Consider the following 83,789-nt stretch of genomic DNA (forward strand, 5'->3'; position numbering starts at 1 on the left):
CGACTGCGTTTGCAGAGCGGTTCGTGTTGCGAGGGGGCGAATATTAGATGAGCTTTTCGGGCTACGCAAGGGGTTTCGCAAAAGAAATTTCCGATCCATTAGAATCGCCGCATGACGTCGCCCGACCTGCCCACCTACCTGCCTGAACGACTCGCAAGCCGCGATGCCGGTGCGCTCGACGCGCACACGCTTGCAGCAGCACTCACCCGGCCCATCGTATTTGTCGATCTGGAGACTACCGGCCCCGATGCCCAGCGCGATCGGATCACCGAGATTGGCGTGGTCGAGGTGGGCCCCGACGGCATCCAGGAATGGGACACGCTTGTCGATCCCCAAACCGGCATCCCTTCCTTTATCCAGGGCATGACCGGCATTACCGATGAGATGGTGCGTGGCCAACCCACCTTCGGGTCAATCGCCGAGCTCCTGGCCGAGCGTTTGCAGGGACGGTTGTTCGTCGCCCACAACGCGCGCTTCGACTATGGCTTCCTGAAGAACGAGTTCCGTCGCGCTGGCGTGACGTTCCGCGCCGACGTGCTTTGCACGCTCCGGCTGTCACGTTCGCTGTTTCCGTCGGTCGAGCGGCACGGCCTTGACGCCTTGATCGCGCGCTTCAACCTGCTGCCCAAGGGCCGCCATCGTGCGCTGGCCGATGCGGAACTGCTCTGGCAGTTCTGGCAGAAGATCCACGGTATCTATTCAGTCGATCTGGTCGAGTCGGCGGTGAAGGCCCTCATCAAGCATGCGAGCCTGCCAGCGGGGCTGACCGAGACGGCCCTTGACGATGTACCGGACCGCGCTGGAGTCTATTTCTTCTATGGCGATGACGATGCACTGCTTTATGTTGGCAAGAGCATCCATCTGCGCCAGCGCATCCGCGCGCATTTTGCAGGCGACCATACCAACGCCAAGGAGATGCGCATCGCGCGCGCGGTGCGCCGTGTCGACTGGCGCGAGACTGGCGGAGAGATTGGCGCACTGCTGATGGAAGCGCACCTCGTCAAGACGCTGCAGCCGTTGCATAACCACCAGTTGCGCCATAGCGGCGAGCTGTTCGCGTGGGAAATGGTTGAAGGCTTGCCTGCCCCGCGCCTGCGGTCGGACCGTCAGGTCGACTTCAGCCGCCACCCGGGCCTCTATGGAGTATTTCCAAGCCGCACTACGGCACGTGCAAAGCTGCGGGCACTGGCCGAAGAGCACCAGCTTTGCCAGGTGACGCTGATGCTGGAAGCCGTGGCGCGCAGTGGCAACCCTTGCTTCGCGCGCCAGTTGCATCGTTGCGCGGGTGCCTGCACCGGCGCGGAATCACGCGCAGCGCATCGCACGCGGACGCTGGAAGCCATCGGTGCGATTGGACTGCAAGCGTGGCCATTTGCCGGCCCGGTGGCATGGCGCGAAAACACGGGGGCGGAAACGGCCTGGCACGTGATCGAAGACTGGTGCTATCTGGGAACCGCCAGGACCATCGATGAAGCCGAAGAACTGGCGGCGTCGCCGGCACGCTTCGATATCGACACCTACCTGATCCTCGCGCCGCATCTGGCCATGCTCAAGGAGACCGCCGTGCCATTGCGGTCGACACGGTCCTTCGCACTGACACCACCGGAACCTCCAGCCAGGCCGGCGCCTGTAACAACGCCACGCACAACCAGGCGGAGCCCGACCGCCACCATCGCTGATCAAACCCTGACACTATTCGGGTAACTCGGCCAGGAACTACGCCTTCGTGCGGCCGCGCACACATACGCGTTGCCACACATTGCGGAACTCAGCTAGTCTGCGACGGGAGGAACAGCCCCCTCGAGATGGAGCCGCCATGCCTGCGTCGCCCCGCCATTCCGTCTGCCGCGCCGTCCTGCCGGTCACCAGCGCGATCGTCCTGGCCGCAGCCTGCGCCAATATCGAGGCCAGCACCATGCAGCGCATCTTCGATTCGTGGAAGGGTGCCCCCGTGGAACAGGCCAAGGCCCAATGGGGTCCACCGCAAGCGGTCCAAACGGTGCCGGACGGCACCGCCTATGTCTGGACCGATGAAATTCCCGCCGCGCGCGCGCCCGGCAGCGGCCCGCGCGATGCCGGGCTGGAGCCTCCGGCAAGAGTCGCCCAGTGCCAGCGCAAGCTGGTAGCTGGCTCGGATGGCAACGTCAGCCGTGGTGAATGGAGTGGCAGCGCATGCTGCGTCCAGGGTCTGGTCGGGCCGTGCGCAGGGCTGGCGCGGAAGACCCCCGGCGCCAGCTGACCTCAGCAAGTAGATAAGCCGGTAAGTCGATAGATCAGTCGATCTTCGCACCCGACGCCTTGATGGCCTGCCCCCAACGCTTCTGCTCATTGAGAATCGTGGCCGCAAAAGCTTCCGGCGCCTGCCAGGCCGGCTCGGCGCCCTGCACTTCGAACTTGGCCTTGGTATCCGGGTCCGCCAGCACGGTGCGCAGCGCACCAGACAGCTTGTCGACGATCTCCTTAGGCGTCCCTGCCGGCGCCAGCACGCCATAGAAGCCAACCACCTCGAAACCCTTGAGGCCTGACTCCTCCATGGTCGGCACATCGGGCAACGCCGGCGAGCGCTTGCCCGATGTCACCGCCAGTGCGCGTACCTTGCCGGCCTTGATGTACTGGGTGAACAGCGGAATCGAGTCGGCCATCATCTGCGCCTGGCCGCCCATCACATCGGTCAGTGCCGGCGCACTACCCTTGTACGGAATATGAACGATGAACGTTCCGGACGCCTGCTTGAACATCTCGGGCATCAGGTGAGAAATCCCGCCATTGCCGCCCGAAGCAAAATTGAGCTTGCCCGGATTTGCTTTTGCGTAGGCAATGAACTCCTTCAGATTCTTGGCCGGCACGTTGTTGTTGACCACCATCACCAGCGGAATCAGGGCGGTGCGCGCTACCGGCGTGAAGTCCTTTGGCATGCTGTAGGGCAATTTGGGATACAGCGAGTTGTTGATCGCCATCTGGCCTGTATTGGCGATCAACAGCGTGTAGCCGTCCGGCGCCGACTTGGCCACGTTGTCCGAACCGATATTGCCGGCAGCGCCGGCCTTGTAGTCGAGCACGACGGTCTGGCCCAGGATCGGCTGCAGCTTTTCAGCCAGGATGCGGGCGTGCGTATCGACCGGCCCGCCAGGCGGAAAGCCCACCACCATCCGGATTGGTTTCTCTGGCCAGGCAGCCTGGGCAGCACCGGCGGCCAGCGCCAGCGGGGTGAAGGCCAGCACGGCCAATGCATGCCGGACACGGCGGGCGGCGAACAACGTCATCTCTCTCTCCAGAAGTGGCCTCGTTCTCCGCGACGAGGACCAAAGCCGCATTGTGACGTTTTTATGACATTTTTGTGAAGTACCCGGGCACCCGCCTGCTCCCGGGCCCTATGGAACTATTCCAGTACGATGCCCCGCGCCTTGACCAGCGCGCCCCACTTCCTGACCTCGCTATCGATAAAGCCGGCAAACTCCGCGCTGGTGCCCGGCGATGGCTGCAGTCCCAATCCAAGCAGTTTCTGCCGGACCTGCGCATCGCCAAGCGCCTGGCTCGCGTCGCGGTTGATCTGCTGCACGATGGCCGCCGGCGTACCCGCTGGCGCCACGATGCCAAACCAGCCGTAGCCGATCACGCCCGGCACGCCCTGCTCGGCAAACGTCGGGGCATCCGGATACACCGGCGTGCGGGCCTCGCCAGCCACCGCAATCACACGCAGCTTGCCAGCCTGGATAAATGGCAAGGCGGTCGTGATCGCCGTCAGCGTGGCATCCACGCGCCCCGCAAGCAATTCGGTATATGCCGTGGCGTCGCCGCGGTAGTGAACGTTCAGCGCCTTGAACCCTGCCACCGAGGCGAACAACTCGGCCGTCAGGTGCGGCCCCGACCCGATGCCCGGTGAGGCGAACGTGACGCCGTCGGGCTTCTGTCGCGCCAGCTTCACGAAGTCCGCCACCGTCTTCACCGGGGAGTTCGCGTTGACGATCAGGAATACCGGTCCCCGCACGCTCGGCCCCACCGCCACGAAATCCTTGTGGATATCGAAGCGCTGGCTAAGGCCGGCACCGGTATTGATCGCGAATGGCGCTGCGGCCCACAGCAAGGTGTAGCCATCGGGCGCGGCATGGGCCACCGATTCACTGGCCACGCGCGTCCCCGCGCCAGGCTTGTTCTCCACCACGATCTGCTGGCCGTACTTGCGGCTCAACGCCTCGGCCAGCACGCGCGCCGAGGTATCGTTGGAACCGCCCGGCCCGTATGGCGATACCAGCCGCACCGGTTTGCCCGGCCACGTGCTGCCGAAGGCCTGAGGCACCACGCCGGCCAGCGCCATGGCGCCAAGCAGGCGGCGCCGTATCCGTTGAGACGGGGTCATGATGCCTCCCCGATGCGCTCGATGGAGGGATAGCGATAGGTACGTTCCAGATGCGCGGGCTGCGGAACATAGAGACGCAGTGCCACGTAGAACGGCCCCGCCGGTGCCGGCAGCCAGTTGCCATGCTGCGACTGGTCCCGCGGGGGCCGCGCCGACAGGTACACCGTCAGGCCGCCATCGGCGCCATGCTGCAGCGACGGCGAACGATCGCCGAGCGAGTAGCGGGAAATCTCGTTCGGCACGAGCATGCAATCGGACTTGTCGTACATGGTCAGCGACCAGAAGGCGCCCACCTCTGGCAGGTTGCCCGCGCCGAAATCAAGCCGGTACGACTGGCTGCCGTGCAGCGGTTTGCCGTCGCCGCACCGGTCCGCCAGGATGTACATCGCCTCCTGCACGCCAAGCGCACCGATATAGTTGCGTGCCACCAGTGCGCGCTGGAGGTAGTGCGTGCCAAACGATTCGCGAACATCGACCGACATCGCCCAGCCGCCGCCCATGTCAGATGCCTGCGGCTCCGCCAGGTCTTCAAGCACGCCTTTGAGCGCCTGGCCTAGTGCCTCGATGTGGGCATCGGTGGTGCCGACACCTGCGCCAACGCCTGCCCCAATCCCCACTGCGGCGAATCGGGCGACCATTGCCGCCTCCGCCTTTGGCGGCGGGTTCTCGGCCAGCACGCGGTTGACGACCTCGGCAAAACGCCGCGCATCGCCCAGGTGTTCGCGCGGATGCATGCCCACATCGAACTGGTACGCGGCGGGCGAGCCATCGATCCGCTTCAATGCGATGGCATCCTGCAACGCGTGCACCACGGGCAGATCGGCTTCGCCATCGACGAGCAGACGGCCGATCATCCACACCGCATTGGTCGGGCACGCCATGGCCTGCATGCCGTCAGGAACCGCGCCCTGCCAATCCGGCCCGTGCAGCAGGAAGCGACCCGCACCGGTGCCAGTGGTCCGGCTGCCCACATAGCCAAACGGATTCGTATAGAAATCGAGCAGCCCGAGCACGTAATAGCGTCCCGCAAACTCTGGCACTTCGAGCACCACTGGTTCACGCGACAAATCCAGCCATGCGTTGGTATAGAGCGTATCGTTGTTGGGCGTCACCACCTGCCGGTGCTGCGGCCCCAGCAACTCACGCGTATGGATCAGGTGGTTGACCCAGCGAAACGTGGATTCGGGGCCGTTCCCGGCGAACTCGCCGGACCGGTCGCGGCGCGGGCAAGTGGCTGCGCGCATGCGGGCCATCTCGTAGAGTGGCAGCGTGTAGAGCACGGCATCGCGCGCCAGTTGCTGCAGGTCAGTGGTGTGTTGCGGCATGTTCTGTTGTCTCCAGTCTTGTCGGTATTTGCGGCCAGCCTTCCGGCGTTCAGTCGACCCGGCGCTCAGGCAACGCGCCGTACCGCGGGAATCCGGTATTCCCCCGCCATGAAGCCCGCTGTCGGGTGATAGAGGCGCAGGATCAGGTAGAAATTGCCCTGTGGCGCGGGCAGCCAGTTCGCATCGACCGCCGGTCGCGCATGGGCAATCGGAATGACCAGCGTGCCGTCCGCTTCCTGGCGCAGTCCCGGTGTACGGTCGCCGACCGCATAGCGTCCTGCTTCATTCGCGGTAAAAAAGCGATCCTCGCCATAGAGCGATACTGACCAGAACGCGCCAGCCGGTGGCAGCATGCCGGGAGGAAAGCACAGTTCATAGGCGTGCTGGCCGCTCAGCCGCTCGCCATCCGCATCGAAATCGGACATCGCATACACCGCCTCGTCGGCACGCAAGGCGCCAAGTCCCTTCATGGCCGTGCAGGCGCGCAGCAACCAGTCGTCGCCGTAGGTGCCCAGACGCAGGCTGTATCCCCATGCTTTCTGGCCCTGGCTGCGCGTATGCGCTTCGATCAGCGCCATGCCTTGTGCAAACGCGCTACGCAGGCCATTGACGACCGCCGGACGCAACGCGGCAATCTCCACATCGTCCTCGCGTCGCAATCCCACCTTCCGTAGCAACGTGAACAGGCCCTGCTCCTGCTCGGCAGGCGGGAAGTCGCGCATGGCACGGAACAGGTTCTGGAAGAGGTCGATCGCCTCGTCGCCGGTTTCCTGCCATTGCGTTACGCTGGCCGGTCGCGCGGAGCCGGCGCTGCGCACGACCTGGAAGCCCTGCTCGAAAGCATGGGCGCGTGGCAGGTCGTCGGGGCCGGTCACCAGCACACGGCCAATCACCCACACCAGTGAAGTGGGGGCCTCTACCACATGCACACCGTCGCCACGCTGTCCTGGCCCGACGATCTCGATATCGGCGCCGGCCATCGGCACATTGCGCGGACCGAGATTGGCGAAGTTGTTGGTATGCGCATCGAGCAACTCGATCACGTAGTAGCGGTCTGCATCGGGTAGCGCGGGCACGCGCAGCGTCACCGGGCCATCTGCCAGGTTCAGCCAGCCGCAGAAATACAGCAGGTCGTTGGCAGGCGTGACGATGTCGCGATCTTCGTGCGTCCACTGCCGCGCGCTGGCCGACAACATGTTCATTGGCGCACGGCCATAGCGCGTTGGTGCATCCACCGAGGTCTGCAAGCGGCAGGTGCGCAGTGTTTCGATCAGCGGATAGCCGTAGATGACCAGTGGCAATGCGGCGGCAGCCACCAGGGCTTCCTGCGGGCTGGCGTAGGCGGGCGCGGCAAATACGGGCGATGCGGGATGGTTCATGTCAGTGTCGTCTGGTTAGGGGTGTGGGTCGGGTGTCAGCACAGCGGTTCAGCGCAGCGTGATCACCGCATCGGCCGCGACCACGCCTTCGGCCCCGACGATGAATGGATTGATTTCGAGCGTGTCGAGCCGGTCTCCGATAGCGGCGGCCGCCTGGGACACATTGACGAGGACATCGGCCACCGCATCGAGGTCGAGCGCCGGATGGCCCCGGTGTCCCGCACACAACGCCGCCGCGCGGCTCTGCTCCAGCATGGCGCGTGCGCGCTGGCGCGACAGTGGCGCCAGGCCGAAGGCCATTTGCCGGAAGATCTCGACGGCGGTGCCGCCGATGCCGGCCAGCGCCACGAGTCCGAACACCGGATCGCGCCGCACGCCGACCATGATTTCACCCCAGCCACGGACCATGCGCGCCACGATCACGCCTTCGAACGGCACGGGCTGGCCTTCGGCATCGCGCGCCTGTAGCACGGCGTCTTGCACCCGGGCGAACGCTGCACGTACCCCATCAGCGTCCTGCAGATTGAGCACCACGCCACCGATATCGCTCTTGTGCAGGATCTGGCGCGAGCAGAGCTTGACGGCTACCGGGAAGCCGATCGACTCGGCAATCCGTACCGCGTGCCCGACATCGTGTGCCAGGCCATGCGGCGCAACCGGGACACCTGCGTCCGCCAGCAGCGCCATGGCCTCGGCTTCGGACAACGCGCTCGCATCGGCTGGCAAGACCGGCGTCGGTGCACTGGTATCTGGAGTGGGAGTGCGACCGATAGCGGCATCGGTCTCTTTTCCGGTCGCAACCGCTTCCATCGCCGCGGCCCTGGCCAGCGCCGCCACCGCTTCCATGGTGTGTGCAGGCTCGCGGAACACCAGGCATCCGCGGTCTTCGAGCCAGGCGCGCTTGTCGTCGTCCATCACGCCCGAGATCAGCAATGGTGCCGCCTGACGGTCGGCTGCCAGCGATTGCACGGTTTCCTGCAGTACGCTCCACAGCCGCGGCGCATTGGCACCGCCGGCCAGGAACGCCGCCACGCTGCCATACTCGCCGCAACGTGCCACGTTGGCCAGTGCGTCGACAAAGACCTGCGGCTGGGCCACGACCTGGCCTGTGACGTCGATGGGATTGGCGGTGCTGGCAAACGGAATCGCGGTGCGCAGCGCCTGCGCGGCCGGGGCGGGCATCGCAGGCAACGGCAGCCCTTGCGACTCGGCGCTGTCCGCCATCATGATGCCCACGCCACCGGACACCGTGACGATGGCCACCGGTGCCACCGCATCGGCTGGCAGGCCGGAAGGCGAGTGCCAGTGCGTGGGTCGGCGGCCGCGGGCCAGCGTGTAGCCCAGCCGGAAGAATGCTTCCAGCGTATGGGCGCGATGCACGCCATATTCATCGAACACGGCCTGGTACACGGCATCCTCGCCAGCCAGGCTCGCGGTGTGCGATTGCGCGGCGCCGGCACCTGCGGCAGTGGTGCCCACCTTGGCGATAACTACCGGCTTGCCCGCCGCTCGCGCCGCTGCCAGCGCCTGGCGCAGCCGCAAGCCGTCGCGCGCGCCCTCGATGTAGGCCAGGATTACCCGGGTCTGTGGATCGTGGGCCAGCCATTCGATGACATCGGCCACCTGCAGCCCCGCCTCGTTACCCGTGGTAACCCAGTGGCTCAGCCCCAGTCCCGCTTCGCGCGCCAGCGCGAACGCATAGGCGCCAAACGCGCCGCTCTGGCTGACCAGCCCTACCTCGCCCACCGGCGGCACGCCCGTAAGCGGAATCGGCGAGAAGGTGGCGAACATGCGCTCCTTCAGGTTCATCGCACCGAGGCAGTTCGGGCCCAGCAGCTGCACGCCATGCGCGCGGGCCTGCGAGGCCAGTGCATGCTGCAAGGACTCGCCACCGCTGACCTCGGCAAAACCGGATGTGAACACCACCGCCGCGCGGGTACCGGCGCGGCCCAGTTGGGTCATCACGTCGGGGGCGGCTGGCGCCGGCACGGCCACGATGGCCAGGTCGACCGGCTCACCGATCGCCTCGATCGACGGCCACGCACGCAGCCCCTGCACGGTTTCGGCCCCGGGATTGACCGGGAACACACGGCCGCGATAGCCCAGTTCACCAAGCAGGCGAATCGGAACGCCGCCGACCTTGTCGGGCTGGGTCGAGGCGCCGATCACCGCGATCGAGCGTGGGCACAACAGTGGCTGCAAGTCCTGCATGGTGTCTCCGATATTGACGCCGCGGTACGTGCCACGGTCGTTCCGTCGTGCGGGAGTTCCGGTCCCGCGTACCGGCGGCTAGCGTCCCACGCCAGCCATGTTCTCGATGGATCGAACCATCTCGCGCAGCAGCGGTGCCACGCGTTTTTCCATCATCCCGCGCCTGACGCGCAGGCCCGGCACCGCGCAGTTGAACAGCAGCGGACGGTTCAGGTAGACGATGCGCGAATACACGCCCACACCATGCACATCGCTGCCGGCATCCCCTTCATTCAGCGCGAAGCCGCGCTTGGGGTAATGCGCAACGTTGTGGCACAGCGTTTCGTAGCAGGCCGCGAATTCGTCGGGACGCTCCACGCGCGCCGCATTCATCAGTTTCTCGAACTCGCTCTTCGACAGCGTGCACAGGAAAGCGCGCCCCATCGCCGTGGTCAGTACCGAACGCACCGCGCCAACCGTGGGGCGTGCTGGGGTGCCTTCCATGTGCGTGCACGACTCGAGGTAGGTCACGTCCAGCCGGTGTGCCACGCCCATCGATACGGCGCCCTCGACCTGGTTGGCCAGCGCCTGCATCAACGGGCGCGCGAGGTGCCGCACTTGCAGGCCGGCCAGGTACGGATATCCCAGCGCCAGGACTTGAGCGCCGACAAAGTACTTGTCGAGTTTCGGGTCCCAGTCGAGGTATCCGAGTTCAAACAGCGTGCGACAGATGCGCGACACCGTGGCACGTGGCAGTTGCAGCTTCTGCGACAACTCCCCATTGCCCAGCGGGCGGGGATCGTCGATAAAGCAGCGCAGCAAGGCAAACCCCTTGGCCAGCAGCCCGCCAAACGAGGGATCCTCGCGGCGGCGTTCGGCAATGAATTGTTCGACCGGGGTGTTAATGGGCATCTCGTCTCCTGTCTTCAGTGTGGTCGGCGATCTCGGCATGTGTCAAAAAGCGGAATCAATTTCCAAATATTGGAAATCCAGATCGTAAACCCCTACTTGACGGTGCGCAGCGGCGAAACGTAAGGTTAAAACCGAATCCGAATTCGAATACGGAAAACCCTTCATGCCAGCCACCACCCAAAGTGCCCGAGCCATCGCTTCAGCCGCGCCGCCTTCCGCCTTTCCACAGGTAGACACTTCGTCGATCCTGCAACCGCCGCGCCAACGGCGCGCGCGTGAAACCGAACAGGCCCTGCTGACCGCGGGGCGGCAGTTGCTGGCCGAGCGCGATTTCGCCGCAGTGTCGGTGGCACAGATCGCCGCGGCATGCCAGGTATCGGTCGGCGCGTTCTACGGCCGGTTCCGCGACAAGATGGCGTTCTTCGATGCGCTGCGCACGATGGTGATGGAGGAGTCCGATGCCTCGGTGGCCCGCTACATGGCCGAGCATCGCTGGCAGGAAGTGCCACCGTGCCAGATCATCGAGAAGACCATGCGCTTCATGGTCAACGGCTGCCACACCAACCGGGGCGTGATCCGCGCCTCGCTCAAACACGCCACCACACGCCCCGAGGAATGGCTGCCACACCAGAAGAACGGCCAGTTGCTGGTCGACCGCCTCGTGGCATTGCTATTGCCCCATGTGAAGGGCTCGCGCGAAGACGCCGAGTTGCGGCTGAACTTTGCAATGCAGATGGTCTTTGGCACGCTCGTCAATGCCGTGCTCAACAACCCCGAGCCGCTGCACCTCGACGACGAGCGGCTGCCGGCCGAACTGACCCGCATGATGGTCACCTATCTCGGGCTCGACGCGGCCTGAACCGATTTCCCTCGCTGAAATCAACCAACCGCCCGCATCAGCCGCAGCCATAGCGGCACGTCTGCCATCAGACCGGGCATAACGAGGAGACACACCATGAAGCATTCGACACTGCCGCGCAGGCAGTGGGCCACGCGCGCCGCATGCGCCGCGCTGTCGTTGTTGCCACTGGCGGCACTCGCCCAGGGCGACTATCCCGTCAAGCCAATCCGCATGGTGGTGCCATACCCGGCCGGCGGCCTGACCGATACGCTGGCGCGCCAGATGGCCGATGGCCTGTCCAAGCGCCTGGGTCAACCGGTGGTGGTCGAGAACAAGGGCGGAGCGGGCGGCATCATCGGCACCGACTTCGTGGCCAAGTCGGCGCCCGACGGCTATACGCTGCTGATGACGATTCCGGGGCCGATCACTTCCAACCTCGCGCTCTACAAGAAGTTGCCGTATGACCCGCGCACCGAGTTGCGCCCGATTTCGGATGTGGCCATGGCGCGCACCGTTCTGGCCGTGAACAGCATTGTGCCGGCGAAGTCGGTCAACGAACTGCTGGCCTACGCGAAGAAGGAGCCAGGCAAGCTGCGCATGGGTTCATGGGGACCGGGCACGCTGCCACACACGATCCAGGCGTATATGGACAAGACCTACGGCGTGGATATCCTGCACGTGCCGTATCGCGGCGAAGGCCCGATGGTCAGCGACCTGCTGGCTGGCCAGGTCAATGTCACCGTGGGCTCGGTTACCACGCTGCGCCAGCATATGGCCGGCGGCAAGCTGCGTCCGCTGGCGGTGGCCGGCACCACACGCGTCAAGGCACTACCCGACGTGCCGACTTTTGCCGAAGCCGGCTATGGCGATGCCGCCTACAAGCTGGTGGGCCCGACGACCTTGCTGGCGCCCGCGAAAACGCCCGATGCCATCGTCGAGCGACTGGGCCGCGAAGTTTCCGCGCTCGTGAAGACGCCGGAGATGCAGGCCAAGATCGACGAGATGGGGGCCGAGCCAATTGGCAATACGCCGGCCGAGGCCGAACGTGCCTACAAGGCCTATCTGCCGGTGGTGCTGAAGCTGACGGCCGACACCGGCGTGACGCTCGACTGACATTGCCCGGCCTGCGCGCAATGCAGCGCAACCATGGCCGGTATGAATTCCGGCGGGACTCGCTAGGTCCCCCGGAATTGGCCGTCTAGAATCGCGGCATATTCATCAGCGCAATTCCCACATCATGGCCACGCTATTCCTGGTCCGTCACGGACAAGCCTCGTTCGGTGCCGCCAACTACGATTGCCTTTCCGACGTCGGGCGCCAGCAGGCGCGTTGGCTCGGCGAATACTTCCGCGACCGCGGCATTCAGTTCAGGCGCGTGGTGGCCGGCACACTGGTGCGCCAGCAGGACACCGCCAGCGAAATCCTGCACGGCATGGGCCATGGCGGAACGCCGGTCGATACTCACGCGGGCCTGAACGAGTACGACGGCGAAGCGCTCTATCGCAGCTTTACCAATGGCGCCGATCATCGCGCCCACCAGAACAGCGACTACCAGGATTACTGGCGCACGTTCCGCGCGGCATTTGCGGCGTGGACGCAGGACCAACTCAACGGCATGCCCGAGACATGGGGGGAATTCGGTGCGCGCATGCAGGCGGCCATGTCGCAGGCGACGGAAGGCAGCGCACGGGAAGACGCCTTGCTGGTGGTCAGCTCCGGCGGCGCTATCGGCCGTGCCATCGCCGATCTGCTCGGCGCACCCACGCAGACTGCCATCGAACTGAACCTGCAATTCCGCAATACCGGGTTCTGCGAGCTGATTGTCGGCCGCGGCACGCAGCGTCTGTTGAGCTTCAACAACGTGCCGCACCTGGAGCATCCGGAACGGCGTCGCGCCATTACATTCGCCTGAGGGACGAGGCAGGCCTAGCGCTGCGACAGCGCAAGCTTGCCGGCAAGCGCCAGGAACACCGTTCCGGCAAACCAGTTCACGGCGCGCTGCACGCGTGCCGAGCGCATCAGCACGCGGCCAAATACGCCCGAGAACCACGCGATCGCGCCAAATACCAGCAACGTTGCCACGATAAAGACCAGGCCCAGCACCATCAGTTGCAGCGCCACGTGGCCACGCTGCGCGACAACGAATTGCGGCAGGAATGCCAGGAAGAAGATCACCACCTTCGGGTTGGTCAGGTTCATCACCACGCCGCGCCAGTACATATTCTTGCCCGCCTGCGCATGAGCGCCCGACTGGCCGATCTGGCCCACCGGTGCGCGGAACGCCTGCCATGCCAGGTAGACCAGGTACAGCGCACCGGCAATCTTCAGCACCGCAAACGCCACCGCCGATGCCGCGAGCAATGCGGCCAGTCCTACCGCAACCACCGCCGTATGCACCAGCAAGCCTGTGCACAGGCCCAGCACCACTGTCAGTCCAGCCCGTGTCCCGTGCATTGCCGATTGCAGCAGCACGAAGATATTGTCAGGCCCCGGCGCCAGGCCAAGCAGGATGGCAATACCCAAAAATGGCAGCAGTGTTTCGAGCGGCGGCATGCGGTTGGCTCCATCGAATGAAGCGGCCATGGTAGCCCAATGCACCGGGTCACGCGCACTGCTCGCATATTTCTGCTGTATCGATTAATCGATCCAAACAATCAATTTATCGGAACAATCTTCGGGGCCTATATTCGAGGCGCCTCCCGCATCGCATGACGGGACGCGTATTCGAAAACAAAGACGAGGAGACATCAGATGGAAGCACGTGCACATGGGCGGCACGCGGCGGCGCTCGCCCTTGCGGCATCGGTAGCGCTGCTGGCGGCTTGCGGCGGTAGCGACGACAACAGCAGCAGTAGCGGCACCACCAGCGGCACCGGCACCACGCCGGCGCGTACGCCGGCGCAGACCCTGAAGATCACGGGCACGCAGGATTTTGCCGGCACGTACGGCAGCGTGGGCCAGTACGAACAGGTGAGCGGCACGATCAGCGGCGAAGTCGACCCGAAGGATCCGAAAAACGCGATCATCCAGGACCTGGCGCTGGCACCGGTGAACGCCAATGGCATGGTGGAATACACGACCGACTTCGTGATGCTCAAGCCCAAGGACATCAGCAAGGCCAGCGGCGTGCTGCGCTACGATGCCCCCAATCGCGGCAATATCCTGACGATGCCCAATCCGGCGGTAACGCCCAGCGACGCGGTCTACCTCGAGCGTGGCTATGTGCTGCTGTACTCCGCGTGGCAAGGCGATGTGCCGAAGTCCAGCGCGGCCCGGCTGACGGTCACCGTGCCGGTGGCGAAGAATGCCGACGGGTCCTCGATCACGGGTACGTATCGCTCGGAACTGGTCCCCACCACGGCGACACCGATGATGTCGCTGCCCGGCGGCGTATTCAATGGCACGATGCTGCCCTACGCGCCGGCCAGCCTCGACAACACGCAGCCGGGGTACTCGCTGACACGACGCATCAACGAGACCGATCCGCGCGTGGCCATTCCGGCAAGCGACTGGAAGTTTGCGAAGTGCGACGCCGGCAATCCGTTCCCCGGCACCGCCGATCCCGCCAATGTCTGCCTGCGCGGTGGCTTCGATCCGCAGTATCTCTATGAACTGGTCTATGTGGCGAAGGATCCGAAGGTGATGGGCGTGGGCCTGGCCGCCTTGCGCGACACCATCGGCTTCTTCCGCAACAAGGCCGTCGACAGTGCCGGCACGCCCAACCCGCTGGCGGGCCGCATCAAGTATGCGATCGGCCAGGGCACCTCGCAGTCGGGCAATGCGATGAAGACGTTCCTGCATCTGGGCTTCAACCAGTCGCTCGATGGCTCGAAGGTGTTCGACGGCATCTACGCCCATGTGGCCGCACGGCAGACCAATATCAATACGCGCTTTGCGGTACCCGGCGGTGGCGGCGGCTTGCGTACCGACCATACGGCGTTCGGGCAGACCGCGCCGCGCGGGCTGGACAAGAACTACACCGACGATATCTCCGGCAAGACCGGCGGCGTGATGGCGCGCTGTTCCGCCACCAGTACCTGCCCGAAGTTCTTCCTGGGCCTGTCCGGTACCGAGTTCTGGCAGTTGCAAGGGTCGCCGGTGCTGACCGACGCGAACGGCTTCAGTGACCTCAAGCAACCGGACAATGTGCGCATCTACTACTACACCGGCACCCAGCACGGCGGCGCCGGCGGCACTGCCAGCATTGCGTTCGCACCCACCCGCAATGTGTATCCGGCCGGTACCGTGATCCATCACAACGATACGTTCCGCGCGCTATTCATCGATCTCGAGGACTGGGTCGTGCGGGGCACGCAACCACCGGCCAGCCAGGTGCCCGCCCTGGCGGACGGCACGCTGGTGCGCCCTGCCAGCCTGACGCTGCCCGTCATGAAGGGCGTGGCATGGCCGGTCTCCGGTGTATCGACCGCGATCCCGGATTTCCAGTACCTGGCACGCTACAACGGTTATCCGCTGCTCGACTTCGGGCCGCAATACCGGCGCGAGGATGAGTCCGGTATCGCCACGACCCTGCCGCCCGCCTACCTGAACCGTGACTATGCAATCCTGGTGCCGCAGGTGGATGCGTCCACGGGCATACCGCGCGCCGGCATCCATAGCGTGGAAGCGCGTGCGCCGATCGGGACCAGCCTCGAGTTCAACTATGTGGCCACAGCGGGCATCGTCGACCTGTCCAACCTGACCGGGTCATTCATACCGTTCCACAAGACCGAAGCCGCCAGGCTGGCCGCTGGTGACGGTCGTCCGTCGCTGGAATCGCTGTACACCAACCAGGCCGGCTATGTCACCGCAGTGACCACCGCGGCCAACGATCTGGTTGCGCAACGCTTCCTGCTGCAACGCGATGCCGATGCGATCGTGGCGCGGGCGGTGGCAAACCCAGTATTGCCATGATGTATTGATGGACTGGGCTACGGCAGGCGGGGTCGTCGACTGCCCGCCGTAGTCGCTGCACCTACATCAGCCGGGCAATGGCCTCCGCCCGGATGGCTTCAGCCTTGGCCTTGAGCCGCAATGCGATATCGGCACCGCGCTCATTGGCTACGCGTTGAATAAACGCCATGCGTGGTACATCGCTCAGTGTGGCTACGTGCGAGGCTTCGCAGAACATCTTCCATGCCATCGGCTGGCCGGCATATTCATCGCGACGGCGCAGCATCGCGGTGTCGATGGTGGCAACGATGGCGGCATCGGCATTGGCAGGGGCGGCAAAGGTCTGGAACATGATGGTCTCCCGGTCGGCAAGTCTGGACACTGCATTTCAGTCGTGTTCACCGACCATGGTCTGCAAACGACATGCCAATATCGGCACCCGCTGCCGCGATCCATACCCAGGTTTCAAGCGACGCCTGCGGAAGCCGCGCCACGCCGACGTTCCCGGCGTCTCCACCCCACTTCAGTCGGGCGCGCGGAGCACCTGCCGGAAGTCCACAAACAACTCTCGCCAGACAAAAAAGGCGTTACGGGTTACGTAACGCCTTGCTCATTGCTCGTGACATGACTCATGCGCGCGCGCCGTCCAGATACGGGTCGAACGTGCGGCCTGGCGCGGCCGAGACGCCAATCCGGTCAAGACCTGCGATGAAGCGTGCGCCATCGGTGTAGGGGTCGGCGTTGCGGGCGCCGTCCAGATACGGATCGGACTGGCGGGCAGGCGCGGCCGATACACCAACCTTGTCCAGACCTGCCACCGTGCGAGCACCGTCGGTGTACGTGTCCACCTTGCCGGTGCGGGCGCCGTCCGTGAACGTGTCATGCGTGCGGAACTCGTATCCGTACTTGTCAGCAGAAACCGTGGTGCGGAATTCGTAGCCATACTTGTCTGCCGGTACCGTGGCTGCGTGCGCAGCACCCAGCGCTGCAGCGGACAGGGCGATGGCCGAAGCGACATTCAGGGCGACGTTCTGGGCAAACTTCTGGGCAATCTTCAGGGCGGTGGTCTTGGTCATGATTTCTCTCCGTAAAAAATTCAGTTTTATTCAGTTTGTATGAATGGTCCCGGCCTGCCGCACATCCTGTTTCGCCTTGTTGCTGCGTTGCGCGCCGTCCATGAATAGAACTATAGGCCTCCGGTCTGATTGAAAAGTGACGTATCTACGGACATGTTATTCAGTTTTTTTGAATCGACATTACAGCATCGAAGCGTCCGGCAGCCGACATTCCCGCCGCCCATGGCGCGGCAATGCGCTACAGTGACGCGCATGCTGGCTATCTGACGGCGACAACCGCTGTCCGCGCCCCTCCATGCATCGCTTGCGCACCCACTTCCCGTTGCCTGCCTGGCTCCAGGTTGCATTGCTGACGCTGCTGCTATGTGGCGCGGCTTATGGAGCCGGATCGCCATTGCTCAATGCCGTGCAGAAAGCCGGCAGTAGCGCCGCATCCAGCCCACCCGCGAGCGTGCCGCTCGCCCAATCACTGGACCAGGTCATTGCCACGCTCCAGAACGACGCCGAGCGGCAAGCGTTGCTCACGCAACTGCAAACGCTGCGCAAGGGGCTCGATGCCTCGGCGGTCTCCGCCGCGGCGGCCAGCGCGCCCTCACCCGGACTGATCGGCGCCGTGACACAGGCACTTCAGGAACTCGACAGTACCCAGCGCCCTGCCCGCGGACCGTGGCAATACTGGCGCTGGCGCATCGACTTCGCGGGTGAGGAATTGCGTGAAGCACTGACCATCAGCAACACGCGCGCGGCCGTGGAGTCGTGGCGCGAGTTTGGTATCGTGCTGGCCGGATGGGCCATCACCGGTTGGCTGCTGCGCGAACTGTCGCGCCGCATGCACAGGCGCCGCCTGCGAACGCCGCAACCGACGCAATTGCCGATCGTGCCGTCGTGGATCGATGTAGGCATCTACTTCCTGAAGCGCATCGGCCCATGGATTGTTGCCTTCGGCCTGACCCTGCTGCTGGCCTACCAGGTGTTCGGCCGCACGCCCGCCAGCATCGGTGCCGTGCTGGTGGCCTATGCGATCGTGGCCGGTGCCGTGATGTCGGCGGTCTGCCAGGTCATCTTCGCGCTGTTCCAGTCCGGCCATCGCGTCCATGCGGTACGCGACCTGCTCAAGCACTCGCCAATCCTGCTCTTTGTCACGGGCGCGCTTGCGGCGCTGGGGGAAGCCAATACCGATCCGCGCGTGATTGCCTCGCTCGGCGTGAACCTGTCCGCGCTGGTCAGCACGTTGGCCAATGTGCTGGCGGCGATCCTGATTGGCGTATTCACGGTGCGATTCCGCCGCTCGATCGGGCAACTGATCGCTTTCCGCCCGTTTGCCTTCCGCCAGGAGCATCCGGCAGTGATGGACCTGCTGCGCATGGCGGGCGAGGCCTGGTACCTGCCAATGCTGGCCGTGGTGGCGGCCTCGGTAATCGGCACCATCATGGCCACCGGCCACGCCGATGAATTCCTGCGCCGCGCCGTAATCACCGTGGCGCTGTTCGTCGGCGCCGTGTTGCTGACACTGGTGGCGGGCCGTTCGCCCAAGGCCACCGTACGGGCACCCCGACTGCGCGACCGCCGGCGCTCGGCGTATCTGCAGCGCTTTGGACGCTTTGGCGCGGCGCTGGTGCGGGTGGCGATCTGGATCGTCTTTCTTGAACTCAACGCACGTATCTGGCACACCTCGCTGTTCCAGCTTGCCGAGGCCACGGTGCTGGGCCGGCATATCACGCAGTCGATCCTCAGCGTGATCGGCGTGGTCTTGCTGGCGTGGCTGGTCTGGTTGTTGATTGATACCGCGATCACGCAGTCGCTGTCGCCGACTAACAATCGCGCGGTGCAACCCAGCCTGCGCGCCAAGACCATCCTGCCACTGGTGCGCAATGCGTCGTTCGTTGCGCTACTGGTGGTGGCGATGATCGCGGTACTGGCCAACCTCGGCGTCAATGTCACGCCGCTGCTGGCAGGCGCGGGCGTGGTGGGGCTGGCCATCGGCTTTGGCGCACAAAGCCTGGTACAGGACCTGATCACCGGTCTGTTCATCGTGATCGAGGACTCGATCGCCATTGGCGACTCGATCGAACTGCCCGACCACGCTGGTGTGGTCGAAGGCATGACGATCCGCACCGTCCGGTTACGCGACGGCAAGGGTGCGCTGCATACACTGCCCTATAGCCAGATCAAGACGGTCAAGAACCTGTCACGCGGCTATGCCTTTGCCGTGTTCAATATCTCCATCGCCTACCAGAGCGATTTCGACCGCGCGCTCGAGATCATTCGCGAGACCGGCGCCGAAGTGTCGCGTGACTATCGGTACAGCCGCAACCTGCTGTCCGGACTGGATGTCCTGGGCCTCGACCGCTTCGACCCGAACGGCCAGGTGGTGCTGGCCCAGTTCAAGACCCGCCCGCTGATGCAGTCCGAGATTTCGCGCGCGTTCAACGTCCGGCTCAAGCGCAATTTCGACGCCGAGGGCATTCGCATGGCAGCGCCCTATGTCACGGTTCAGGTCGATGCCGCGAATGGCGCCGCTGCCGCCGTGGAAGCCGGACAGGCTGCGGCGGCCGGCGCAGGCGCCGAATTAGTCACCTCAAAGGCTGGGAACGCCGGCTGACCGGCGCAGCAATGTGCAGACCGGGTCTCGCCGGCATGCGGGTTGTCGCTTTTGCGCAATGCCACACTGCGACATCTTGGCGAATGGTTTGAAATAGCCCGGTCATCGCATTACTATCTCGCGAACTTCAGCAGTCGCCGCGGGTGCATGCCCGCGCTGACCTGCTAGCCGCAAAGGCAGGCGTGGCGCCGGTTTTCCGGTTCTCCCCCTCCCTTGGCGGGATATTCCCGCAGGCGGTTTATGCACGATGATCATCATATGGATTTGCCGCGGCCAGTCGCACCATAAGCGTACGGTCGCGGGCAGGGAATACCAACACATAAAGAAAGGTCGCGCCTCGCTGCAGCGGCCTTGAGGAAAAGGCGTTTGCCACCGGGGGAAAATGAAATGGGCGAACACTTGTCTGCCGACGATGTCTTCTATCGTCTGGTCGATAGCATCTATGAGTCCGCCATGGACGTGGCTGCCATGCCAGCCGCCCTCGACCTGTTTTCCCACTACACGTGTTCCGCGAGTCCGAGCTACCTGATCTGGGACAAGCTCGCTGGGCGCGCACGCCTGGGCGTCACACCACACGGTTGTTTTACCAGCGCCAGCAGCATGCCTGAAAACATGCGCGCGCTGCCGTCGCGTGCGGTGCTGGCAGCCACCGCCGATGCCACTATGCCAAATGCGCCTGAACCGGGCGCGGCGATGCCCTTCGATTGCAGCGGCCTGGCGCACGGGATTCGCCTGTTCGATACCCACGATGTCTGCGTCTGGATGAGCGCCACGCCCGGGTGCGACGGATGCGCATCGCATGACTGCAACCGTCGCGTGGCACAGGTGATGCCCCACTGGGCACGGGCCGCGCGCATGCAGCATCGCAATTTCGAACTGAGTGGCATGGCATCGCTGGGACTGGCCGGGCTCGACACGCTCGACTTCGGCGTCATGGTGTTGCAGGCCGACATGCGCGTGCGCTATGCCAACAGCTGGGCTGAAGCCCTGGTGCAGGCCGACACCAACCTGGCGCTCGACAATGGTGTGCTGCGCGCGCACCCGGAATCGCTGCAATCGGTGCTGGTGAAACTGCTCGACAACGCCGTGCATGGCGGCCGCCATGGTGGCGCGGCGGCAGGGTCATGGATGCACATCACGTCGGGCGGCCAGCCTGTTCCGCTGATCGTCATGCCGCTGGTATCGCGGCAGCCCGTCGACGGCCCGTGGCAGTTGCCGATGGCGATGATGCTGATGGGCAATTCCGAATCACGTTCGGTACTCGATGCCGGCGTGCTGACATCGCTGTTCGGCCTGTCGAAAAAGGAAAGCATTATCGCCATCCGCCTGGCGGCGGGCGAAACGCTGAACGAGATCGCGGAACGCGAGTTCCTCTCGCCACACACCGTGCGGGTGCATATCCGCGACACGCTGCGCAAGACCGGCACCCATCGCCAGTCTGAACTGGTACGCCTGCTGCACCTGTTACCAGGAGTGGATCTGGAGCGAGCCGGCGTTTGCTCGGCGGCACGGCCCAGGGCCGTGCAAGGCAGGGGCCGATAGCGGTTGACCCGCTGACCCTCTCCCGCGCTGCGGGAGAAGGGAGCCTGATCGTGGTAGTTGGATGCTATGCGGCCTTGCGCTGTTGCTGATGGCGACGCTCAGGCTTGCACTCGTACTTGAGCTCGCGCCGGCCATCCTCGTAGGCTACCTCCAGCCGTACCGTAAAGCCCCATAGCCGCGTCACGTGGCGCACCACTTCATCGAAGTTCTGCGCCAGCGGCCGGCGTTCGTTCTGCAAATGGCGCAGCGTCAGCGAGCGGTCACCGCCCACGTCGACATTGGTCACCTGGATATTGGGCTCCATGTTCGACAGGTCGTACTGGTTGGCCAGCAACTGACGAATCTCGCGATAGCCTTCATCGTCGTGGATCGCCGTGACGCGCAGCTTGCCCTCGCGGTCATCGTCGAGCACCGAGAACAGCTTCAGCTCACGGATCACGCGCGGCGACAGGAACTGCAGCAAGAAGCTCTCGTCCTTGAAATTGCGCATCGCGAAGTCCAACGTCTTGCGCCAGTCACTGCCGGCAATCTCTGGCGCCCAGCGACGGTCTTCCTCAGTCGGGTTTTCGCACATGCGGCGCAGGTCCTGGAAGATCAGGAAACCCACCGTGTACGGGTTCAGGCCACTGTAGTACGGGCTGTGATACGGCGGCTGGTAGATGACATTGGTATGCGCCTGCAGCAACTCGAGCATGAAGGCGTCGTTGACGAGCTTTTCCTCGTAGAGCTGGTGAATGATCGTGTAGTGCCAGAACGTGGCCCAGCCTTCGTTCATGACCTTGGTCTGGCGTTGCGGATAGAAATACTGGGCGATCTTGCGCACGATACGCACGATCTCACGCTGCCACGGCGCCAGCTTGGGGGCGTTCTTCTCGATGAAATACAGCAGGTTTTCCTGCGGCTCGGGCGGATACGAGACCTCGTGGTCGGCTGCCTCTTCCTCCTCGCGCAGCGCATGGGGCCGATGCTTGGGCAGCGTGCGCCAGAGGTCGTTGACCTGCATCTGCAGGTAGTTCTCGCGTTCGGTCTGGCGTGCCTGTTCCTCGGTGATCGACAGCTTCTTGGGCCGCTTGTAGCGATCCACGCCATAGTTCTGCAGCGCATGGCAGGAATCGAGCAGCACCTCAACCTCTTGCTCGCCATAGCGTTGTTCGCACTCGGCCACGTATTTCTTGGCGAACAGCAGGTAGTCGATGATGGCGTCCGCATTGGTCCAGGTGCGGAACAGGTAGTTGCCCTTGAAGAACGAGTTATGTCCGTAGCACGCATGCGCGATGGTCAGCGCCTGCATCGGCATCGTGTTCTCCTCCATCAGGTACGCGATGCACGGATTGGAGTTGATCACGTTCTCGTATGCCAGCCCCATGTAGCCACGCTGGTAGCTGCGCTCCGAAGCCAGGAAATGCTTGCCGTACGACCAATGGTTGTAGCCCACGGGCAGGCCGGACGATGCATAGGCATCGAGCATCTGCTCGGCGGTGATGATCTCGATCTGGTTCGGATAGGTGTCCAGGCCGAACTCGCCGGCAATGCGGGCGATTTCGCGGTCATAGCGCTGGATCAGCTCGAAGGTCCACTCCGAGCCCGTCGAAAGATAGGCCATAGACTTCCCCAGTGACGTGCCGGTACGCGCTCGCTGCGACGTACCGGTTGCTGCTGTGCTACCTGCCGGGCCATGCGGCCCGTTTCTGGAAGAGGTCATGCAGGACGGGGTAGATTTCTTCTGCACCGATGATGCGCTGCATCGCAAAGTGCTCGAACTGGCTTTTCACCGTCAGGTACTCTTCCCAAAGGTTCTGCGGTTCTTCCGAAGCCACCTCCACATAAGCGTAGTACTGCACCAACGGCAGGATTGATTCACGCAAGAGCCGACCGCACAGTTCGGAGTCGCCAGCCCAGTTATCACCGTCAGACGCCTGCGCGCAGTAGATGTTCCACTGGCTTGGCGGATAGCGGTCGTGAATCACTTCCACCATCAGCTTGAGCGCGCTGGAAACCACGGTACCACCGGATTCCCGCGAATGGAAGAAATCTTCCTCTTCCACCTCTTTCGCAACCGTGTGATGGCGGATGAACACTACGTCAATGCGTTCGTAGTTCCGCTTCAGGAACAGGTACAGCAGCATGAAAAAGCGCTTCGCAAGATCCTTGCGACTTTCATCCATCGAGCCCGACACGTCCATCAGGCAGAACATCACGGCCTGGGCCTGCGGACGCTTCTTGAGTACGCGGTTGTTGTAGCGCAGGTCAAGCTTCTCGATGAATGGCACGCGATCCACCTGGGCACGCAGGTGGCGCATCTTTTCCATCAATTCCTCGGCCTTCACCGAGTAGGGATCCTTCTCAAGCTCCTCGTTATATTCGGTCTCGAGCTCGTGCAGCCGCTTCATGTAAGGGCTTGACAGCGCGATGCGGCGCCCGAGCGAGCTGCGCATGGTGCGCAGGATCGAAAGGTTCGATGGCGTGCCGTCGATCGAGAAGCCGGCCCGTACCTTGCGCACCTCGGCAATCTTGGCAAGGTGACGCTTGGCCAGATCAGGCAGCGCCATGTCCTCGAAGAAAAAATTCAGGAAATCCTCGCGCGACAGCGTGAAGACGAAATCGTCCTCGCCCTCGCCGCTGTCGCTGGCACGCGACCCGGTTCCACCACTGCCCTGCTGCTGGCGGTCAAAGCTGTCACCCCTGACGAACTTCTTGTTGCCGGGGTGAATCCACTCACGCCGCCCGCCCTGGCCGTGATGAAAAATTGGCTCGGTGATGTCCTTGACCGGAATGGACACCTGCCCGCTCTGCTCGATGTCCATGATCTTCCGGCCGGACACCGCCTTCGCCACCGCTTGCCGGATCTGCTCGCGGTAGCGCTTGATAAAGCGTTGCTGGTTGACGGCGCTTTTGTTGCCGCCGTTTTCGCGCCGATCTATCACCGTAGCCATATGCCGTTCGCCCGCCTGGTTGAGGCGCCGGGAAAGCGCGCCATGGAAAAAGACCGCGTCGGGTGCTGGTTACGACGACTTCCTGACGCGCAGATACCATTCCACCAAAAGTCGAACCTGCTTGGGTGTATAGCCTTTCTCAACCATACGGTTGACGAAGTTTTCGTGCTTGTCCTGATCCTCGCGCGACGACTTGGCGTTGAACGAGATCACCGGCAGCAGGTCCTCCGTAGTGGAGAACATGCGCTTTTCGATCACCATCCGCAGCTTCTCGTAGCTGGTCCAGACCGGGTTCTTGCCACCGTTGTTGGCGCGCGCCCGCAGCACGAAGTTGACGATCTCGTTGCGGAAGTCCTTCGGGTTCGAGATACCCGCCGGCTTCTCCACCTTCTCGAGCTCATCGTTCAGCGCGTTGCGGTCGAGGATTTCACCGGTGTTCGGATCGCGGTACTCCTGGTCCTGGATCCACAGGTCGGCAAACACCACATAACGGTCGAAGATGTTCTGGCCATACTCGGAATACGATTCCAGGTAGGCGGTCTGGATTTCCTTGCCGATGAACTCCACGTACGGCGTGGTCAGGTACTCCTTGATGTAGGACATCAACTTGGCTTCCTGCTCCGGCGGGAACTGCTCGCGCTCGATCTGCTGTTCGAGCACATAGAGCAGGTGCACCGGATTGGCCGCCACCTCGGTATTGTCGAAATTGAAGACCTTCGACAGCACCTTGAACGCGAAACGCGTGGACAGGCCATTCATGCCTTCGTCGATGCCGGCGTAGTCGCGATACTCCTGGTACGACTTCGCCTTCGGGTCCACGTCCTTGAGGCTTTCACCGTCGTAGACGCGCATCTTGGAGAAGATGTTCGAGTTTTCCGGCTCCTTGATCCGTGTGAGCACGGCAAACTGCGCCATCATCTTGAGCGTGTTCGGCGAATTGGGCGCCGCCGACAACGAACTGCTGCGCAGCAGCTTGTCGTAGATCTTGACCTCATCGGACACGCGCAGGCAGTACGGCACCTTGACGATATAGATCCGGTCGAGGAAAGCCTCGTTGTTCTTGTCCGCCTTGAAGGTCTGCCATTCGGCTTCGTTCGAGTGGGCCAGGATGACACCGTCGAACGGTATTGCACCGAAGCCCTCGGTACCCTTGTAGTTGCCTTCCTGCGTCGCGGTCAGCAACGGGTGCAGGACCTTGATCGGCGCCTTGAACATTTCAACGAACTCGAGCAGGCCACGGTTGGCCAGGCAAAGTCCGCCGGAATAGGAATAGGCGTCCGGGTCGTCCTGCGGGAAGTCCTCGAGCTTGCGGATGTCGACCTTGCCGACCAGCGAGGAAATATCCTGGTTGTTCTCATCGCCAGGCTCGGTCTTCGAGATGGCGATCTGCGACAGTACCGACGGACGCAGCTTCACCACGCGGAACTTGGTGATGTCGCCATTGAATTCATGCAGGCGCTTGACCGCCCATGGCGACGGAATGGTATTCAGGTAACGCACCGGAATGCCATAGTCCTCTTCCATGATCTTGCCGTCTTCCTCGGCGGAAAACAGTCCGAGCGGCGATTCATGGATGGGAGATCCCTTGAGCGCGTAGATGGGAACCTCTTCCATCAGCGCCTTGAGCTTCTCGGCCAGCGACGACTTGCCGCCACCGGGAGGTCCAAGCAGGTACAGAATCTGTTTGCGCTCTTCAAGTCCCTGTGCCGCGTGCTTGAAGAAGGAGACCATCTGCTCGATGGTGTCCTCCATTCCGTAGAAATCGCGGAACGCCGGGTAGACCCGGATGACCTTGTTGAAGAACAGTCGGGACAAGCGCGGATCATGGTGGGTATCCACCAGTTCGGGTTGTCCGATTGCGGCAAGCATGCGTTCTGCAGCGGTCGCGTAGGCAGTAGGATCCTTCTTGCAGATCTCCAGATACTCCTGGATGCTGTATTCCTCTTCCTTGCGTGCTTCGAAGCGCGTGGCGTAGTGGCCAAAAATGTCCATACCTCACTCCCGTCAGAGTCCCACGTCCGAGGCGAAGGTAGTTCTACTCCCTAAGCCTTCGCGGCAATCTTGCATTCCGCCACCCCGGCTTGGTGGTGTTGCCAAGTTGCGAAGTCTTTACTTCATCATAGTCAAATAACGGCGAATGTGAGCCCGGAGTTGACGCGTTATTGACGTCTGCCAGATCGTTTGCATCCGTCATCTGCGTGTATTCGCACATGGCATCCGCACTTCAACCTGACACTCGCTTGCTCACCCCGCTGCGACGGGCCATTGACCATGCTTGTGACACACATTACACCTTTCACGCCCATCGTGCACAGCGCGTTGTGTAACGATCCCACAAATCCAGAAACATCTGACACACAGTGTCGGCAATGGTCCTACACGCATGCTTTCACTGTGCGCGAACATCGTTAAAGCCGACATCATGCAAACGCATGATTTGCACCGTATTTCTCATATCGGCCTGCGCATTTCGCGGTTGCGTTCACACCGAACATCGCAACCGCATCGATCGACCGATCCAACACCCGTTCGGAACGAATCGACCACTATGCGCGCGATAACCATCTCCGCGCCATGGACGACTTCATCTCCAATGCATTTCCGTGCCCCTGCGCATCGCACGGTTTCAGCACTGTCGATGCGAGAGTGCCAATTACACGCCCATCGCACATGACGGCGCGACTGCGCAGTCATGCACCGCTTTTGCGTATCCGCTACCGTCGCCACGCACAGTCCGAGTGCGTGAGTCCGCTGCGAGCACCTTGCAGCAACTATCAAACCGCAATGAGAGGGGATGAGCAGAATGCGTGCCACGCGCACTGCCAATGCTGCACTGCAACGCGCGTGGACGTACAAAACACGGAATATGCAGGACGCAGGACGCAGGACGCGTCAGATCGGATCCCAGTTGATCACGTCGGGTGACCGGTCGAGCTTGAAGAAGCTGCTGCGCATGGCCGGCATGGCGATCTCCGCCACCGTTTCCGGCGTCCACCCCTCGCTGGTATGCACCGAGCGCACCGGCCGCGGCTGGCTCATCAGCATGATCTCGTTGGCGCGCACGGCAAAGATCTGGCCGTTGACCTCGGCAGCGGCATCGCTTGCCAGGAACACCGCCACCGGCGCGATCTTGCCGGCCTCCATCTTCTGCAGTCGGGCCACGCGCGCCTTTTCCTCGGGCGTTTCGGCCGGAATCGAACTCGTCATCCGGCTCCAGGCAAATGGTGCGATGCAGTTCGAACGCACGTTGAAGCGCGCCATGTCCAGCGCGATCGATTTCGACAAGGCAGCAATACCGAGCTTCGCGGCCGAGTAATTGGCCTGCCCCAGGTTACCGATCAGGCCCGATGTGGAAGTCATGTGCACATAGGCGCCGCTTTCCTGGTCCTTGAAATAGTTGGCGGCGGCGCGGCTGACGAAGAACGTGCCATGCAGATGCACATCGATTACCGAACGCCACTCCTCTTCGTTCATCTTGAAGAACATGCGGTCGCGCAGGTTGCCGGCGTTGTTGACGACCGCGTCGATACGACCGAACTGGTCAAGCGCGCACTGGACGATGGCATTGGCGCCGGCCCAGCTCGACACGCTGTCGGTATTGGCAACAGCTTCGCCACCGGCCGCACGGATCTCGTCGACTACGCGTTGCGCGGGGCCCGCGTCACCGCCCTCGCCAGTCATGGACACGCCCAGGTCGTTGACCACGACGCGCGCACCGGCCGCGGCCATTCCCAGCGCGATACCGCGGCCAATGCCACCGCCTGCGCCCGTCACGACCACTACCTTGCCTGTCATCATTCCACTCATTGCTGCCTCCTTGGCTGCCAGTTGTCCGGGTTCGGGAGCGTACCCGTTCTATCGCACAGTTCGGTACGATAAATTGGCGGCGGAGTTTGTGGAATTCATGAATGACAAAAGTGGGGTTCACGCTCGCGGAACCCCAGCGCCGTGCTTCAATCCGCCTTTACGCCTGCCGCCTTGATGATTGGCGACCATTTGTCGATCTCGGAGGCCAGCCATGTGCGCAGGCCTTCCGGCGTCTGCTTGTCCTCGGGCACGATTACCGCGCCCAGGTCCTTCATGCGCGCCGTTACCGCCGGGTCCTTTAGGGCTGCGCGCAGCGCACCGTTGAGCTTGTCGATGGCCGCCGGGGGCGTGCCCTTGGGCGCATAGATGCCGTGCCATACCTTGACTTCAAAGTCTTTCAGCCCCCCTTCGCGCAGCGTTGGCGTATTTGGCAGCGCCTGGATCCGCTCTGCGGTGGTCACGCCGTACAGCTTGACCTTCTCGCTCCGGATATGCGGCAGCGTCTGCGTGGTCTGGTCGCACAGCACGTCGACCTGGCCGCCCAGCAATGCCGTCAACGCCGGCGCCGTACCCTGGTACGGAATGGTCTGCAGGTCCACGCCGATGGCCTTCTGGAACAGCATGCCGCATAGTTGCGACACCGCGCCCAGGCCGGCGTTGGCCAGGTTCACCTTGTTCTGGTTCTGCCTGATATAGCTGACCAGTTCGGGCAGCGTATTGGCCGGCAGATCATGGCGCCCCAGCAGCGTCATCGGCACGTCGGCGACTTGGCCGACGAAGGCAAAGTCGGTCAGCGGCTTGTAAGGCAGCTTTGAATACAGGGCCGGCGCCGTTGCCATGCCGTTATGGTGAATCAGTATCGTGTAGCCGTCCGGCGCTGCCTTGGCCACATAGGCGGCCGATACCGTGCCACCGGCGCCCAGGCGGTTTTCCACCACCACGCTCTGGCCCAATGACTTCGACATCGCGGCCGCCACCGAGCGCGCCACCACATCGGTGGGGCCACCGGCCGCGAACGGCACCACCATGGTGATGGGTCGCGAAGGGTACGAATCGGCGGCAAACGCCCGGCCCGGGGCCAGCACCACGGCGGTGACGGCCAGGGCGGCCCAGGTCACGGCATGGCATGCATGGCGAAAGCGGGCAAGGGTCGCCGGCGGCTGCGGAAATGAGGTCATGCGCTGTCTCCTGTTGGCGCGTGTATCACGCGTCCGGTTATCAAGGAATCCGTGTGATGCGCAGCGTGAAAGCAAAGGCGCCGGCACACAATTCCGATTTGCCGAAGGGTGGACAAGGCAGCGCAAAAGCCACGGGATAACCCCAACCCGTCGACCGGCCCTACGCCGGGACCGAAGTCGCGCTTTGGCAAATGTGAATATTGCAGCCCCGATGGCTCGTGAATAATGACCCCCACCCCGACAATCACGGACATTGCCATGCATGCTGCACAAGACCAAGACCAGATTTACCCGGAAATCCGCGAGGCCGTACGTGACCTTTGCCAGCAGTTCGACTCCGCCTACTGGCAGCGCATCGAGGAACAGGTCGGGTTCCCGGAGGAATTTGTCCAGGCATTGACGCAGGCGGGTTGGCTTTCCGCCCTGATCCCCGAGTCCTATGGCGGCTCGGGGCTGCCGCTGACCGCGGCCTCGGTGATCATGGAAGAAATCAACCGTAACGGCGGCAATTCCGGCGCCTGCCACGGCCAGATGTACGTGATGGGCTGCCTGTTGCGCCATGGCTCCGAAGCCCAGAAACAGCGCTGGCTGCCCGGTATCGCCTCAGGCGAACTGCGCATGCAGTCGATGGCCGTGACCGAGCCCACTACCGGCACCGATACCACCAAGCTCAAGACCACGGCCGTTCGCCGTGGCGACAAGTACGTCATCAACGGGCAGAAGGTATGGATCTCGCGCGTGCAGCATTCCGACCTGATGCTGCTGCTGGCACGCACCACGCCGCTCGACCAGGTAAAGAAGAAGTCCGAAGGACTGTCAGTGTTCGTGGTGGACCTGCGCGAAGCCATCGGCAACGGCCTGACCGTCCAGCCGATTCGCAACATGGTCAACCACGAGACCAACGAGTTGTTCTTCGACAACCTCGAAATCCCGGCCGAAAACCTGATCGGCGAGGAAGGCAAGGGCCTTAAGTACATCCTTGACGGCCTGAACGCTGAGCGCATCCTGATTGCGGCCGAGTGCATTGGCGACGGCTACTGGTTCGTCGAGCGGGCCAGCGGCTATGCACGCGAACGCATCGTGTTCGAACGCCCGATTGGCCAGAACCAGGGCGTGCAGTTCCCGATCGCGCGCTCCTTCGTCAACGTGGAGGCGGCCAGCCTGATGCGCTACAAGGCGGCGCAGCTGTTCGACGCCGGCAAGCCCTGCGGCAAGGAGGCCAACATGGCCAAGCTGCTGGCCGCCGATGCCTCGTGGGAAGCGGCCAACGTCTGCCTGCAGACGCATGGCGGCTTTGGCTTTGCCGCCGAGTACGACATCGAACGCAAGTTCCGCGAAACCCGCCTGTACCAGGTGGCACCGATTTCCACCAACCTGATCCTGTCGTACGTGGCCGAGCACGTGCTCGAACTGCCCCGTTCGTTCTGATTCTGATGCCGATGTCGAACATGCCCAACGATACCTACCCGACCCGCCAGCTCTGCGAGTTCCTGGCGCAGTTGAAGCTCAGTGACATCCCCGCGCCCGTGGTCGAGCGCACCAAGGACCTGTTCCTGGACTGGATTGCCTCGGCCATTGCCGGCAAGGACGCGCCGGCCATTCGTCGCATCCAGGAGTTTGCCGCCGCGATGGGGCCAAACGCCGGTGACGCCGAAGTACTGGTCGATCGCCGCCGCACATCGCCATACTTTGCCGCGCTGATCAACGGCGCCTCGTCGCACGTGGTGGAACAGGACGACGTGCACAACGGCTCGGTGCTGCATCCGGCCGCCGTGGTCTTCCCCGCTGTCGTAGCCGCCGCGCAGGCCGAAGGCAAGAGCGGCGCCGAAGTCCTGCTGGCGTCGATTGCCGGCTATGAAGCGGGCATCCGCATCGGCGAATTCATGGGCCGGTCGCACTATCGGGTGTTCCACACCACAGGTACCGTCGGCACGCTGGCTGCGGCCGCTGCCGTAGCCAAGCTGTACGGGCTCGATGCCGAAGGCATCAACCAGGCGCTCGGTTCGGCAGGCACGCAAGCCGCCGGGCTTTGGGAATTCCTGCGCGACGCCGCGGATTCCAAGCAGTTGCACACTGCCAAGGCCGCCGCGGACGGCCTGCAGTCGGCATGGCTCGCCCGCGCGGGTTTCACCGGCGCGAAGCAGATCCTCGAAGGCAAGCAGGGCATGGCAGCCGGCATGTCGTCCGATGCCAATCCCGCGGCCTTGACCGACGGGCTCGGCACACGCTGGGCCACCGCTGAAACGTCATTCAAGTTTTTTGCCTCGTGCCGCCATACCCACCCCGCGGCCGATGCATTGAAGGCGTTGATGCAACGCGATGGATTGCACGCCGAGCAGATTGCTTCGGTCACGGCCCACGTACACCAGGGGGCGATCGATGTGCTGGGCCCGGTTGTGAATCCGGTGACCATCCATCAGGCAAAGTTCTCGATGGGCACCGTGCTGGGCCTGGTAGCCGTCCATGCGCACGCAGGCCTGGCCGAGTTCGAGCAGCATGCGCTACAGGACACGCGCATCGCAGCCTTCTGCAACAAGGTCACGATGGCGCTCGACGACGAGATCAATGCCGCTTATCCACGGCAGTGGATCGGCCGTGTTACGGTGAGCACCACCGATGGCCGCACGCTCGAAGCACGCGTGGATGTGCCCAAGGGCGATCCGGACAATACGTTGTCGCGGCCGGAACTCGAAGCCAAGGCCATCCAGCTTGGCGCGTTTCGCCACGGCGCTAGCGAGGCGGAGATGCGCGCTATCATCGCTCGCGTATGGCGTCTTGAACAGGAAGCGAACGTCAACGGCTGGCTTCCTTCGGCGCGATAACCCCACAGGACAAGGCAATGACTACAGCAACGACAGCACCGACGCTTGAGCAATTGCGTGAATGGATCGGCCGTTCGGAGACCCGCACCGAGACACTGGCGGCCGAGCCAGTGCACGCGCTGGCTGCCACTTTTGACCTGGACGGCGCCGCCATTGCCAGCCAGCCGCTGCCGCCACTGTGGCACTGGCTGTATTTCCTGCCACGGGCCCCACAGCGCACGATTGGACAGGACGGCCATCCCGCGCTGGGCGGATTCCTGCCACCAGTGCCGCTACCACGTCGCATGTGGGCCGGCGGCGAACTCACGTTCCACCGTGGCCTGCGCGTGGGCGAGACGGTGACGAAGACGTCGACCATCTCCGACGTCCAGCACAAGTCAGGCCGTAGCGGTGAGCTGTGGTTCGTGACCGTCGATCATGCCTACACCGTCGATGGCGAAACGGCGCTGAACGAGCGCCACGATATCGTCTATCGCGCCATGCCGGAGAAAGGCCAACCCCAGGCGCCGCGGCCGCGACTGGAACATGCCGCACAGTTCGGTCGTACGCTGCAAGCCGACCCTGTCATGCTGTTTCGATTTTCGGCACTGACTTTCAACGGCCATCGAATCCACTATGACCTCGACTACGTGCGCGATGTCGAAGGCTACCCTGGCCTGATCGTGCACGGCCCGCTGCAGGCGATGCTCACGCTGGAACTGCTGCGCCACGAGCGGCCGCAGGCACGCGTCAAGCGCTTCGGGTTCCGGGGTCTGGCACCGCTGTTCCATCAGGACACCGTATCGGTCGGCGGCATGGACGCACCGGATACCGCCGGCAAGGTGGTGCTATGGACCGGCGACGACAAGGGCGGGCAGGCCATGTCGGCGTGGGCCGAGGTTGGCGCCTGATATAACGGGCCGGGGCCTTTTCAGGTTGGCAGCGGATTTACGGCAATCAGGTACAGCACCGGCTTGTTGTCACTCTCCTTGCTGCCAAACTTGAACAGCCGGCCAGCGCCCGCACCGCGAATGCAGAATGCCACGGTGTCCTTGCCCGCGGCAATTGCCTCATTGACCGCCCGCGTAACGGTGAAGCCACGGTATTGCAGCGTGTTGTCGAGATAGAGCGCGGCACTGGTTCCGGAACAGGCCGGCGCATTCGCGCCGGTGATCGCCTGCTCGGTCCATTCCGTGGAGACGCTGTAGGCGTGGATATTGACCGCCGCCGTATCCGTTTCATTTCCCCCATACATGAGCAGCACATAACGCGGCGTGAAATCGGGCGGCAGCGTGACCGCACCTTGCGGAATCCGGAGTTTCAGATAGATCATCGATTCCGGCTTCGAACCGCCACCGATTTCCGCATCGAGCGATGGCTCGGCACCGTAGTTGGCGGCATCGCCAGTGATCACCGTGGCGTCTTCGGCCGACTCGTTATAGGAATAGGCCACCTCGCGGTTGCAAACCCGTCCCTTGTTCATGCAGTAGCCAGCCATGAACTTCGCAGCCTGGTCGCGCCAACCCAGGAAGAAATCCGCATGGGCCGTGTAGAGCGAACCCCACAACTCCTTGACCACCTTGCCCTGGGCATCGAGTTCCGGGTCCAGTGAAAGCTGCACATTCGTCAGATCGGATATCTGCCCGAGCCGGTAGGCGATGTTCATGTTGACCTCGGGAAGATGAACCGGGTAGTCCGACGGACAGTTACCGCTGCTGTCGGGATAGGCCATATTGTCATGGCCTCCCATCTTCGGGGCCAGATTCTTGCCATCCCAGCAGGTGGGAAAGTTGAGCCCGATATTGAATTGCGTGCCCGTGGCTGGATCCGGAACGCAACTGGTGGGGATGGTATTGGTGTAGCCGCGCCCCGTGCACAGGAACGAGACGCGAGGGTTAGGCTGGGTCCCGTGGTGATTGCCGGCCAGCATCTTGAGGCCCGGCGGAAATGGCTGTACCACGACCCGCTTCGACGAAGGCACCGCCTGGTTCGTGTAGTACGTTTTCTGGTACATCGGCGCCACGACCTTACCGTCCGGCAACCTCAGCGCGGGCGCCCAGTACGCCGTGGCATCCGCGGCGTTCTCGCACGTCGTGCCCGGGCTGGCCTGCAGCGAGTCTGCCGTCGACATGGCGTTCGCCGTGGTGTTGCCGAAGAAGTCGTGCTGCATCGCAATCCCTGGCTTGCCTGGATAGACAATCGGGTCGTCAGGCAATCGATGCGAGAAATTGCAGACGATGTTGTTGCTGCCGTCGGTCAGCGTCTGCTGCAACGGCGGCCGTGGCGGGGTTCGCGAACAGCCGCAAACGCCTAGCGCAATGCCCACGATGCAAATCCATGCCTTTCCCATGATGGCCTCCGAGGCGGTATCGACGATCTCATGTTGAGTCGGTCGCACCGCCGCCACAATGGAACAGGCGTGGATGATTTCGGTGGTGTTCTCCCCTCTCCCGCGCTGCGGGAGAGGGGAGTTTGGAAGCCACCGCTGTCAAATCACCAGTTCAATCAGGAACGGGCCCTTACGCTGGTTGGCCATGCGGAACAGATCATTGAACGATTCCATGTTATCGGCGCGCGCCGCCTCCACGCCCATGCCATTGGCCATCTTGACCCAGTCAAGATCCGGATTGCCGAGGTCGAGCATGTCGAGCGCGGTCTTGCCCGGATTGGCCCCTACGCCGGCCAGTTCGCCAAGCAGGATCGCGTACTTGCGATTGGCCAGCAGCACGATGGTCACATCGAGCTTCTCGCGCGCCATGGTCCACAGCGACTGCAGCGTGTACATGCCCGAGCCATCGGCCTGCAGTGCCACCACGCGGCGGTCTGGTGCGGCAATTGCCGCACCGGTGGCCAGTGGCAGGCCGGCCCCGATCGCGCCACCGGTCAGTTGCAGCCAGTCGTGCGGCGCGGCATGCACGGTGCCTGGATAGAATGCGCGCCCAAAGCTCACGCTTTCTTCCACCACCACGGCTTGCTCCGGCAGTAGCGCGGTCAGCGTCTGCGCCACGGCTTCCGAAGTGACGGCACCCTTTGCAGGTTCCACGGTCACGGACCCCGTTTCCGGCAGCCGTGCGCTGCGCGCGCCGAGCTCGTCCGCCAAACGTGCCAGCGCCTCGGCCAGATCCTCCTCGGGACGAGCCAGCACGTGGATCGACGCATCTTCCGGATACGGCCGCGGCGACTTGCCCGGATAGGCAAAGAACGTGACCGGCGTCGGTGCGCCAACCAGAATCACATTGCGGATCCCGGCCAGCTTCTGGCGTGCCGCATCTCCCGAATATGGAATGCGATCGATGGCCAGCATGCCACGTCCGCGCGTCACGCGCGCGTTCGACATCGGCGTGATCAGGCGCGCATCGGTGGCGGCAGCGATACGATGGGCATCAGACAGGGCACCTTCGCGCAGCGCACTGCCGGCCAGTACGATCAGCGTGGGCTGCCCGCTGCGCAGGATTCGCGCGGCATTCTGGACCGCGTCGGGCGCCACCTTCGGCACGGGCAGCGCAGGCAACGGTGCCGCAACCTTGCCGCCGGCATCCCAGCACACATCGGACGGCAGGATCAGGCTGGCAACGCCGCCCGGCGCCGAGGTTGCCGCCTGCACGGCCATTGCCGCATCGGCACCGACCGATGCCGCATGGGTGGCCGTGCGCGTCCATACCGAGACCGGGCGCGCCCAGCCTTCGGTATCGGCGGTCAGCGGCGCATCGAACGGGCGGTGATAGGTTGCCTGGTCGCCGATGATATTGACGACCGGCGTCTGGGCGCGACGCGCGTTGTGCAGGTTCGCCAGCCCGTTGGCCAGGCCGGGTCCGCAATGGAGCAGCGTGGCGGCCGGCTTGTCGGCCATGCGCGCATAGCCATCGGCCGCGCCAGTCACCACACCTTCGAACAGGCCCAGCACGCAACGCATGCCGGGAATGCGATCGAGCGCGGCCACGAAATGCATTTCGCTGGTACCGGGGTTGGCAAAGCAGGTATCCACGCCGCAGGCGAGCAGCGTCTTGACCAGGCTTTCCGCGCCGTTCATCGGTTCTTGAATCTCCATCTTGGGTTCCGTGCTGGTTGGCTGTTGTCAGGAATGGGGGGCGAGCAGGTCGAAATCCAGGCTGACGTACTCGGTGGGGAATTCAATCCGTGCGTAGTAAACGATCACGTCGTCGACGCACGCAAAGCGGCGCAATTCAGCCACGGGCGCGCCAACGGCCAGTTCCAGCGCGCCGGCTGACGCCGCACCGGCCGGCACGATCGACAGGCGCTGGCGGGCGGCATTGACCTTGAGGCCGGGAAAGCGGTCCAGCACCGGCACCGATGCCCCGTGGCGGAATGCTTCGGGCTCGCGTGCGAAAACGTCAGCGGCAATGTAGACCTCGCCCACTGCAAACGGACGGTCGTCCATGCGGTGCGCGCGCTTGAGGAAGTGATAGCCGGCGGCACGCCGGCCCTCGCAGGGCATGCCAAGATCGTCGGGCAGTGCCACGTCGGCCGTCGACTCGACCATGGCTTCAGTGGAAAGCTGGCCGCCTACCGCCACGGCCTGGTCCCAACTGACCGGCAGCGTCAACTGGCGTCGCTCACGTCCGGCGGCCTTGACGAAGGTGCCACGTCCGCGCGAACGCGCGACCAGCCCTTCGGCATCCAGCTCCGACAGCGCGTGATGCATGGTCATGCGTGCCACGCCGTACTGGCGGCACAACGCTTCGAGCGACGGGATCTGTTCGCCGGGACGCCAGGCACCGCTTTCGATCTGGCGGCGAAAGATGGTGGCGAGCTGCAGGTAGACAGGCTCGCGGCTTCGGGAAAGCAGGTCGGTGGCGTCCGGCATGGCAGAAGTAGTCCCCGGCGCAGCAACGCACATGCGTCGCCGCGCTGGGTCGATACCAGACTCTATTAAAAGTCTAGGTAGCTAGACTACTAGGGTTTACCGCCGCACCGTTCCATCCTGCAGTTTTGTGCCAACTCAGGCCGCAGCAACGATGGCCGGTGCCAGTTCGGCATCGTTGCCGGCTGTCATGTCGTCGAGGCGCAATGCGGCGCTGACGGCAGCGTGCACGGATTCCACGAATGCCTGTTTGCGGCGCCAGGCCGAGCGCTTCTTCGAAGCGATTTCAGCGATGTCGCGCAATGGCTGGCACGTGGGGATCTCGATGTTGCCATCCGCACAGGGCACACCGTGGTATTCCATCCAGAAGCCCTCGTAGTCGGTCTGGATTTCACGCGGTGTATTGCGTTGGCGCCCGACATGGTTGTCGCGTGACACGGCGCGGATCCGCTGTACGCCCACCGTGGCGGCAAAGGCCAGCAGCGCCTCCATTACCACGTCCTTGGGCCGCAGGCCCTCACTGGCCTTGGTGGCCGTGCGGATCCATTCGCGGCTAGCCTCGTTCATCGGCCCCTGCAGGCCGCCGACAAAGATTTCGGGGCCGTCCTTGCCGCGGCGCAGATAGAAGCTCAGTTGCGTCAGGCACGCCCCGGTTTCCGTATCGGTCCAGTAGAACGCCAGTTCGCCCTCCTTCGGATTGGGGCCGGGGTCGGCCAGCCGCAGCACGTACCTGCCGTCACCAAACTGCCAGTCCAGGCCACCGGTGAGATAAACACGGTCGCAAACGCAAGCCGGCAAGTTCATCTGCATGACCGAATAGTGGTCAAGCACCATGCGCACGCGTTCCCCAAAACCCAGCCCCGACTTGCCCAACGGTCGAAAGGGCTTTTCAAGCAGCAACGGCCTGGCGGCAACCAACCTGCCCAGAAGCGCGCACGAGCCGGCATCACGCATCCACGGCTGCACCGTATGCGCACGCATGGCTGACATGGCAAGCAGCTTGAGCCGGCGCGACAACCATTTACGGCTGCCCGCCGGATAGCAGAAAGTGGAGACCGAGGCTACCGCACTCAGGTATCGCAAATACTGCGCTGGCGGAAAATCAAACAACCCACCTGCACGGGCATGAAGAAGCCCTTGCAGACATGACATTGGTCCTTGCACGACGGAATGCTCCCCTGTTGACGCGCCGGTCCATTCTTGGCGGGACCTGGTTTGCACGTAATATGACCCTGCTGCACGTCCCGGATGGGATCGGCAACGGGCTGGCCTATCTATATTCGCGTTAGTGGGGATCTAGGCCTAGCCCGTAATATCCCGTAACGCATTGAAATAATACAGGTTGACACGCCAAGCAGGAACAAGCGAAGTCCGCGCATTTGTGCCCAATATGTCGCTATTTCACTGAAATGTTTTTCATTTTTGTTACAGCTTACGCACAACGCTCGTCTTCGCCGGGCTTCCGTCACATCACGCTGGGCAAAGGCCAAACAAAAACGGCGAAGCATCGCTTCGCCGTTCCGTCACGCGTGTCCGCGCATGATGAGTAGCCGCCAGTTGCGGCCGTGTGTGCACCGACTTACCAGCGCACGTCGTTTTCCCAAGCCTTCATTTCTTCTTCTGCCCGTTCCTTGGTGTAGCCGTAACGCTCCTGGATCCGGCCGGCCAACTGGTCACGCTTGCCGTTGATCACCGTGATGTCATCGTCGGTCAGCTTGCCCCACTTCTCCTTGACCTTGCCCTTGGCCTGCTCCCACTTGCCTTCGATCTGATCCCAGTTCATAGCGACTCCTTGCGTTCGGTTAGGTGTTGCCGAGCTGATTGGTAGTTACTTCGCGTACTTGGCCTTTACGTTGGCCTGGCACTTGTCCTTGGCATCACCCGACATCGCATCGCACTTTTCCTTGTCGGCCTTGTAAGCGGCATCGACAGTGTCCTTGCGGGCATCGGCGCGAGCTTCGGCCACATCGGTACTGGTGCCGGTAGCGGCAGCCTTTTCAACCTTGGCGGCGCCCAGCGCGCGTTCATGCGAAGCCTTGGCTTCCTTCACACAGACGTCCTTGTCGTTGCCCTTCTTGTCGTCGCACATTTCCTTGGCCACGTCATAATCGCGGTCGGCCTTGGTTTTCATGGCCTTGGCGTGGGCCTTCTCGGTGCCGTCACGCTTGGCATCCGCATTGGCCTTGGCCACATCGCGGTCACGCTTCGCTTCCAGCTTGCAGACGTCCTTGGCATTCCCGGACATGCCGCTGCACTTGTCGCTGGCTACCTTGTAGTCTGCGTCGGCCTGCTTCACCGCCGCATCATGGTCTGCTTTCGAACCTGCCTGGGCGTAGGCAAAGCCCGCCGGGGCGGCAACCATCATCGAACACACTGCCGCGGTCAGCCACTTCTTTGCAATCATGTCGTGCTCCTTTTCTCAAGTGAAATACTCGTCAGGCTCATCGCACTTTGCGTTGTGCCCTGCTGTAGTTGCAGGTTATGTTTTGCCGCTCCAGCAAAGCAGAAGGTCGCTGCTGAAACATTCGTAAGACAATTCCCACAGCATCACTTTGCGACATGTGCCCAATGAAAAAAGGCCAATGAAAAAAGGCCAATGAAAAAGGGCCGGCATCGAGCCGGCCCTGGGCAGTACTGCAGCCTCAAAAAATTGTGTCGTCGATGTCAGTGCGGTACGGAATCGAGCCCGGTTTCCTTGACTACAGGTTGCGCCGTGGGCGCCGCAAGGTATTCGAGCAGTGCGTGCGCTTGCGCGGGATGCGCAGCGTTGACCGGCACACCACCGGCAAAACGCGTGATGGATTGCACGTCTTCAGGAATGCGGCCAACGAAGGTTACGCCAGGCACTGGCAATAGTTCGGCCACCTGCTGGAAACCAATCTCGTACTGGCCATTGGCGACCATCGATGCGACCGGCACCTTCTCGATCTTTTTTGCCTTGGCAGCCAGCGCAACCGGCTCGCCGAGCTTGCCGAACAGTTCGCGTTCGACATAGACACCGCTGGCGCTATCTGAATAGGCGATTGATTTTGCCTGCATCAGCGTCCGCCGCAGGGCATCCACGGTACGGATGTCAGGCACCGTCGCACCTGCACGTACCACCATGCCGATGCGCGAGTCGGCCAGTTCCACACGCGACTTCGGGTCGACCACACCCTTCTTGATCAGGTCATCGAGTGCATAGCCAACCATGATCACCACATCGGCCTGCTCACCGCGCGCCAACCGGTTCGGTATCGCTTCGGGCGAATTTCCCATCGATGGCCCGTGCTCGGTCTCCAGCTTGCTGCCCGTCTGCTCCGTGAACTTCGGCCCCAGCGCTTTGTAGGCTGCCGTGAACCCACCGGAAATCATCACGTGGATATCGGTTGCCGTCGCGGGCTGTGCATAGGCTGCCGGCGCCAGGAATGTCGCTGCAACGGCTCCCGCCGCTACCCAGCTTTTCATCATTGTTGTGTCTCCGTCTTGACCGGGGCCGTGGGCACCCCGAACCGGTGACTATAGGTAGCGCGCCATAGCGCAGCCAAGTCACGTTTGATGACATCGTGTTCACAAACCCTGAAGAGTGACGGAAATGGCATGCGCTACGTCCTCTCAGAGGGGTCCGTTCGTTCGCGCTTGACGTCCGACTTGACGCCCCACTTGACGCTCCACCTCATCACGAATATTCTTTTTATGAACTTATCGTTCATATTTGAACATACATAAAACTGACCACGGTTATCGCAGTGGTTACCTCAAAGGAGCGCCCTCATGATTTCAGGAAAAATTGGCATCAACGGTGCCGGCATCGGTGGCCTGGCAGCCGCCATTGCCCTGCGCAAACTCGGCATGGATGTTGTGGTCTTCGAGCAGGCCGCCCGATTCGCACGGGTGGGTGCGGATATCAACCTCACGCCAAACGCCGTGCGTGCGCTCGACGGTCTTGGCGTGGGCGATGCACTGCGCGCAACCGCGGCCCGCCCCACGCACCGCATCAGCCGCACCTGGGACACCGGCGAGGAAACCTCGCGCCTGCCGATGTCCGACGAAGCCGAGCGCCGCTACGGCGCGCCGCAACTGACCATGCATCGCGGCGACCTGATGGCCGCGCTGGAAGCGGTAGTACCGGCGGCCAATGTCAGGCTTGGGCACAAGGCCACCGCCGTGGTACCGCGCGAACGTGGCGCGACATTGCAGTTTGCCGATGGCAGCCATCAGGACGTGGACGTGCTGATTGGTGCCGATGGCATCCACTCGATCGTACGTACCGCGCTGCTGGGCGCCGAGCATCCGATCTTCACCGGCGTGGTGGCCTATCGCGCCGTGGTGCCGGCCGAACGGCTTGCTGGCGTGCCGAATATTGGCGCCTTCACGAAATGGTGGGGGGCCGAGCCGAGCAGCCAGATCGTGACGTTCCCGCTGAACCGCGGTCGCGAGATTTTCGTGTTCGCCACGGTGGCCCAAGACAGCTGGCGCCATGAATCCTGGACCACGCCGGGCAACGTGGCAGACCTGCGCGCCGCATACGCCGGCTTCCATCCCGATGCGCGCGCGTTGCTCGATGCCTGCGACGACGTGCTGATTTCCGCGTTGTACGTGCGCGATCCGCTGCCGGCATGGTCGGCCGGACATATTGCGCTGATGGGCGATGCGTGCCACCCGATGATGCCGTTCATGGCCCAGGGTGCCGGCATGGCGATCGAGGATGGTGTTGTATTGGCGCGTTGCCTGGCCGACGCCACGCTGGACGACGTGCCCACCGCGCTTGCACGCTATCAGGCCGCGCGCCACGAGCGCACTAGCCGCATCCAGATTGGATCGCGCGGCAACGAATGGCTCAAGGCCGGCGGCAATGCGGACTGGGTGTACGATTACAACGCCTGGAACGTTCCGCTGAACTGAACTGGACTGAACGTTTGCGCTTCACCGTGTACGGTGAACGCGCGCACAGGAAGCCCTTCCCTTTCGATTGTTTCCCAGCTTGCCAATGCCGAAGCCCGACCCGCTGCGCAACCCATCCCTGCACGCCGAATCCGAAAACGACGCCGACGATGGCACTGGCAGTGGGCAGCAACTGGTGTCGCCAGTCATTCGCGGCATGCGGCTGCTGCGCTTTATTGCCGAGGGCGGTTCCACGGCCAATCTCAGCGAAGTGGGCCGCCGTATCGATGTCAACCGCGTGACGGTGATGCGGCTGCTGGCCACGCTCGAGCACGAGGGCATGGTCGAACGGCTGCCGCAGGGCGGGCACACGGTGGGCTTCGCGTTCCTGAAGCTGGCCTCGCGCGTACTGGCGTCGAACGACCTGACATCGTTCGCGCGCCGCATCCTTGCGCGGCTCAGCGAGTCATTGCAACTGTCGGCCTACCTTGCGGTGCCCGACGGCGGCCACGTGCTCTACCTGCTGCGCGAGATGCCCAACACGGGCCTGGTCAGCAATATCCAGGTAGGCAGTCGCGTGCCTGCGCATCTGACCACGCCGGGCCGCATGCTGATCGCCCATCTGCCGCCCGAGGATTTGCGAGAGAGACTGGGCGACGATCCACTGCCCAAGGTTACGGGACAAAGCCCCGGCACCCACGCCCGGCTGGCCGAGATCCTCGCGGCAGACCTCGAACGCGGCTGCGCATGGAGCTTCTCGGCATTCGAACCGGGCATAGATTCCTGCGCCGCACCGGTTTGCGACGCCAGCGGCGAAGTCATCGCCGCCATCAGCGTTGCCGGACCGCAGCAACGGTTTGAAGCCGATGGCTTGCTGCGCGAGCGCGCCGAGAAGGAAGTAAAGACTGCGGCAAGGGATCTGTCCGCACTGCTTGGATATCGCCAGCAGTAGGTTCCACTGCGACGTTGCGTCGCAACAAAAATCTGTGGTGTGAAGCGTGAGGCTCGCTATAATGCAACACTGTTGCAAAAACGAATCTCAACTTTTCGCTTCGCCTGCCCATGCCCGGACGCCACCTCACGCCCGCCATTCTGTTCGCCGCTACTGCGGCAACATCCCCTTTTGCCGACGCTGCGGACACTGCCGCCGAGCAGACCTTGCCCGAAGTCTCCGTGCGAGGCACGGCTTCCGGGCCTTACGTTACCGGCGCCACGCGCACGGATACGCCATGGCGCGAGGTGCCGCAGTCAGTGCAGGTCCTGCCGCGCACGTTGATCGACGATATCGCCGCCACCCGGCTCGACGATACGTTCGACTACGTCAGTGGCGTCTCGCGCCAGAACAACTTTGGCGGACTGTGGGACAACTTCGCGATACGCGGCTTTACGGGTAACGAGAATACCGGCGCTGGTTACCTGGTCAACGACTTCGCAGCCAATCGCGGCTATGCGGCACCGCGCGACACGGCAACCATCGAGCGCATCGAGGTATTGAAGGGCCCCGCTTCGTCGCTCTATGGCAGCGGGGACCCCGGTGGCGTCATCAATATCGTCACGAAGCAACCGCAGTTCAAGCCAGCGCAGACCTATGGTTTCGAGATTGGCAGCCGTGACAACTATCGCGTCTCGGCCGATATCACCGGCGCCCTCAGCGAAAACGTTGCCGGCCGGTTGGTCGCGGTGGCCGACCACGATGGCAGCACGCGCGATTTCGTCAACAGTCGGCGCTTTCTGCTGGCGCCGTCCTTTACGTGGATGGCAGGTGCCAGCACCGTCGTGCAGTATGCCGGCGAGATCCAGCGCTATTCCACACCGCTGGACCGTGGCATCGTGGCCGTCAACGGCAAACTTGACGCGGTGCCGCGCTCCCGCTTCCTTGGCGAGCCCAACGACGGTGACATCCGGCTGGACAGCCAGTCTCACCAGCTTTCCGTGGAACATGACTTCAGCGACCACTGGAAGGGTCGCGTAGCACTGGCCTACCGCGGCGGCACGCTCGAAGGGTACTCCACCGAAGCCAGCGCGCTGCTGCCCGACAATCGCACGCTGACCCGCCAGCGCCGCTATCGCGACTACCAGTCCGACGATGTCTCGCTACAAGCCGACGTCACCGGCAAGTTCACCACGGGGCCGCTCGGGCATGAGCTGTTGCTGGGCGTTGATACGTATCGATTCAGTATTTCGCAGGTCATGTTGCGTCGGAATCCGAGCAGCGCCGCGCCGTACGCCATCGACATCTACGATCCCGTCTACGGCCAGACGCCCCCGACACTACTGCCGAACACCAATACCTACGAGCGCCAGACCAATGTCGGCCTTTATGCCCAGGACCAGTTGCGTCTGGGCGAGCGTTGGCGCGTGCTGGCCGGCGCGCGCTTCGATATCTATAACCAGTCGCTCGACAACCGCCTGAGCGGCAGCAGCACCAGCCAGCATCAGAGCGCGGTGTCACCGCGCATCGGCGTGACCTACCTGGCCAGCCAGACCGTGTCGGTGTTTGCCAACGCCAGCAAGTCGTTCAGGCCAAACCCGGGCAGCAATGCCGATGGCAATGCGTTCTCGCCCGAGCATGGCCGCGCGGTAGAGGCAGGCGTGAAGTATGAAGCGACGGACCATCGCACAACCGCCACACTGGCATGGTTTGAGATCCGCAAGCGTAATGCCCTGACCACGGACCCGTCGAACACGGCATTCCAGATCGCGGCGGGCGAGGCGCGTAGCCGTGGGGTGGAACTCGACGTGTCCGGCCGGCTCGGCAATCACTGGCGCGTCACCGGCAGCTTTGCCTTCACCGATGCCGAGATCACGCAGGACACACGCCTTGCGGCCGGCACGCCGCTGTCGAATGTGCCACGCACCAGCGGTAGCCTGATGGCCATCTACGAGGACCAGGCACCGCTTGGCCAGCGCTACGGCATCGGCGCAGGCGTGCGCTATGTGGGCACGCGCGCCGGCGATGTGCAGGACAGCTTTTCACTCCCAACATACACGCTGGTTGACCTGCTTGCTTACTGGCAATACAGCAAGGCCGTACGTGTAACGCTCAATGTGAACAACCTGTTCGACCGCACGTACTACGCCAGTTCGTACAGCAACCTGTGGATCATGCCCGGTGCTGGACGTACGGCGCGCCTCGGCGTACAGCTGAGCTTCTAGCACGATGACATTCCAGCTTCGCTCATCTGCGCGACGGCGCCTGCTGCGCGCGGCGGCACTCTCGCCACTGCTGCCGCTGAACGCGCTTGCCACGCAGGTTATGGACCGCACCTTGCGCGTGATCGGTCCGTGGGAACTGTCGAGCCTCGATCCGCTGCGCAATGGCTACCTGTTCTCACGCATGCAGGTCACCGAAACCCTGGTCGAGCATGACGCGAACGGCATGCCGATACCGGGCCTGGCCGAGAGCTGGGCGATCACGGAAGACCAGTTGCAATGGCGCTTCGTGCTGCGCGCCGATGCGCGCTTCCACGATGGCACCCCGGTGCGCCCTGCCGATGTGGCATTTGGGCTTGAACGCGCACGCCACGCAGCGGGAATGCTGGCAGTCGCACCAATCGCACGGATCGACACCGAAGCCAATGCCATACGCATACGGCTGACGCGGCCGTTCGCCCCGCTGCCGGCCCTGCTTTCCCACAGTAGCACGCAAGTGCTGGCACCCGCATCGTTCGCAGCCGACGGCAATGTGCGCACCATCATCGGTAGCGGGCCCTATCGCATCATCGAACTGGAACCGCCGCAGCGCTTTGCGGTGGTGGCATTCGACGGATGGCGCGGCAAGACGCCGGCGATCGCGCGCGCTTCGTACCTGTCCGTCGGACGCGCCGAAATGCGGGCGCTAATGGCCGAAGGTGGTCAGGCCGATCTTGCATATGGGCTCGATCCAGGCAGCCTCGCGCGCCTGGCGCGCAGCCCCGGCGTACGTCTGCACGCGGTGACAATTCCGCGCACTACCGCATTGAAGATCAATGGCAGCCATCCGTTCCTGGCCGACGCGAGCGTGCGGCGCGCGCTATCCCTGGCGCTCGACCGGCGCGGCATCGCCACGGCGATCCTGCGCGAGCCGTCGCTGGCGGCGACGCAGCTCTTCCCGCCCACCCTGGCAGGCTGGCACGATCCCGCGCTGGCACCCCTGGCATCCAATCCAGCCCTGGCCCGCGGACTATTGGCCCAAGCCGGCTGGCTGCCGGGCAGCGATGGCGTACTACGACGCGGCGACACCCGCTTTGGCATCACGTTGCGCACCTTCCCGGACCGTCCCGAACTGCCGGTCATCGCCGCGGCAATCCAGGAGCAACTGCGCCAGGTCGGCATCCAGCTACGTGTATCGATCGGCAATTCAAGCGATATTCCACTGGCACATCGCGACGGATCACTCGACATTGGTCTGATGTCGCGCAACTACGGCGTGGTACCCGATGCGTACGGCACGATCGCGCAGGATTTCGCTGCCCACGGCGGCGACTGGGGAGCCATGGGCTGGTCGGCACCGGACGTCACGCAAGCATTGGCGGCCCTGCCCGCCATGGCCGACGGACCGCCAGCCCGACGCCTGCGCCAGCAGATTGCCGGCACCCTGCAGCGCGAGCTGCCATTGATTCCGGTGGTCTGGTATCGCCAGACGCTGGCGGCCAGCCCACGGCTGGCCGACGTGTCGATCGATCCGTTCGAGCGAACCTATCGCCTGACGCACATGCACTGGACTTCATGAACGATTCTTCCCTGCCGATGGCACCCGACCTGCCAGCCGACTTGCCAAGCGCGCCGGTGGCAGCACCCATACGAAGTTCTGCCGCCCTGGTCGGCCGCATCGTTTTCCAACGCGGACTGCAGGCTTTGCTCGTTGCCGCACTGGTTGGCACACTGAGTTTCCTGATGATGCGCCTGCTGCCGGGCGACATCGCCTACCGCATTGCCGCCGGACGCTATGGCTACGACATGGTGACCACCGCAGCGGCTGAAGCCGTGCGCGCGGAACTGGGACTCGGACTGCCATGGGCCGACGCACTGCTGCAGTGGTGGAAGCATCTGGCGCGCTTCGACCTTGGCGTCTCCGCCGTGACCGGTGCGCCGGTCATCGACGAGATCACGCACCAGCTTGGCCATACCTTGTGGCTGGCCGTCGCCGCGCTTGCCGTGTCCTGCGCCATCGCGGTGCCGCTCGGCTTTGCAGCCGGCCTGCGTGCCGGCGGGGCACTCGATCGCGGTACATTACTTGCCTCGGTATTGTTGCGCGCGATGCCACCGTTCGTGCTCGGCATCCTGCTGGTGACCTTGCTGTCGATCGAATGGAACCTGATTCCCACGGGTGGCCATGATGCGCACGGCTCACTGCTGGCACCCGCACTGACCCTCGGGCTCGGACTCTCCGCCACGACGCTGCGCGTGGCGCGCCACGCCATGGCATCGGTACGCGATGCCGCGTACTTCCAGTTCGCGCGCACCAAGGGCCTCGGAGATGCCCAGGCGCTGCTGCGGCACGGCGTGCGCAACGCCGCCATTCCACTGGTGGCCTACCTTGGCGTACAGCTCGTGTATCTGGTCGAGGGTGTGGTCGTCATCGAAACCTTGTTCGCATGGCCCGGGATCGGCCATGCGCTGGTACATGCGATCTTTGGACGCGATGTACCGATGATCCAGGGGACAGCCATCGTCATGGGCCTGCTGTTCGTGGCACTGAATGCGCTGGTCGACCTGGCTTGCGCGTGGATCGACCCGCGTGTACGGATTGCCAGGGGACGCCGATGCTGAATCGCCAACGTCTGGGTACAGTACTGCTGCTCCTGCTTGCGCTGTTTGCCATCGCCGGTCCGTGGCTGGCCCCACGCGCACCGTTCGAGCAAAACCTGTACGGCATCCTGCAGGCGCCCGGGCTGACCGAGCCACTGGGTACCGACCATCTGGGCCGCAGCATGCTCGCCCGGCTAGCCACCGCCACGCGCCTGTCGCTGGGCCTGGCGCTGCTAAGCGTACTGTCCGCGGCATTGCCAGGCACGCTGCTTGGCCTGCTGGCTGCGTGGCGTGGTGGATGGACCGCACGCGTGACCGGTGCGGTGGCCGACGCGGTGCTGGCGCTGCCCGGGCTGTTGCTGGTGCTGTTGCTGAGCGCGTTCGCACCGGGCGCATTCTGGCCACTCTACGTTGGACTCTCGCTGGTACTGTGGGTGGAATACTTCCGCGTCACGCGTGCCACGGCCAGCGTGGTGCTGGCCAGCCCGCACGTAGAGGCAGCACGACTGCTTGGCTTCGGCACACGCTACATCGTGCGTCATCACGTGCTCCCCGAACTGCTGCCGTTGCTCGGTACGTTGATAAGCTTCGGCGCCAGTGCGGCCGTGCTGGCACTGGCCGCGATGGGATTCGTCGGGCTCGGGGCGCAACCGCCCACGGCCGAACTGGGCCTGATGATGACCGAGCTCTTGCCCTATGCGGCCGAAGCGCCATGGGTTATCGCAGGACCGATCGTGGTCCTGACACTGGCCACCCTGACGCTGGTTCTGCTGAGTGGCCAGCCGCGCGAGAGAACCGCTCCATGACATCAGACACCACACCGCTGTTGCGCGTCGAGCGGCTCGAAGTGAGCCTTGAAAAGAGCGGCTCCGAGGGCCGCTTGCTGGGCCCTGTATCGTTGGCACTGATGCCAGGCCGCGCGTTGACGCTGCTCGGTGAAAGCGGTGCCGGCAAGAGCCTGCTGGCCCACGCCATCGTGGGCACGCTGCCGCGCGGCCTGCGCGCCAGTGGCAGCATCACGCTGGCAGACACGACCTTCGATGCCATGGATATCCGCGCGCGCCGCGCGCACTGGGGCCGCCAGATCGCCTTGCTGCCGCAGGAACCGTCGCTTGCGCTCGACCCGACGATGCGGATCGGCCGGCAACTGGCTGAAACCCATGCCATCGTCGGTGGAAAATCATGGACCGCAGCCTGGCGCGACGCGCAACATGATCTCGGCGCACTCGGCCTGCCCCACGCCCGCGCGGCATGGCCCGCCACACTGTCTGGCGGCATGGCCCAGCGCGTGGCACTGACCATCACGCGTGCCGGCCGTGCGCCGGTGTTGATCGTCGACGAACCGACGAAGGGGCTCGACCATCGCTGGCGCGACGCCATCATCGCCCAACTGCAAGCCGCCCTGCGCGAAGGTTGCACGGTACTGACGATCACCCACGACGTGGCTGTTGCGCGCGCGCTGGGTGGCGATGTGGCAGTCATGCGCGACGGTGAGATCGTCGAGCATGCCGCGGCAGACGACCTGCTTGGCAATCCGCGGCACGCGTACACGCGTGCGCTGGTCGCAGCCGATCCGCAGGCATGGCCGCGCCGCGCAGCCGCCCCCGGCGGCCACGAAGTGCTGGCCGCCAGCGGCCTCGCCAAGAGCTATGGCACGCATGAACTGTTCCGCCATCTCGACCTGAGCCTGCGCGCCGGCGAACGCGTGGCCGTCACCGGTCCGAGCGGCAGCGGAAAATCCACGCTGGGTAACATCCTGCTTGGCCTGGCATCGGCTGACGCCGGCTCCGTGAGACAACCCTCAAACCTCGCGCGAGTCCGCTACCAGAAGCTCTACCAGGACCCGGCATCGGCATTCGCCCCACGCCGCACCCTCGGTCGTGCACTGGCAGACCTGTGTGTCCAGCATCAACTCGACGGCACACGCATTGCGCCGCTGATGCAGCGCATGCGCCTGCAAGCTGCGCTGCTGACGAGACTGCCCGAGGCCGTGTCTGGCGGTGAGCTGCAACGCTTCGCACTGGTGCGCGCGCTGCTGATGGATCCGGTCTTTCTGTTTGCCGATGAACCGACGTCGCGACTCGATCCGCTGACACAGAAGGACGTCATCGACGTGATGATCGACGCCACCACCGAACAAGGCTGCGCACTGATGCTGGTCACGCACGATCCCGCCATCGCAGCCAACGTGGCGGAACGACATATCGAGATTGGCGAGGCGCGAACGTGATGCCCGGCACATAACCGTGCATAACCCTGCCAGCCCCGGGGTTCTTGCGTTTTGTATCGATCGATCTATAATCCCTTCAGATTTCATAGCGATCGATACAAAACAAGGAAAGCCCATGGCGCGCCCCCGACAATTCGATGCCAAGGCGGCACTGTCCGCCGCCCAGGAAACGTTCTGGGCCAAGGGCTATCACGCCACCTCGACGCGTGAACTGACTCAGGCCATGGGCCTGACCCAGCCAAGCCTGTACAACGCCTTTGGCGACAAGCGCCAGTTGTTCATGCAGGCGCTTGATGACTATCTCACCCACGCTTTGCGGGAACGGATTGCGCGCATCGAGTCGGGTTATCCGCCAGCGCAGGCATTGGTGCAGTTCTTTGCCGAAAGTGTCGAGCGCGGCGCGACCGAACTGCCGCATCGTGGCTGCATGCTGATCAATACCGCGCTGGAGGCCTCGCAGGAGGACCCGGAGCTCAAGGCAGCCGTGGCAATGGAACTGACACTGCTGCGCGATTTCTTTGAACGCCTGATACGCGCGGCGCAGGCTGAAGGCACGGTAGCTGGCCATCACGATGCCAAGGACAGTGCAACCATGCTGCTATCGCTACAGGTAGGCATGCGCGTGCTGTCGCGCGTCATGCCCGATCGCGCATTGCTGGAAGGCACGGTACGGCCGGCACTGGCCGCTCTTGGCCTGCAAGCCCGCGGCGTGGGCGACACCTCCGCCTAGACACCCTCTTCACCCCCCGGTTACTTGCCCCGCACACGCTGCCAATGCAGCGTGGTGGAGACGCTCACCCTGACACGCCCCGAAGGAATTCCCATGTCACAAGAAGCTACAGCAACCGCCGCTGCTCCGCGGCCTCACTCCGATCCAGTGCCCGAACATCGCTCACTCGATGCGCGCGCGCTGCACGCCGCGTTCGCGGGCCTGTGCGCAAGCCTGGTTGCCATCGGCCTGGCACGCTTCGCATATACCCCGCTGATCCCCTCGCTGATTCAGGCCCACTGGTTCAGTGCCACCGATGCGGTAACGCTGGGCGCCGCAAACTTTGCGGGGTACCTGGCGGGTGCACTGCTGGGCCGCCCCCTGGCGGCACGCTTGTCGAACCGTCACGCGCTACGCTGGTTGATGGCGGTAGCCACAGCTGCGTTCTTCGCGTGCGCGTTTCCGGTGTCGGTGAGCTGGTTCTTTGGCTGGCGCTTCCTGTCCGGCCTGTCCGGTGGCGCCATCATGGTGCTGGTTGCCACGGCTATCCTGCCGCATATCGCTCCCGGCCGACGCGCGTTTGTCAGCGGGATGATCTTTCTGGGCCTGGGCCTGGGCATTGCGGCATCGGGCACACTGGTTCCGGAACTGCTCAAACTGGGCCTGCGCACCACATGGCTTGGCCTCGGTGCGGTTTCCCTGATCCTTACGGCCGTGAGCTGGCTTGGCTGGCCTGCCACCGATACCCCGCCGGGCATGCCCGCCGCCACCGCCGCAGGCCATCATGCCGCAGACCCTGCGCTGGCATCGCACAAGCGCGCGCTGCGCGTGATCTATGTCCAGTACGCGGCCAATGCCTTGGGCCTGGTGCCGGCCATGATCCTGCTGGTCGATTATGTGGCGCGTGGCCTCGGACAAGGCGCGTCAGTGGGAGCACGCTACTGGGTACTCTATGGCATTGCCGCGATCGCCGGCCCGCTGGTGAGCGGATGGCTCGGTGGGCGCGTCGGGTTTCGCAACGGCTACCGGATTGCGATGGTGCTGCAGGGTCTTGCGGTGGGACTGCTTGCCATCTCGCACCACGTGGCGGCGCTTTGGGTAGCGACGATCGTGCTCGGGGCATTCACGCCTGGCATCGTGCCAATGGTATTGGGTCGGGTGCAGGAACTGCTGCCGCACGACCCCACCGCGCAACGTGCGGCATGGAGCCGCGCCACTGCATCGTTCGCATTGTTTCAGGCACTGGGCGGCTACGGCTATGCATTCCTGTTCTCGCATAGCCACGAAAACTATTCGCTGATCTTCCTGTGCGGGGCGGCAGCCATGACGGTGGCGTTTATCGCCGACTTCACGGTGCGCCAGCGCGGCTGACCACCTTGTTCATCCGGACGGCCAGTTCAGCTACCGTCCGTGAACTTCTGCAGCAGGCGCAGGAATTCCTTGAACTCGGTTTCAGAGAAATTGCGCAGGCGATGGTTGAGCACCTCGGGCGCGATATCTGGAATCTGCGCAGCAACGGTATGGCCCTTGTCGGTCAGGATCAGGTGAATCACGCGCCGATCTTCGTCGCTTCGTTGGCGCTGCAGCAGCCCCTTGCTTTCGAGCTTGTCCAGCATGCGCGTCATCAGGCCGGTATCGATGCCGAGCAGCTTGCTGATCTCCAGCGGCGTGCTGGCCATGCCGCGCATCAGCGACAGCAGGATGCCCATCTGCTGGCCCGTAATGTCCAGCGGGCGCAGCGCCGCATCGACCTCCATCAGCAGGCTGTTGCGTGCCCGGTTCAAATGGAAACCGACACTTTGGGTGAGCTGGAAGTTTTCGCGTGTGTAGTGTTTCACGACATTTCGGCCAGATCGGGAACTGCCAATGTATCTGATGCATCAGAAAAATGGAAGAAACGCCCCACCGACGGGGCAGACCGCCGCTGCGCCCCCTTGCAGTCATCGCGCGACTTGTATAGGCTTCAAACTACGATTTAATTAGTCCGAGTTCCCATGTCGTTCATCAGTACCGGGGTCGAGTACGGCCTGCATTGCCTGCTCTATCTGGCCCGCGGCAACGCCGCTGTCGAGGAGGCAAGTGTGCGCGACCTTGCAGAGCTGCAGGGCATCCCCACCGAGTATCTGGCCAAGTTGTTCACGAAGCTCGCCAAGGGCAATCTTGTGGTGGCTACCGAAGGTATCCGCGGCGGCTTCAGGCTGGCCCGGCCTGCCGAACGGATCACCGTCCATGACGTGGTAGAAGCCATCGACGGCGACAAGCCGCTGTTCGATTGCCGGGAAATCCGCGGCCGCTGCGCGGTATTCGAGGACGCGCCACCGGCGTGGGCCACTCGCGGTGTCTGCTCGATTCACGCTGTCATGCAAGCGGCAGAGAAAGCCATGCGCGCCGAGCTTAAGCAGCACACGCTCGCCGATCTCGCGCAACGCACCACCGACAAGGCGCCCGCCAGCTACGGGGTGCAGGTGGTGCAGTGGCTGACAGACCGCGCCGCCAACCGAGGCGGCGACAAGGATGCGCCTGTATCGCCAAAAGGACGCAAACGGGCCTGATTGACCGGGCCTTCCCAACACCCTGATCGAGAACGTCGCCATTCGTCCATAGTCTGGCGCGTGGCTTGCGCTATTTTTGTATATACACGAAGATTGCGGTCAAGCGCCCCCTCATACTTGTGTACGCCCATTTTTGTGCCATATAAGGCATTAATAGTGCGTACTACGAGGAGAACTCTTCAAAAATTGAGAGTTTTCTGTATATACATGGAGCGTGCGGGAAGTGAAGAAGAGAAGGTACATGAGCAACGCCAAGAAGATCCGCGGCACCGTCGAAGCCTGGGAACGTGGCGAACTGGGGAATGATGAAGCACATGCCGTCGTAGTACCGGAAGCCGCGGCAGAACTGGACCAGGCGCTTGGGCTCCAGGCAGTCTCCATCCGGCTGCAGAAATCACTGATCGATGACTTCAGGTTTCTGGCGGATGTCCATGGCATGGGCTACCAGCCACTCATGCGTGAGGCACTACAGCGCTTTGCCGAAGCAGAAATCAAGCGGCTGGCAGTCCGCTATGCCAATGAGAAACGCGAAGCAACCGAGGGGCAAACCGAATCCGCCTTGCGTACGCGGAAGCGACCTGCCGCACAGGAGCGCCGTGCCGGAACGCCGGCAGGAGTTCCCAAGAAAAACAAGGCGGCTTGAGGCATTGAGTCATTGAGGCAGCAAGACAAAACGGGCAAACAATGTCAGGAGAAAGGGCGCCCAAAGCGCCCTTTCTTCATGCCCGATCAGGCCACCACGATCCGGAGCGGATCGGCCGATGCCAGTGCCTCGGCGCGGTCCGCGCTCGGCGGATAGATCCATTCGGTGTTGATCTTGGTCTTCAGCGCCTTGGCTTCAGCGCCCACCAGTTTCACCTGCCGGTCCCATCCTTCGGTGTACACCGCACCCCAGGGACCGAGATCCAGACAGGTGACGTACTTCGGCTGGCTGTACGGAATCTGCGCCTCACCCAGCAGGTCGGCAGCAACATTGTGGCCCGCCGAGCGCCCCAGGTTCATGGCATGCTGGCAGGACATCATCGCGAAATTGCCTGCATCATCGACCGCCGCGTACGCCACGTCGCCTGTTGCATAGACTGCCTCGACGCCCTTGACCTTGAGGTGGCTGTCCACGTGCAGACGCCCGAAGTTGTCGCGCTCGCCGGGCACCTGCGCGGTCAGTGCGCTGGCACGAGCACCGGCGGTCCAGACCACGGTGGAAGCCTCGATACGCTCGCCATTCTCAAGCGTGACGCCATTGGCATCTACCGCGGCCACGCCGGACCCGAGACGCCATTGCACGCCTAGTTCGCCAAGGGCCTGGGTGATCACGGGGCGCGGGCCCGAACCCAGGTCCGGGCCAATGTTCTCGCTGCGCTCCACGACGATGACATTGACATCGGCATCCTCGCCAAAGACCTTGCGCAAACGTGCCGGCATCTCGGCAGCCGTCTCGATGCCAGTGAATCCGCCACCAGCCACCACTACGGTATTGCGCGCCGCGCTGACTGGTTGCTGCGCCAGTCCGGCAATGTGCGCCTCAAGCGTTGCGGCATCGGCAATCTGGTCGACATTGAACGCATGCGCTTCGAGCCCCGCAATCTGCGGACGAAACAGCCGGCTGCCGGCCGCCAGCACAAGCCGATCGTAGCCAATGGTCTGACGTGACGTATCCGCTCCGACCCCTTGCACTTCCACGGTACGGGCCGCGACATCGATCCGCTCTACCAGGCCCTGGACAAACTTCACACCAACCGCCTTGAAGATCTCCAGCAGCGGCGCCTTCATGCCGTTCGGATTTTCTTCGTACAGGCGCGGCCGCACGTGCAGTTCCGGCTCCGGTGACACCAGCGCGATCTCTACGTCGTCACGGCCGGTTACATCGAGCAGACGAGCCGAAGCCAGCGCACTCCACATGCCGGCAAAGCCGGAGCCAATCACAAGAATTCGTTTCAACATGCTGCTACTCCTGGACACAGTCCGTTAGTCAGGGCTACGGCAGCACACGCCAGCCGTCAACCACAACTCCGATTCTATGAGTCGTAGTTAGTTCGACGCAAGCGTTTTTTCAACAAGGCATTCAAAGATTCCGAACTGCGCAGTGGTTACCTGAATTTTCTAAAAATCGGTACTAACAGGTTGCCACTGCACTCTCCTAAGCTTTGCCTGTCGCGACGCCGTGCCGGCGCCGCCAACCGATCGAACTCAAGGAGCAAGCCATGTCACAACGTCTCGATTTCTATAGCGCCAGTCCGAATGCCATCAAGGCCATGCTGGGCCTTGAAAAGCGCATCGGTGAAGCCGCGCTGGAAAAATCACTGGTGGAACTGGTGCGCCTGCGCGCCTCGCAGATCAATGGCTGCGCTTACTGCATCGACCTGCATAGCGCCGATGCCCGCAAGGGTGGCGAGGATGAGCGGCGCCTGGCTACGCTCTCCGTCTGGCGCGAGACGCCGTTCTTTTCGGCGCGTGAGCGTGCTGCGCTGGCCTGGACCGAGGCCGTGACGCTGGTCTCGCAGGACCATGTGCCCGACGCTGTGTGGGAAGCCGTGCGGCCCCATTTTGAAGATGCCGAACTGGTGGACCTGACCCTGCTGATCTCGACGATCAACGCATGGAACCGTTTCGCAATTGCGTTCCGCAAAACGCCCGCCTGACGGCGGGCGAGTCGACGGGAAGGTGTTGGTAGGTCAGATCTTCGCGGTCACGCCGGGGTTCGATACGCCGGCGGCATTCGCCTTGCCGAGTACTGCCACCACCTGCTTCGCCACGGCATCGCCCACGCGCTGTGCCTCGGCGCCGATGCTGTCGCGCTTCAGTTCCGATGCGCCATGCACACCCGCGCCTGCCGCGGCAGACATCGCCACATGGCTGGCCGCGGCGCCCACGCCTGCCGTTTCCGCAACGCCGGGCATATGGCCACTGTCGGCGCTGGTGTCGAACAGTGCCAGCGGAATCGGCTGTGCATGAGCAGGTTGATACAGCACCTGTACCGATGCCGAGACATCGCTCTTGCCCGCGCCGAGACCAATCAGGGTACGACGACGCTGCATGCCTTCGTCGATCTTGTCGAAGCGGCCTTCCACGATCAGTGCATTGGCATTGGCCGGTACCGGGCCATCAATCCGCACTGCATGCAGGCCCTTTGCCTGCAACTGCTGCACGATTTCGTCGGCCACGGCATTACGCGCCGCCAGCGCTGCCTGATCCTGTTCGCTGGAGGTGTTGTCGCCCGAGGCCAGCGCCTTGACCCGATGCATCATGCTGTTATCGACCTTGACCTGGTTCGCGCTCACGTCGAAGCCACGTACGTAGACCACGTCCGGTTGCACATGCGAGAGCGACACTGGCACCGACGATTCGGAGATCATCGTCGCGGCGGACGCGTAGCCGGCCATCAGCATCGATGAGGCAGCCACGGCGGCGATGGTCAGTTGCTTGGCATGGCGCGAGAGGGTCTGGAAAGTGGTCTTCATGATGGTGTCCTTGCGAGGTATCCTGGTGGCACCGGACATCGGTGCCGGGCAGAGCCAGTATGGGATGCGGCCCCACGACAAGCCAGGCAAGAACTATTTCATTCGATGTCACGCGGGCAACGTGACCACCACTTCAAGACCGCCGCCGTCGCGTTCGCGAAACGACAAGGCGCCGCCATGCAGGCGCGCAATGCGATCGACGATGGCAAGCCCCAGCCCCGACCCACCGGCGCCGCGTGTATTGCTGCCGCGGCTGAACGGCGCGCGCAGCTGCTCCAGTTCCGCGACGCTGATTCCCACGCCCCGATCGCAGATTGCCACATGCGCATTTTGGGCGTCCTGCCATGTGCGCACCAGAAGCCCGGTCTTGCCGTAGTTGATGGCGTTCTGCATCAGGTTCATCAGCATGCGCAGCATGCTCGTGGACCGATACATCACCGGGCGCAACGGCCGCAGGTCCAGTTCGAACTCATGCCCCAAACCCGCAAAGTCCGCAGCCAGCTGGCTGACCAGCGCATTGAGATCGCCAGGTAGCGGCACTTCTTTCTCGCCACTGCCGGCATAATCCATGAACTGCTGCAGGATGCTATCGATGTGATCGAGATAGCCCTCCACCGAGGCCACGAAGGCATCGTCGGCGCCGCGCGGCAACGCCATCGCCATGGCCAACCGCAGCTTGGTCAGTGGCGTGCGGATGTCGTGGGACACCCCTGCCAACATCAGCGCCCGCGTTTTCTCGGCCTGCTGCAGCGCTTCGGTCATGTCGTTAAAGGCGCGGCTGACCTCGGCGATTTCACTTGGACCATCGGTCGGCAGTGGATCGGGCATCTCTCCGTCGTGAACCTCGCGCGCCACTCTTGCCAGTTCCTGCAACGGACGGTTGATATGGCGCTGAAGCAGATATCCGGTCCATGCGGCCAGCAGGCCGAGTGCCAGCGACAACGATATTGCCGCGGTAATGCCGCTGGCCTGTGCGTCGGCCGTCATCGGCAAGGCAATCCACGTGGGCGTTCCCGCCGCATGCACCTGGATCCAGAGCTTCTCGTTATCGTCGCCGCCTTGCCAGCGCACGTCGGTATCCGGTGCGAGATCGCGGCGCAACGCGCGCATGAACACATCGCGTTGCCAGGTACGGAACGGATGAGCCGCCTCGGTACCGGGCGGATCGTCGGGTGGCGGTGCGACCTGTCCACCAATACGCGCCACTGCCGCCTTGCCATCTTCCGCTGGCAGCGCGCCAAGCGCGCGGTCCATCATGGTGACGTAATGCGAGAACACGATGGCTGCCCGTTCCACGCGCGGACGCTGCACGTAGTGCAGCAACACGAACAGCGAGCAAGCCTGCGTGACGAAAACCAGGAACACCAGCAACAGGATATTGCGCGCCAGCAGCGAGCGCGGGAGCACGCCGCGCATCATGCGTCCACGCCGGCCACCAGCATGTAGCCCACGCCCCAGACGGTCTTGATAAAGCGTGGTTTGGAAGGATCTTCCTCGACAATCTGGCGCAACCGCAGGATCTGCACGTCGATACTGCGATCGAGCGCATCGTGATCGCGGCCCCGCGCACGCGCCAGCAAGTTCTCGCGGCTCACCGCCCGGTTGGGCGACGAGCCCAGCGCGTGCAACAGCAACATCTGCGCCGAATGCACTTCAACCGGCACCCCGTCGCGTGTCAGGGACTGCTTGCCCACATCGAAGCGGAAGGCACCGAAGCTCAACGTTTGCGAGGTCACGGTGGGATCACCCGCCGCAATCTTCTGGCGCCGCAACAGGGCGCGGATACGGGCCACCAGTTCATCAGGCAGGAACGGCTTGGCCAGGTAGTCGTCGGCACCAGTGTCGAGGCCGACCACGCGGTCGGCCGGATCACCCTTGGCCGTAAGCATCAGAATCGGCATGGTCTGCCCTTCGGCGCGCAGCCTGCGGCAGACGGTGAGTCCATCCTCGGGCTCCATCATCAGGTCGAGCACCAGCAGGTCGTAGGGCTCGCGCTGCAGGTAGCGGTTCAGTTGCTTGCCGTCGGCCACGGCGCGCACCTGAAAGCCATGGCCCGTCAGGAAGCGTTGCAACATGTTGCGCAGCTCCGCCTCATCATCGAGCACGATAATCCGGTTGCCCTGCTCCATGCCGCACCTCCGGTTCTCTTGTTTTTCTCTCGTTTTTCTCTTGAGCCATCAACGCTGGCGCATGCGTTGCGCCATGAACGCCTCGATCTGCGGCAGCGTGAGGAAGCCCGCATGGCGCGTATCGATCTCGTCGAAGTGCCTTGCCACCATCGGCATGCCTGCCGCGGCCTGCTCGCGTGTCAGCTTGCCGTCACGCGTGGTATTTGCATGGGCAAAGCGCGTCTGCAACTGCGACAGCACCTGCTCGGTCCGCTCCATGCGGTCTCCGCTTCCGCCCATTGGCATGCCTTGTGCGCTGGCGCCTGCAGAAACAATACACAAGATAAGTACAGCGATCATCTTCTTCATGATGAAACTCCGTTGGTTTGCCGACGCTTTACCGGCCGGCATGGTTTGAGAAACAGGAAAAGCGGATAACAACCGGGGTCAGGCGTAGTGCGCCGGTACCCAGACACGGCCCACCCAGTGGCCCGGCACCAGCACGGCCACGCGCACCGGCGCAACGTAGACAGGTCGGGGGGCGGTCACGACAACCGTCGGCAGCGGCGGTGCCACATGGACGGGCGGGGGCGTGACCACCACCGGTGCCGGCACGACCACGGCCGGCGGCGGGGGCGGCGGCAGGACCGCCGGAGCCGGTGCCACGACCGCCACGGGCGGGGGCGGCGCCACATAGACCGGCGGAGGCGCCACATACACGGGCGGCGGGGCGACATAGACCGGCGGCACCCCGACCACGACCGTGCTGCCCGTGCTTACGGTGGTGCCGTGGACAACCGTGGTGCCACCACCGGTCGTCACAACGCCCGATGACACGCGGGTAGCGCTGCCGGAATGGTTGACGGTGCCGCCATTGCTGCCGGTGACCGTGCCGGAGCGGTCGCAGGTTCCACCGGCGCAACTGCTCGATGCCGAATGGTTGTACGTATTGCCATTGCCACCGGTCACGGTGCCCGATGACGAGTACTGCCCCGCCCCGTCACGCGTGACGCTGCCATTGGTGGTGGCGGTGTGGCCGTTCGATCCGGTCATGTCGCCGGTATGGCTGCAACTGCCGCCGGCGCAGCTGGTGCTGCCGTCGTGCTGCACCGAGCGGCCATTCGGCCCCACCGCGGTACCGGAATTGGAGAACTGGCCCGGTGCATTGCGCGTCACGGTGCCCGTATTGGTTGCCGCACCGCCCCAGGGGTTGACCACGCCGCCGGCATGCGAGCAGCTTCCGCCGCCACATGACATGGCGTGGCCACCGCTGTAGGTGCCGCGTGGCGTATAGGCGTTGAAGTGGCCACCGCTCCAGGCGAATGCCGAGGCGTTGGCAAGCATGAGCAGCGCTCCGGCTGCGGCGATCAGTGTACGGTTGGCCATGATGTTTTCCTCTTGGTTCGACTCGTTTGACGCATCGTTGTGCGTCGACGGGCTGAACTCTAGGACGGCATCCGGCCGCTGTCTGCCTGCAATTCATGTCGAGATATGTCGCGGCGAAACCGGTGACATGGAGCGACATAATTGCCAGATGGCTTCCCCGGTGAACGCCCTCTACATTTGCCTCACCGACGCAGCAGCGCAGCGTCACACAACCAGCAGGAGAAGAGGCAAATCATGTTGACCACCGAAAAAATCGCATACTTCGTGATGGCGTTCATCGTCACGGTCTCGCTTGTCGAAGGCGTCATCCTGTGGCGCCGCCGCCGCGGCACCGACAATCCGTATTCGTGGAAGGAAGTCTGGCTGTCGCTGGGCGACCTGGCCGGGCGCAAGCTGTCGGTGTTGCTGCCGCTGTCGCTGGCCACGCCGGTGTTCCACTTCGCCTGGGAACACCGCCTGTTCACGGTCACGCTGAACAGCGCGCTGATGGTGTTCTTGCTCTTTATCGGCCAGGAGTTCTGCTACTACTGGTACCACCGCGCGTCGCACCGCATCCGCTTCTTCTGGGCAACGCATGCGGTGCACCACTCGCCGAACCAGATGAGCCTGGCATCCGCCTACCGCCTGGGCTGGACCGGCAAGATCACGGGCAGCGCGGTGTTCTTCGCACCGCTGGTCTGGCTCGGTGTCCGTCCTGAAGTGGTACTGGCCACGCTGTCCGCCAACCTGCTCTACCAGTTCTGGCTCCATAACGACTGGATGCCCAAGCTCGGCTGGCTCGAATATGTGTTCAATACCCCGTCGGCACACCGCGTGCACCATGCATCGAACATCGACTACCTCGATGCCAACTACGGCGGCGTGCTGATCATCTTCGACCGCCTGTTCGGTACCTACGTGGAAGAACGCGCCGACGAACCGGTACGCTACGGCCTGGTCCACCCGAGCACTACCTATAACCCGATCGTCAACCAGTTCGAGCATTGGGTCAGCCTGTTCCGCGACATCGCCAAGTCGGCAAAGCCGTGGCACGCCATTGGTTACCTGATGATGCCCCCGGGCTGGGAACCCGATGGCAAGGGCACCACGACCGAGAACCTGCGCCGCGAACAGCAGCAGCAACGTGGTACCCACCCACAGCAGCAAGCCGTGCCCGAAATGAAGGGAGAACTGCAGCAAGCCTGATTAGGGGCAACCTGATATGACATGGCAGGCCACGGTGTGCGATCATCGTGGCCTGTTCGCATTTCTGCCCTGCCATGCCCGAACGCATCAGCGAAGACATCACGTTCCGCAAACTCGAAGCGCTGCTCGCCTTCATGGAAACGGGCAACCTGGCCAAGGCCGCCGAAGCACTGGAGGTCAGCACGGTCAGCGTGCACCGCGCACTGCATTCACTGGAAGAAGGCCTGCGCTGCGCGCTGTTTCGCCACGAAGGCCGCAACCTGCTGCCGACCGAAGCCGCCCATGTGCTGGCCGACGTGGCGCGCGACGTGCTCAAGACCATGTCCGATGGCGTGCGCATGACGCGCGAGGCGGCCGGCTATTCGGCGGACCAGCTCAAGATCGGTTCGCTCTATTCGCTGACCATTCGCACGGTGCCGCAGGTGGTGATCGGCATCAAGATGCGTCGACCCGAACTGCAAACCGAACTGGTGCTCGGCTCCAATGCCGACCTGCTCGACAAGCTGCGCCAGGGCACCATCGATGCCACGCTGATGGGCCTGCCGGCAGCCAGCGCCGAGATCGAATCGATTCCGATGTTCGAGGACGATATTTTCTTCGCCACGCCCGCCGATTCGCACTATGCGAAGCTGGATGCCGTGGACCTGCGCCAGTGCCGCGACGAGCCCTTTGTCTCGCTGGGCGATGGTTTCGTGACCTCGAGTGGCTTTGCCGAAGCGTTTCGCATTGCCGACTTCACCCCGAACGTGGTGATGAAGGTCGGCGATATCTTCTCGCTGATGAACCTCGTGGGCGGCGGCATTGGCTATTCGCTCCTGCCGGGCCGCGTGCGCGACGTCTTTGCGCGCAACGTGGCCTTTGTACCGCTGACGGCCGACTATGGCATGAAGCAGTCGATCGGCCTGAGCTTCCTGCGCCGCCGCGAGCGCGACCCCAACCTGCTGGCGCTGGCCGCCGTCTGCCGCATGCTGACACAGACCGGCGGCAAGCCCTGCTGATCACCCCCCGACCAACGCCTTGGTCGCCAGGTACAGCAGCGATGGCCCGAGCAGGCAACCGAGCCCGGTATGGAACGTGGCCACCAGTGCGCCGTATGGCACCAGGCGGCGATCCGTGGCGGCCAGGCCCGCCGATACGCCGCTGACGGTACCGGCCAGGCCACCGAACACCATGGCCGCGCGTGGATTGTTCAGGCCCAGGAAGCCCGCCGCGAAAGGCGTACCCACCATCACGATGATGGCCTTGATCAGGCCCGTGGCAATCGACAGCGCGATCACATCGGAACTGGCCCCAAGCGCGGCGCCCGTCACCGGCCCCACGATATAGGTAACCGCACCGGCGCCGATCGTCGTCATGCTGATGGCATCGTTATAGCCAAAGGCCCGCGCGACCGAGGCCCCGACGACAAACGGGATCACGGTGCCCAGCAGCAGCGATACCGCGCCCACCAGGCCCGCCTTGCGCGCCTCGCGCACCTGCACTTCAAACGCGGTGGCCACGATCGCAAAGTCGCGCAGCATGGCGCCACCCATCAGGCCAATGCCCGAGAATAGCGCGAAGTCGGCCACCCCCTTCTCCTTGCCGGTCACCACGCCACCGTAGTAGGCCAATGCCAGGCCGATCATGATGGCGATGGCCGAGGCATGCAGCCGGCCTTTGGTCAATCTCTTCGAAATCTGGGATGACACCCACATCACGATGCCGACCGTGGCAAAGGCCGTTACCAGGCCGTTGTGCAGCAAAACGTTGTCGAACATCAGGGCCGGAGCAGCAATAGTCATGGCAGTCTCCCCCGGGCTCAGTGCGACACGGCTTCCGCCGGCAGCGGCGGCAGCGGTTCGTGGTCGCCGGTACGGCTCAGCAGCGCGATCAGGCAGGCGCAGGCCGCCGCCGCCAGGATGGCCGCGAGCAACGCAACCGGACCGCCCCGCAATGCCGCCACCACATTCTGCTGGGCGGCCATCGCCACCACGACGGGGATATACATGGCACCCCAGAACCCCACCCCGGCCTCGGTTTCCTTTGGCATCAAGCCACGGTCATGCAGGTAGAGCCGGATGGAAATCAGCAGCAGCATGGCAATGCCCACGCCGCCGACATTGGCCTTGACGCCGATGGCGGCGCCAAGCAGGTCGCCCAGATACAGGCCGATCAGGTGGCAGATCGCCAGTAACGCGGTTCCATAAATGATCATGGTTGTCTCCAGCTGGTTTTGTAATCGTCGCCCGGCGCGGTACCGGACATTTGCAGACAACTTTAGGAATGGTGCGGCACCGCATCAATCAACCTGCGCAGCCGGATCGTTACCCTCACGTTAAGCGTGATGCCGGAATCATTTACGCGCGGCGTAACGGTCCGTCGTTGACGTTGATTGTTCGTGCCGGCCCGCTTGGCCTATCTTTCCGGTAACGACCGCAGCACACCGGAGACGTCATGCTGAACCCGATACCGGAACGACAGTGGGACACGCGCCGCACCGAGAAGCGGCGCCGCCAGGCCCTTGGCGCGCAGATCGCCACGGGCAAGGTGGTGCCCACCGACGACATCGTGTCCTTTTTAGAAACGATCACCGCACCGGGCGACCGCGTGGTGCTGGAAGGGAACAACCAGAAGCAGGCCGACTTCCTGTCGCGCGCGCTGGCCGAGACCGACCCGTCGCGCGTGCACGACCTGCACATGATCATCCCGAGCGTCAGCCGGGTGGAGCATCTGGACCTGTTCGAGCGCGGCATCGCGCGCAAGCTCGATTTCGCCTATGCGGGCGCGCAAAGCGTACGTATTTCGCAGTTCCTCGAAGACGGGCTGCTCGAGGTTGGCGCCATCCATACCTATATCGAGCTCTATTCGCGGCTCTATGTCGACCTGACGCCGCAAATCGTGCTGACTGCCGGCTACAAGGCCGATCGCCAGGGCAACCTTTACACGGGCCCGAGTACCGAAGACTCGCCCGCGCTGGTGGAAGCAGCCGCATTTCGCGACGGCATCGTGATCGCGCAGGTCAACGAGATTGTCGACGATCCGGCCGATCTGCCGCGCGTGGACATCCCGGGCTCCTGGATCGACTACGTGGTGCAGTCGGACAAGCCGTTCTTCTGTGAGCCGCTGTTCACGCGCGATCCGCGCCTGATCAAGCCGGTGCACATCCTGATGGCGATGATGGCAATCCGCGGCATCTACGAGCGCCACAACGTTCAGTCGCTGAACCACGGCATCGGCTTCAATACAGCGGCCATCGAGCTGATCCTGCCGACCTATGGCGAGCAGTTGGGCCTGAAAGGCAAGATCTGCAAGCACTGGACGCTGAATCCGCATCCGACGCTGATCCCGGCCATCGAATCGGGCTGGGTGGAGAGCGTGCACAGCTTCGGCAGCGAGCTGGGCATGGAGGACTATGTGGCGGCGCGGCCCGATGTGTTCTTCACGGGCGTGGACGGCAGCATGCGTTCGAATCGCGCGCTGTGCCAGCTGGCCGGCCAGTACGCGGTAGACCTGTTTATCGGCTCCACGTTGCAGATCGATGGCGACGGCCATTCGTCGACCGTCACGCGTGGACGCCTCTCCGGCTTTGGCGGCGCGCCGAACATGGGCCACAACCCTGGCGGCCGCCGTCACGCCACGCCGGCATGGCTCGACCTGATCGAGACCGACGATCCGCTGGCGCGTGGGCGCAAGCTCGTGGTGCAGATGGTGGAAACCTTCCAGGCCGGTGGCAAGCCGACTTTTGTCGAATCGATGGATGCGGTGCAGGTGGCCAAGGATAGCGGCATGCCACTGGCACCGGTCATGATCTACGGCGACGACGTCACGCACGTACTGACCGAAGAAGGTATCGCCTATCTCTACAAGGCACAGTCGCTCGAGGAACGTCGCCGCATGATTGCCGCCGTGGCTGGCGTGACACCGATCGGCATGCGGCATGATCCCGCCACTACCCGCCGGATGCGCAGCGACGGCCTGATAGCACTGCCCGAGGACCTGGGCGTGCACCGTGCCGATGCCACGCGCTCACTGCTGGCGGCCCGCAGCATGGCCGACCTGGTCGAATGGTCGGGTGGACTGTATAACCCGCCGGCCCGCTTCAGGAGCTGGTAATGGCGCGCCTCGCATCACTGACACGCAATGACTGCCGGCCGCACGGCTTGGCCGACGCGATCGGCGATCTTGCCGTGGGCGTGCTGGTCGACGAGGCCACGCTCGCGCCAAAGCCCGGGCTGGTCGATGCGCGCGGCACTGGTTCGCACCAGGACATGTCGCTGCGCCTGATGATCGAATCCGCGCACAGTTTGCGCGACCACTTCGTGGCGATGGCGCTGGCCGGGCAACAGGCTCGCCGCATCGACATACACCTGCGCGAGCGCCTTGGTGCGCTCGGACGCGAGGCCGAAGCGGTGATGCTGCGTGCGACCAACGGCATCAATACCCACCGCGGCGCGATCTGGGCCATTGGCCTGCTGGCCGGTGCGGCCGGATGGCTCGGCCGCGCGCGCAGCGCAAACGCCGTCGCACAGATGGCGGGCGTGATCGCGCGATTGCCGGACCGGCACCGTCCCGACCATACCGGCAACAAGGGCGAACTGGCACGCGCCGCGTATGGCGTGGGCGGTGCCCGCGAACAGGCCGAAGCCGGCTTTCCGCACGTAGTGGGAACCGGTGTGCCAACGCTGCGCGACTGCCGCGCGCGTGGCGATGCCGAACCCACGGCGCAGGTCAATGCCTTGCTGGCCATCATGGCGCGGCTCGACGATACCTGCGTGCTGGCACGTGCTGGACGCGGCGGACTGGCCGAAGTGCAGGCCGGTGCCGACGCGGTACTCGATGCCGGAGGTATCGGCACGCTGGCCGGACGCCGTCGCCTGCATGACCTCGAGGCCACCATGCACGCACTGCGAGCCTCGCCTGGCGGCGCAGCGGACCTGCTGGCCGCCACACTGTTCCTTGACCGGCTGCCCGCCGTACAGGACTCATACCTGGGAGAGCAATGATGGAACAGCTCCGTTTCGAATATGCCGCCGCCGAGCCGGCGTCTCGCCGTGTACTGGTGGGCGTGGTCGGCTCCGGCGATCTTGAAGTGCTGATTGAACCTGGCGAGGCCGGCAAGACATCGATCGATGTCACCACCTCGATCAACGGTTACGAACGCGTATGGTCTGCCCAACTGACGCGGGTGTTCAGTGCGGAACCTCGAGCCGCGATGCGCATCCGCATTCACGATTTCGGCGCTACGCCTGGCGTTGTCGGCATGCGCCTGGCCGAAGCGTTCGAAGCACTGGACGACAACGCGCAGACTGACAAGGAGCCGACATGAGCCGCGCCGCATTGCTCTCACGCGACAGCTTTGTCGAACTCGGTGCGCGCGAGCGCGCGCGGGCCTTGCTTGACCCTGGCACCTTCCGCGAACTGGCTGGCCCGTTCGACGGGCTGACTTCGCCGTGGCTCGAACGCCAGGGCGTGGTGCCGCAGGGCGACGACGGCGTGATCGTGGCCAAGGGCCTGATCGACGGCCAGCCGGTGGTGATCATGGCCATTGAAGGCGCATTCCAGGGCGGCAGCCTGGGCGAAGTCGGCGGCGCGAAGATTGCCGGCGCACTGGAGCTGGCCGCCGACGACAATCGCCAGGGCGTGCCCACGCGTGCCGTCATCCTGTTCGAGACTGGCGGTGTGCGCCTGCAGGAAGCCAACCTCGGCCTGGCATCGATCGCCGAGATCCACGCCGGCATCGTCGATCTGCGCCGTTACCAGCCCGTGGTCGGCGTCATCGCGGGACAGGTCGGCTGTTTCGGTGGCATGTCGATTGCAGCAGGCCTGTGCAGCGCGCTGGTGGTGACGCGCGAGGCGCGTCTTGGGCTGAACGGCCCGGCCGTGATCGAGCAGGAGGCCGGCATCGGCGAATACGATTCACGCGACCGTCCGTTTATCTGGAGCCTGACCGGCGGCGAGCAACGCTTTGCCACGGGCCTGGTCGACCGCTTTGTCGACGACGATGCCGTGGAGATCCGCGACGTGGTGGCCGCCATCGTCACCGCCCCGGTAACGGACGCGCCCCGTAGCGAGCGCTTCGCCGACTACCTGCAACGGATGACCGCCTACGCGGCCAGTGAAGCCGGTGATCAGCCCAGCCCGGCCACGGTACGCCGCATCTATGGAGAGCGTCAATGAGCGCCAACCACGAACCACAAACCCCGGGCCGCGGCGAGGCCTGGCTGGCCGCGCTGAGCGGCAACGCGCCACGCCTGTCCGGCTATCCGCAATCGATACAGGTAGCCGATATCGAAACGGGCGGACGTGCCGCGCGCCTGATTGCCGTGGTACCCGACGCAGCAAGCCCGTTCCCGCGGGCACGCCATGGCGAAGTGGGACTACTGGAAGGCTGGTCACTGGCGCGCGCGGTTCATGAAGCGATCGCCGCTGACCGTGACGCACCGGTCAAGCGCGCCATCATTGCCATTGTCGACACCCCAAGCCAGGCCTATGGCCGCCGCGAAGAAGCATTCGGCATTCACCAGGCACTGGCCAGCGCAGCCGCCGCTTACGCCACCGCCCGTCTGCAGGGGCATCCGGTGATTGCATTGCTGGTGGGCAAGGCCATGTCGGGCGCGTTCCTGGCGCACGGCTACCAGGCCAACCGCATCCTGGCGCTGGCCGACCCCGGCGTGCAGGTGCATGCGATGGGCAAGGAAGCGGCCGCACGTATCACGCTGCGCAGTGTCGAGGATCTCGAAGCGTTCGCCGCAACCGTGCCGCCCATGGCCTACGACATCGGCAACTATGCGACGCTGGGCCTGCTCTGGCGCACGATTCCAGTACGCGATGCCGCCATGCCCGGCGCCGAGGATCTCGACACCGTGACCCGTCACCTTGCTGAGGCACTGGCAGATATCGACGCCGATCCGCAGCGTGACCTCCGTAGCCGCCAGCAAGGTGAAAACCGGGGTGCCACACGCCGCGTGCGCGAGCGGCTGGCCAGCCAGTGGCATGAGTGACCTTTCCAGGTAACGCACGATGGACGCCCGGCCCCACGACCTGATCTGGCTACGCGACCCCGCCGCATTCCGTGCCGCGGGTGACGTACCGGCGTGGGCCGATGCCGACTGGCTCGCGCAGGCGCCCGTGGTAGTGCGTCGCGACCACGATGCCAGCGGACGGATTCCGGTTGGCATCCGTGGCCGTAGCCGTTCCGAGCGCCACGCCACATGGCTCGATGCGGACCAGTGCGCAACACTCGTTTCGCCCTTCGATATCGCACGTGAAGGCTTCTGGCGCCTGCATCCACGCCGCGACGAGATTGCGGCCCTGCATGCGCTGGACCGCATCGCGGCGCAGCTCGGCGCGTTGTCCTGTCGTTGGGGCATCACTGGTGCCGTCGGGTTCTCATTGGCCTCTGGCATCGACGTCATGCACACCGGCAGCGACATCGATCTGCTGCTGCAGGCGCCAAGCCCGCTCCCGCCTGCGGACCTGGCAGCGCTGCAGGCATTGATCGACGATGACGACAGCGTACGACTGGATATCCAGGTGGCCACACCGCACGGCGCATTCGCATTGCGCGAACGGCTGCGCACACGGGGGCGCGTACTGCTGAAGACCGATACCGGCCCCGTGTCATGTGATGACCCCTGGCAGCCAGCATGCCCACGCTGCTGACGTTTCCCGGCCAGGGCGCGCAACGCCCCGGCATGCTTCACACGCTGCCGGAGCACCGGGCAATATCACACACGCTTGCCGAGGCCAGGGACGTGCTCGGCGCGGACGTGCTGCACCATGACGATGCCGGACATCTTGCCTCCACGGTATCGGTACAGCTCTGCCTGCTGGTGGCTGGCGTGGCCAGTGCACGTGCCTTGATCGAGGATGGCGCGCAGGCGCACGCCGTTGCGGGATTGTCGATCGGGGCCTATGCGGCGGCCGTGGTGGCCGGAGTACTGTCGTTTGCCGATGCGGTGCGGCTGGTCGCGCTGCGCGGCAAGCTGATGGAAACCGCCTATCCATCGGGATATGGCATGACCGCGATCCTGGGCATCGAGCAGGGGCCGCTGGAGGCCATCGTCGCGGCGGTGCATCGCCCGGATGCGCCGGTCCATATCGCCAATTTCAATGCGGAGACCCAACTGGTCATCGCAGGCGCAGATGCGGCCATGGCGCATGTTGCCGAACTGGCGCTCGGCGCGGGGGCGCGCTCGGCACATCGCGTGGCGATCGCCGTGCCTTCGCACTGCGCCTTGCTCGACGATGCCGCCGCGCACCTGCGCGATGCCTTCAACGGCATTGCGCTGCGGCGTCCGTCGCTACGCTACTTCAGTGCCAGCGCCGCACGTGAACTGCGCGATCCGGCGCGCATCGCCGACGACCTTGCCCGCAATATGGCGCTACCGGTGCGCTGGCACGAAACCATGTTGCTGGCCCGCGCCTGCGAGATGCGGCTCGTGGTGGAGATGCCACCCGGGAACGTACTGACGCGGCTCTGCCAGCCGCTGTTCCCGCAGGCGGTGGCGCTGGCGGAAATGCGCGCGGACAGTGTGCAGTTGTTGATGTCGCGCGAGGCCGCATGCGCCTGACGCCTGACGCCCGGCGCTACGCCTCACCGCAATCCCGCGCCTGATGCCACCGGGGTCTTCAGCGTGACCTCCACCGCCTCACGCAATGCCTGCAGCAGGCGACTGTCCTCGTCAGCCTTGCGCAACACCAGCGATACCTGCAGTACCGGCGCATCGGCACCCAGGCGGATGCGGCGCACCGGATAGCGGTCACAGACGGTCGGATCCATCAGTTGCACCACGGACACACCCAGTCCGGCACTGACCATGGCCACGATCGCGGTAACGCTGTCGAATTCCATGGCGCTGCGCTTGTCCGGCAACAGACCATGGACGCAGCGTGCCGCCATGGTCCCCGACACTGTGGCGCGGTCGTACCGGATCCAGTCATGCCGCGCCAGCAATCCGGTTGGCGACAGGTCGGCGCCCGACGCATCGGGTGGCGCGATCAGCATCAGTTCCCGAGTGGCCACCGGATACCAACGCAGGCTTGTCATGCGACCCGATTCGGGACGTGCCACCACTGCCGCATCGAGTTGCCCTGCCTTGACCATTTCCACAAGCCCGGTGCTGCGTCCACGTACCGGCTTCACACTCAGGCGCGGATAGCGATCGCGCAGATAACGCAATGTGCCGGGCAACAGTACCGGTTGCATGGACTCGATCACGCCCAGCCGCACAGTGCCTTCCACGGCCACGCTGGCCCTTCGGCGCAAGGCACTGAGATGCCGCAACCCGCCCTCCATCGATGCGACCACCTCACGAGCCAGCGCCGTGGGCCGCACCTGCAGCCCGGAGCGGTCGAACAGCGGTTGCCCCAGATATTGCTCCAGTTGCTTCATCTGCATGCTGACAGCACTGGGCGTGAGGTGCATCGCCGCAGCGGCTGCGGCAAATGACCCTTCCTCGATTACTGCCGCGAGCGTCGCAAAGGTCTCCAGCTTCATCAAGAATCCTTATGAAGGACGTCAAACAACGTCACTTTTTTTTGGCATTCGGCAAGCATAGACTGGCTTCACGATGACGACAACGAGAGCTCCCATGTCTACCCAAAGCCCCCAAGCGTGGCTCGCCCGCGACGCCGAACACGATACCTCGTGGATCCAGCGCCTCTCGGCCGCCGAAGTTGCCAGCTTCGATCATGCATTGGCCCATGCGAAAGCCCTCGGCAAGCCGTTGCTGGAAATGAGCGCTGACGACTTCCCGCTCGATGAAGCGGCGCGTGCGGCGTTGGCCCGCGCCGTGGCCACTACCCAGGGCCGCTGGGGCATGTGCCTGGTCAAGGGTTTCCCCGTCGATCGCTGGACCGAGGACGACACCCGGCTGGCCTATTGGGGCATGGGCCTGCACATGGGCGTGGCGCGCACGCAGAATCGCGCCAGCGAGTTCATGAACGATGTGCGCGACGTCGGTGCGACGTACAAGTCAAAGAATGGTCGCGGCTATAACACCAACGCCGCACTCGATTTCCATACCGATTCCAGCGACGTGGTGGGCTTGATGTGCCGCCGGGCGGCCAGGTCCGGCGGCGCAAGCAAGGTAGTCAGTTCGATCGCCCTGCGCGATGCCATCATGCATCGCCGGCCCGACCTGATCGCCGTACTGCAGCAGCCGTTCTACTACAGCTACCAGGGCGCGCAGGATCCGTCGCTCCCGCCGTTCTATCCGCTGCCGATCCTCGGCAATCATCCGTCGGCCTTTGCCTGGCGCATCAATCGCAAGAACGTGGTTGCCGCACAGCGTGATTTCGACGAAGTGCCCCGCCTGACTGCGACGCAGACCGAGGCACTGGATCTGCTGGACACGCTGCTGACGGATCCCGAGCTGTCCTTTTCGATGCAGCTGGAACAAGGTGACATGCAGTTGCTGAACAACTACGTGACGGTGCATTCGCGCAGCAACTTCGAGGACTACGAGGAATTCGACCGCAAGCGCCATCTGCTTCGGCTGTGGCTGGCGGTGCCGGGATCGCAGCCACTGCCCGACGATTGGGCGGGCTATTTCACCGATGTGCGCGCTGGCGCGGTGCGCGGTGGCCTGCGGGGCAATGCGCGCGGCGCGGATTTCGCCAACTATGAGCAGCGGCAAGCCGCGGCAATGCGCATGCCATTGATGCCCTGGCCCGCCGATGGCGCGACGATCCACGTGGAGCATGCCATCACTGCCTGAGCACCACCGCCGGCGCCCTCCGGCCAGACAAGCCCCAGACACGGTGACCCACCACACGAGGCACCGGGCAAATAAAGAGAAACGGAGACAACCATGCAACGACGCGATTTCCTCGCGCTGCTTTCCGCGGCGCTGGTACTGCCCCCCGACCTTCATGCTGCCCCGGCCGTGACCAAACTGCTCGTCGGTGCCACGCCGGGGGGCGGCACCGACATCGTTGCCCGGTCACTGGCCGCCGATCTGGAGCAACGCCTCAAACATCCGTTCATCGTCGAGAATCGCGGCGGCGCGGCCGGCAATATTGCTGCGGTGGCCGTGGCCAAGGCAGAACCCGATGGGGCCACGCTGCTTCTCAGCTACACCAGCCACGCCATCAATCCGGCATTGTTCGAGAAAAAGCCATTTGATCCGCTCAAGGATTTCACACCGATTTCCCTGATTGCCAGCTCGCCACTGATTCTTGTCGCGCGTCCGGGATTCGAAGCCAGCAACATGCGCGAACTGATCGCGCTCGCGAAGCGCAAGCCAGGCAAGCTGAGCCTGGCTGTTGCCGGTGTCGGCAGCGCCAATCACCTGGCCGGCGAGATGCTCAAGCACGAAGCGGGCATCGATATCGTCAGCGTGCCATACAAGGGCGCCGGCCCGGCCGTAGCGGATGTGGTGGGCAGCCAGGCCGACCTGCTGCTCGGCAACGTGGCCACCGTGCAGCCGCTACTGCAGGCAGGCAAGATCAAGGGCCTCGCCGTCAGCAGCCCGCACCGGCTGGCAGCATTCCCCGATCTGGCACCGATTGCCGATGTGATACCCAATTTCGACTACCGGTCATGGTATGGACTGTTAGGCCCCGCCGGCATGGCTCCCGAAACGGTCAGGCAACTGGAAGCCGCCTGCGCCGCGGCGGTGGCATCACCGGCCATGCGCGGGCGGCTGACTCGCGAAGGGCTCGATCCGGTGGGCAACAATGCCGCGCAATTCACCCAGTTCCTGCAGGCAGAGATCGCCCGCTGGGCCAAAGTGGTGTCGGTGACGCAGACACGCATCACCTGAGCGTTGCTGTTGTGTGCAAGCGCGGTTGGCAGTCGTATGATGGGCGCTATCGTTCGCCCCCACGCTTTCCACCATGCCGCTCGGGTACCTGCGCAGTCTGACCGCTCATCGCCGCAACCCGATCGCCAACCGGCGGCTGGCGCGCGTACTCTGTTTCGTGGCCGGCGCCGCCAATGCCGGCGGCTTCCTGGCCGTGCAGCAATACACCTCGCACATGTCCGGCATAGTCTCGTCCGTGGCGGACGAACTGATACTGCAGCGCTTTGACATGGTGCTGAGCGGGTTGGGCGCGCTGGCATCGTTTGTCGGCGGTGCGGCCTGTTCCGCAATACTGATCCATTGGGCACGCCGCGCACGGCTGCGCAGCGAGTATGCGATCCCACTGCTGTTCGAGGCGACGCTATTGCTGGGCTTTGGCCTGCTTGGAACGCATCTGGACGACATGGAATGGTTGTTCGTGCCCGCTACCGTCATGCTGCTGTGCTTCATGATGGGCCTGCAGAATGCGTTGATTACCAAGCTGTCCAATGCCGAGATCCGCACCACTCACCTGACCGGCATGGTGACGGACATCGGCATTGAACTCGGCAAGCTCTGCTACTGGAATGCGCCGGCGCGTACCGGCGCCCGGCCAGTCGTCGCCGACCGGCAGAAGCTGCGCCTGCTGGCGGTACTCGTGGGCCTGTTCTTCCTGGGCGGACTGGCCGGCGCACAGGCGTTCAGCGCCATCGGCTATTCGGCCACGCTGCCGCTGGCCGCCCTCCTGCTGGTGGTAGCGATCATGCCGGTGGCCGACGACGTGCTAACCCGCGTGCTGCTGCGCGCGAACCGGCACCATCTGGTCAGGCGCGCCCGGCGTTGGGGCGCACGCCGATCGCTTATCTCAAAGCCGACACGACCTCGGGACTGACCTGGATCGATATGTAGCCACTCGGCAACGTGCCGTATACCGGTCATGTCCATCCGCATATGGCTACTGGCCTGCCGTTATGTAATCGTGTATATAACGATAGACCACGACAGAAGCCGCCCGGAAACACATCGGCCAACCCCATGGAACTGCCCGAAGGAATCTCGATGCAAACCGCCCTGGCTGCCCCCGCCAAGATTGATACTGCCAATTATTCCGACAGCATCGAGATCCACGGCGACTTGCCGCACGCGCGCCGCTTTGATCGCGCTGCATTGCTCGACATGGCCCGCGCCACCGTGGGTCCGGCAGCCATCGCGTGCTATACCGGGCGCCATATCCGCGATGTCAGCCAGCAGCGCGGCGTGCTGTTGACCGATGTGCTCGACATGGCCGGCATGAAGGCCTTGCCCCGCTCCCAATGCAAGCAACTGGTTATCGCCGTGCGTGCGGCGGATGGCTATGTCTGCCTGTTTACATGGCATGAGCTCTACAACTCACCGATCGGTCAGGGTGCGATGCTGATCGTGGAGCAGGATGGAGAGCTCTTGCCCGCTTCGACGGGTGGCTTGCAATTGATATCGCTTGGTGATTTGCGCCTGGGGCCGCGCTGCGCGGTGGCAGTGGAGCAGATCGAAGTACGGCGATGGAGCGCACCGGCGGCGTAGCGCCGCCTCGACCTGCAGGGCCCGGCTTACTTTCTCAACGCGCGTCGCGCGAGAACCAATCGAGCAGAAGCGCATTGATGGCCGCATGCGCTTCGTACTGGACCCAATGTCCCGCTCCATCCACGATCGCACCCTGGCGGTCGGGGTGCGCTTCGACCAGTGCTGCAAGCACGGCAGCGGGATTGGCCGTAACGTCGTGCTCGCCGTACGCGATCAGGATCGGGCCACCGAAGCGGTCCAGCGCATCGGCCAGGCCGCCCGCACGCGAGATCTGCTTGCTGCGAAAGCGCGTGTGCCGGCACGATTCGGTATAGGCCAGCAACGCCAGCCCGTCGACCCGGGATGCATCCGCGATCATGAAGGCCTCGACGTTGTGGCGCATCGCATCGGCCAGTGCACCCGCATCGACAGCACGGCGCCAGTCGACCAGTTCGATGGTTTGCCGCCGCGCGCCACCGTGGCCACCCGGTCCCAGCAGCGCCAGCCGTCCCACGTTGGGCAGCACACTGGCCAGATACGAGGCGGTCAAGCCGCCGAAAGAAAATCCGACCAGATCGATACTGCCCTTCACTTGCAACTGCGCGAACCCCGCTGCCACCGTATCGATCAGCGACGCCATCTGGTTCTCGGCCGGGTCCCCGGACGCACCAAAGCCCGGCAGATCTGGCACCCATACGGTATGACGCGCGGCCAGTGCCTCGATATTGCGCGCCCAGTGCAGCCAGCTACCATGACCACCATGCACCAGCAGTACATGCGGGCCAGACCCGAAACGGCGCCACACGATGCGGCAGCCAGCCGCTTCCGTCATATGGATGTGCGCTTGCCCGGCCAGCCGATCGACAAACGCCGCAGCCTCACGAACGTTTGGCGTCTCAATGGCGCCCGCATCGGCAGTTGCTTCCCCCACCATCTTGCAGTCTCCCTCCGTCTGTTGAACGCCACGATACCATTGACCGGTGCATCCGCCAGGTCGTCGATTCGATCGCCTTCAGTTCAGTGTGATGCGGGCGTCCTTGACCACCTTGCTCCAACGCTGTTCCTCGCCGTGCACGTAGCGACCGAACTCCTCGGGGGTGCCCGGGCTGACCGTCAACCCTTCCACTTCAGCACGCTTGCGAAACGCCTCCGCGGTCACGGCTTTCTTCGCGGCGGCATTGAGGCGTGCCACCACCGGGGCGGGCGTGCCAGCTGGCGCAAACAACCCGTACCAACTCTCGGCCACGTAGCCGGGCACACCGCTTTCCGCAATGGTGGGAACACGGGCCAGATCGGCGCTGGTCGAGCGCTGTGCGGTGGTCACGCCCAGCGCACGCAACTTGCCGGATTCGAGCAGATTGCCAACGGCCGATGCCGTGGCGAACATCAGGTCAACCTGGCCGCCGAGCAGATCGGTAATGGCAGGACCGGCACCTTTGTACGGGATATGGTTGAGGTCCACCTTGGCCAGGCTTTTGAACAGTTCACCAGCCAGATGCGCCGAGGTACCGGGTCCTTGCGATGCAAATGAAACGCGGCCAGGCTTGGCCTTGGCTGCGGCGATCACATCCTGCACGGACTTGTAGGGGCTATCGGCCCGCACCACGAGTACATTGGGCGAACGGCCCACGAGCATCACCGGCGTGAAAGCCTTGTCGGTATCGTAGGGTAACTTCGGTTGCAGGCTCGGGTTGACGGCATGGGCAAACGTGGCCATTACCAGCGTGTAGCCATCGGGCGCGCTCTTGGCCACGTTGTCAGTGCCGATGATCGTGCCGCCACCGGGCTTGTTGTCGATCACCACGGGTTGTCCCAGGTCCTGCGCCATGGCCACACCCATCGCACGGGCGATCAGGTCGGTACCGCCACCGGGCGAGAACGGCACGACGATACGGATGGGCTTGTCGGGAAAGGCGGCCAGTGCCGTGGCTGGCGCGAAGCCCGCGCTCGCGGCGAGCAGAGCAAGGGCCAGCAAACGGCGAGCCGCGCGGATAGCAAGGGTTGCCAACATTGTCTCCTGTCTGTATTTCGTATGACAGGAGCTTAGGCCGATGGCGAGGTTGGCGCAGCAGCGCAATTCCACCCGATGGAATTGCGCTGCCCGTGGCTATCTATGCAGCAGGCATGACTTCGCTCAGTCGGCCGTGATGTTTGCACGCTGTGCCGTGGCTCGCATCACCGGCAATTCCTTGTTGATCAGCGCCGAAACCGCGGCGCCGTTGCCTTCGAGCGGCTCGAAACCTGCATTCTGCAATTGCTTGCGCGTATCGGGATCGGCCATGACCTCACCCATTGCACGCTCGAGCTTCTGCTTCACATCGGCAGGCAGGCCGCGCGGCGCTACCACCGCCAGCCAGGTATCGGCATCGATACCGGGATAACCGGATTCCGCGGCGGTCGGTACGTCGGGCAGCAGCGTGGACCGCTTGGCGGTAGTGACAGCGATGGCCTTGACCTTGCCCGATTTCACCTGCGGAATCGCGGCGGCGACCGTATCGACGGTGAACGGAATCTGCCCGCCGATCAGGTCGGTCATGGCCGGCGAACTGCCCTTGTATGGCACATGCAGCAGCTTCACGCCGGCCAGATTGAACAGCATCTCGCCCGCGAACTGCGCGGTGGTGCCAGTGCCGAACGATCCGTAGGTGTACTTGCTCGGCTGCGCCTTGGCGGCGGCCACCAGTTGCTTGAGGTTGTTGACCGGCACATCCTTGTTGGCCAGCAGGATCAGGCCCGTGCGGCCCGCAAACCCGATGGGCTCGAAGCTCTTGACCGGGTCATAGGGCAGCTTGGCGTGGATGGCCGGATTCACCGTGAACGTGGTGCCCGAACTGGCCAGCAGCGTATAGCCGTCGGGGGCTGCCTTGGACACGAAGCCCGCGCCGACGATGGTGCCGGCACCCGGACGGTTATCGATCACCACGGGCTGGCCCAGTTTGTCGCCAAGTTTCTTGCCAACCAGTCGGCCGATCACGTCGGTTGCGCCGCCGGGCGGGAACGGAATCACGAGCTGGATCGGCTTGGAAGGATAGGTGTCGGCAAAGGCCAGCGATGCGCCGGCAACAAGACTGCCCGCCACCACGGCGTGGGCAAGCTTGGAAAACGAACGTTTCATGGTGAGGCTCCGCAACGATGCAATCGAAAGAGTTCTGGCTAAATCAGAAAGAACCTGGGAAATGGACAATCAACCGGCCAACGCCGCGCCGCGTTCGGCAAAGCGTGCGTATTCCTCTGGCGGCACGAACAGGCCGCCGGTCGTCCACACAAGATGGGTGGCGTGCGGCAACACGTTGTCCAGTTCGTGCTGCCGTAGCCAGGCGCGCCCGGCCTCGGTGCCGGTCAACATGCGCGGGCCGCTGAATCCGGCGGCCGCCGATGGCTCGATCCGCAGGCCTTCGCTTTCGCGGACGCGGTGCAAGTCTGCAAACAGCGTGTCATCGGCCACGGTGAACACACCATCCAGGATTGGCCGCATCGCTTGAGCAGCCAGTTCCGACGCCTGCGGCACCGCCAGGCCGTCGGCCTCGGTACGATTGGTCAGGCCGACGTCATAGACCGACGCGCCCGGCGCCAGCATTTCCACCAGGAAACACGGCGATTGCGTGGGCTCTGCAAAGAATGGATGCACGTGCGGCCCGTACAGTTGACGCAATCCGAATGCGATGCCCGCTGGTGCACCACCTACTCCGCATGGCAGGTAGACGAACAGCGGATGCGCCGCATCCACGCGTATGCCGGCTGCATCGAGCTGGTCGCGCAGATGCAGTGCCGCTGCGCTATACCCCAGCATCAGCGACAACGACCGTTCGTCGTCGACGAAATAGCAGTAGGGATCGGCATCGGCCTCACGCCTGCCAGCCGCCACCGCCGATGCGTAGTCGCCGGTGTGCTCGACCACCTCCACGCCGCGCGACCGCAGGCGTGCCTTCTTCCACTCCTTGGCATCTGCCGACATATGCACTGCCGCGCGAAACCCCAGCGCCGATGCCATCACCCCGATGCTCAAGCCGAGATTCCCTGTGGAACCGACGGCCACCTGATAGCGGCCGAACAAGGCGAGCGCCGGTGCTTCGGCCAGCACGCCATAGTCGGACTCGGTCGTGGCCAGGCCATGCTCGAATGCGAGCGACTCAGCGAATTCGAGCACTTCGTGGATGCCGCCGCGTGCCTTGATCGACCCGGCCACGGGCAAGCTGTGATCGGCCTTGATCCACAACGACCCGCATTCCGCCGACATCGCCAGCGCGCGCTGCATGTCGGGGGCTCCCAGCAACGCCGACTCGATCCGTCCGTGACTGGCTTGCAGTTCCGGGAACAGCCGCGCCAACAACGGCGCAAAACGCTCAAAGCGCGCCTGGGCAGCACTCACATCAGCTAGACTAATGGTGCGTCCGTCCACCACGGTCTGCGTTACAGCCTCGTCGCTACGTTCCGGGTTACCCCAGAATACGGGCTGGGCTGCCTGCATATCGCTGACCAGTTGGCGTGGCAGCGTGGAAATATCGATCGACATGAGAGAAGTACGGAATGGGATGACTTCATTCTTGTCCCATTGCATGGTCGTGACAAACCATTTGTACTGATCAATGTATTAGTTTCACTAATGGCAAACACGCTTTCTGCATCATTATTGGGCTGGCTGCGCTCTTTTGAGGCGGCGGCAAGACATTGCAACTTCACCCAGGCCGCCGCCGAGCTCTGCGTGACCCAAGGTGCGGTCAGCCAGCAGGTAAAGCAGCTGGAACAATGGCTGGAGCGCCCGCTGTTCCTGCGCACGCCGCGCGCACTGGTGTTGACGCCCGAGGGCGAGCGGCTGCGCTTCGTGTTGCGTGAATCGTTCCAGGCTATCGAAAGCACGCTGACCCAGTTGCGCAAACCACGCGACAAGCATCCGATCGCGCTTTCTTGCTCGCCGTCATTTGCAATGGTCTGGCTCACGCCACGGCTTGGACAATTCTTCCGCCAGCATCCGGACGTGGGCCTGCGCGTGTACGGTGAATTTCACGCGCTGGACCGCTCGCGCATGATGCGCGATGGCATCGAAGCAGCCGTGCGCTTCGACCCCGGCGGCTATCAGGACCTGAAGGCACGGATGTTCCTTGAAGAGTGGCTGATTCCGGTGGCCAGCCCCGCCTATCTGGAGGCCCACCCCGAATTGCGTTCACCCGACGGCTTGCGCGCCAGCATGCTGCTGCACGATGTCAGTCCCTGGGATGGCGCGGGCGAATTCGAGGAGTGGCAATGCTGGCTGCGGCATGCTGGGCTGATCTTGCCGGATGTGTCGGATGGCCAGCGTTTCAACCTGTCGCAACTGGCCATCAATGCAGCATTGGCCGGGCAAGGTGTGGCGATGGGAAGGTCCGCGCTGGTATTGGAGGACATCGAATCTGGCCGGCTAGTCGACCTGTGGGGCATCCACGCGCGCAGCGAAGCGTCGTATCACTTCGTGTGCGCGCATGGGCAAACCACGCAAGTCGCCGAAGTAGAGGCGTGGCTGGCCACCGAAGGCACAGCGTTCGATGCGGAGCGCCGGCGCGTGCTTGGCTTGCGTTGACCGTGTGTATAAGGGGCTATTGACAAAGGGTCAGCGCCGCCTCAACTGATAGCCCTTGAACATGCCACCGTCGCACTGGGGCGCGAGCCAGGTCAGGTGTCGCCGGATGACAAGGGTTTCGAGCGCATCTTCCCATGAACATATCGTGATACCGCTGTTGCAGTCGAACATGGCGACGTGAGTCCGGTCCATCGCCAGCGCAATGGTATGCACCGAGGTCATCACCATAAAGCCACGTACCAGGTGCGTGCCGCGGAATCTGCCGATCAGTTCGATCACGCCAGACGTATTGGCCAGGAACCCTGGCAGGCACAAGGAAAGACTAAGGCGTTCAAGGACAGGAAGCATCCGTTCCTGCGGCATGGATTGCAGCATGATCCTGTCATATCGATCGGCAAGCGCGGCATCGTGGGGCCTGCAAGCGACAAGTGCCCGGGTTGAGTTTCCATACAGGGCCGCCAGCAAGGAAACTCCCTGGGCCTGCATCGGGAAGAGCGCCATGGAATGCCCCGTCAGCACGTTCCTGAGCCAGGCAATGGACAGTGACACGCATAAGCCCGGCGACACGAAATTGCGGCCCGGCCGTTGATCGAATCGACGGTAGTGCTGTCCGTATCCTGCCCGGAAATTCAGCCCAGGCGGGGCCTCGATGAAGCGCGGAGGGAACTGCATTGGCGGACCTCGCTGCGGCAACAGTGAACGTCGAGCTTACAACCGAGGAAGTCCCTGGGAAATGGCTGATTCGCTGAAACGCTCGCAGCTTCACCGCCCATCGAATCTGCGCGCCAAACCCCTGGCTTGAAAAGCCTCGACAATAAAGTCGATGAACACGCGGGTCTTCGGTGCCAGCAGCTTGCGGTTCGGATAGTAAAGCGCGAGCGGGCCATTGTCGGCGCACCAGCCCGGTAACAGTCTTACCAGCGCACCGCTCTCCAACCACGGTGCGGCGTGCGGCATCGGCAGCAGTGCCACGCCCAAGTTCTGCATCGCGGCATGGGCCATCGCTTCCGGATCGTCGAAGATCAGCCGCGTGCGAGGCTCGGCCAGCGCCTGCTCGCCGATCTGGTTGCGCAGGTTCCATAGCCGCACCCGGCCAGTTGACGAGGAGCGGCGCACGATACCGTCGAAGTCCGCAAGGTCAGCCGGGTGCCTGGGCAAGGTGCGCCCCTTCATGTATGCAGGCGAGGCGGTCGCTACGACGTAAGTACGCGCTAGCTCGCGCGCCACGACGCCTTCGGTCAGCTCGATACCGCCGCCAATCGCCGCATCGAATCCACCGGCGATCAGGTCGACGGTACGGTTCTCGAAATGCCAGTCGGGAACAATGCCCGGATATAACGCCAGGAATTCGCCCAGCAAGGGCACCAGGTATTCACGGCCAAACGCCACGCCCATGCTGACCTTCAGCACCCCGGCCGGCTTGCCATCCTCCTGTGCCGCACTGGCAAACGCCTCGCGCAAGGTTGAGAACGGATCGGACACCTGGCGATGGAACTGCTCGCCGCCCAGTGTCAGCGTAAGTTTGCGCGTACTCCGCTGGAATAGTCGCAGGCCAAGATGCGCCTCGAGCCGCGCCACGTTCTTGCTGACGGCAGCCGGCGTCAGCCCGAGCCGCCGCGCCGCAGCCGAAAAGCTGCCGGTTTCGGCACTCTGAATAAACGATTCAAGCAGGTTCAGCGCTTCCATCCGGACAGCTTATACCAATCGTTGAAGAAGTTGATCCTGATTAGCAACTACCGGTAGTGCATTTCACGAACCATACTGAGGTCACTTCCCCTCACAACCCAAGGAACAGATCATGACCTCGCTCTCGAACAAGATTGCTTTCGTTACCGGCGGATCACGCGGCATCGGCGCTGCGGTAGTGCGCCGCCTGGCCCGCGATGGCGCTGCCGTGGCCTTCACCTACCAGAGTTCAGCCGCAGTGGCGAATGAACTGGTCGAATCGATCCAGGCTGCCGGTGGCCGTGCGCGCGCCTATCAGGCCGATGCTGCGGACGCCGCCGCCGTGACGCAGGCCATCAATGATGCCGCGATCCATTTTGGCAAGATCGACATTCTGGTGAACAACGCCGGCGTACTGCATCTGGGCCCGGTCGATACATTTCCGATCGAGGATTTCGACAAGACACTGGCCGTCAACGTACGCGCCGTGTTCGTAGCCGCCAAGGCCGCTCTCTCGCATATGGGCGAAGGCGGTCGCATCATCAATATCGGCAGCACCAACGCCGATCGCATGCCGTTTGCAGGCGGCGCCGCATACGCCATGAGCAAGTCCGCCTTGAAGGGCCTGGTGCAAGGCATGGCGCGCGATCTTGGACCCAGGGGCATCACGGTCAATAACGTGCAACCGGGTCCGGTCAACACCGACATGAATCCCGAAAACTCGGAGTTCGCGGAATCGCTGCATGGCCTGATGGCGCTGCCACGTCATGGGCACCCCGACGAGATCGCCAGCATGGTGGCGTACCTTGCCGGCCCGGAAGCGAGCTTCGTGACGGGCGCCAGTCTCAATGTGGATGGCGGCTTCGCGGCGTAGTAAAGCGGCGGAGCACCACTTGGTGGGCCCCTCTCTCCCGCGCCGCGGGAAAGGGGAGCATACACACAGAGTTTGTCAGGCCTCCAGCTTCATCGGCATCGAGCGCCGGTGCGCCTTGGTTGCCTGGTACAGCGCGTGCGCCACGGCTGGTGCCACAGGTCCCAGCGAGACTTCCCCGCAGCCCTGTGGCGGACGATCGCTGTCGACGATGACGGTTTCGATCCGAGGCATCTCCGCCAGTTGCAGCAGCGGATAGTCGTGGAAATTGCTCTGCTGGACCACGCCGCCCTTGAACGTGACTTCGCTCTTCAACGTGTTGGTCAACGCAAAGCCGATGCCACCTTCGATATTGGCGCGGATCAGGTTCGGATTGATTGCGCGCCCGCATTCCACCGCGCAGACCACGCGCCTGACCTTGAACGCCTTGCCGGCACGCTCGAGTTCCAGTGCCATGGCCACGTAGGTCTGGAACGCCTCGCCACGGCCGGTATAGAGATTGAACGTGAAACCTCGTGTCACACCCGGCGCAGGCTTGCGGTCCCAGTTCGCGGCCTTGGCCGCCGCATCGAGTGTGCGCAGTGCCAGCGGGTTGTGCGCCAATAGCGCGCGGCGGTAACGATAAGGGTCCATGCGCGCGGCATCGGCCATCTCGTTGACAAAGCTCTCCAGCATGAAGATGCTCGACGTTGAGCCCACGCTGCGCATGAAGCTGACCGGAATCGGCTGCTTCACGTCGATCATGTCGACCTTCAGGTTCGGCACGCGATAGACGCAATCGTAGAGGGCTTCGAGCATTGTTTCGTCCCATCCGCCATTCTTCGCCATGCGCTCGGCCTTGATTACGCCATAGAGCGACTGCCCGGTCAGTCGTGCATGCATGGCCTTTGGCAGGCCCTTGTCATCGAGTACCGCACGGAAGCGGCCCGACACCCCAGGACGATAGAAGCCATGACGGATATCGTCCTCACGCGAGCGAATCACCTTGACCGGCTTCCCGACAGCGGCCGAAGCACGCGCCGCGTGGACCACGAAGTCGGGCAGGAACTTGCGCCCAAAGCTGCCGCCGAGGAACGTGGTGTGGACAATGATCGATTCCGGCTTGCGCTCATACAGCTTTGCCAGTGCATTGCGTACGAAGTCTTGCCCCTGGATCGGCCCCCACACTTCAATCGCGTCCCCGCGTACATGAACCGTGGCATTCACCGACTCCATCGTTGCATGGACGATATAGGGCGTATGGTAGTCAGCCTCGACTACCTTGCCTCCCGACGCCAGCACTGCATCGGGTTCGCCGAGTTTCGTTGCCACCACCGCCTCCGCGGCACCGAGCGCAGCCATGCGCGCTGTCATGATGTTGTCGCTGTCGAGGTCCTTCGCAGCACCGGGGTCGACGTCGATCTCAAGCGCATCGGCGCCCTTCTTCGCCAGCCAGTAGCTCGTGGCAACCACAATGGCCGCGTCGGGCGCCTGCACCACGGCCTTGACGCCTGGCATGGCCTTCACGGTATCGGCA

The 83,789-nt window shown here is 63.7% G+C and carries 75 protein-coding genes and 1 pseudogene; 38 read left to right on the forward strand and 38 right to left on the reverse strand.

Going from position 1 to position 83,789, the window contains the following annotated elements:
- The first annotated feature begins 111 nt into the window (after positions 1-111).
- Both ACO550_RS14790 and ACO550_RS14795 read left to right on the forward strand, forming a co-directional pair.
- Positions 112-1,704 carry a 3'-5' exonuclease family protein gene (locus ACO550_RS14790; RefSeq protein ID WP_315592303.1) on the forward strand — a complete coding sequence of 531 codons (1,593 nt, stop codon included), beginning with the start codon at positions 112-114 and terminating at the stop codon, positions 1,702-1,704.
- Between the two features lie 112 nt (positions 1,705-1,816).
- Entirely contained in the window at positions 1,817-2,239 is a 423-nt protein-coding gene (locus tag ACO550_RS14795; RefSeq protein WP_315592304.1) for a hypothetical protein, read from the forward strand.
- A 34-nt stretch (positions 2,240-2,273) separates the two neighbouring features.
- Here ACO550_RS14795 and ACO550_RS14800 read toward each other — a convergent pair whose 3' ends face one another.
- From ACO550_RS14800 to ACO550_RS14825, 6 genes are all read right to left on the reverse strand, one after another.
- Positions 2,274-3,263, reverse strand: coding sequence for a tripartite tricarboxylate transporter substrate-binding protein (locus tag ACO550_RS14800; protein WP_315592305.1), 990 nt, complete (start codon positions 3,261-3,263; stop codon positions 2,274-2,276).
- A 116-nt stretch (positions 3,264-3,379) separates the two neighbouring features.
- Positions 3,380-4,357 carry a tripartite tricarboxylate transporter substrate binding protein gene (locus ACO550_RS14805; RefSeq protein ID WP_315592306.1) on the reverse strand — a complete coding sequence of 326 codons (978 nt, stop codon included), beginning with the start codon at positions 4,355-4,357 and terminating at the stop codon, positions 3,380-3,382.
- Positions 4,354-5,682, reverse strand: a complete 1,329-nt coding sequence (locus ACO550_RS14810) for a DUF1254 domain-containing protein (protein WP_315592307.1) — start codon at positions 5,680-5,682, stop codon at positions 4,354-4,356. Before ACO550_RS14810 ends, ACO550_RS14805 begins: the two co-directional genes overlap by 4 nt.
- Positions 5,683-5,747: 65 nt before the next feature.
- Complete coding sequence (locus ACO550_RS14815; protein ID WP_315592308.1) at positions 5,748-7,061, reverse strand: DUF1254 domain-containing protein; 1,314 nt, start codon at positions 7,059-7,061, stop codon at positions 5,748-5,750.
- Between the two features lie 48 nt (positions 7,062-7,109).
- The gene (locus ACO550_RS14820) at positions 7,110-9,272 is read right to left on the reverse strand and encodes an acetate--CoA ligase family protein (protein WP_315592309.1); all 2,163 of its coding nucleotides are present in this window, start codon (positions 9,270-9,272) and stop codon (positions 7,110-7,112) included.
- Positions 9,273-9,350: 78 nt separating this feature from the next.
- The gene (locus tag ACO550_RS14825) at positions 9,351-10,157 is read right to left on the reverse strand and encodes an IclR family transcriptional regulator (RefSeq protein ID WP_315592456.1); all 807 of its coding nucleotides are present in this window, start codon (positions 10,155-10,157) and stop codon (positions 9,351-9,353) included.
- Between the two features lie 169 nt (positions 10,158-10,326).
- Here ACO550_RS14825 and ACO550_RS14830 point away from each other — a divergent pair, with 169 nt between their 5' ends.
- The 3 genes from ACO550_RS14830 to ACO550_RS14840 all read left to right on the forward strand — a co-directional run bounded on the left by ACO550_RS14830 (position 10,327) and on the right by ACO550_RS14840 (position 12,916).
- On the forward strand, positions 10,327-11,022 hold the full coding sequence (locus ACO550_RS14830; protein WP_315592310.1) for a helix-turn-helix domain-containing protein: 696 nt from the start codon (positions 10,327-10,329) through the stop codon (positions 11,020-11,022).
- Between the two features lie 96 nt (positions 11,023-11,118).
- Entirely contained in the window at positions 11,119-12,117 is a 999-nt protein-coding gene (locus ACO550_RS14835; RefSeq protein WP_315592311.1) for a tripartite tricarboxylate transporter substrate-binding protein, read from the forward strand.
- 124 nt (positions 12,118-12,241) lie between these two features.
- Positions 12,242-12,916: a histidine phosphatase family protein gene (locus ACO550_RS14840; RefSeq protein WP_315592312.1), complete on the forward strand. Its 675-nt coding sequence runs from the start codon at positions 12,242-12,244 to the stop codon at positions 12,914-12,916.
- Between the two features lie 14 nt (positions 12,917-12,930).
- Here the strand turns inward: ACO550_RS14840 and ACO550_RS14845 are convergent, their stop codons facing one another.
- Complete coding sequence (locus ACO550_RS14845; RefSeq protein WP_315592313.1) at positions 12,931-13,557, reverse strand: LysE family transporter; 627 nt, start codon at positions 13,555-13,557, stop codon at positions 12,931-12,933.
- A gap of 198 nt (positions 13,558-13,755) precedes the next feature.
- Between ACO550_RS14845 and ACO550_RS14850 the strand changes: the two genes are divergently transcribed.
- The gene (locus ACO550_RS14850; protein WP_315592314.1) at positions 13,756-15,918 is read left to right on the forward strand and encodes an alpha/beta hydrolase domain-containing protein; all 2,163 of its coding nucleotides are present in this window, start codon (positions 13,756-13,758) and stop codon (positions 15,916-15,918) included.
- A gap of 61 nt (positions 15,919-15,979) precedes the next feature.
- Here ACO550_RS14850 and ACO550_RS14855 read toward each other — a convergent pair whose 3' ends face one another.
- Together ACO550_RS14855 and ACO550_RS14860 are read right to left on the reverse strand one after the other, a co-directional pair.
- Complete coding sequence (locus ACO550_RS14855) at positions 15,980-16,249, reverse strand: DUF7696 family protein (protein ID WP_315592315.1); 270 nt, start codon at positions 16,247-16,249, stop codon at positions 15,980-15,982.
- A 277-nt stretch (positions 16,250-16,526) separates the two neighbouring features.
- The gene (locus tag ACO550_RS14860) at positions 16,527-16,973 is read right to left on the reverse strand and encodes a copper resistance protein CopQ (protein ID WP_315592316.1); all 447 of its coding nucleotides are present in this window, start codon (positions 16,971-16,973) and stop codon (positions 16,527-16,529) included.
- A gap of 295 nt (positions 16,974-17,268) precedes the next feature.
- Between ACO550_RS14860 and ACO550_RS14865 the strand changes: the two genes are divergently transcribed.
- Complete coding sequence (locus tag ACO550_RS14865; RefSeq protein WP_315592317.1) at positions 17,269-19,575, forward strand: mechanosensitive ion channel family protein; 2,307 nt, start codon at positions 17,269-17,271, stop codon at positions 19,573-19,575.
- Positions 19,576-19,962: 387 nt separating this feature from the next.
- Positions 19,963-21,117 (forward strand): LuxR C-terminal-related transcriptional regulator, encoded by a 1,155-nt coding sequence (locus ACO550_RS14870; RefSeq protein WP_315592318.1) that lies wholly within the window; start codon positions 19,963-19,965, stop codon positions 21,115-21,117.
- 64 nt (positions 21,118-21,181) lie between these two features.
- Here ACO550_RS14870 and ACO550_RS14875 read toward each other — a convergent pair whose 3' ends face one another.
- From ACO550_RS14875 to ACO550_RS14895, 5 genes are all read right to left on the reverse strand, one after another.
- Positions 21,182-22,720 (reverse strand): SpoVR family protein, encoded by a 1,539-nt coding sequence (locus ACO550_RS14875; protein WP_485994885.1) that lies wholly within the window; start codon positions 22,718-22,720, stop codon positions 21,182-21,184.
- A 58-nt stretch (positions 22,721-22,778) separates the two neighbouring features.
- The gene (locus tag ACO550_RS14880; protein WP_315592320.1) at positions 22,779-24,050 is read right to left on the reverse strand and encodes a DUF444 family protein; all 1,272 of its coding nucleotides are present in this window, start codon (positions 24,048-24,050) and stop codon (positions 22,779-22,781) included.
- Between the two features lie 69 nt (positions 24,051-24,119).
- Complete coding sequence (locus tag ACO550_RS14885; protein WP_315592321.1) at positions 24,120-26,042, reverse strand: PrkA family serine protein kinase; 1,923 nt, start codon at positions 26,040-26,042, stop codon at positions 24,120-24,122.
- A 900-nt stretch (positions 26,043-26,942) separates the two neighbouring features.
- A complete protein-coding gene (locus ACO550_RS14890) occupies positions 26,943-27,857 on the reverse strand; it encodes an SDR family NAD(P)-dependent oxidoreductase (RefSeq protein WP_315592322.1) in 915 nt (304 codons plus the stop codon).
- 146 nt (positions 27,858-28,003) lie between these two features.
- A complete protein-coding gene (locus ACO550_RS14895; RefSeq protein ID WP_315592323.1) occupies positions 28,004-29,035 on the reverse strand; it encodes a tripartite tricarboxylate transporter substrate-binding protein in 1,032 nt (343 codons plus the stop codon).
- A gap of 258 nt (positions 29,036-29,293) precedes the next feature.
- Between ACO550_RS14895 and ACO550_RS14900 the strand changes: the two genes are divergently transcribed.
- Genes ACO550_RS14900 through ACO550_RS14910 form a run of 3 tightly spaced genes read left to right on the forward strand, consistent with a single transcriptional unit; the run spans position 29,294 to position 32,747 of the window.
- A complete protein-coding gene (locus ACO550_RS14900) occupies positions 29,294-30,463 on the forward strand; it encodes an acyl-CoA dehydrogenase family protein (RefSeq protein ID WP_315592324.1) in 1,170 nt (389 codons plus the stop codon).
- 20 nt (positions 30,464-30,483) lie between these two features.
- The gene (locus ACO550_RS14905; protein ID WP_485994886.1) at positions 30,484-31,857 is read left to right on the forward strand and encodes an MmgE/PrpD family protein; all 1,374 of its coding nucleotides are present in this window, start codon (positions 30,484-30,486) and stop codon (positions 31,855-31,857) included.
- A 17-nt stretch (positions 31,858-31,874) separates the two neighbouring features.
- Positions 31,875-32,747, forward strand: coding sequence for an HTD2 family dehydratase (locus ACO550_RS14910; RefSeq protein ID WP_315592326.1), 873 nt, complete (start codon positions 31,875-31,877; stop codon positions 32,745-32,747).
- A 20-nt stretch (positions 32,748-32,767) separates the two neighbouring features.
- Here ACO550_RS14910 and ACO550_RS14915 read toward each other — a convergent pair whose 3' ends face one another.
- The 7 genes from ACO550_RS14915 to ACO550_RS14945 form a co-directional block, all read right to left on the reverse strand.
- Entirely contained in the window at positions 32,768-34,186 is a 1,419-nt protein-coding gene (locus ACO550_RS14915; protein WP_315592327.1) for a DUF1996 domain-containing protein, read from the reverse strand.
- Positions 34,187-34,324: 138 nt separating this feature from the next.
- Complete coding sequence (locus ACO550_RS14920; protein WP_315592457.1) at positions 34,325-35,866, reverse strand: acetolactate synthase large subunit; 1,542 nt, start codon at positions 35,864-35,866, stop codon at positions 34,325-34,327.
- A 45-nt stretch (positions 35,867-35,911) separates the two neighbouring features.
- A complete protein-coding gene (locus tag ACO550_RS14925) occupies positions 35,912-36,661 on the reverse strand; it encodes a GntR family transcriptional regulator (RefSeq protein WP_315592328.1) in 750 nt (249 codons plus the stop codon).
- Between the two features lie 135 nt (positions 36,662-36,796).
- Positions 36,797-37,648 carry a DUF535 family protein gene (locus tag ACO550_RS14930; RefSeq protein ID WP_315592329.1) on the reverse strand — a complete coding sequence of 284 codons (852 nt, stop codon included), beginning with the start codon at positions 37,646-37,648 and terminating at the stop codon, positions 36,797-36,799.
- A gap of 589 nt (positions 37,649-38,237) precedes the next feature.
- Complete coding sequence (locus ACO550_RS14935) at positions 38,238-38,441, reverse strand: CsbD family protein (RefSeq protein WP_315592330.1); 204 nt, start codon at positions 38,439-38,441, stop codon at positions 38,238-38,240.
- A gap of 45 nt (positions 38,442-38,486) precedes the next feature.
- On the reverse strand, positions 38,487-39,059 hold the full coding sequence (locus ACO550_RS14940; protein ID WP_315592458.1) for a hypothetical protein: 573 nt from the start codon (positions 39,057-39,059) through the stop codon (positions 38,487-38,489).
- 263 nt (positions 39,060-39,322) lie between these two features.
- On the reverse strand, positions 39,323-40,108 hold the full coding sequence (locus tag ACO550_RS14945; protein WP_485994887.1) for a substrate-binding domain-containing protein: 786 nt from the start codon (positions 40,106-40,108) through the stop codon (positions 39,323-39,325).
- A 303-nt stretch (positions 40,109-40,411) separates the two neighbouring features.
- On the opposite strand from ACO550_RS14945, the gene ACO550_RS14950 reads away from it, so the two are divergent.
- The 9 genes from ACO550_RS14950 to ACO550_RS14990 all read left to right on the forward strand — a co-directional run bounded on the left by ACO550_RS14950 (position 40,412) and on the right by ACO550_RS14990 (position 51,561).
- Entirely contained in the window at positions 40,412-41,542 is a 1,131-nt protein-coding gene (locus ACO550_RS14950) for an FAD-dependent monooxygenase (RefSeq protein WP_485994888.1), read from the forward strand.
- 85 nt (positions 41,543-41,627) lie between these two features.
- Complete coding sequence (locus ACO550_RS14955; protein ID WP_485994889.1) at positions 41,628-42,473, forward strand: IclR family transcriptional regulator; 846 nt, start codon at positions 41,628-41,630, stop codon at positions 42,471-42,473.
- Positions 42,474-42,583: 110 nt separating this feature from the next.
- On the forward strand, positions 42,584-44,677 hold the full coding sequence (locus tag ACO550_RS14960; protein WP_315592331.1) for a TonB-dependent siderophore receptor: 2,094 nt from the start codon (positions 42,584-42,586) through the stop codon (positions 44,675-44,677).
- Between the two features lie 4 nt (positions 44,678-44,681).
- Entirely contained in the window at positions 44,682-46,232 is a 1,551-nt protein-coding gene (locus ACO550_RS14965) for an ABC transporter substrate-binding protein (RefSeq protein WP_315592332.1), read from the forward strand.
- 164 nt (positions 46,233-46,396) lie between these two features.
- The gene (locus ACO550_RS14970) at positions 46,397-47,272 is read left to right on the forward strand and encodes an ABC transporter permease subunit (protein ID WP_315592462.1); all 876 of its coding nucleotides are present in this window, start codon (positions 46,397-46,399) and stop codon (positions 47,270-47,272) included.
- On the forward strand, positions 47,266-48,057 hold the full coding sequence (locus ACO550_RS14975; RefSeq protein WP_315592333.1) for an ABC transporter permease subunit: 792 nt from the start codon (positions 47,266-47,268) through the stop codon (positions 48,055-48,057). Before ACO550_RS14970 ends, ACO550_RS14975 begins: the two co-directional genes overlap by 7 nt.
- Positions 48,054-49,481 (forward strand): ABC transporter ATP-binding protein, encoded by a 1,428-nt coding sequence (locus tag ACO550_RS14980; protein ID WP_315592334.1) that lies wholly within the window; start codon positions 48,054-48,056, stop codon positions 49,479-49,481. Before ACO550_RS14975 ends, ACO550_RS14980 begins: the two co-directional genes overlap by 4 nt.
- Positions 49,482-49,596: 115 nt before the next feature.
- A complete protein-coding gene (locus ACO550_RS14985; protein ID WP_315592335.1) occupies positions 49,597-50,211 on the forward strand; it encodes a TetR family transcriptional regulator C-terminal domain-containing protein in 615 nt (204 codons plus the stop codon).
- A gap of 93 nt (positions 50,212-50,304) precedes the next feature.
- Complete coding sequence (locus ACO550_RS14990) at positions 50,305-51,561, forward strand: YbfB/YjiJ family MFS transporter (protein WP_315592336.1); 1,257 nt, start codon at positions 50,305-50,307, stop codon at positions 51,559-51,561.
- Between the two features lie 26 nt (positions 51,562-51,587).
- Here the strand turns inward: ACO550_RS14990 and ACO550_RS14995 are convergent, their stop codons facing one another.
- Entirely contained in the window at positions 51,588-52,028 is a 441-nt protein-coding gene (locus tag ACO550_RS14995; RefSeq protein ID WP_315592337.1) for a MarR family transcriptional regulator, read from the reverse strand.
- 156 nt (positions 52,029-52,184) lie between these two features.
- Between ACO550_RS14995 and ACO550_RS15000 the strand changes: the two genes are divergently transcribed.
- Both ACO550_RS15000 and ACO550_RS15005 read left to right on the forward strand, forming a co-directional pair.
- Positions 52,185-52,742: an Rrf2 family transcriptional regulator gene (locus tag ACO550_RS15000; RefSeq protein ID WP_315592338.1), complete on the forward strand. Its 558-nt coding sequence runs from the start codon at positions 52,185-52,187 to the stop codon at positions 52,740-52,742.
- A 241-nt stretch (positions 52,743-52,983) separates the two neighbouring features.
- Positions 52,984-53,385, forward strand: coding sequence for a hypothetical protein (locus ACO550_RS15005; RefSeq protein WP_315592339.1), 402 nt, complete (start codon positions 52,984-52,986; stop codon positions 53,383-53,385).
- Positions 53,386-53,471: 86 nt separating this feature from the next.
- On the opposite strand, the gene ACO550_RS15010 is transcribed toward ACO550_RS15005, so the two are convergent.
- On the reverse strand, positions 53,472-54,683 hold the full coding sequence (locus tag ACO550_RS15010; protein ID WP_315592340.1) for an FAD-dependent oxidoreductase: 1,212 nt from the start codon (positions 54,681-54,683) through the stop codon (positions 53,472-53,474).
- A gap of 260 nt (positions 54,684-54,943) precedes the next feature.
- Between ACO550_RS15010 and ACO550_RS15015 the strand changes: the two genes are divergently transcribed.
- Entirely contained in the window at positions 54,944-55,381 is a 438-nt protein-coding gene (locus ACO550_RS15015) for a carboxymuconolactone decarboxylase family protein (RefSeq protein ID WP_315592341.1), read from the forward strand.
- Positions 55,382-55,414: 33 nt separating this feature from the next.
- On the opposite strand, the gene ACO550_RS15020 is transcribed toward ACO550_RS15015, so the two are convergent.
- The 5 genes from ACO550_RS15020 to ACO550_RS15040 form a co-directional block, all read right to left on the reverse strand.
- Complete coding sequence (locus tag ACO550_RS15020; protein WP_315592342.1) at positions 55,415-56,200, reverse strand: DUF4410 domain-containing protein; 786 nt, start codon at positions 56,198-56,200, stop codon at positions 55,415-55,417.
- Between the two features lie 108 nt (positions 56,201-56,308).
- A complete protein-coding gene (locus tag ACO550_RS15025; protein ID WP_315592463.1) occupies positions 56,309-57,616 on the reverse strand; it encodes an ATP-binding protein in 1,308 nt (435 codons plus the stop codon).
- Complete coding sequence (locus ACO550_RS15030; RefSeq protein WP_315592343.1) at positions 57,616-58,329, reverse strand: response regulator; 714 nt, start codon at positions 58,327-58,329, stop codon at positions 57,616-57,618. Before ACO550_RS15030 ends, ACO550_RS15025 begins: the two co-directional genes overlap by 1 nt.
- Before the next feature lie 48 nt (positions 58,330-58,377).
- Positions 58,378-58,677, reverse strand: coding sequence for an EF-hand domain-containing protein (locus ACO550_RS15035; protein WP_315592344.1), 300 nt, complete (start codon positions 58,675-58,677; stop codon positions 58,378-58,380).
- 78 nt (positions 58,678-58,755) lie between these two features.
- On the reverse strand, positions 58,756-59,694 hold the full coding sequence (locus tag ACO550_RS15040) for a hypothetical protein (RefSeq protein ID WP_315592345.1): 939 nt from the start codon (positions 59,692-59,694) through the stop codon (positions 58,756-58,758).
- A 234-nt stretch (positions 59,695-59,928) separates the two neighbouring features.
- On the opposite strand from ACO550_RS15040, the gene ACO550_RS15045 reads away from it, so the two are divergent.
- Together ACO550_RS15045 and ACO550_RS15050 are read left to right on the forward strand one after the other, a co-directional pair.
- Positions 59,929-60,879 (forward strand): sterol desaturase family protein, encoded by a 951-nt coding sequence (locus ACO550_RS15045; RefSeq protein WP_315592346.1) that lies wholly within the window; start codon positions 59,929-59,931, stop codon positions 60,877-60,879.
- A 74-nt stretch (positions 60,880-60,953) separates the two neighbouring features.
- Positions 60,954-61,877, forward strand: coding sequence for a LysR family transcriptional regulator (locus ACO550_RS15050; RefSeq protein ID WP_315592347.1), 924 nt, complete (start codon positions 60,954-60,956; stop codon positions 61,875-61,877).
- Here ACO550_RS15050 and madM read toward each other — a convergent pair whose 3' ends face one another.
- Positions 61,878-62,660: a malonate transporter subunit MadM gene (gene madM / locus ACO550_RS15055; RefSeq protein WP_315592348.1), complete on the reverse strand. Its 783-nt coding sequence runs from the start codon at positions 62,658-62,660 to the stop codon at positions 61,878-61,880.
- 17 nt (positions 62,661-62,677) lie between these two features.
- Positions 62,678-63,073: a malonate transporter subunit MadL gene (madL, locus tag ACO550_RS15060; protein WP_315592349.1), complete on the reverse strand. Its 396-nt coding sequence runs from the start codon at positions 63,071-63,073 to the stop codon at positions 62,678-62,680.
- A 239-nt stretch (positions 63,074-63,312) separates the two neighbouring features.
- Here madL and mdcA point away from each other — a divergent pair, with 239 nt between their 5' ends.
- From mdcA to mdcH, 7 genes are read left to right on the forward strand one after another with little or no spacing between them, the layout of a single operon-like run.
- Positions 63,313-64,971, forward strand: coding sequence for a malonate decarboxylase subunit alpha (gene mdcA / locus ACO550_RS15065; RefSeq protein ID WP_315592350.1), 1,659 nt, complete (start codon positions 63,313-63,315; stop codon positions 64,969-64,971).
- A complete protein-coding gene (locus tag ACO550_RS15070; RefSeq protein WP_315592351.1) occupies positions 64,971-65,861 on the forward strand; it encodes a triphosphoribosyl-dephospho-CoA synthase in 891 nt (296 codons plus the stop codon). The genes mdcA and ACO550_RS15070 overlap by 1 nt, the downstream gene beginning before the upstream one ends.
- Positions 65,861-66,184 carry a malonate decarboxylase subunit delta gene (locus ACO550_RS15075; RefSeq protein WP_315592464.1) on the forward strand — a complete coding sequence of 108 codons (324 nt, stop codon included), beginning with the start codon at positions 65,861-65,863 and terminating at the stop codon, positions 66,182-66,184. Before ACO550_RS15070 ends, ACO550_RS15075 begins: the two co-directional genes overlap by 1 nt.
- A complete protein-coding gene (locus ACO550_RS15080; protein WP_315592352.1) occupies positions 66,181-67,035 on the forward strand; it encodes a biotin-independent malonate decarboxylase subunit beta in 855 nt (284 codons plus the stop codon). The genes ACO550_RS15075 and ACO550_RS15080 overlap by 4 nt, the downstream gene beginning before the upstream one ends.
- Positions 67,032-67,859: a biotin-independent malonate decarboxylase subunit gamma gene (gene mdcE / locus ACO550_RS15085; RefSeq protein ID WP_315592353.1), complete on the forward strand. Its 828-nt coding sequence runs from the start codon at positions 67,032-67,034 to the stop codon at positions 67,857-67,859. Before ACO550_RS15080 ends, mdcE begins: the two co-directional genes overlap by 4 nt.
- Positions 67,860-67,878: 19 nt before the next feature.
- On the forward strand, positions 67,879-68,520 hold the full coding sequence (locus tag ACO550_RS15090) for a malonate decarboxylase holo-ACP synthase (protein WP_315592354.1): 642 nt from the start codon (positions 67,879-67,881) through the stop codon (positions 68,518-68,520).
- Positions 68,505-69,431, forward strand: coding sequence for a malonate decarboxylase subunit epsilon (gene mdcH, locus ACO550_RS15095; protein ID WP_315592355.1), 927 nt, complete (start codon positions 68,505-68,507; stop codon positions 69,429-69,431). Before ACO550_RS15090 ends, mdcH begins: the two co-directional genes overlap by 16 nt.
- A 23-nt stretch (positions 69,432-69,454) precedes the next feature.
- Here mdcH and ACO550_RS15100 read toward each other — a convergent pair whose 3' ends face one another.
- Positions 69,455-70,357, reverse strand: a complete 903-nt coding sequence (locus tag ACO550_RS15100) for a LysR substrate-binding domain-containing protein (protein WP_315592356.1) — start codon at positions 70,355-70,357, stop codon at positions 69,455-69,457.
- 94 nt (positions 70,358-70,451) lie between these two features.
- On the opposite strand from ACO550_RS15100, the gene ACO550_RS15105 reads away from it, so the two are divergent.
- The 4 genes and pseudogenes from ACO550_RS15105 (at position 70,452) to ACO550_RS15120 (ending at position 74,204) form a co-directional block, all read left to right on the forward strand.
- Positions 70,452-71,579: a TauD/TfdA family dioxygenase gene (locus tag ACO550_RS15105; RefSeq protein WP_315592357.1), complete on the forward strand. Its 1,128-nt coding sequence runs from the start codon at positions 70,452-70,454 to the stop codon at positions 71,577-71,579.
- Positions 71,580-71,672: 93 nt separating this feature from the next.
- Positions 71,673-72,626: a tripartite tricarboxylate transporter substrate binding protein gene (locus ACO550_RS15110; RefSeq protein WP_315592358.1), complete on the forward strand. Its 954-nt coding sequence runs from the start codon at positions 71,673-71,675 to the stop codon at positions 72,624-72,626.
- A 73-nt stretch (positions 72,627-72,699) separates the two neighbouring features.
- A pseudogene (locus ACO550_RS15115) lies at positions 72,700-73,488 on the forward strand (YoaK family protein); the annotation flags it as partial.
- 215 nt (positions 73,489-73,703) lie between these two features.
- Positions 73,704-74,204: a hypothetical protein gene (locus ACO550_RS15120; protein ID WP_315592359.1), complete on the forward strand. Its 501-nt coding sequence runs from the start codon at positions 73,704-73,706 to the stop codon at positions 74,202-74,204.
- Positions 74,205-74,238: 34 nt separating this feature from the next.
- Here ACO550_RS15120 and ACO550_RS15125 read toward each other — a convergent pair whose 3' ends face one another.
- The 4 genes from ACO550_RS15125 to dsdA form a co-directional block, all read right to left on the reverse strand.
- Positions 74,239-75,117: an alpha/beta fold hydrolase gene (locus ACO550_RS15125; protein WP_315592360.1), complete on the reverse strand. Its 879-nt coding sequence runs from the start codon at positions 75,115-75,117 to the stop codon at positions 74,239-74,241.
- Between the two features lie 78 nt (positions 75,118-75,195).
- Entirely contained in the window at positions 75,196-76,194 is a 999-nt protein-coding gene (locus tag ACO550_RS15130; protein WP_315592361.1) for a tripartite tricarboxylate transporter substrate binding protein, read from the reverse strand.
- Positions 76,195-76,317: 123 nt separating this feature from the next.
- Positions 76,318-77,298: a tripartite tricarboxylate transporter substrate binding protein gene (locus ACO550_RS15135; RefSeq protein ID WP_315592362.1), complete on the reverse strand. Its 981-nt coding sequence runs from the start codon at positions 77,296-77,298 to the stop codon at positions 76,318-76,320.
- Positions 77,299-77,367: 69 nt separating this feature from the next.
- On the reverse strand, positions 77,368-78,696 hold the full coding sequence (dsdA, locus tag ACO550_RS15140; RefSeq protein ID WP_315592465.1) for a D-serine ammonia-lyase: 1,329 nt from the start codon (positions 78,694-78,696) through the stop codon (positions 77,368-77,370).
- 90 nt (positions 78,697-78,786) lie between these two features.
- On the opposite strand from dsdA, the gene ACO550_RS15145 reads away from it, so the two are divergent.
- On the forward strand, positions 78,787-79,737 hold the full coding sequence (locus ACO550_RS15145) for a LysR family transcriptional regulator (protein ID WP_315592363.1): 951 nt from the start codon (positions 78,787-78,789) through the stop codon (positions 79,735-79,737).
- 30 nt (positions 79,738-79,767) lie between these two features.
- On the opposite strand, the gene ACO550_RS15150 is transcribed toward ACO550_RS15145, so the two are convergent.
- Both ACO550_RS15150 and ACO550_RS15155 read right to left on the reverse strand, forming a co-directional pair.
- On the reverse strand, positions 79,768-80,409 hold the full coding sequence (locus tag ACO550_RS15150) for a hypothetical protein (RefSeq protein ID WP_315592364.1): 642 nt from the start codon (positions 80,407-80,409) through the stop codon (positions 79,768-79,770).
- 90 nt (positions 80,410-80,499) lie between these two features.
- Entirely contained in the window at positions 80,500-81,423 is a 924-nt protein-coding gene (locus ACO550_RS15155; RefSeq protein ID WP_315592365.1) for a LysR family transcriptional regulator, read from the reverse strand.
- A gap of 112 nt (positions 81,424-81,535) precedes the next feature.
- On the opposite strand from ACO550_RS15155, the gene ACO550_RS15160 reads away from it, so the two are divergent.
- Positions 81,536-82,276 (forward strand): SDR family oxidoreductase, encoded by a 741-nt coding sequence (locus tag ACO550_RS15160; protein ID WP_485994890.1) that lies wholly within the window; start codon positions 81,536-81,538, stop codon positions 82,274-82,276.
- A gap of 75 nt (positions 82,277-82,351) precedes the next feature.
- On the opposite strand, the gene ACO550_RS15165 is transcribed toward ACO550_RS15160, so the two are convergent.
- Positions 82,352-83,789 (reverse strand): xanthine dehydrogenase family protein molybdopterin-binding subunit (locus tag ACO550_RS15165; protein ID WP_485994891.1); only part of this gene is annotated, 1,438 nt, incomplete at its 5' end.

It is taken from the genome of Cupriavidus sp., from assembly GCF_057315035.1.

Coding starts and splice junctions, on each gene's coding strand:
- ACO550_RS14975 (WP_315592333.1), top strand. CDS start 47,266: ATGCTGAATCGCCAACGTCTGGGTACAGTACTGCTGCTCCTGCTTGCG.
- ACO550_RS14970 (WP_315592462.1), top strand. CDS start 46,397: ATGATGCGCCTGCTGCCGGGCGACATCGCCTACCGCATTGCCGCCGGA.
- ACO550_RS15090 (WP_315592354.1), top strand. CDS start 67,879: ATGGACGCCCGGCCCCACGACCTGATCTGGCTACGCGACCCCGCCGCA.
- ACO550_RS14880 (WP_315592320.1), bottom strand. CDS start 24,050: ATGGCTACGGTGATAGATCGGCGCGAAAACGGCGGCAACAAAAGCGCC.
- ACO550_RS14910 (WP_315592326.1), top strand. CDS start 31,875: ATGACTACAGCAACGACAGCACCGACGCTTGAGCAATTGCGTGAATGG.
- mdcH (WP_315592355.1), top strand. CDS start 68,505: ATGCCCACGCTGCTGACGTTTCCCGGCCAGGGCGCGCAACGCCCCGGC.
- ACO550_RS14855 (WP_315592315.1), bottom strand. CDS start 16,249: ATGTTCCAGACCTTTGCCGCCCCTGCCAATGCCGATGCCGCCATCGTT.
- ACO550_RS14895 (WP_315592323.1), bottom strand. CDS start 29,035: ATGACCTCATTTCCGCAGCCGCCGGCGACCCTTGCCCGCTTTCGCCAT.
- ACO550_RS14805 (WP_315592306.1), bottom strand. CDS start 4,357: ATGACCCCGTCTCAACGGATACGGCGCCGCCTGCTTGGCGCCATGGCG.
- ACO550_RS15080 (WP_315592352.1), top strand. CDS start 66,181: ATGAGCCGCGCCGCATTGCTCTCACGCGACAGCTTTGTCGAACTCGGT.
- ACO550_RS14890 (WP_315592322.1), bottom strand. CDS start 27,857: ATGAGTGGAATGATGACAGGCAAGGTAGTGGTCGTGACGGGCGCAGGC.
- ACO550_RS14945 (WP_485994887.1), bottom strand. CDS start 40,108: ATGATGAAAAGCTGGGTAGCGGCGGGAGCCGTTGCAGCGACATTCCTG.
- ACO550_RS15010 (WP_315592340.1), bottom strand. CDS start 54,683: ATGTTGAAACGAATTCTTGTGATTGGCTCCGGCTTTGCCGGCATGTGG.
- ACO550_RS15070 (WP_315592351.1), top strand. CDS start 64,971: ATGGCGCGCCTCGCATCACTGACACGCAATGACTGCCGGCCGCACGGC.
- ACO550_RS14800 (WP_315592305.1), bottom strand. CDS start 3,263: ATGACGTTGTTCGCCGCCCGCCGTGTCCGGCATGCATTGGCCGTGCTG.
- ACO550_RS14850 (WP_315592314.1), top strand. CDS start 13,756: ATGGAAGCACGTGCACATGGGCGGCACGCGGCGGCGCTCGCCCTTGCG.
- ACO550_RS15130 (WP_315592361.1), bottom strand. CDS start 76,194: ATGTTGGCAACCCTTGCTATCCGCGCGGCTCGCCGTTTGCTGGCCCTT.
- ACO550_RS14835 (WP_315592311.1), top strand. CDS start 11,119: ATGAAGCATTCGACACTGCCGCGCAGGCAGTGGGCCACGCGCGCCGCA.
- ACO550_RS15020 (WP_315592342.1), bottom strand. CDS start 56,200: ATGAAGACCACTTTCCAGACCCTCTCGCGCCATGCCAAGCAACTGACC.
- ACO550_RS14905 (WP_485994886.1), top strand. CDS start 30,484: ATGCCCAACGATACCTACCCGACCCGCCAGCTCTGCGAGTTCCTGGCG.
- ACO550_RS15125 (WP_315592360.1), bottom strand. CDS start 75,117: ATGGTGGGGGAAGCAACTGCCGATGCGGGCGCCATTGAGACGCCAAAC.
- ACO550_RS14885 (WP_315592321.1), bottom strand. CDS start 26,042: ATGGACATTTTTGGCCACTACGCCACGCGCTTCGAAGCACGCAAGGAA.
- ACO550_RS15040 (WP_315592345.1), bottom strand. CDS start 59,694: ATGGCCAACCGTACACTGATCGCCGCAGCCGGAGCGCTGCTCATGCTT.
- ACO550_RS15050 (WP_315592347.1), top strand. CDS start 60,954: ATGCCCGAACGCATCAGCGAAGACATCACGTTCCGCAAACTCGAAGCG.
- ACO550_RS14915 (WP_315592327.1), bottom strand. CDS start 34,186: ATGGGAAAGGCATGGATTTGCATCGTGGGCATTGCGCTAGGCGTTTGC.
- ACO550_RS14790 (WP_315592303.1), top strand. CDS start 112: ATGACGTCGCCCGACCTGCCCACCTACCTGCCTGAACGACTCGCAAGC.
- ACO550_RS15030 (WP_315592343.1), bottom strand. CDS start 58,329: ATGGAGCAGGGCAACCGGATTATCGTGCTCGATGATGAGGCGGAGCTG.
- mdcA (WP_315592350.1), top strand. CDS start 63,313: ATGCTGAACCCGATACCGGAACGACAGTGGGACACGCGCCGCACCGAG.
- ACO550_RS15160 (WP_485994890.1), top strand. CDS start 81,536: ATGACCTCGCTCTCGAACAAGATTGCTTTCGTTACCGGCGGATCACGC.
- ACO550_RS14840 (WP_315592312.1), top strand. CDS start 12,242: ATGGCCACGCTATTCCTGGTCCGTCACGGACAAGCCTCGTTCGGTGCC.
- ACO550_RS15105 (WP_315592357.1), top strand. CDS start 70,452: ATGTCTACCCAAAGCCCCCAAGCGTGGCTCGCCCGCGACGCCGAACAC.
- ACO550_RS15145 (WP_315592363.1), top strand. CDS start 78,787: ATGGCAAACACGCTTTCTGCATCATTATTGGGCTGGCTGCGCTCTTTT.
- ACO550_RS15045 (WP_315592346.1), top strand. CDS start 59,929: ATGTTGACCACCGAAAAAATCGCATACTTCGTGATGGCGTTCATCGTC.
- ACO550_RS15135 (WP_315592362.1), bottom strand. CDS start 77,298: ATGAAACGTTCGTTTTCCAAGCTTGCCCACGCCGTGGTGGCGGGCAGT.
- ACO550_RS14865 (WP_315592317.1), top strand. CDS start 17,269: ATGCATCGCTTGCGCACCCACTTCCCGTTGCCTGCCTGGCTCCAGGTT.
- ACO550_RS14810 (WP_315592307.1), bottom strand. CDS start 5,682: ATGCCGCAACACACCACTGACCTGCAGCAACTGGCGCGCGATGCCGTG.
- ACO550_RS14900 (WP_315592324.1), top strand. CDS start 29,294: ATGCATGCTGCACAAGACCAAGACCAGATTTACCCGGAAATCCGCGAG.
- ACO550_RS15110 (WP_315592358.1), top strand. CDS start 71,673: ATGCAACGACGCGATTTCCTCGCGCTGCTTTCCGCGGCGCTGGTACTG.
- madL (WP_315592349.1), bottom strand. CDS start 63,073: ATGATCATTTATGGAACCGCGTTACTGGCGATCTGCCACCTGATCGGC.
- ACO550_RS15025 (WP_315592463.1), bottom strand. CDS start 57,616: ATGCGCGGCGTGCTCCCGCGCTCGCTGCTGGCGCGCAATATCCTGTTG.
- ACO550_RS14990 (WP_315592336.1), top strand. CDS start 50,305: ATGTCACAAGAAGCTACAGCAACCGCCGCTGCTCCGCGGCCTCACTCC.
- ACO550_RS15000 (WP_315592338.1), top strand. CDS start 52,185: ATGTCGTTCATCAGTACCGGGGTCGAGTACGGCCTGCATTGCCTGCTC.
- ACO550_RS14845 (WP_315592313.1), bottom strand. CDS start 13,557: ATGCCGCCGCTCGAAACACTGCTGCCATTTTTGGGTATTGCCATCCTG.
- ACO550_RS15035 (WP_315592344.1), bottom strand. CDS start 58,677: ATGAAGAAGATGATCGCTGTACTTATCTTGTGTATTGTTTCTGCAGGC.
- ACO550_RS14955 (WP_485994889.1), top strand. CDS start 41,628: ATGCCGAAGCCCGACCCGCTGCGCAACCCATCCCTGCACGCCGAATCC.
- ACO550_RS14925 (WP_315592328.1), bottom strand. CDS start 36,661: ATGCCGGACGCCACCGACCTGCTTTCCCGAAGCCGCGAGCCTGTCTAC.
- ACO550_RS15005 (WP_315592339.1), top strand. CDS start 52,984: ATGAGCAACGCCAAGAAGATCCGCGGCACCGTCGAAGCCTGGGAACGT.
- ACO550_RS15150 (WP_315592364.1), bottom strand. CDS start 80,409: ATGCAGTTCCCTCCGCGCTTCATCGAGGCCCCGCCTGGGCTGAATTTC.
- ACO550_RS15120 (WP_315592359.1), top strand. CDS start 73,704: ATGCAAACCGCCCTGGCTGCCCCCGCCAAGATTGATACTGCCAATTAT.
- ACO550_RS14795 (WP_315592304.1), top strand. CDS start 1,817: ATGCCTGCGTCGCCCCGCCATTCCGTCTGCCGCGCCGTCCTGCCGGTC.
- ACO550_RS14930 (WP_315592329.1), bottom strand. CDS start 37,648: ATGTCAGCCATGCGTGCGCATACGGTGCAGCCGTGGATGCGTGATGCC.
- ACO550_RS15100 (WP_315592356.1), bottom strand. CDS start 70,357: ATGAAGCTGGAGACCTTTGCGACGCTCGCGGCAGTAATCGAGGAAGGG.
- ACO550_RS14815 (WP_315592308.1), bottom strand. CDS start 7,061: ATGAACCATCCCGCATCGCCCGTATTTGCCGCGCCCGCCTACGCCAGC.
- ACO550_RS14950 (WP_485994888.1), top strand. CDS start 40,412: ATGATTTCAGGAAAAATTGGCATCAACGGTGCCGGCATCGGTGGCCTG.
- ACO550_RS14820 (WP_315592309.1), bottom strand. CDS start 9,272: ATGCAGGACTTGCAGCCACTGTTGTGCCCACGCTCGATCGCGGTGATC.
- ACO550_RS14960 (WP_315592331.1), top strand. CDS start 42,584: ATGCCCGGACGCCACCTCACGCCCGCCATTCTGTTCGCCGCTACTGCG.
- ACO550_RS14920 (WP_315592457.1), bottom strand. CDS start 35,866: ATGAACGGCGCGGAAAGCCTGGTCAAGACGCTGCTCGCCTGCGGCGTG.
- ACO550_RS14965 (WP_315592332.1), top strand. CDS start 44,682: ATGACATTCCAGCTTCGCTCATCTGCGCGACGGCGCCTGCTGCGCGCG.
- ACO550_RS14860 (WP_315592316.1), bottom strand. CDS start 16,973: ATGACCAAGACCACCGCCCTGAAGATTGCCCAGAAGTTTGCCCAGAAC.
- ACO550_RS15015 (WP_315592341.1), top strand. CDS start 54,944: ATGTCACAACGTCTCGATTTCTATAGCGCCAGTCCGAATGCCATCAAG.
- ACO550_RS14830 (WP_315592310.1), top strand. CDS start 10,327: ATGCCAGCCACCACCCAAAGTGCCCGAGCCATCGCTTCAGCCGCGCCG.
- ACO550_RS14980 (WP_315592334.1), top strand. CDS start 48,054: ATGACATCAGACACCACACCGCTGTTGCGCGTCGAGCGGCTCGAAGTG.
- ACO550_RS14985 (WP_315592335.1), top strand. CDS start 49,597: ATGGCGCGCCCCCGACAATTCGATGCCAAGGCGGCACTGTCCGCCGCC.
- mdcE (WP_315592353.1), top strand. CDS start 67,032: ATGAGCGCCAACCACGAACCACAAACCCCGGGCCGCGGCGAGGCCTGG.
- madM (WP_315592348.1), bottom strand. CDS start 62,660: ATGACTATTGCTGCTCCGGCCCTGATGTTCGACAACGTTTTGCTGCAC.
- ACO550_RS14935 (WP_315592330.1), bottom strand. CDS start 38,441: ATGAACTGGGATCAGATCGAAGGCAAGTGGGAGCAGGCCAAGGGCAAG.
- dsdA (WP_315592465.1), bottom strand. CDS start 78,696: ATGTCGATCGATATTTCCACGCTGCCACGCCAACTGGTCAGCGATATG.
- ACO550_RS14875 (WP_485994885.1), bottom strand. CDS start 22,720: ATGGCCTATCTTTCGACGGGCTCGGAGTGGACCTTCGAGCTGATCCAG.
- ACO550_RS15075 (WP_315592464.1), top strand. CDS start 65,861: ATGGAACAGCTCCGTTTCGAATATGCCGCCGCCGAGCCGGCGTCTCGC.
- ACO550_RS14870 (WP_315592318.1), top strand. CDS start 19,963: ATGGGCGAACACTTGTCTGCCGACGATGTCTTCTATCGTCTGGTCGAT.
- ACO550_RS15155 (WP_315592365.1), bottom strand. CDS start 81,423: ATGGAAGCGCTGAACCTGCTTGAATCGTTTATTCAGAGTGCCGAAACC.